Here is a 97,408-nt window from a genome sequence, read left to right on the forward strand (position 1 = left end):
TCATACTCGTCGGGCTTTCAGGCCTGTATTTAATTAATGAAAAAGGGTTGAGCTTCGGCGCGTGGGTAATGATTATCGTCTGGGCCTTTTACGCGTCTCTTTTATTCGGCCTCGAAAAAATTATCTTCAAGAAGATCTTCGCAGCGCCCACGGGGGAAGAAATCGACACAAAGAGGATATTTTTAATACTGCAGGTCTTTCACTGGGTCATACTCGCGCTGAGCTTTACCGCTGTTGCCGCGGGGATATGGACAGCGCACTATTAAGTTTATCAGGAGTTAGTACGGGCGAACAGCCGTTCGCCCGTACACGATCATAATTGCAATTTAATAAAATAACATCGGACAACAACGTGCGTCTCGGGCAGATTCATACCCGGCGCGGCATCATAAACACCCCTGCCTTTATGCCTGTCGGCACCAGTGCGACCGTCAAGGCGATGAATCAGGACGAGATGAAAGATCTCGGCGCGGAGGTCCTTCTTTCCAATACATACCATCTTTATCTGCGTCCCGGCCATGAAATAATCAAACAGCTTGGCGGGCTTCATAAATTCATGAGCTGGAAGGGCCCCATTCTCACTGACAGCGGCGGGTTCCAGGTATTCAGCCTCTCGCCTTTGCGAAAAATAAGAGATGACGGGGTAGAATTCAGGTCGCACCTTGACGGCTCCACGCATTTTTTAACACCCGAACTCGCAATGGAGATCCAGGCAGCGTTAGGCTCGGACATCGCAATGGCCTTTGATGAATGCACCCCGTATCCGGCAACAAGGGAATACGCTCTGAACTCTTTGCAGTTGACCACAAAGTGGGCGAAGAGGTGTAAGGAAGCCGTAGGGGCGTATCGCGATACGCCCCTACAATTGTTCGGAATTGTGCAGGGCGGGGTATACGCCGACTTACGGAAGCAGAGCGCGGAAGAGTTGATCGAAATGGATTTCGACGGGTACGCCATCGGCGGGCTCAGCGTGGGAGAGCCGAAGGGATTAATGTATGAGATGATAAATTTCACGACCCCTCTTCTCCCCCAGGATAAGCCTCGCTACCTCATGGGTATTGGCGACCTGCTCGATGTGCTTGAGGCGGTCGCGGCAGGCATTGATATGTTTGACTGTGTGATGCCCACGAGAAACGCACGGAACGGGACCTTGTTTACCAGTAATGGAAGGATAAGCATTAAGCGTGAGGAATTCAAAAGAGACTCTGGGCCGCTTGATCCAAATTGTGAATGTTATACCTGTAAAAATTATTCGAGGGCTTATCTTCGACATCTCTTCATGAACAGGGAGATCCTCTCGATGAGGTTGAACACCCTGCACAATCTCCATTTCTATCTCGACTTTTTCAGGAAGATGAGGGACGCAATCGGCAATGGTGAATTCGTCAGATTCAGGAAAGAATGGACGCCGATACTGCAAAACAATTTTCATGAGGATTGATTTATGAAGATATTGATCATAGGCGGGACCGGGTTTATCGGGACACCTTTAAGCCGTGAACTGCGTAATGCCGGGCATACGGTTGTCGTCACCACAAGACGCCCGTCAGGTTCAAAAGATAAACTGACATGGAACCCGCCCGCCCTTATTTCTGCCGACACAATCTCAGGATTTGATGCCGTCATCAACCTTGCCGGTGAGCCGATTGCGCCGGGACGCTGGACAAAAGAGCGCAAAGAGCTCATCATGTCAAGCCGCATAAATACGACGCGCGCGCTTGTAGATTCAATGGAACCGGTATCTCCCTGTCTGATGCTGGCAAGAGGTGAGAGGAGAGATTTTCGCCCCGGAAAAACAGGGCCGAAAATTTTAATCAATGCCTCTGCTATCGGCTACTACGGCGCTCACTGGGATGAATACGTTACCGAGGAAACCCCGCCTGCCTCAGACTTCCTCGCAGAGGTCTGCAAGGCATGGGAGGCTGAGGCTTTGAGGGCGCGGGATTTTGACACTCGAGTTGTGCTTGTCAGGATCGGAGGTGTGTTGGAATCTGACGGAGGCGCGCTGCCTGAGATGATGGTCCCGTTTAAATTTTTTTTAGGCGGCCCTATCGGGAGCGGGAAACAATGGTTTTCATGGGTCCACAGGGATGACGTTGTCGGCATCATAAAATACGCGCTTGAAAATGAATCAGTCTCGGGCCCTGTGAATGCTGCCGCGCCTAATCCGGTCACAAACAAGGAATTCAGCTCCGCGCTCGGCAAGGCCCTTGGCAGGCCGTCGTGGCTTGCGGTTCCGGGTTTTGTTGTAAAATTAACTCTCGGAGAGCTCGGCGGCGTGCTCCTTACAGGGCAGCGGGTCCTGCCGGAGAAGGCATTAAAAGCCGGGTATCATTTTAAATATTCAGAAGTGAATGGAGCGCTAAATGCAATATTAAAGAAGGAGAAAATAAAATCATGAAGCTTGTCATGTTTTATGTACACGAGTGGTGGTATAAGACCGCGTCCAAGACTTTGCCTGATGTGCCTGATTTTGATAAAGAGGAATCCATGAAAGATGCAGAGGTAGTTTTTTACCACTCTGAGGCGGAGGATGAAACTAACAGAGACAGCGTCATTCAGAAGTTCGTCAAGAACACGAAATGGATTGCCGGTAAATTCAATACAAAAAATGTCGTGCTCCATTCATTCAATCACCTGTCTGCGAGCAAGTCGTCCCCGGAATTTGCGCAAGCCCTTCTTCAAGAAGTTGTGGAGAGATTAACAAGGACTGGCTATACGGTCATGACCACGCCGTTTGGTTATTTCAATGAATTCAAAATGCACGTGGCCGGGGATTCATTGGCAAAAGTGTATAAGGAGTTCTAATCTTTCCACTCCAAACTCTTCAGAAACTTTTTGTTCTCCAAAAACCAGTTGACCGTGTTTTCTACGCCCTTTTCAAGCGGCATCTTCGGCTTCCAGCCTAACATCTTTTTGGCCTTTTCTATGTGCGCCCAGGTGGCGGTTACGTCGGCAGGATGTCTCCTGAGGACTTTTCTTCTGGCTTTTTTACCGAGATGCTTTTCAAGAAGCCCGATCACATAATTGAGTTTCACGGGGTGGTCGCTGCCGAGGTTGATTATCTCGTAACCCATAGGCTTCAACGCCCTGATCGTGCCGTCGGCTATATCGTCAATATATGTAAAATCCCTTGTCTGGGTACCGTCTCCAAAAACCGGAATGGGCTTTCCCGCATCCATGTTCTTTACGAACTTGAAAATGCTCATGTCGGGTCTTCCGGCGGGACCATACACTGTGAAGTACCTCAACACGGTTATATCGAGGCCATAAAGATAATGATACGCATAACATAAAGCCTCGGCGCCTTTTTTAGTTGCAGAATACGGAGCAAGAGGGGTGTCGGTAATTGAGGTCTCCTTAAACGGCATATCCAGGGACGCGTATAAACTTGAGGTGGATGCCAGGACAAATTTTTTGACTTTATGGTCCTTGCAGCACTCAAGCAGGTTTAATGTGCCTTTTGTGTTCGTATCAAGATATACCCACGGGTCTTCCACGGACGCCCGTACTCCTGCCCTTGCCGCAAGATTAATGACCGCGTCGATTTTATTTTCCATAAAAACTTTTTTGAGCTTTTTATAATCACCGATGTCCACTTTATAAAAACTGAAATTCGGTCGGCTTTTTAATTTCCTGAGCCTCCATATCTTCAGGGCAGGGTCGTAGTAGTTATTGATATTGTCAACGCCTATCACCTTCCTGTTCTTCTCAAGCAGAAGCTGGGAGACCTTCCACCCTATAAATCCTGCGCAGCCTGTAACGAGAATGGTCCTGCCTTTAAAAACTGTTTTTGCCGATGGTTTCTTCATAGAAAATCCTCTTTCCCTTCTAAAAATATATGATTTGTTATAATACAGCAGAAAAACGTACAAAGACAATACATGCGAGATATAAACAAAGTTTAAGGGAGTGTATCTTGCTGGGCGGTTGATGAATTCGTCCCGGCTTTCTTTTTCTATAATTGTACAGGTTGAGCATACTATTGACATGCAATTTTTCAGGAAGATAATCAGGCTTACAAAGCCCTACTGGCGGAAGGTTGTGATTGGAATTGTCCTCAGCCTTCTTGTTTCCGGCATAACCGCGGCAATCGCATGGGCTGTCAAACCGGCGCTTGATGAAATATTAGCTGACAAAAACTATAAGTATCTGAAGCTCTTCCCGCTCGGTATTTTTCTGCTTATTTCATTTAAGGGTGTTTTGAACTATGGACAGAATTATTTAATGAAGGCCGCCGGCCTGCAGCTTGTGAGAGATATGAGGAACAGGCTGTTTAACCACGTACTTAACCTTCCGGTCGGCTATTTCACAAAAGAATCTTCTGGCGTGATCATTTCAAGGATCATGTATGACGCGGAAGCCCTGAGAAGCTTGATGTCGGATATCTTAAAAGCTTTTGTGCTTGAAATACCCACGGTAATATTCCTTCTTGGCCTCGCGTTTTACAGGAGCTGGAGCTTGACTTTGATGACTCTGGCGCTGCTTCCTTTAATGGCGTACAGCACAAGAACATTGGGCAAGAGCGTCAAGAAAAAAAGAAAAGAGGCCCAGAGGAAATTGTCCTTCCTGACACAAAAAGTCGGTGAGAGTATTTTGGGAGTGCGAATAATCAAGGTCTTCAACCGTGAGAGATCAAAGGGCGATAATTTCAGCGACGAAAACCGCAGATACTACAGGGAGTTGTTGAGGGTTGAAAGATATAAAGAGTTCATAAAACTTGCAATTGAGATCATTACCGGCCTGGGCATTGCCGTTATTTTGTGGTACGGCGGCAATATGGTGATGAAAGGGACTATTACCCCCGGTGATTTCGCGTCAATACTTGTCGCAATCTATATGATTTTTGGTCCGACAAGAAAAATAAGCGAGGCATATACCTCACTTCAGGAGACAAGGGCGTCTATTGAAAGGGTTGACACCCTGCTTGATGCCTCGCAAGAGGAAAGCGGGGAAATAAAAATAGACAGTTTCAAGAATTCAATCAGATTTAAAAACGTATCTTTTGCGTACCCGGGGAGAAATTCTTCGGTTTTAAAGGATGTAAATCTCGAAATAATGCATGGAGAAGTGATCGCTGTTGTCGGGCACAGCGGGGTCGGAAAGTCAACACTTGTTGATTTAATACCCGGATTTCTTAAACCTTCAAACGGACAAATAACAATCGACGGACTTGATATTAATGAAGTGGAATTACTTTCCCTCAGAAAGCTGATAGGCATTGTAAGTCAGGACATTATACTTTTTAATGATACAGTGAGGGAGAATATAGGCTTTGGTCGTGAAGGCGCCCCGGAAGCGGAACTTATCGGGGCGGCAAGACTCTCTCACGCCGATGCCTTCATAGAGGAACTGCCTGAAAAATACGATACCGTGATAGGCGAAAGAGGTCTCAAACTCTCCGGCGGGCAAAAGCAGAGGATCGCCATCGCAAGGGCTATACTGAAAAACCCTCCGATACTGATACTTGATGAAGCCACATCTTCGCTCGATTCAGTATCCGAGGCGATTGTGCAGGAGGCGCTGGAGAAATTAATGAAGGGCCGGACGACCATCGTAATAGCGCACAGGCTTTCTACAATCAGAAATGCGGACAGGATAGTGGTCCTTGATAAAGGCAGGATAGCTGACATTGGTTCACATGAGCAGCTTATTTCGAGGAACGACACGTACATGAAGCTCTATAATGCCTTTGCTCACGCCTGAAAACAATACGTCTTATAAGTCGTATACGACTTATTTCTTCTAAGAAGATGCGAATACTTCATACAGAATGGTCTGACGGTCTGGGCGGACAGGAAAAGAGGGTGCTTTCAGAGGCAGCCGGCCTGATTGAAAGGGGGCACTACGTTTCCATCGTGTGCAGGGGACACGCAAAGATAAAAAGTGAGGCCGCCCGGCTCGGAATCAGCGCGCACACACTTCCGCTGCGAAAACCTTATGACATAGTTAGCATCATGGGCCTGGTGAAGTTTTTGAAGGACAATAAATTCGATATTGTCAATACGCACAGCGGCGTTGATTCGTGGATAGGAGGCATTGCGTCAAAGATCGCAAACGTCCCTGTGCTCGTAAGAACGAGGCATCTGAATATTCCACTGAAGCGGAATATTCTCAATTTCATCCATTACCTTCCGGACGTCTATATTTCCTGCGGCGATAATATGCGGAATAACCTCGTGAACCAGTGCGGTTTCCCTGAGGACAAGGTTGTAAGTATTCCAACGGGGGTTGGTATGGAATTCTTTGACGTGAAAAAGAACAGAGAGGCAAAAAAGAAATATGGACTGGATATTAATTCGCCTGTGATAACGAAGGTAGGGATATTAAGGAGTGTCAAAGGACACGAGGTGACCCTGCAATCAGTAAAGGCCGTTACAGATGTCTTCCCTGACGCTAAATTCCTGATAGTGGGCGACGGCCCGAGGCAGGAGGCGCTTGTGAAATTTGCAAATGACCTCGGTATCGCAAAGCACGTAATATTCACCGGCTTTGTTAAAGACATTCCCGGAATTTATTCATTCACTGATGTAGCAATACTGAGTTCCTGGTCTGAGGGATTGCCCCAGGGCCTTCTCCAGGCCATGGCCGCAGGCGTTCCGGTTGTCGCTACAAAAGTCGGCGGCGTGCCTGAAGTTGTTATTAATGAAAAAACAGGACTTCTCATCGCCCCCGGAGATCATGAGGGACTTGCAAAAGGCATAATCCGGATGCTTAATAATCCCGATGAGGCCAAAATTTTTTCTGAGAACGCAAGAGAGCTTGTAATGAGAGGACATTCCGTGGATCATATGATCGATAAGATTGAGTATCTTTACAAAAATTTATTGAAACAAAAAAAATCCGGGGATGATAATTAATTCAATCCGCAGATTTCGCAGATTGCACAGATCAAAATAAGGTCTATAAAAATCTGTGTGAATCTGAGTAATCTGCGGATATTTTTAACAAATGGACAAAACTTATCTAACACTTGAATACAATTCAAAGTCCCGCTGGCTTAGTTACTGGCATCAGATCTCGGAAGCCCTTGAGGTCTCTCCGGGCAGCGTTCTGATAGTCGGGAAAGGAAGCGGCATTACAGAGAACGCGATCAAACAACTCAGCGCGGGTAATACAAAGGTTGTAACCGTGGACATTAACAGCGAGGTCAACCCTGATGTCGTGGGAGATGTGACCCGACTTCCTTTTGAAGACGACGCCTTTGATGTGGCAATATGCTGCCAGGTCCTGGAGCATCTCCCCTTTGATAAATTCCCTGACGCGCTGAGTGAATTACGCAGGGTCGCAAAAAAGAGGGTAATCATCTCTTTGCCGCATAAGAGGAAGCACCTCAAGCTGGTTTTCAAGGTACCATTTTTAGAAGAGAAAACGATTATAATAAAACACCCTTCCACGTTGAAACGTTGCACGAGCGGACAGCACCACTGGGAGATCACAAGGGGAGTGTCAAGGAGGAAGGTCAAAAAAGAGATGGAAAAGTTTTTTGATATCGAGAAAGAGTTTTTAAATGAAATGAATTGCGAACACAGATTTTTTATATTGAGGAGAAAGTGAATTAAATTAACCACAGAGGTCACAGAGACTAATAGAGGATGAGCGGACTGCATTTTTTATCTTCATAACTTCTTATCATCTCAACTTCTTTTCTCTGTGTTCTCTGTGGTGAAGAAAGATCCCAAATGAATATCCTTCACACAGAGACATTGAAGAAATGGGGCGGCCAGCAGAACAGGATCCTGGCCGAAGCAACCGGCTTCATTAAAAGAGGTCATAAGGTTGTTATCGCATGTCACACAGGCAGTGTTCTTGCGCAGAAGGCAAAACAGGCAGGCGTAAAAGTGCATGAGATGAACATGACAAAGAATGGTTATCTTCCGATCTTCCTGAAGGTGAAGAAGATCATCAAGGATGAGCAGATCGATCTGGTCTCGACCCACAGCTCCGTAGACACCTGGGCGGGCGGGACAGCGGCAAAACTTTCCGGGAAGAAACTCGTAAGGTTCCGCCAGAACCTCTACCCTATCGGCAGGGGCCTGCTTGCGAAATTTATTTATTCAATACCTGACAGGCTTATCGCCAGCAGCGGCGCCATTAAACACCTGCTCATGCAGCGGGGTTTTAAAGAAGAAAAAATAGCGGTCATTCCCGAAACCTTTGATATGCAGATATTCAATCCTGACGTTAAAGACCTCCGGGAAGAATTAAAAATATCGCCGGAGACGCTTATCATCGGCAATACATCCACATTCACGGAGGTAAAAGGGCAGGAATATCTTTTACAGGCGTTTAACAGTATCAGCAAAAAAGTCCCATGTATATTATTATTTGCCGGCAGGCTGATGGAGCCGGCCAGGAGCAGGTATCTTTCCCACGTTAGCCCGGAGTTCAGGGACAAAGTCATCTTCCTGGGACACAGGGACGACGTGCAAAGGGTCTTAAAGACAATTAATATTTTTGTGTATCCATCGTGGCTGGAGGGGCTGGGTACCGCGCTTGTTGAAGCAATGGCAATGGAAAGGGCTGTGGCTGTTTCCGATATCCCTACGTTCAGGGAATTCGTAGAAGACAATGTGAACGGCGTGTATTTCAAAGTCAAGGACCCGGATGATATAGCTGAAAAAGTCATCCTCCTTGCTCAGGATAAAGATCTAAGAAAACAGCTTGGCAGCGGGGCAAGGGCCACCGCGCTTGAAAGGTTTACCCTTGACAGGATGATCGATCTGACAGAGGCATGTTATAAGGAGGTCCTTGATGTTGCATGATTCCATCCCTGTTACAATGTACCATCACATAGCTCCTACAGACAGGGAGCTGAACGTATTTCCCAAAAACTTTGAGGACCACTTAAGGGTTTTATCAAAAAAAGGCTGGAAGACTCTTTCCGCCGATGAGTTTCTGTATTTCCTTCAGGACCCTAAAGACAAGCCCAAGAAATGTATCCTGCTGTCCCTTGACGACGGGTTTGCCGACAACTATGTTTACGCGTATCCCCTTTTGAAGAAATTTAATATGAAGGCCACAATTTTTATTGCCACTGATTTTATCAGGGACGCGGACATCGACAGGAGCTCTTTTGTCCCGCTCTCCCACAATCCCGCATGGGCACTGGCCCCTACTGAAAGGAGTCCCGAGGTCATGTGCACATGGAAAGAGCTTCATGAAATGGAAGACAGCGGACTGGTCGATATACAGTCTCACGGGATGACGCACAAGACCTGGCAGTATATGAAGGAGAAAAAATACGCGGAGTTAAAGGAAGACCTTGCAGGCAGCAAGGCATTACTTGAGAAAAGGTTTTCAAAAAAAATAAACCATCTATGCTGGCCCAGGGGGCATTATGATGAAGACGGCATAAGGATAGCTTGTGACGCGGGATATAAAGCTCTCTACACGACAGAGCGCGGCTGCAACACCGTCAATAATTTAAAAGAGGTCAGCAGGCTGCCGGTCAGAAACAATAAGGGCGGATGGCTCTTGAAAAATGCCAGGATATATTCGTCTGTTCTACTGACAAAACTTTATCTTGCGATAAGAACAGGATGAAAAAAATAAGTCTTATAAGACCTATTACGAAACTATGAAGCACATTAACAACGACGCGGCGTCTTTTCATTGCAGCGAAGACATCCTGACCTCTCTTGCCAGATTTTGTGAAATCATAAAACGCTATCCAGTCTCTCTTGAGCCGTACAGGGGCATGAATGAAAAAGCGCGGGCGGCGTTTCAGGAGGGAGGCTTTCAGCTCTATTCAACAGTGAAAAAGACAACGCTTGTTTACGATCCTTCAGGGGACTGTTTTATAAAGGTCCTTCATCCGATGAATATCAAGGACAAGCTCTCTTTTCTTTTTATAGACAAGGCAAGGGCCATTTACAACATCTCGGAACAGTTGCTCACTAAAGGTGTAAAGGCAATGAAGGTGACAGCGTACGGGTCTTTGAAAAAGGGGAAGCAGCCTTTCTTTGCCGTGAAAAAGGCTGAAGGCGAATCGCTTTACGAGATTATGATAAGGGGCAAGATGACGCTTGACACACAAACTCTTAAAAATGTTCTTGACGAAGTGGCAGGACTCCACCGTCTCGGGTACTGGTTCGGTGACGCTCATCTTTCGCATATCTTCATAAAAGGCCCCGGGGTGTCTGCTTTGATAGACATTGACGGCATCAGGAGGAACAGGCCTTACATGCTCAAGCGCCTCGCAAAAGACATTGCCGGTCTGAATCACCCGGAGCTGCCTTTAACAAAAGATGAAAAGGAATCTCTCCTGGACTACTACCTGAACACATTAACCATAAAAGATAAAGTGAAGTTCACACGGCTTTTAAAATACTACACGGAGCGGAGATGGAAGGATTAAGCATAATCATCCCGGTCTTCAACAAGCTTGAGACAACCGTGAAGTGCGTAAATTTCATAAATGAACATAATAAAGATTGTTCATTTGAAATTATTGTCGTTGATAACGGGTCAACAGATGAAACACCACGGACATTCGAGGTAGGGGCGGGTTTTAAACCCGCCCTTGATTCCGGGCAAATAACCTACATCCGCAACGAACAAAACCTCGGCGTGGCAAAGGCGCTGAATATCGGAGCAAAGGCGGCAAAGTACGATGTCCTGTGTTTCATGCATAACGATGTCTTTGTTTTCAGAGAAGGCTGGACAGGCGCGATACATAATTTTATCTCAACCACTGTAAATGCCGGAGTGGCCGGACTTTACGGCGCAAAGACCCTGCGAAAAGACGGCAGTTTCAGGGGCAGGACAATAGTGCACGCAAAAAAGGACAGCCCCGCAATAAAAAGGCCCTTTGAAAAAGTGGCGGTTGTTGACGGCCTGCTCATGGCAATGAGTAAAACCGTGTTTGAAAAGATCGGCGGATTTCATGAGGACTTCAGGATGCATTATTATGACAAAGATATCTCAATGCGGGCTGTCAAGGACCGGCTGGATAATTATGTCCTTAACATTGCATTTGAGCACGCCTGCGGAACAACGAGAGAGCAGATAAAAACTGATGACTCGATACGCGATGAGGCGCAGGAAAAATTTATTGAAATATGGAAACATTCCCTGCCGGTGGATGTCAGCACCTGGCGGGAGAGGATAGGGTATTTGCTTAAAAAAGCTGAAAGCTGACAGCTATCAGCTAATAGCTAAAAACTATGTGCGGAATATTCGGATTTTTTTCAAAGAGCAGGAAGATAACGACAAAGGAACTCCACATGTCTTTGAAGGCCCTCCATCACCGGGGGCCTGACAACGCAGGAGTTGCGATTTTTAAAACCCCTCACCCTAACCCTCTCCCGCAAGGGGAGAGGGAAATTCAGGAGGCATTCAAATATTACTCTGCCGCTTCTGTCCCCGATGGCGAGTGGTCTTCATTGTTGGCCCACAAACGATTGAGCATCATCGACCTCTCTGAAGCAGCCAGCCAGCCGATGTGCAATGAAGACGGGACGGTCTGGATCTCATACAACGGGGAGATATACAACTTTCAGGAGATAAGAAGCGATCTGCAGTCACGGGGGCACACGTTTAAATCCAGGTCGGACACAGAGGTAATAATTCACGGTTACGAGGAATGGGGGATTGATGTTATAGCCAGGCTGCGGGGGATGTTCGCGTTCGCCCTGCTGGACAAGAGGAACAACCTTCTCTTTCTTGTGCGGGACAGGCTCGGCGTTAAACCCCTGAAGTATTTTTACGATGACGATACGTTTATCTTTGCGTCGGAATTGAAAGGACTCATCCACCTGATACCCCGCAAGCTCGACCTTGATTCCGTTAACAGGTTCCTTTCCCTCAAGTACATCCCTTCGCCGGACACCATTCTTGAGGGGGTCAAGAAGATTTCCCCTGGGCAATATTTAAAGCTTGATCTGGGCGCTGGAAGACTGACCACTGAAACATACTGGAAGCCGAAGTTTTACCCCAAATCACGTCTCTCCTTTGATGAGGCAAAAAGTGGTTTCAGGAAACTCCTGTCGGATTCCGTAGTTATGCGGACGATTTCTGATGTGCCCATCGGCGTCTATTTAAGCGGCGGGATGGATTCAAGCGCCATGGTTGCTATATTAAAAGACAACGGCGTAAAAGACATCAACACCTTCACGATAAAGTTCGACAGGCCGGGTTACGACGAATCGGAATACGCAAAAGCTGTTTCATACCGTTTTCAAACCAGGCACCACGAATACAGGACGCCGGCCCTCTCGTATAACGGCGTTCAGGAGATCGTGGATTCGCTGGACGAGCCGTTCGGAGACCCCTCATATATTCCGACTTATTACCTTTCAAAGTTCACTTCAGAGCACGTCAAGGTCATACTTTCAGGAGACGGCGGCGATGAAATCCTCGGCGGGTATAAAAGATATTTTATTCACGCGCGCGGCAGGATACTGAAATTCCTGCCGCGCATTCAGTGGAATCTCATGAAAAAGCTTCCGCCGGAGATCAACAAGAGGAAATTCATCGGCAGGCTTCAGAGGATTGCCGGGGACCTGTCAGCGGGCTATTGGGGATCATACCTTCTGAGATTCAACGGCTTCAGCGACAGCTTTAAAAGATACACGATGGCCCCCGAATTCTACGGCGCTCTCAAGGGTTTTTCATTAGAAGACCTTGTTGATGATCTTGACGACTTCAATAAAATATCGGACACCATTGAACGGCTTATCTGGATAGACATGCAAACATACCTGCCGGATTATATTCTCACAAAGACCGACCTTGCCCTGATGGCGCATTCAGTGGAAGGCAGGAACCCGTTCGTTGATTATCGTCTCATGGAATTTACCAACAGCCTGCCGCCTGAATACAAATTTAAAGAAGGCGGCAAATACATCCTAAAAAAGATCCTTGAAGATTATGTCCCCAGAGAGATAATCTACCGGAAGAAGATGGGCTTCAGCCCTCCGATAAAATACTGGTTCAGGGACAACCCCGGCCTGTTGAATGATATCTTTGCGGGAGGCGATTTCGTATCAAAAGACATCTTTGATCTGAAGCGGACACAGAACGTAATTGAGAAATTCAGGACAACCGAGATCAATATCTCCGAGCAATTGTGGCTGTTGATAGTGCTGGAGTTATGGAGACGAACATACAGGGTCTGAAATGATAAACTGGAAATCCTCAAATTCAGATGAGAAGGGTCGGCTCCTTGAAGCCTTCGATAAAGGGAAGATCAAAAACATATTATTATTCAGGTGTCAAAAATTAGGTGACATGCTGACTTTCCTCCCGGCCATTCTATGCGTCCGTGAATTGTTCCCATTGGCACAGATAACGCTTGCCTGCCGCAAGGAAGGCCTGGAGATCGCCGAACGTGTCCCCGGTATAGATATTGTATTAGCTGATGACCTGCTGAAAGATAAGCGCCACTGCTCGCGTTATGATTTGATGATAACATCCTCCCAGGATGCAGGCTGGATAAGATTAAAGAAAAAACTTAATATCAAATTTGCCCTCGGTGTCCTTTCAGAATCGCTCAGGGGGGTATGTTTAAAACATCGCTGGCAGTACCGTAATTTTACCGCTGTTGAGAGATATACAGACAGTGAGCATGATGTGGACCGCAACCTGAAAGTGCTGAAATTATTTACGCCTGATTGCCGTTTGCAGAAAAGAAGCCTCTGGACCAGACAGTCTGAAAGGCAGGCGGTTTCAAAATATTTCCCGTCCCCGTCTGCCCGTCTGGTGGTGGTCTCACCGAGCGGGAGTAAGTCCTCTAAAAACTGGCCCCCCGGTTCTTTCTCGGTCCTTTGCGACAAACTAATTCAGGAAAGCGGGGCCGGCATTGTGATTGTCGGAAAGGGAAAACTCGCGCGGGAACAATCGGACAGTATACTCAAGATGATGAAAAGGCAAGCGTTGTCCCTCGTTGACAGGACTTCTTTTGGCGAACTCTGCGCCCTTATTGAAAAGGCCGATCTTGTTGTCAGCGTTGATTCCGGGACAGCACATATAGCATCGTATCTTAATCGTCCTTTAGTCGTGATCTTTGGCCCCGGAGATTTTGAACAATGGAGACCGTGGCAGAGTGACAGAGCTCTTGGGCAGGCGCTGAAGGCTGACTGCAAGTGCGGAACAACGCTTTACAGATGCCGGGAGAAAAAACATTGCCTGGACTCTATAACCCCTGAACAGGTTTTTGAAGAAGCGCGCAAGATGCTGGACCGTGCGAAAGACAGCGGGAAGGGTTTACGTGAAAAAATATAAGGTGCTTCTGGTCACCGAATTCGGCAAGCCGTACAACAGCGGCTGGTACTACAAGTCCGGCCTTGAGAAAAACGGGCACACGGTAATTCCCTTTGACCCGGAAACTGTAGAAGACCCCAAAAGCAAGGTTATTGAGATAGTAAAGGCGAGCAGTCCTGACTTTATTCTCCACACAAAAGATGAACTTCCAGCAGAGACGCTCCAGGAATTGAGACAGCTCACGAAAGTAGTCATGTGGTATCCTGACCCGGTGATTCCGGAGTGGCTGGTCCCGTATGTGAAAGCATGCGATATTTTTTTTACCATGTCCGAGGGGCTTATCCAGGATTTCAAAAAGTATAATGAAAATGTCTTGTGGCTGTCGCAGGCGTTTGAGCCTTCATTTTTTGAAGTAAAAGAAATTACGGGGGAAGACAAAAGAATATTTTCCGCGGATGTTGCCTTTGTCGGCAACCTCGGCTCAAAGGGACAGTATCTTTCACGGAGGGCTTCTCTTGAAAAGGTCATTGACGCGGGTTTTAAATTCAGATGGTGGGGGCCGAAGATACCGCGCAAGTTCTCCACGGTCCCGCTGCTCCTCGGCAAGATCGGAAGGGCTTACGGCGGAAGGTTTGTCTGGGGAGAAGGATATGCGAAAGTCGCGAGGCTTTCAAAAATATTCCTCGCCTTTGATTCCATGCCCCATATCAGGAAATCCATGAGCGCAAGGATGTACACCGCTGTGGGGTGCGGGGCCTTCTACATGTGCCGGCACGTGGAGGGGATCGAGGAGGTTTTACTGCCGGGCAAGGAGATTATCACTTTTCGTTCTGAAAATGAAATGACAGACCTGATAAGATATTACCTTGAAAACGATGCATTAAGGATGAAGATCGCGGAGGCAGGCAGGATGCGCGTGTTGAAGGACCACACTTATGAGGTAAGGGCAAGGCAGATGCTGGAACTGCTGAAAGGAACGGGGATTTAACGGAGATGCAATTAAGTGCCGCCACCTTTATGAGGGAGAACGCGCCTTCGTATCACTTAAGGTTTAAAAGTATTTTTGAATTGTTGAGGACCAATGGAAAGCTTAGTTATCACGAAATCATTAAAACATACTTTGGGAAATACAGGACAATTTCGTTTAAAAAAGAAACTGATGCTGTTTTTATTGCAAGAATTACCGGTCCGGATTATTTGAAGAGAATAATTGGGCATGCTTCCGATAACCACATTCCTGTAATATATGAGACGGATGATTTGCTGCTGTTTGACAGAAGGAATGATGGGCCGGTAAAGGAACATGCGGTGCTGTCAGGGTATCTGGCGAAGGTTTCGGGTGTTATAACTTCGACCCAGTATCTTGCAGATGAATTAAGAAATTATAATTGCAGGGTATTCCTGTTCCCGAACCTGCTGGACCCCAAAATATGGAATGCGAACAGGCCGGAAAGGCGCAGCAGTTCCGGCTGCCTTAATATCTGCTGCATTGGCACAGGCATTATGCCTGAAAATTTAAGACTTATTGTCCCTGCTATGGAATATTGTCAGAAGGCATACGGGAGAGATGTTATCTTTCATCTATGGGGGAATGACAGATATATTGATGAGCGGGTCAGAAAGCTGAAAAATGTGAAGATAATTAATAAAAAAACGCCGTATGTAAAATATGCAAGGAAACTGCAGGAGCGGCATTTCGATTTGGCGGTTGTTCCTCTCAATGATTCCCGTTTTAATCGCGCCAAAAGCAATATAAAATTTCTTGAATACTCCATATCCGGGATCCCATCCTTATTTTCCCGGGTCAAGCCTTACGAGTCCCTCAATGACGGGGTCACTTGCATACTTGCTGAGAATGACCCTGATGACTGGCGGGATAAAATAGCGAAGCTGACAGGGAGTGTGGAATTAAGACAACGTTTGGCCGCTCAGGCGCTTGATGACGTTTTAAAGAACTATATGCTTAATGAAGCATGGGCAGAAAATTATCTGTCTATATTGAGAAACTTTCATGAACATTAAAGATAAGCCATACAATCAGAAGACCGTTAATATTATTGAAGCGCTGCTCAGGTATTCAACATTCATATTTATCTTCTATATTCTTACAGATTTGAGGAAAGGGGGGGACCTAAGGGTTCTCATTCCCTATATATCTCTTGCCCTTATCATCCTGCATCTTATAGTAAGGCAAGATTACACGTGCTTAAAATCGCATCTTTTTTACGCCCTGCTTGGATATGTCCTGATAAGCTATCTCCTCGTGCCATTGTCATTTGATCCGGAGGTCTCGCTGAAAGCGCTCAACAGGGAGATACTAACCGGGATACCTCTGTTCCTTGCCGTGCACCTGCAGACAAGCTCAAACCGGAAAATCGAAGCTGTAACGGTATTTTTAATCTTACTCGCCGTTTTTATTGCAGGCGCCGGGTATTTCACATTTCTTTATAAATACTTCTCGGAAGGCGTATTGGACCACATGTTCCCCGACGTAAGATCCATAAAATTCTACCTGTATCATAACAGGTTCGCGATGGTCCTTAATCTGCTGCTGTCATTTGTCATATCATATGCGGTATCCCGTGATAAAAAGAAAACTATATGGCTGCCCGGTTTGATAATTGTACTTTCAGCGGTCGCCGTCATACTCAGCCTGTCCCGCGGCGGATGGGTCAGCCTTGCTGTCTCATCTGTTTTATGGATCACTTATTTCAGAAAAAATATCAGGCAATTTTCAGTCCGGCTGACTGTTGCAACTCTGATAATCTCTACCTGTTTATTGCTTCTCGTGCCGTCCTTTCAGCAGAGGATCGTCAAAACAACAGAGCAAATATCAACGTTCAACGAGCGAACGGAGATATGGAGCAACAAACTCTCGGCAATCAGGAAGTCGCCTCTTATAGGCTGGGGATACGGGGACAATATAGTATGGGACAGTGCGCCATTTCTTCTGAACGAGACCAATAAAGAAGCTCTCCCGAGAGAGGTCAAAATCGGCAGTCATAATACAATGCTGCACGTGTTATTTCATCAGGGATTAATCGGCTGCGCATTTTTCATGTATCTTTTTATCACAGGTATCATTATGACACTGAAAGAGTTAAAGCTTTTAAATGGCAGCCACCCGGCATCGTATGCAGTCTTTTGCGTATTTATCAGTGTGTTTATTGTGCATTCATTTGTTGAGACCGTCCCTTTCCAGTATATTTGTATGGTCCTGGGGTTCTGCAGCGGCATAAAAGAAACACTTAAGGTTGAAGATTTTGAATATTTTAAAGATCACGCATAGCTATTACCCCGAAAATAACGCAGGCGTTGAGATGTATGTCCATGCTTTAGCGTCAGAGTTGTCAAAAAAAAACCATGTCATGCTCTATACCCGGAGCAAATCGCTCAAGGACCCCGTCCTGGGACCAAAGGGGCCTTATAAGATTTTCAAAATTCCGAAAAAGTTTGCAAAAAGAAGAATACTCAAATCTCTTAAGCAATGTATTCAATCTTTCAAACCCGGCATAGTGCATATCCATCACCTGATGGGACTAGGCCTGAGCATACCATTGTTCCTTCAGAAGTATAACATCCCTTATGTGATTTCACTTCACGATTACTGGTTTGTATGCCCGCAGGTAAGATTGATGAAAGAGGACGGCAGCACATGCAACTTCCCGATTGACAACTGCGCAGATTGCATGTACCGGAAAGGGATATTTAAAAAGATACTATTTAAATATAAACTCGGAATACGGCGAAGAAGGGTTTTGGATGTGCTTAATAACGCGGCATATCTGATTACACCATCAAAAACTATCAAAAAAAGATTCCTGGATTACGGCGTCCGGAATGAAAAATTTAATGTCCTCCCTCTTGGTTTAAACATGGAAGTCTTCAGGAAGCGGGAGAATTATGTTTTAAACAGGTCTGATATCAGGATAGGGTTTATAGGCACTGTAAGCATTTTCAAGGGGGTTTTGGTCTTGCTGAAGGCATTTGAGTTATTAAGTTCTAATAATGTGTTATATCTCTACGGCAAAATGTTGAAAGGCGATGAAAAACAAATCGGAGAAATGATGAAAAAGAACAGCAGAGTAATGTACAAAGGCGAATTTGACCACAATGACATAATGCGGATACTTGGGAATATTGACATATTGGTTGTACCGTCAATCTGCGAGGAATCACACGCAATAGTAATAGATGAAGGACGAGCTGCAGGAGTGCCGGTTATAGCCTCTGCCGTCGGCGCTATTCCTGAAAGGATAGAAGACGGTGTAAACGGCTTTCTTGCCGAGCCGGGAAACATCGCTTCATTAAGGGAGAAGCTGCAATGGTTGATTGATAATTATAATAATGTTGCAAGCCGCATGGAGTTTACTTATAAGTTAACGAGCATTCGGGAAGACGCTGACTATCATGATAATGTTTACAAGATGATAGTAACAGGAAATCGTTGTGAAGATAGCCATAATTAGAAAAAAATACACCTTCCACGGAGGGGCGGAGAGCTTTTCAGGCAGTTTCATTGAGAAGCTCGCGGATGACGGACACGAGATGCATATATTCGCGATAAAATGGGAGGCAGGCGGTACGCACAAAAATATCCATTTTCATAAAGTGCCCGCGATCACGTTCAATTCATTTCTCAGGGACCTCTCTTTTGCTGTGTCTTCATACTTCCTTCTGAAGAAACAGAGAAAGTATTTCGACATAATCCAGACCCACGACAAGACAATTTATCAGGACATCTACCGCGCAGGGGACGGATGTCACATTGAGTGGTTGAGGCAGAGGTGGAAGAGGATTGGTATTTTGGGAAAACTTTCCATGGTCCTTAATCCTTATCACTGGCTCATCCTTGATCTGGAGCATAAAATTTTCAGCAGGCGCAGGTATAAAAAGATCATCGCCATTTCTGAGATGGTCAAAAAGAACATCATCGACAATTACAAGGTCCCTCCTTCCGATATCGAGGTGATTTACAACGGCGTGGACACAAATAAATTTCATCCGGCGAACAGAGAAAAGTTCAGACATGAAATCAGACGGAAGCACGGATTGACTGAAAATGATTTTGTCGTGCTCTTCATGGGTTCGGGTTTTGAAAGGAAAGGGGTCGGGGCTTTGATACAGGCTGTTGAGAGGGTAAAGGAGCCGGTTGCGGTTTTGATAGTGGGAAAGGGGAAACACCCCCCTGTGTCCCCCCTTAATAAGGGGGGAATTAAAGGGGGGGCTTTTCAGTACAAGCACAAAATCATTTTCTGCGGGCCGCAGAAGGACAATTATAAATACTACGCCGCTGCTGACATATTCGTCTTCCCGACAATCTATGAGCCTTTCGGCAATGTCCATCTTGAGGCGCTGGCAAGCGGGCTTCCGGTGATAACAACAAGAAACAGCGGCGCCTCTGAGACAATCAAAGACGGTTTGCATGGTTTTGTTATAGAGCGGCCGGAGGACGTCGCAGCTATTTCGGAGAAGATAAAATATTTCATGGATAACAGAGACAAGCTGGAGTCAATGAGCCAAAACGCAAGGCAGCTTGCCGGGGAGTTTACTTTTGAAAAGCATATTGAGAAAATACGAGAGTTGTATCAGAGGGTAATTGAAGCGTCATAGGTAAAGACACATGAATGAGTCGTCATGCCCGAAGTTTCCCCGCTTACTGACTGCGGGAATGACAAATAGTATGGCTTACTTATGAACAACTTAGTGATTGACAAGAGAGGAAAGAGCTTTGTTTCCAGTATCCGTTGCGATAATAACTAAGAATGAAGAGCACAACATCGAAGACGCGCTGGAAAGCGTAGCCGACGCAAAGGAGATTATTGTTGTTGATTCATTCAGCAGCGACAGGACGGTTGAGATCTGCCGGAAGTTCACTGACAAGGTTTTTCAGCACCAGTGGGACGGGTACGCCAGGCAGAAACAAAGGGCGGTTGATCTTGCAGGGGGCCAGTGGGTCTTGATACTCGATGCGGATGAGAGGGTAACGCCTGACCTCAAAGCGGAAATTGTGAAAACCATAGCACAGACAGACTGCAATGGTTTCTACATGTCGAGGGAAAACTACTTTATCGGTAAATGGATAAAGCACGGAGGCTGGTGGCCTGACAATACACTGAGGCTTTTCAAAAAGGACAAAGGTCGGTTTGAGATCAGAGAGGTTCATGAGAAGATAGTTGTAGAGGGCAGGACCGGATATTTAAAAAATCCGCTCAGGCATTACACGTACCGGAGCATCCCGGATTTTACCGCGAGAATGGAGCGCTATTCCACGCTTGCCGCCAGGGAGATATTGAAAAGCTCAGGGAAGGCCGGCGCATTTTCTCTTACCGTAAAGCCGCTATCAACTTTTCTTAAAATGTACGTGCTGCGCCTTGGGGTCCTGGATGGAAAGCGCGGGTTGATTCTCGCCGTTCTTTACAGCTACTACACGTTTTTAAAATACGCAAAGACGTGGGAAAAGCAGATTAGATGAAAATACTTATCATCAAGCCGAGCTCGCTGGGCGATGTCATCCATGCACTGCCTTTTCTGAACGCAGTGAAGGATACCTTCCCAAAGGCCCGAATAGACTGGGTGATAAGCGAGAATTTTAAAGACATACTCGCAGGCAATCCACTTATTAACAGGCTTATTGTCTTTGATAAAGACGCATTAAAAAAGGCAGGCGGGATGTTACACGTTGCAAAAACCTTGCATAAGGAATTGAAGGCGCAGCGCTATGATATTGTTGTTGATCTTCAGGGGCTATTGAGAAGCGGGGTGATGACAGTATTCGCACAGGCCCCGTTGAAAGTAGGTTTTGCCGATGCGCGGGAAGGGAGCACATTTTTTTATGATAAAAAAGTTTCCGTTGATAAAAACATGCATGCTGTAGACAAATGCCTTGAGGTAGCAAAGGCAATCGACGCAAAGGTAAACAAGGCAGCGTTCCCGCTCCATGTTGACAAAGCATCAAAGGGGAAAGTAAAAGAGCTTGTCGGCAATATCGGGGAATATCTTGTGATAGTTCCATCCGCGAGATGGGAAACGAAAAGGTGGCCTGCTGAAAATTTCGCCGAGTTGATATTGAAAGTTGCTGTTCCATGCGTTATTGTTGGAAGTAAGAGTGATAAAAAGATAGCACAGGAGATTATGGACAGAAGACAGAAGACAGAAGACAGAGGACAGATACCCCCCCATCCCCCCCTTGCCAAGGGGGGGCAAAGGGGGGTTATCGACCTTTGTGGTAAAACCGATCTGAAAGAGCTCGTTGCCTTGATTGCCGGGGCGCGGGCAGTGGTGAGCAATGATTCAGGCCCAATGCACATTGCCGCCGCACTCAACAAACCCCTTGTCGCGATCTTCGGCCCCACTGATCCGGCAAAGACCGGCCCGTACGGCTGGCAAAAAAATAAAAATATGAAAGTAATAAGGGCAAACGTCACATGCGGCCCCTGCAGAAAGAGGAAATGCAGGGAGCTTATCTGCATGGAAAAAATAAGTGTTGAGGAAGTAACTAAGGCGGTGAAGGAACTGCTATGACAAAACAAAGAAGACAGAAGTCAGAAGTCAGAAGTCAGAAAAAAATTATCATGGTCCTCATTCTGTGCTCTGTCCTCTGTCTTCTGTCTTCTGTTTTCTGTCTTTCCATCGACGCCGGGCAGCCGGTCAATAATAAATTCGTCTACTACATATACTGGTCAGGCATCAAGGCCGGTACCGCGGAATTTACATTTGAAAACTCTCCTGAAGGCCTTACGCTCACTACATACGCAACCTCCGCGCCGGTGATCTCCATCTTTTATAAAGTAGAAGATTTCGCGCAAAGCACTTTGGACCCTGACGGCTATCCGAAGAGTTTTATCCTGAAGGCAAGCGAAGGAAGGCACAAAAGGGACAAGGAGACGTATTTTGAATCTATGCCGGACGGAAAGCATAAGGTAAATTATTACGACAAAATAAAAGACAAGAGGGCTGAATTCTTCTTCGATCAACCGGCATATGACCCGTTGTCGGCTTTCTTCGCAATGACAAAGATGTCCCTGGAGGAGGGGCAGTCGAAATTTATCGACATATTTGACAGCAAGAAACTCTATCATACGGAAATTCAGGTTTTGAAAAAAGAAAAGGTCCGCGTGCCCGCCGGAGAGTTCAACACTATCCTTGTGAAACCCCTCCTGAAATCAGAGGGGCTTTTCCGCAAGACAGGAGATATCTTCATCTGGGCGACTGATGACGATAGAAAACTCCCTGTCCTCTTAAAAAGCAAGGCCGTAATCGGCTCCTTCACCGTTGAACTGGCCGAAGGGGATTATTAAACTAAAAGCCGTAATGCGTAATGCGTAATCCGTAATGCGTAAAGAGTTACTGAGTTATTCTTTTTACCCATCACGCGTTACGATAATAAACCTATCGTTTTCATGATCCAGGCCTGCGCTGGTGCAGGAGGTTTATGATCAGGTTTTGAAGGTCCTGCGAAGTTTGCAACTTGTTACAATCATGAAGTATCATTAATGACTATGTTTCAGAGCTTCAGCACAACAGGTATCGGCAGCCTGCCTCATACGGATTCTACAGAGGCATGTAATGTCATTTTAAACTCGGTGGATATTCCCTTCTGGCCGCAGTTGCCGCACAGGAGTTTTCTCGAACTCATGGTCCCTCAATACTCCGAGGGGTTCCCCTTTATAAAGATTGAAGGCGAGCATGTAAATATAATACCGGGTGAGGAACAGGCGGTCTCGGCATTTTACGAGACGATTGCCGGTAACACCGGTTTCCCTATCTCCCAGGAAAATGCTGCCGGGTTTTATGCATTCCTTGAGATCCTGAAAAAGCAGGACAGGAAACTCGATGCGGTCAAAGGCCACATCACAGGGCCGCTGACCTTTTCATTGTCAGTAACGGATGATCAAAAGCGTCCCCTTTTTTTCAATGACGAGCTTAGAGAGCTTTCGCTTGAACTTCTCAAGGGCAAGGCAACCTGGCAGATAAATAAGCTAAAGCCCTTTGCCGAAAAAGTTCTGGTCTTTATTGACGAGCCGATCCTTTCAGCTCTGGGCACGTCCACTTACATCGGAGTTAATACCGCCGAGGCCTCACGGATGCTGCAGGAGATCGTCAAACACATCAAGAACGCAGGCGGCATTGCCGGCATTCACTGCTGCGGCAAGGCTGACTGGCCTCTGATCCTTTCTTCGGGCATTGACGTGTTCAATTTCGACGCATATTTTTACTGGGACACCCTCAGCCTGTATCCTGAAGAAATAAAGTCGTTCATCAACAACAACGGCTTCATAGCCTGGGGAGTGGTCCCGACATCTGACATGATACGAGGAGTGACCCTTCAGGGCTTGTGCGATCAGCTTGAAAGGGGCCTGACCTCGCTTGAGAAGATCGGCATCCCCCGTGAAAAGATCAGGCGGCAGGCATTGATAACCCCCTCCTGCGGGACAGGCTCATTGGTCACCGAAGACGCGCTGAAGGTATTCTCCCTGTTAAAGGATTTAAGAAATCAATATGTCAAGGGTTAAGGGGTTCATCTCCTTTGAAGGCATAGAAGGCTCCGGTAAAAGCACCCAGGTAAAACTCATTGCCGCCTATTTACGCTCAAAGGGACACAATGTCATTGAGACTGTCGAGCCGGGCGGGACAAAGATCGGGGGCAAGATCAGGGGCCTGCTCCTTGAACCTGAAAACCACATGGATCCGCTTACCGAACTTCTTCTGTACTACGCGTCACGGGCGCAGCACGTCAGGGAAGTGATTTATCCGGCGATACTCAAAAGCACGGTTGTTATCACAGACCGTTTTACAGATTCAACAATCGCTTATCAGGGCTACGCAAGAGGGCTGGATATATCTCTTATACACGCACTCGATGAAATCGTTGTGCCTGATCTGAGACCTTCTCTCACCTTTCTGCTCGACCTTGATGTTGCGGAAGGCCTCAGGAGAAACAGGCACGCTCAGAAAGAGGACAGGTTTGAATTAGAGACAATAGAGTTTCATACCCGTGTCAGGAGCGGTTTCCTCCAGATCGCCAAAGACGAGCCTGAGAGGGTCAAGATAATCGACGCCTCAAAAAGCCCTGAAGAAGTTAGCGCGGAGATAATAAAAGTGTTAGAGGGATCATGGCATTAAAAGATATCATCGGACAGGAAAAGGCCCTCGGCATTCTCCGGGGCTGCATTGAAAAAAACCGTATCCCTCACGCGCTTTTATTTGCAGGCGATGAAGGCATCGGCAAGAGGCTTACCGCGATCAATTTTGCAAAAGCGCTTAATTGCCAGGGCAAAGAGCATAGAGCAAAGAGCGTGGAGGAAACCGGTCTGGATTTCGGGTTCTTTCCACCGGAGACGCAGGCTGTCAATACTGATCCCCAATCCCCAACCCCTAACCCCCTTCTCGATTCCTGCGATACTTGTCCTTCATGCGTAAAGATAGACAAGGGGATCCATCCGGACTTTTTTCTGATCGAGACTGAGGGCGACGGAGACCAGATAAAGATCGAGGCGGTAAGGCAGCTTGAAGAAGCTTTGTCCTACAAACCCTATGAAGGCAGCTATAAGGTCGCGATTGTCGACAACGCCGACAAGATGAATTCATCGGCAGCCAATGCCTTCCTGTCCACGCTTGAGTCGCCCCCGTCACAAAGCATTATAATCCTTGTTTCATCAAAACCCGACAGGCTCCTGCCGACGATCCGCTCAAGATGCCAGAGGATAAACTTCGCGCCTCTGCCCGTTGAAATGATGAGCGGCCTGGTGAAAGAGAAATATAAAAAGCTGGACGATGAGCAGGCATTACTTTTAAGTGTGCTGTCAGGCGGCCGGCTCGGATACGCGCTGAATGAAAACCTGGTCGCACAAAGAGACAGGTCTTTCAATATTTTCAACCAAATGCTGAGCGGTTCCGAAGATGATGTGCGCGATGATAAATTATCCATGGAGGAATGGTTTGACTGGGCGCAGCTCTGGCTGAGGGACATTGCCGTATTTAAGGCGACGGGGCAAACGGCCTTCCTGATCAATAAAGACAAGGCAGGCGAGATACAGGCCCTTGCCGGAAAGGCGGCCCTAAGAGAGGTACTAAAATTGGCCCGCGAGCTTTATAATATAAGAGGACAATTAAATTTCAATCTCAACGAAAAGCTCACGTTTAACTACACAGGCCTTTTAATGAGAAAAAGGTTAGGAAAGATAAATGCAGGAAGACAATAACATACTGGAAACACACGATGAGGCGGAAGCTCCCGCCAAACACACTGTGGTCGGCATCAGGTTCAGGCGTTGCGGAAAGGTGTACACCTTTGAAGTGAACGGGCTCGACGTGCATCCCGGCGCAAAGGTTGTCGTAGAATCGGAAATGGGATTGAGCATAGGCAATGTCGTAACGCCGAAGTGCTCAATTGAAAAACCGGAAGAGCCTCTGAAAAAGGTCATCAGGATGGTATCTGAGGAAGACATCGAAACAATGAAAAACAACCGCGCCCTTGAGGAAGAGGCAAAAGTTTTCTGCGCCAACAGGGCCAAGGAACTTAATCTTCCCATGAAGATCGTGTCGGCGGAGACAACGCTTGATAAGAAGAGGCTCATCTTCTATTTCACGGCGGACGGCAGGATCGATTTCAGGGAGCTCGTCAGGGACCTTGCGGCAAGATTCAAGACCCGCATTGAAATGAGACAGATAGGCGTCAGGGACGAAGTGAAAATATTGGGCGGCATCGGCTGCTGCGGACGGCAGACGTGCTGCAGCCTTTTTCTTACGTCCTTCGAGCCTGTAACAATAAAAATGGCAAAGCAGCAGGACCTCTCGATAAACCAGAGCAAGCTGTCCGGCATCTGCGGCAGATTGATGTGCTGCCTTGGTTATGAATGCAAAGACGCGCCGGAAGAGGAAACAGCGCCGCCTAAAGGGGAAGATTTTATAACGGTTACAGATGAGCCTTCTGTGACCGCCCTTGAAAAGCTGGATTCGGAAGCGGTTTCCGCGCCTGAGTCAAAACAGCCTGTCGAATCGCCCCGGGGCCGTGATGAAAGGCAAAGGACAGATGTTCCAGGCAGAGAGCAGCAGCAAAGGGAGGGAGCGGCCCCTGACCAGCCCGGAAGGGACAGGCATCGCAGGAGAAGGCGTCACAGGCCGAGACAACATTCGCCGGAAAACGCTGCTCAGGCAGCGCCTCCTCAGCAAAGGCCTGCCCAGCAGGATAAGCCCGTTCAGCAGAACGAACCCCGGCAGGGTGGACAGCAGCCGGCAGATGCGGATGGGAAGGGCAAGCCCTTCAGCAAACGCAGGAGATTCTGGCATAAGAAGAAACAATAGACTAACCATTGAATTGAACCACGGAGAACACAGAGGCACGGAGAGGTGACTCTGTGGTCTTTATAAATTAACACTCATAATGGAAAAGTTTTACGTCACAACTCCTATTTATTACGTCAACGATGTCCCACACATCGGACACGCGTATACGACCATTGCCGCTGACATCCTTTCCCGGTATAACAGATTAAAGGGCAATAACGTTTTCTTCCTTACCGGAACGGATGAGCACGGGCAGAAGGTCGAGAAGGCAGCGCAGTCAAGAGGGCTTTCTCCAAAGGAACACGCCGACATAATGGTCGAGAATTTCAAATCCCTCTGGAAGAAATTAAATATCTCAAACGACGCCTTTATCCGCACCACTGACCCTGAGCATATCAAGACCGTTCAGGGGCTCATTCAGCTCCTCTGGGACAACGGAGAGATAGAGAAGAGGCAGTACGCCGGATGGTATTGCACCCCGGATGAACGTTTCTGGACAGAGAAAGACCTTGTTGAAGGCAACTGCCCCGACTGCGGAAGGCCTGTGGAGCAGATACAGGAGGAAAACTATTTCTTCCTAATGTCAAAGTATCAGGGCAGGCTGATCAAATATATTGAGGACAATCCTTCTTACATACTTCCTGAGACGCGCAGGAACGAGGTCCTTGGATTTTTAAAGAATAATACCCTTGGAGACCTTTGCATATCAAGGCCGAAGGCAAGGCTTGCGTGGGGGATCCCCTTTCCCTTTGATGAAGCCTTTGTGACCTACGTCTGGTTTGACGCACTTGTGAATTATTTCTCAGCGACGCGCTATCTTGTCCCTCATGCTGAGAGGGCAAGGCTCGGAGATTTCTGGTGGCCTGCGGAGCATCACCTTGTGGGAAAGGATATCCTGACCACTCATGCCGTTTACTGGTCAACTATGCTGATGGCGCTTGATCTCCCTCGGCCGAAAAATATCTTTGCCCACGGCTGGTGGACGGTTGACGGGAAAAAGATGTCGAAGTCCATCGGCAATGTCGTTGACCCCAATGAGATGGTTGAAAAGTACGGGGTGGACGCCTTCAGGTATTTTCTCTTCAGGGAAGTGCCCTTCGGACTTGACGGGAATTTTTCTGAGGACGCTTTGATAAGCCGGATCAACACCGACCTTGCCAATGACCTTGGCAATCTCCTGAGCAGGTTCTTAACGATGGCTGAGAAATATTTCGGGGGTGACGTAGGGATCCCTGCGGGAAATACGACTGCGCTCAATCCTTTCGCAAAAGAATGTATTGAGTCAATGCTTTCCGCAATGAATGATATTCCTCATCGCCACTGGTCTACTCTTAGATTCAATGTAATCCTCGATCACATATGGGATATTATCAGTGCCGGGAATAATCATATTGCCCAGAAGGAACCTTGGAAGCTCGCCAAAACAGATACCGAAGAGCTGAAAAGTGTAATGTTCAATATCTGGAATGCGATCAGGCTCTCGGCAGTTGCGCTTTATCCGTTCATGCCTGACACTTCAGAGAAGATGTGGAAGCAATTGGGGCTGAGGTCATTAATTGAAGAAACTAAACAAAGCTTGCCAAAGGCTCCAGATGAAGGTTCAGACAATTATCCGGCAATATTTTCATGGGAGTGGAAGCCGGGATATGAAATAAAGATTTCAAAAGGAGAGCAATTATTCCCAAGGATAGAGGTGAAGAAGGAGACAGAAAAAACAAAGGGAGGCAAAGGAGTGATGACTGAATCAGGACAAACTTCTACAGAACAGAAAACAGAAGATAATTTAATTTCCATAGAAGATTTTGCAAAGGTGCAATTAAAGATCGGCAAGGTGCTTCAGGCCGAGCGGGTCCCCAAATCCAGCAAGCTCATCAAACTTCAGGTTGACACAGGCGAGCCCAGACAGGTTGTCGCCGGGATCGGGCAGGCTTACGCGCCTGAGGACCTGATCGGTAAGAGCATCGCGGTTGTAACAAACCTGAAGCCTGCGAAACTGATGGGCGTTGAATCTCAGGGAATGCTCCTTGCAGCCACAGACAGCGACGGTGTGTTGTCAATATTAATTCCCGAAAAAAACGTGAAGGAAGGGGCGAAAATAAAGTGAGCGCCAAAATTATTTCAATTAACATCAGCGAAAAAAAAGGTATGAGGAAAAAGGCAGTTGAGTACGCTGTCATAAAAGATAATTACGGCATCGAGAGCGACGCCCATGCCTCGGAAAAGTGGCACCGGCAGATCAGCCTGCTCGCTCTTGAGAGCATCAAAAAGATGCAGGACAAGGGACTGAATGTCGGCCCCGGTGATTTTGCCGAGAACATTACGACCGAGGGCATTATTCTCATGACCCTTCCTGTCGGCACAAAAATGATTATCGGGGAAGGCATTGAAGTTGAGGTCACCCAGATCGGCAAACTGTGCCATGCCCGCTGCGCGATCTATGAACAGGCCGGCGACTGCGTGATGCCGCGAGAAGGCATCTTTGTAAAAGTGCTGAAAGGCGGCACGATTAGAAAAGGAGACAGTATAGTAGTTAGGGATTAGGGATTAGTAAAAACCAAGCCCCAACCCCTAACCCCCAATCCCCAAGATGATCAAGGTTGCGATACTGACATTAAGCGATAAAGGCTCAAGAGGCGAGCGGGAAGACACGAGCGGGCCGGCTATCGAAAGGATGATGAAGAAGATCGGCGCAAAAGTTGTCAGCTCTGATATCCTCCCGGATGAAAAGGCATTGATAAAGAAAAAACTTCTTTCCTTATGCAATAAGGTTGACCTTATCCTCACCACCGGCGGCACGGGTGTATCACCGCGTGACGTGACTCCTGAGGTGACCCGTGAAGTCATTCAGCGGGAGATACCGGGCATTGCCGAGGCAATGCGTTACAAGGGATTGAAGAAGACCCCCTTTGCAATGCTTTCTCGGTCCGTTGCAGGTGTCAGGGGGAAGACCCTGATAATAAATCTTCCTGGAAGCCCGTCGGCGGTAAAAGAAAATCTGTCGGTGGTCCTTGACTGCCTCCCTCATGCAATTGAAAAGATCCAGGGATGTCAGAAAGATTGCGCAACCCACAGATTCCGGGGTAAGCCCGGAATGACAAAATAAATAATATCCGGTAAAATCTATTTATGTCAAACGTAGGATACATAGGCGCTTTTCTCGGCGGGCTGCTCTCTTTTCTCTCGCCGTGCGTGCTGCCGCTTATCCCGTCGTACGTTTCCTATATCACCGGGATATCCTTTGAAGATTTCAAGACCGCAGACAAGGCATTCATAAGAAAACTTACGCTCATAAATTCCTCCGCGTTCGTGCTTGGCTTTTCCGTTGTGTTTATCCTGCTTGGAGTATCGTCATCTTTTATCGGTTCTCTTTTCTCGTTCTACTATGACCAGATCAGGATAGTCGGCGGGATAATAATCATCTTCTTCGGACTGTACGTGATGGGAATCCTGAAACTCAACTTTCTTGCGTCGGACAAGAGGATCCACCTCAAGTCAAAACCTCGCGGGTATATGGGATCTTTTGTCGTCGGGCTTACCTTCGGCGCGGGATGGACGCCGTGCATCGGCCCGATACTTGGATCGATCCTGCTTATCGCGAGCACGTCAGGTTCCGCCATGTACGGCTTCAAGCTCCTGCTCGTATATTCCGCGGGACTCGCAATCCCATTTGTTACAACATCCCTTCTCATAAATACCTTCCTCAGCCATTTCAGGGCCATACAGAGCCGCATGAGAATAATAATGATCGTCAGCGGCCTGCTGCTGATCTCCTTCGGAATAATCCTCCTCACCGACTCCGTGCATCTGCTCCTGAGCATAGCGCCGGACCTGGGAGTGGAGAAATTGATCACCCCATCGCATAAGGCCCGGTAAATTCATTGGCCGCTTTTGACTTTTAGGGCGGAATTTCTGTATTTTACAATGTTATGATTGATTTGCACACACACACATTTCTCAGCGACGGGGTCCTTATTCCCTCGGAATTTATGCAGAGGGCTTACGCCGCGGGCTACACTGCGCTGGCGATCACCGACCACGTGGACCCGTCAAATATGGACACTGTTGTGCCGAAGATCGTGGAGACAATCGAGGTCCTCAAAGAATATTTAAAAATAACTGTCATCCCCGGCGCGGAGATAACCCACGTGCCTGTCGGACTCATAGGGAAAATGGTTGAGAGGGCGCGCAAGCTCGGCGCGAAAATTGTGGTTGTGCACGGCGAGACCCTTGCCGAGCCTGTGGCCCCGGGATCGAACAGGGCCGGGATAGAGGCAGGCGCTGACATACTTTCACATCCGGGGCTGATCAGCGTTGAGGATGCGATTAGGGCAAAGGAATTAGGAGTGGCCCTCGAAATAACCGCGAGAAAGGGACACAGCATCTCAAACGGCCATGTCGCAAAGGTCGCTATGGAGACGGGCGCTTCACTTGTGATAAATACGGACGCCCATGCGCCTGAGGACCTTATCACCCTTGAGCGCGCAAAGATAATTCTGCGCGCAGCGGGCATTGCAGAGGAAAAGATAGATCAAGTTCTTGCAAATTCAAAAAAGCTTGTTGATAAAATTAGGAGGAATTAAATGCCAAAGATAATCAAGAAAAGACCTGCCAAGGCCAGGCCTGCCCAGGAGGATGAGGTAAAGCACGCCGCCTTACACGCGCTGGACGCCGTAAAGCAGAAGCAGAAACAGGTAATAACAATTGTGTCCGCAATCTTAGCTGTAGCCATATTATTTGTGGCCTTTAAGTTCTACTCATCATCGCAAAATGAAAAGGCCTATGCGCTTGAGAAAGAAGCGTACAACATTTATTACAACACCAAGTCTGATAAAACCACCCCTGAAATGGAAAGGTGGAAAAAGGCTGTGGACCTTTTCAAAAAATCCGTTGATGTGAAGGTGACCCCGACCGCGTTATATTACCTCGGCAACTGTTACTACAATCTTAATGATAATGAAAACGCGATAAAGCAGTACAGTTTATTTATCAATAAATTCGGAGGCAATTACGAAATAGTGCCCCTTGTTTATCAGAAACTTGCGTCCGCTTATTTTAAAACCGGCAAGAGCGACAAGGCCCTTGAGGCCCTCGGCAATCTTGCAAAAGTTAACGGCGGAATATTCAAGGATACAGCCCTGATGGCGGAAGCCAGATATTATGAAAGCACCGGGAATGCTGAAAAGGCAAAAGAAAGATACAAAACCGTAGCCGCTGAATTCCCGAATTCACCGTGGGGCGCTGAGGCCAATTCAAAGATCGCGGTAAATACGCAGGCCGCTCCGAAAGTTGAAACACAGCAGCAACCGCCCGCTGCCGGACCGGTCAAAAAATAACAGGCTGAAAATTATTTGATTACTTCATGCAGCTTTTCAGCCATTTGGGGATCAAGGGTTTTCAATATCTCATACTCCTTTGCGGCGGCGTCCTTCTGTTGCAAATTAAAATAAGAAACCCCGAGATTGAAATGTACATCCGCCGCGTCAGGATTAATTGCCAAGGCCTTCTTGTAGGCATCAATTGCGTATTTATGCATCGCCAGTTTCCCGTAAGATACGCCCATATTATAATATGCGTCGGCATTACGGGGTTTTATTATCAATGAGCTTTTATAAGACGATATTGCCTCTTTATACATTCCTGATTCGCTGTAGGAAATACCCAGATTATAATACGCGTCTGCGCTTTCCGGGTTAATTTTGATTACATTTTTATAAGCTTCCCGTTCCTCTTCGTTCATTCGTAATTTATTGTAGGTAATAGCGAGATTATTATACGCATTCACATAATCCGGTTTTATTTTTACTGCCTGCTTGAACGCCTCAACCGCCTCTTTATACATGCCCAATTCTACATATGCAGCTCCAATATCATTATGCGCATATGGGAAATCCGGTTTTAGCGCAATAACTTTTTTATAAGCTTCAATCGCCTCCTGATGTTTTCCTGATTTGCTTAATTCGTTGCCGCGATTGTAGAACATCACAGCCTTTTCAGCGTCACCGCCCTCAAGCGGTCCGATCTCCCGGCTGCTTGCGTGAGAGCTCCTTTCAATGCCGGAATATGCAATGCCCGGGGAAAGGACCATCATAACTGCGAGAGTAAAAAAAGCAGGTATCTGTTTGATTGAATTTAAAATCATGTCTGCCTCCTTATGCGGGCGAGTGTTTGCAGTTTGTAAGTTTAATTATTAAAGTATAGCAGAGCCGGGGTTTTAATTCCGTCAGCCAGTTGCTAAACGCTGTTGTACTGCTTCACATCAAGCTTTAATTTATCAAGCGCGTCAGGGTCGTAGTCTGAAAAAAGATGAGTGAAGACAGTGTTGTTTGTAAGAAGCGGATCTATGCCGTCATTAATTATTCCCATGCTCTTCAGTTCTTCCCAGCAGGATGTATGGGGAATCGGTGAGAATTCCGTGAGGTGGGTCCTCACGCCGGTCCCTTTCAGAAAGTCCACTCCCTCGATGACCTCTTTAAGGCGCTGCCCCGGCATTCCGTACATGAGATAAGCGCCGATGTTCTCTTTTGTGAAGCCGTGCTTTTTCAAAATCCTTACTGCGGAGACGAAACTCTCTGACGTGACCTTCCCTCCCGTCGTCGCCTGCCTGCCCTCGTTTATCGTCTCAAGCCCGAGGCGCAGCGTGGTGAAGCCTGACTGCTTCATCAGGTGCGCAAGTTCATCGTCAATAAACCGCGCGTGAATGCCGTTAGGACAATGAAACCTCAGTTTCAATCCGAACTTAATTGTCTCTTTCAGGATGACTTTTATATGCGAACCGGCATTTACCAGAAGAGCGTCATCGTAAAAAGCAAAATCCCTGACGCCTGTCTTGTGAAGTTCATTTATTTCCCTGATAACATCAACTGGTTCTCTTTGAAGAAAGTTGTTGTTCAGCACAGCCGACGCACAGTAAGAGCATTTGAAAGGACAGCCGTAACTTGTAAGGACAGGCGCAAAAGGAAACTGCCGGTACAGTCCAAGCCGGTAGTATGGTTTTGCAGAATTTATTTCATGCAGCTTGCAGCCAAATTGTCCAATTACAGTTTCAATTGCAGGGGCAGGTTTTAAACCTGCCCCTACGGAGGACAGCGAGGATTCATTGTCCTCTATCCGCCCTTTATAAACATAATCCGCGCCTGAATTCTCTACAGTGTGTTCATGAAAAAGGGTTGCGTATATGCCTCCGAGAATTACTGGCGTACCGGGCGATAAGGCCCTGCACATTTTTATTGCCTCCTGTACGCCGGGATACCAGTACGACATTATGGAGGTTATCAGGATGATATCGCAGGGCAAACTGTTTCTCAGCGTCTCCTTGAATTCCTCAAGGCCTATTCCGTATCGAGCATAATGCCTCGGAACTGCTTTCAAACAATCCGGTTTACCGACAATCTGTCTTGGATAGCTGCCCCTTCCGAATTTCTTGATCGTAAATGAGTCCGTGCAGTCTATTAATTTCAGCTCCAGATCAAAGCGGCCCAAATATTCGGCAACCCTGAGCAGGCCCAGCGGCCTGGACCAGAGGTTTGCAGCAGCAAAGTCATAGATCCACGGATTGACGAGGATGATCTTCGGTTTCATGGTTTTTCTCTTACTAAATATAACAGAAAATCTCTAATCCTAAAAACGGCAGTTATATCCACAGATTCCACAGATAAAAACAATGACATAAATAAAAATTTGTAAACAAATGTTCATCCGCCAAAAGGTGAAAGTCAAAAGTTGTAGAGACGACCCGGCGGACCGTCTCTACTCTGTGATAATCTGTGTAATCTGTGGATAAATTCTTTTTCAGGTGTTATCCTCATAATCATGGAGACTGTAGCTACCAACAGGAAGGCGTATCACGATTATTTCATCCAGCAGACTTACGAGGCAGGCATCTCCCTTCTCGGGACAGAGGTAAAATCCCTGCGCGAAGGCAAGGCCAACCTCAAGGACAGCTACGCCATTATTAAGAACGGCGAGGCGTTTCTCTTCAATTGTCACATCAGCCCGTACAGTCACGGGAACCTTCAAAACCATGACCCGCTGCGGACAAGGAAGCTCCTCCTTCATAAAAAAGAAATAGACAAGCTGCACGGCAACATCAGCCAGAAAGGGCTTACCCTCGTCCCTTTAAAAATCTATTTCAAAGGCGGGAAGGCAAAGGTCGAGATAGGGCTTGCAAAGGGCAAGAAGCAATATGAAAAACGTGAAGCGATAAAAGAGAAAGAAGCGAAAAGGGAGATCGAGAGGCATATGAGAAAGAGGAGCTAATGATTTTACCCTGCCCTGATTCCCCTATCTTCAAATCTTCTTAACTTCTCAACCTCTATCTTTTTGAATTACTTCCACTCCCCACTCTTTTAATTTCAGGACAACTTTATTCACAAGGGCGCCCAACTGTTGCTGGATATCATCCGACAATTCGACGCTTGTCTCCATTGACTTCGGCTGTATCCCGATGAGGCACATCTCAGGCGGCGTGATTCCCATCAGCCTCGCTGCAAAGAGTGTATCGGGCAGACCGATCTGGTGCACTGAGAGCTTATTTGAGATCAGAAACGCGGGGATCTTGTCGCCCTCAACAGTATCTATTGTCCCCGGTTCTTTTTTGAAATTCGCCGCGTCAATTATCAGGACCTTGTCCCTGCCTTCAAACAATGGCAGGAGATCAAGCCCCTTTGTCCCCCCGTCTATCAACTCAACGGACTCCGGGAAGACGTAATCGTTCTTTAATTTATTCACCGCATGAACGCCCACGCCGTCGTCAGACAAAAGTATGTTGCCGATACCAAAGATTGCTATGTTCAAAAGGTGCCTCCGCTTATCATGCAGCTATTATACATGAATCAAGATTAGCAAAGAGCAAAAGTGCAATAGTACCAAGTCAAAAGTGCAGAAGCAGAGAACAACTGAACTCAAAAAACAAAAGCCCCGGAAGACTTGGCGTCTTCCGGGGCTGATAATTTAACTCTTGACTGCTTGCTGTTTTTACTTCAAGTCTTTTTCAGATATAAACTTGTATCCGGTGAAGATAGAGCCCATCAGGCCGCTCTTCTCTCTGCTGTCAGAGAACCACGAGATGTAGACATGTATCATCGCGAAGGCGAGTATCACGTACATGAAGATGTGATGATACAGCCGGATGGTCGGCAGAAGCATTATGCCAGTAAGCCATCCTCCAAGGAGCGTCCAGATAGCGCCTGAATGGTTTACCGAATACATCGCGAAACCTGAAACGATCTCGAAGATAAATATTATAAACAGCAGGAGGTATGTCAACCCTCCAAGGGCTGAATGTCCGACATGGCAGCTTTTTTTGCTGATCAGCAGGTAGCACTTCAGGTCATCGATCATCCTGCCGATCTTCTCGCCTGTAAATGGAAGCCATTCGCTGATGCAGGCATACTTGTTCCCGGCAAGTGACCAGTAGAGCCTGATGATCACGCTCATCATGAAGGTGTAGGCTGCTATGAAGTGAATGAGCCTCATCCAGCCCATTATCCACTGTTTTGAAGAATAGGCGTGAATAAAGGGACTCCCGATGTAAAACCCTGTAACGGACAGGGTAAGGATGCAGAGAAAGTTGATCCAGTGGGTAAATCTTACGGGAAATTCCCATGCGTAGGTTTTCAATCTCGTATCGTTCATATTTACCCCCTTTCTATTTTATCCTTATCCTTGTTACCTCTTTACCGTCAGGGTCCACCACGTGAACAGCGCACGCCATGCAGGGATCGAACGAGTGGATCGTCCTTAAAATTTCCACAGGCTGTTCGATGTTGGCTACAGGAGTTCCTATCAGCGCTTCTTCGTAAGGGCCTCTCTGGTTGTTGGCGTCTCTTGGAGAGCCGTTCCATGTGCCGGGGACTACGCACTGGTAGTTTGCGATCTTGCCGTCCTTGATGTTTATCCAGTGGCCGAGCGCGCCTCTCGGCGCTTCGTGCAGGCCGTATCCTCTTGCCTCTTTGGGCCATTCAGAGGGGTCCCACTTTTCACCGGCGTGGATCTTGTAGTCGCCCTTCTTCATGTTCGCTGCAAGCTGATCGAGCCATACGGGAATCTGCTCGGCAGTGACAAGCGTTTCAATCGCGCGTGCCGCAATGCGTCCGAGTGTTGAGAACAAAGCCGCAGGCCCGACTCCCAGTGTCTTCAGGACGAGGTTTACCACTTCCTGCACCCTCTTGTGCCCTGACCCGTACGCAACAAGCATTCTTGAAAGAGGTCCGACCTCCATCGCCTTGTTGTCATAGCGGGGGGCTTTCAGCCATGTGTATTTCGCGTCCGTATCAAGGTATTCATACGGAGGCTTCGGACCTGTGTATTTGTAGTTTGTCTCGCCTTCCCAGGGATGCTTTGACGTGCTGTCGCCGCCGGAATATTCATACCATGAATGAGTTACATATTCAGCAACCTTGGTATGGTCCACGGGATGCACCTTTGATATGTCCTTGTTGAGAATGATGCCGCGCGGCAGCCAGAGGTTGTCGGTATTACTTACCGTGTCATTCGGGAATTCACCATACGCGAGGAAATTGCCGACGCCTGCTCCGTGGCCTGCCCAATCTTTATAGAATGGGGCCACCGCAAGGACGTCAGGGATATACACCTTCTCGACAAAGTCCTTTGCGACCTTTGCAAGCCCTGAGATAAAGGCTATGCTTCCAGCGTTCAGGGCGTTCTGGCTGTTCGGGTCAACAGGGATGGACATGCCGCCGACAATGTATGTCTGCGCGTGAGGGTTCTTTGCGCCGAGCAGGGCCTGTATTTTTATTACATCACGCTGCCAGTCAAGCGCTTCAAGATAGTGGGCGACTGCCATGAGATTCGCTTCAGCAGGAAGTTTGTACGCCGGATGCCCCCAGTAAGCATTCGCAAAGGGGCCGAGCTGCCCGTTCTCTACAAAGGCCTTGAGTTTGTCCTGGATGCCCTTGAAATAATCCGCGCTTGATTTCGGCCAGTCCGAGATTGCCTGCGCAAGCGCTGATGTCTTTGCTGGGTCGGCCTTTAATGCGCTTACAATATCCACCCAGTCAAGCGCGTGGAGATGATAAAAATGGATTACATGGTCCTGAACGTACTGAATGCCGGTTATAAGGTTCCTTATAAGACGCGCGTTGTCAGGGATTGTGATGCCTAATGCGTTTTCGACCGCTCTCACCGAGGCGGTTGCGTGAACCGTTGTTCAGACGCCTCATATGCGCTGGGTAAAGGCCCACGCGTCTCTGGGGTCTCTGCCTCTGAGAATGATCTCAATGCCCCTGAACATGGTGCTTGAGCTCCACGCGTCAACAACCTTGCCGCCTTCAACCTTTGCCTCGATCCTGAGATGTCCTTCAATTCTTGTAATCGGGTCAATAACTAACTTTGCCAATGTAAATCACCTCACTTTCCGCTAATCTATTTATCTTCTTTTTTGGGCGAGATTGCCCGTCCTATTCCGTGTATCACAAGGCCCGCCGCTGTTGCCGCGGCAAGTCCGGCGCCGACTTTATCAGCCGTGCTTTCGATGCTAACTCCGGGAACCTTCGGCAGTCTCCTGTAGAAGGGTGTCATGGTGTCCCAGAAGTTAGGCTCGGCGCAGCCGATGCAGCCGTGTCCTGCCTGAACAGGCCAGCTTGTGCCTTCATTGTATTTGATGGTGGGGCAGTTCTTAAATGTCTCAGGGCCCTTGCATCCCATTTCATATAAACACCAGCCCTGTCTGTGGCCCTCGTCTCCCCATTGCCTTACGAACTGCCCGGCGTCAAAGTGCGCCCTTCTCTCGCAATTGTCGTGGATCCTTTTTCCGTAAGCGAAATAAGGCCTGCCGAGTTTATCAGTATTTGGGAGTGATCCGAACGTCAGGTAATGGACGATGCAGGCGGTAATATTTTCAGCGTTTACCGGACAGCCCGGCAGGTTGATCACTGTCGCGCCCGGCACAGCCTCTTTTACACTTACCGCTCCTGTGGGATTCGGCAGCGCGGCAGGAATTCCTCCGTAAGCGGCGCATGTGCCTACTGCAATCGTTGCAAGCGCGTTGCCGCAAACCTCCCTTGCAATGTCAACAGCTGACCGGCCGCCTATGCAGCAATAAACACCGCCGTCTTTCATGGGGATGGAGCCTTCCACAACAACAAGGTATTTGCCCTTCTGGTTTTTCACCACATCCATCAGCGACTTCTCCGCCTGCTTTCCCGCCGGCGCCATTATCGTCTCATGATAATCTACTGAGAGAATATCAAGGACAATGTCTCCGACTGTCGGCTTTGACGCCCTCAAAAGGGCCTCGGTATTGCCGCAGCAGTCCTGAAACTCAAGCCATACAAGATACGGCTTCTTGCCGCCCAGTGCTTCGGCGATCTTCGGGATGAACGAAGCGGGCAGTGCCAGTAATGCAGCCATCCCGGTGCAGAACTTCATGAAGTCTCTGCGGGACAAATCCTTATCGCCGAGAGCCCCCATTGATTCCGCTGCTTCCTGCAATGGATCATCTGGAAACAACTTCATAGAGCCACCTCCTTTTTGAAAATTAAGAGATTTGTTAAGCGTGTCCGTTATCGAAAAATTATCATAAAACCCAATACTTGTCAATAAAATAATTGCATTTGTAATACTGGACGTCAGCAAGGCCGGAAATGTCCCGTCTCCGGAGGAGTGTTTATTATTTCAGACGGGGGTTTGTGCCAAGGTGTTTCAATGCTGTATTTATCAGGGAGGCGCTTTGGGCCAATTGATTGTAAGCCTCTTCCTTTGTCATGGCCCTGTTTTCTTTTTTGAGCTTATGGCCCAGATGCCTTGCCTTATTGGCAATCACCGCGATCTCTTTTGCAAGGTCATCTTCGAAATGGTCGTGCCTGAGATCAACCTGGTACATGAGTCTTTTAAGCCTGTTAATATTATCCAAAACTTCTCCCCCGATTACGCCGTCATTTTCAGCATGGCGTGTTTTGTTGAAATCATCATAGATGACATTGTGAAGCGGGGCCGACAGGTCAGTAATATAATGAACGCAAAAATCAATGTGATATTCAGCGTCCTTCTGATGTTTGTTGTATTCCCTCAGAGATGCCAGAATAGCTCCGTAGAGATGCCCTTCCATATCTTCGGGATTGTTGTACCTTTCTACCTGCTCAAAAACCATCTTCGGCGTCACTTCAACATTCCTGTCATTGTCGAAAAAATGGTTGTACATCTCAATCTTGCCTGCCTTTACTTTGGTAATATCAGGCCCGACCACAGCATACCACCTGTAATAATCCGCGGCCTTTGCAGCGGCAAGATGAGTGTTATCATCCCATCCGAATGCAGGATGGATATTGAAAACGATAAGCAAGGAGACGTAAAAAAAGAATAATGTTGTCTTGTTTTTTTTCATTGTAATATTAAAAAGAGACACGCAGGCACAGGCTATTTGTATTCCAGTATCTTGCCTGCAACCACATATTTATTATTTTTAAACTCCGAACGGACGATCTCCGCCCCTGCCTTCATCGGCTTGAACCTGCTGCTTTTTGTATCAAATAAAATTTCTATCAGCGTTCCCTTTTCCAAATTACGTTCCGTCAGGAATTTGATCCCCGTGTGGCTCAGATCTTTACAAAATCCGGCATGAGCCTTTCTTTCCCCGGATACGGTATAAGTAAACTCCGTGTTCATTATCATGCGGAAGAAATCGCGCTTCTCATTATATTCAGGGCCTAATTTTAAAATGGCTTACTCCTCCCTTCATTCCCCTAAAAATACGATTCGTTATTTTAGCACATCACGTTGAGCAAGCTCACTCGCCGATTATCTTCACCAGCACACGCTTATTTCTCATCCCGTCAAACTCACCGTAAAAGATCTGCTCCCACGGGCCGAAGTCCAGCTTTCCCTTTGTCACGGCGGCGACAACCTCCCTGCCCATTACCTGGCGTTTCAGGTGCGCATCGCCGTTGTCCTCTCCGGTGTTGTTGTGGCGGTATTGTGAAACAGGTTCATGCGGAGCGAGCTTTTCAAGCCATACATCATAGTCGAAATGCAGGCCTGATTCATCGTCATTAATAAAGACTGACGCCGTGATGTGCATGGCATTAACCAGCGCCAATCCCTCTTTGATTCCGCTTTCCTTCAGGCACTCCTCAACCTGCGGGGTAATGTTGATGAACGCGCGCCTTGACGGCACATTGAACCAGAGTTCTTTACGATAAGATTTCATGAGTCCTCCCTGTTTTATAAAAATGAAGTTGAGAAGATAAGAAGTTATGAAGTTTAGAAAAGGCGGGGATTCTTTTTCTCCCATCTTCTCAACTTCACATCTTCGCATCTTCTATTCCCCCGTCAGCCTGACGATCCTCTCTGCCGCCTCTTCCGCGGACTCCTTTTCAGCATCGATTATCAATTCAGGGTCTTCAGGCTCTTCATAGGGGACATTCACGCCCGGCACAGGCGCGCCTGCCTTTCCTTTTTCATATATCTTCTTTGGGGCGCCATGCGTATCGGCCCTCGTTTTCTCGCGCTCAATGCATAGCTCGACCGGACATTTCAGGTACACTTCAAAAAAATCAGGGATTAATTTCCGGGCAAGCTTACGCCAGAATTTCCTGCTGCCGGTTGCGTCGATTATCACATTATGGCCGAGGTCGTAAATGGTCTTTGCCGTATAGACAAGCGCCTTGTAAACATACTCCCGTTCTTTGCCGGAATATGTGGGCGCAGGCGTTACGATCTTCCTGAGATCGTCAATTCTGAGAATTACCGCGTCTGGAATTTTCTTTTTCAATTCCAGTGCAACCGTGCTCTTCCCGCTCCCCGGCAACCCGGTAATCCAGATGACCTTTGGCATGTCTTAATTATACAGGATATTCATCAGGGGGCACAGATAACGGGGGCCGTTTCCCTTTCACCGCTTTTTTTTGGTGGGGCAATTCGCTATCTATACAAGTTGAAATTTTCGTGATACCATTTTTATGGGCAAGAAAAAAATGGAAGACCGGCACAAGACAAAGGAGCAACTCATTGAAGAGCTGAACGGACTGCGCCGTCGAATTGCAGCGCTTGAAAACGATGGTGTCATGAGAACAGCTGATGCATTGCGAAAGAACGAAAAGGACCTGCGCAATATCACATCGAATCTTGCTGAAGGGATCTATGTCCTCAATGAGGAAGGGCGTATTGTTTTCATGAACCCCGAGGCCGAACGGCTCCTGGGATGGACCATTGATGAATTAAACGAGAAGGGCCCTCATGAGCTTGTCCACTGCTGGAAAGAGGACGGCACGCCCCTGTCCTTTGAAGAATGCAGTATGCATAATGTTCTCTCAACAGGCAAGCGATATTCCTCAACCGATGAGGTTTTCCTGCGGAAGGACGGAACGGTTTTCCCGATATCCGTAATTACCAGCCCGGTTATCGAGGACGGTAAAATTGTCGCTTCGGTAACCGCGTTTCGCGATATCACCGAGCTCAAGAAGATGGAGGAGCAGCTTAAGGCCATCTCCGTGACTGACGAATTGACCGGCCTTTTCAACAGGCGCGGTTTCTTCACACTGGCTGAAAAGGAATTCAAACTGGCAAACAGGAACAGGAGGAGGATGTCGCTCCTCTACCTCGACCTGGACGGCATGAAGAAGATAAACGATGAGCTGGGGCACACGTCCGGGGACCAGGCCTTGACAGACGCCGCAAATATCCTCAGGAAAAGTTTTCGCGATTCCGATATCATCGGCCGTATTGGCGGAGATGAGTTTGCCGTACTTATCACTGAGGCGTCCGAGTCTGATATTGAGAATGTAATAATAAAAAATATCAGGAAAAATCTAATGGCACATAATGAGCATGACAAACGCGGCTACAAACTCCTGCTCAGCATGGGAATGGCGCACTATGACCCGGAAGCCCCGTGCCCGATGTATGAGTTAATGACACGGGCTGACACGCGGATGTATGAAGATAAAAAGCGCAAAGTGCAGCAGAAAGGAGTCTCGGTGACGTCAAAGCCCGCGCGAACGGAAAGGCGGGCGTATACTCGTTACCAAAACGGCGATGATTGCCTGGCGCAGCTTGATGATCTGGGGAAGTTTGGAATAAAAGACATAAGCGCCGGCGGGATATGCCTGAGACCATTCTGCCATTTGCCTGTTAACAGCATCCATGAAATAATAATTTCTTCACCTGCCAATGGCGCAATAACGACAACCGGCGCAGTGGTCTGGGCCTCATTGAGGGAAGCTGCAAATGACCCGCCCCAGTATGAGGTCGGCCTGAAATTCATCGGCATAAATAGCGCTACAGAAAGATCGGTCAACAGTTTCATCAACAAGTTTGCTTCTGAAAAAACCCCGGAAACTAAATAGTCCCGGCCCCGGCCCTGTTCCTATATTTAAGTAAAACCGCCTTTTAACCGATTATATACGCAGGAGGCGAGGCGCTTTTAAACATGAAAAGAAGAAAACTTGGAGAGATCCTTGTAGAAGAAGGGTTGATCTCAGACGAACAGCTTGATACCGCCCTTATTATTCAGAAGGGGAAGAACAAGAAACTCGGCAAGGTCCTTATTGAGCTTGGCTACATAAATGAGCTGCAGGTAGCTGAAACGCTTACGAAACAGCTTTCCCTGCAGATGGTGGACTGCAACGATTACACCCCGACACAAGAGATCTTGTCCCTTGTCCCGAAAGAAATTGCTGAAGCCAAGATAGTGCTGCCGCTTGAATTGAAGAACAAGAACCTCTTGCTCGCAATGGCCAATCCGCTTGACTGGGAGACCATAGAGGACATTTCTTTTGAGACCGGGCTGAAATTGTCTGTTGCTATCTCGTCAGAAAACAATATATTGACTGCGATTGAGCGTTTCTACGGCGCTTCGGCTGACACATGGAATTTTCTCAAGGAGCTGCCATCGTATGACGAGGTTGAATTTCTTAAACAGGAAGATGCGGAGTCCGATGCCAGGCAGGGAATCAGCTATCAGGACAGCGAGGCCCCCCCTATCGTCAGACTCGTGTCCATGATTATAGCCGATGCCGTAAATTCCGGTTCAAGCGATATCCATATCGAGCCGCGTGAAACATACGTGCAGGTGCGCTTCAGGATAGACGGCAATCTGAAAAATATCCATCAATTTGCAAAAAACATCCATGATTCTGTTGTCTCAAGGATAAAGATCATCTCGAACCTCGATATTACAAACAGACGGTTCCCGCAGGACGGCAGAAGCGCAATGCGCCTCAAGGAAAAAGCCGTTGAGCTCAGGATATCGACATTGCCTTCTGTTCACGGTGAGAAAGTCGTTATCCGGCTGCTTGACCCGACTACGGGACTGATCCCGCTCAGCAATCTTGGCATTCCTGCTAATATCATCAGACCCGTTATTGACATTGTCAGCCAGCCGCAGGGCATGCTGCTTGTTACCGGGCCCACCGGCAGCGGGAAGACAACAACACTATATTCCATCCTGCAGCAACTGCGTAACGAGACAAAAAACATAATTACGCTTGAAGACCCGGTTGAATATAAACTTGCTGATATAACACAGGTCGGAATAAACGACGGTATAGGTTTTTCGTTTGCCAACGCTCTCCGTTCAGTGTTAAGACAAGACCCGGATATCGTCATGGTCGGAGAGATCAGAGACCTGGATACTGCCGAGATTGGGTCAAGGGCCGCGCTGACAGGCCACCTGGTATTAAGCACCTTACATACCAATGACACTATTTCCACAATTACACGGTTGATAGATATAGGACTCAAGCCTTTTCTGGTGACAGCCGCTGTTACGGGCGTTATTGCCCAGAGGCTCATCAGAAGGATCTGCAGCAACTGCAAAGTCGAGACCCCGGCGCCGGAAGAGCTGACGAGGTTTGAAGTCAAGCATTTAAAGACATATTACAAGGGGGCCGGTTGTGACAAATGTAATAACACCGGATATAAAGGCCGGGTCGGCGTTTATGAAATGCTGAGAATGGACACAAAACTGAAACGTCTTATCTCAAAGAGTTACACAGTGGATGAACTGTGGGACGCGGCAAGAAGTTCGGGGACCAAATCACTCTTTGAAGACGCCTGGTCGAAAGTGGAAGAAGGGTTAACGACGGTTGAAGAGGTAATAGCCAAGATCCCTTATCCCCTCTTTTTAAGTGAAGCGAAAAAAGAGAAGGTAGGATAAATAAAATTACATCGTCACCTTTGTAATAACTCCGTGAAGTTTTTCTGTCGGGAACTCGTAAAATCTTATGAATGTCGGCATCACCCTCTTGATCAGTGAGAAAAATTTCCAGACGGGGTTTTTGGCTGAAATATCTTCGAGGCCGTAATAGACCGCTCTTTCATCAATACCCGCTTCCCTTAGAATGTCCTCCGCTGAAATAAGCTCCATGTAACCCACCTGGATCTCAAACGACCTTATCCCGTTTGCGATGTCTTCCCTGTAAAAGCCGATAACCCCGTAGGGGTCGCTCCTGCTCATGATGGAGATAAAAATATTGTCTTCGTAAACAATGCCGTGAGAAAACATGGTCTGCGTAATGTAGGGGGGAATGCTTTGGATGTCCCTGATGAGAAAAAGCGCTGTGCCTCTTATCTTCGGGGCCGTCGTATAAGCGTTGTTGAATTTTTTTATGAACTCTTCAAAAGGCATGAAGTTCATCATCCGGTAAAGCTGCTTCTGCCCCTGCGTGTAAATCAATATCATGGTAAGCGGGACAGAGCCGATGATCAGGGACCAGTAGCCGCCGTGCGGGATCTTGTAGAAATTGGAAGACAGGTACAGTATGTCCACCCCTGTGATAAACAAAGCCAGAAGCGAATACATAGGCATTTTCTTGAGATAGAAGATCCACATCATCATGATCCCGGTGATCGTCATTGTTCCGGTGACGGCGAGGCCGTATGCCGCCGCGAGACGGCTTGATTGCCCGAACTCCATCATTATGAACAGGACGGCGGCGAGCAAAAACCAGTTCACGGACGCAATGTATATCTGCGATTTTCTCTCGACGGAAGTATAGCCGACTTTCAAGGGAGGCATGATGCGTATCGTTATTGCCTGATAAATTATCGAGAACATGCCGCTTATCATTGCCTGCGAAGCGATCACAGTGGCGCTGATGCTGAGCAGGAGAAACGGGACATAGAAAGTTTCTGAAAAGTGAAACACCATTTCAAAAAGTATGTTTTTGGCTTCGGGATGTTTCAGTAAAAACGCGCCCTGCCCGAAGTAGTTCAATGCCAGGGCAATAAAAACCCCGCCCCAGGCCTGCCTTATGGGCTTTGCGCCCAGATGTCCCATGTCCGCATAAAGCGCCTCGCCTCCGGTTGCGCAAAGGATGATCTCTCCAAGCGCGATATATCCCTTCCATCCGTTTTCAATAAGAAAATTGATCCCGTAATAAGGGTTAAGGGCCTTCAGTATTTCAGGGGCCTCTGACAATGATATTATTCCGGTGGTAAAAAGGGACAAAAACCACACGACCATAACAGGCCCGAATGCGCCTGAGACCTTCTCAGTCCCTTTGCTCTGTACAACAAAAAGGACTATGGCTATCAGTATTGAAACAAATACTATCGTCCCCTGTGAAGTGTTTTCAAAACCCGGTATCAAAACGGAGCCTTCCACCGCGCTGAGGATACTGATGGCAGGGGTAATGACCCCGTCGCCTATGAGCAGCGATATTCCCACAAAAGACAGGATGGTTATAAAGACCGCCTTCTTCTTGTCCTTAATAAGTGGGGCCAGGATCTCCCTGAGCACTATGGTCCCGCCCTCACCCCTGATGCTTAATCCCATAGCGAGCCAGTCGTACTGAATGAAGACCAGGATTATCATGGTCCAGAAGATCAGCGACATGACGCCCATAATATTTTCAGCGGTGGGCTGAAGGAGGAGGAAGACTACCGTAACAGTATATATAGGGCTTGTGCCGATATCGCCGAATACAAGCCCCATCGCTTTAATAATACCTGTCATCGCGAAAACCCTATTAAGATCCTACTCATATTTTTAAAATTTGAAAACTATATATCATACGTCAGGTTTGTTGATGAAAGCAACGAAATGTTACCGCGGATTTTTCTTGAAAAGCTCCCTCGCCTTTTTAAATATATCATGGTACTCTTCTGTCCTGAAATCGGGGTAAGTATACGGCAGGACCTGGTATGATTTGCCTGAGTAGATCAGGGTGACTTCCCCGTATATTCCATTGCCGAGGTATAACCGGTGGGAATAGTCTTTTGTGGAAACCAGGACGATCTTTGCCGAATCCAAATAGCCCGGGTCAAGGTTTATTCCCCTCCCGCCGCTCTCATTGAGGCACTGCTTTTCAAGCTCAATTGTCTTTAATTTTATCCCGGAGATGGTCTGCGGGTTTATTAATTTCTCAAAGAAGACAAACTTCCTTTTCAGGTCAGCGCCCATCTCTTTTTCATAATAAGCGGAGTGCTGCCACTGCCATACGGAGCTTTCGATATCCGAAGGCCCGAAGAGTTCGCGGAGTTTCTCTAAAAGCTGATCAAAGAGGGAAGCATCCTGTGAAAGCATCCCGACGAATAACTTTACCGGATGCGGGTCCCGAAGTATTTTGCTCATACAGTTGTAATTATAGCAAACATTGCCGATATGATTTTTGGTATGATATGGCAAGGCAATTTGCCTTTCCAATAATTTTATATTTAACAACCACCCCATCCCCTCCTTGCCAGGGAGGGGAAATAAGGTGAGGTGAAAATCTCCGTAACTCCGCGGTAATCTGCGGCTAAAAAAATGGACTTGGGTTCTTTCGGCAGCATAACATTCGATATCAATTTTCTTTCCAGTCTCATGAGTATCGTGATAATAGACCTGATACTGGCGGGAGACAATGCCGTGGTGATCGCCATGGCTGTCAGGTCTCTTCCCCACGACCAGAGGAAGAAAGGGATCCTTTTCGGTTCAGGCGCTGCCGTCCTGCTCAGAGTGATACTGACCTTCTTCGTGGCCCAGCTCCTCCAGGTAAATTACATAAAGCTTATGGGCGGCATACTGATCTTATGGATAGCGGTAAAGCTTTTCATGGAAGGCGTGCCTGAGGACAAATCAGGTAAAGAAGCTGCTACTATAACTCAGGCAATCAGGATAATCGTCGTTGCCGACATTACAATGGCTACAGACAATATGCTGGCAGTGGGCGGGGCCTCGCACGGCAACCTGTTCCTGCTCCTGTTCGGTCTTGGTTTAAGTATCCCGTTTATTGTTTTCACGAGCAACCTCCTCTCAAAGCTGATGGACAGGTACCCGGCTATTATCTACATCGGCGCCGCCATTCTCGGGAAGGTTGGCGGTGAGATGATCATTACGGACCCTGTTATTGTAACCATGCTTAGCCCCGGCAAGGTGATACAATATGCTGTAGAGATCACCTTTGCTGCCGGAGTCATCGTGGCTGGAAAGCTCTGGATGAAGTGGAAGGTTTCAAGGGAAGAGAAAAGGGACCATGTTCATGAAGACGCTTAACAAATTTAATCCGCAGATTTCGCAGATTGCACAGATAATAAAAATAAAAATCTGTGTAATCTGTGTAATCTGTGGATGGTAATCCAGGAGAAATCATGGCGATACTGACTATATCAAGGGAATTTGGAAGCGGCGGCAGGGAAATAGGGCAGGCCGTAGCGAAGCTTTTAAATTATGAATATGTAGAAAAGCAGAATATTTTAGCCGACCTGAAGGCCGCAGGCGGGAAGTGGGAAAAATGGGGGAAAGACCTTGATGAGCACTGTCCGACCCTGTGGGAAAAACATGACTGGTCATTCAGGGGGTTTTCAGCCCTTGTTCAAAGTTTCATCCTTGATCACGCGCTAAAAGGCAGAGTGGTAATTATGGGAAGGGGCGGAAATTTCCTTCTCAGGGGTATTCCTCCGGCGTTCAGTGTCCGTATCGTTGCGCCAGTTGAAAAAAGGCTCGAAAGGACCATGCTTCGTGAGTCAGTTGACAGGGAAACGGCAAAGTGGCTTATAGAGAGAACTGATAGTGAAAGAGAGTGTTTTATCCGCTCCGTCTATAGTAAAAAGTGGGACGATCCAACTGAGTACGACATGGTTGCGGATACCGGCGTTAATTCTGAAGACGAGATTGTAAAAACCCTGCACGCGATACTTTTGGAAAAGCAGCGGTTCGATTCGGAAATTGAAACCCTCCGCATACGCGCTGATGCGGCAAGGGTCAAAGCCGGGCTGCTTACAAACCCCAGGATCTTTGTCCCTACTCTGGATGTTTTTTACGATAAGCACGGGCTTGTCTTGCGGGGGATCGTGCACAACCCCGGAGAACATAAGGCCGTTGAAGAAGAGGCAAAAAAATTGGCCGGAGACCTGCCGCTGAAGTGCGAACTCCACTACAGGGGAAAGCATCAGCCATAAAACTAAACGAGTAACGAGTGACGGGAAAGTTGAAGATTCTAACTCTTTACTTGTTACTCGTTACCCGTTACTTGTTTGTATCCCGGCTTGGGGCAGGGTGATAATGACCTTTGTAAACTTATCCTGCTCGCTCTCGATCCTGAGACTGCCGCTGTGGTCTTTTATAATGCCGTAACTTATGCTCAAACCAAGACCGGTCCCGCTGCCTGAAGGTTTTGTAGTAAAAAAAGGGTTCATTACTTTATTCAGGATGCCGGAAGGAATGCCGGTGCCATAGTCAAGAAGACCGACCTGCACATACTTATTATCTTGCGACAAAACCGTTTCCACCTTTATTTCGATTTTTTTGTATTCGTGCGCGCCGGGATACTTCTGGTTCAGGGCGTATCTTGCGTTATTAAGAACATTCAAAAAAACCTGCTGCAATTGCTGGGGGTTTGCCATGACAGAAGGCAGATGTTCGGGGATGTCTATAGTTACATGAATATTGTCCTTCTGGATCTGCGCCATTGTCAAAGTAAATGACTCGGACAAGACGTCTTTGATACGGACTGGTATCTTTTCGTCCTTTTTCGCCCGCGCAAAAGACAGGAGGCTGCGAACGATCTCCGCTACACGGCTTCCTTCTTTGATGATCCGGCTTGCCATATCTTCTTCCCTTGTCCCGGCCGGCATTTTATCCGCCAATAACTGCGCATAATTGATTACCCCATTGATAGGGTTGTTGATCTCATGGGCAATGCCGGCGGCAAGCTCCCCTAATGACGCAAGATGTCCTGCGCGAAGCATCTCAGCCTGCAGATTGGTCTTTTCGGTTATGTCGGTAGCCAGGACAACGACACTTTTTACCCCGCCGTTTTCATCCTTTACGGGGAAAACTCTTTCATCAAACAATCTGCCGTCAGGAGTTGAGATTTGGGCCCCCTCAGCAGTCCCTTTCTCAAAACTCCTTGTCGAAGGGCATATTTCACAAGGAATTGAACGGCCGTGCCATAACTCATAACAATATTTTCCTGTTACAGCCGGGCTCTCTTTATTAAGAACGGCAGAGGCGCCTTTATTGGCCCATAGTATCATCAGTTCGTTGTTTAACTGGAATAACGGATCACGGATGCAGTCAAGAACGGTCTGAAACTCAAGTGAAAGCTCCCTGAACCTCTCCTCGCTTTCACGAAGTGTCTTTTCAGTGCGATAGATTGTCCTGATTGGCAGCAGCCACACAATCAGAAACACTCCCAAACCAAGAGGCAGCATCAATAATACCGCCACCCCCGTTTGTTTTATGATCGGCCGCATGGAACGGGATATCTCGACCCTGCCTGCAACGACCCCTGAATCATGGATATTTTCCGACCGCGTGATGATCGGAGGCTCTAATATGTCCGCATTCTCGGCAACGAGCTTATTGCTTAAATTCAGGATGCGCCTTATTTCAGCGTCCCCCCTGATCGGACGGCGTGAAAGGTACTCCTGAAGTCTCAGTTGCTGGAACTCCCACATTTCCGGGTTCGCGCTGATCATGGTTGTAATGTTTCTTGCGTTGATCTCCGCTTCAGCCTCAAGCGCGCCTGTCATATTTTGATAAGAAACAAAGAAGTATCCAAGCGGGAAGACGACCATAACTATGAATATAACTATCCCTGTAAGGACAGTTATTATACGGCTTATGTTTTTAGAGACCTTCACTATTTATTTTCCGGTTTATCTGCAACGAACAGGCTCCCGTACTCTTCCAATATTTTTCTGCCTTCCGGGGACTTAATAAAATCAAGAAATTTATTGACCTTGTCAGACCGTTGATGTTTCGTTACAATGAAGAGCGATTTAAAGATAGGATAATGTCCGCTCGCAAAATTATTAACACCCGGCGACATGCCATTGTAAGTGAGTATTTGCAGCCGCCGTTCTTCGGATACAATCTGGGACAAAGTCGAAAATCCCACAGCCCCGGGGGTTTTTTCTATTATGTCGGCGTTCTCCTGGTCTGTCGCTGCTGCCAGCATCCCCTCCCGTGACAACGCGGCTTCAACGGCCCTGCCCATTTCAGGCGTTATTTTCCTGATAACCAATGTATCGCTGTCGTGAGAAGGCCGGAGGATCAGGCGGATTCGCTGCCCGTCCGGCCACGCCAGTTTCTCCCCTTTATAAATTTCTACAATTTCCCGCGTGGTCAGTCCCGACGCTCTCACGCTTTTATTTGCGACGAGGACCAGCGGTGTTTTTGAATATTCCGTTATTGACAATTCAAGGCTGACTTCTGTACCCTGCAATCCTCTCCCGCTCAGCCCTATATCTATTGAACCTTCTGCGGCAGCTTTTATCCCGCCTGTGCTGCCCAGACTCGGGAATATCTTGACCCTGATACCTGGATGTGCTTTTTCAAATGCCAGTCCGAGCACTTTCATGGTGCCCAGCGCGCTTCCGACGCCGCCTATCTTCAATTCATTTTCTGCTGAATATGCATATGGAGCGGAAAAAAGACTCAGAGTTATCGAGAGTGCAGACAGTACTACGATATAAAAGCTGTTAGATTTGTAATTCATTTCCATCGCCCCGTTTTACTATATATAGTTTATCTTATTTTTAACAATTCCGGTAATGAAGGTAACAGAATGAGGCGGAAATCCGCGTCCTGATCTTATTCGGGATAATTCGCGGAACTTCGCGGCCGAAAAGTTTTTTTGGACTAATAAGGTGTTACGGCTTGCAGACTTTGACGCAGAGGCCGCAGATGTATTGCCCTACGTTGTATTCTTTGGCGAAGTATTTCAATTTTTCGAGGCAGGCTGCTTTGTCCCAGTCCCTGTAGGAATCCCTGATCGCGGACACGGGGCATACCTCGATACACTTTCTGCATCCGCCGCAGTCTCTTTCAAGAAGCGTATCTGTTTGCAAAGGCATGTCGGTCAGGACAGTAGCAATCCTTATCCTGGAGCCTGCTTCAGGATGCACCAGCAGGTTGTTCCTTCCTATCCATCCGAGCCCCGCGCGCAGAGCCACCATCTTGTGCGAGAGGTGGGCCGTCTGCTTTACCCAGTCTACGATCTGGCTTGCAGGAACAGGGAGAGCATTATATCCCTTGTCCTGTATGGCAAGAGATATTTTCAGGGCGGTTTGATCGAGCAGGAGGTTGACCATCTTGTAATGGTGAAGATAGTGACGGGTGGGACCGGTCACGCAGCTCTTGAGGACCGAAGCGGAGACCCTCGCCCCTATGGAAATCCCAAATGACAAACCCTCTGTCTGGTCCAGTGGGAGAGCGTCAAAGTGAGATCTCAGGTCCGCAACATCGGCGACCCCGAACGCGGTCAGTCCAGAGGAAAAAGCGATGTCTTTAAGTTTGTTATACATATTTAAAAGTAAGATTCAAAGACCCACAAAATTACCACAGAGACACAGAGGTACGGAGAAGAGCCCAGGAGTAGAGAACAGAAAGTTTTTTATTTAGTTTTCTCTGTGTCTCAGTGACTCAGTGGTTTTATTCTTACAAATACTTCTCAAGCATTTTGATATTCTCAGGATTGGTCCATTCTCTTGGCCCCACTAACTTTTCCCTGACGATGCCGTCCTTATCAATAATAAAGGTTTCGGGAACGCCTGTTATCCCGTATAGTTTCGCCATCTCATTTTCAGGGCTTAAGAGTGTCGGAGGGCTGACAGGCTGCGTCCTGTAATATTCAGAAAGATTGGACGGGTCGTCCCTGAACAGAACTCCTAACATCTGGAAGGACTTGCCCTGCATCTTCTGAAAGAGGGCTTCCTTGTAAGGGGCTTCAGATTTACATGTAGTGCACCAGGTGGCCCAGAAATTCAAAAATACAACTTTGCCCTTGAGATCAGCGAGCTTCCATGTGTTGCCGTTTGCGTCCCTTAATTCAAACGCAGGCGCAGGCTTGCCGACCGACGCGATCTCCGTGTATTTCTTTTCCTTTGGAAGGAGCAGTAATGCAGCAAGACAAACTGCAATGATGATTACAAGAATAAGACCTTTATGTTTCACAACTACCTCCTGAATAATGAATTGAAATTATTATACCCTAAAACTTATGTGCTGTGCATTCCGTGAAAACGGGAATCCAGAAAAGACAAATTAGATTCCGGCTTAAGGACTGCCGGAATGACAAGAAGAGCAGCATCTATTTTACTTTCAACAGGCACACTGCCTGCGCGGCGATCCCTTCGCCTCTGCCAATAAAACCTATGCCTTCGTTGGACTTGGCTTTAATGTTGATCGAATTTAAAGGGATGCCCGCCTTTGAGATGTTCTCTTTCATTTTTTCAATATACGGCTGAAGCTTTGGTTTTTCTGCAATGACAGTTGAATCAATGTTGACGATATCAAAGCCTTTCTGTTTCATCATCTCAACAGTCTTTGCGAGCAGGTCAATGCTTGACGCGCCTTTCCATTTCGCGTCAGTATCGGGGAAGCGCCTGCCGATGTCTCCTTCTCCCAGCGCCCCGATGATCGCATCGATTATCGCATGACAAAGCACATCCGCATCGGAATGTCCGAGCAGACCCTTTTCAAAAGGTATCTCCACCCCGCCGAGGATGAGCTTCCTTTCCTCAACCAATCTGTGCGAGTCATATCCGGTCCCTATTCTCATTATAAATTCACCTTTGCCATCAGCCACTCCGCCATCTCCATGTCCTCCGGCGTTGTGACCTTAATATTATAAGGACTGCCCGTGACAATTTTGACCCTGCCGCCGATCTTTTCTACGAGCGCGGCGTCATCCGTGGCGTATGATCCTTCAGCATATGCCGCGTCATATGCCTTTTTAATTACGCCGAAAGTAAAAGCCTGCGGGGTCTGGATTGCGCGGATGTTCTCCCGGTTCATGGTAGTGACCACAACATTGTCAGAAGAAACCTCTTTCAGCGTGTCTTTTACAGGTATGCCTGGAATGACCCCGTCAAAGTTTTCTAAATCGCTGATGAGATTTTCAATTAAGCCTTTGGGAATGAACGGCCGCACACCGTCGTGGATCAACACAATACTGCCTGGATCAATTCCTGCCCGTTCAAGAAGTTTCAGCGCGTTGTAAATGGAGTCCTGTCTTTCCTTCCCCCCCGGAGCAATTCGTTTTATCTTTGAGAGATTATGCGCCTTGACCATTTCATGCCCGTTCTCAATGTCCTCGGCACTGAGCGCAGGCACCACTTCGGAGATCAATTTTTCACTGTTGAGCCTTTTCAAAGTGTGGACCAGGAGGGGGACGCCGTTAAGGTCCGCAAAGGTTTTCTTTATTGATGCGTTGAACCTTTTACCCAGGCCGGCTGCCGGAACTATAGCGATCACTTTTTTTATCATTGAATGGAACAATCCGCAGATTACGCAGATTTCACAGATGTTATTTTATCTGTGTAATCTGCGTAATCTGTGGATAATACTTTAATGCCGGGCCGCCTTTGCCTCTTCTCTGTCAGCATCTTCCTTTAATCGCGCGAATATCATACGGCCAGCGGTTGTTTGCAGCACGCTTGTAACGACAACATCGAGCTGCTGGTTTATCAGTTTTCTCGCGTTGTCAACCACCACCATCGTGCCGTCATCGAGGTAGCCCACGCCCTGGTTATATTCTTTGCCCTCTTTGACTATAAAGATGTTCATCGTCTCACCAGGCAGGACAACGGGCTTTAAGGCATTTGCAAGCTCATTGAGATTCAGCACTGTGACTCCCTGAAGCTCAGCAACTTTATTCAGGTTGAAGTCATTGGTGATTATCTTTGCGCCAAGCAGTCTGGCTAACGCGACAAGTTTTGAGTCTACCTCTTTTATCTTCGGGAAATCTTCATCGATTATTTTCACCGTGACATTAGACAGTTTCTGCACCCTGTGAAGGATGTCAAGACCTCTCCTGCCGCGCGCCCTCCTGAGGGAATCAGTAGAGTCAGCGATATGCTGAAGCTCCTGCAGGATAAACTGCGGGATGATAAATGTCCCTTCGATGAAACCTGCCTCGCATACATCAACGATCCTGCCGTCTATGATTACGCTGGTGTCAATGATCTTGGCGTGTTCTTCCTCGACCCTGGTTTTAAAGGCCTTCACTATGTTCTGAAGGGTAAAGTCTTTCCCCGCCCTTAGCCCAAGAAGCAGCCCGCTGTAGCCGAACAGCGCGTTAATGACAACTCCGATATAGGTCCCGTCGACGTTGGTGAAAACGGTTTTAATGGGAAGATAAATAAGCTTTGCAAACAAAAGCCCGACCGAGAGGCCTATCAGTCCGCCGACTATCGTGCCGAAACCGATCATGGTGAGCACATACTCTAAGATGAGGGCGATTACGCCGACCCCGGCGCCCCAGAAAACACCCTGATAAGACGCGCCCGTACTCATCCCGATAATAAATCCGCCTGCTGTAAAGATTAAGAAAAAAATGACCCTGTAAAGCATAACCACATCCTTTTTTTTAAGAATAAATTTTTAAGGTGATATAAAATTTATTGCTGCCCCTGTTAATAAAAAGGAGCAGGGTATCTCCCTTCCTGACGTTAGCGACCGTGCTGTTAAAATCACGTATGTTTTTAATGCTCCTTTTATTGATCTCCTGAATGACGTCTCCTTTTTTCAGGCCTGCGTCTTCAGCGGCGCTGTACGGTTCCACCTTGACGATTACAACGCCCTTCTCGTCCTTCGGCAGGTCCAGTTGTTTTGCTATCTCCTGTGTCATGTTCATCACGCTGAAGCCTGCGAGGGTATGCTCCTCAGGAGATTTTCTTTCTTCCTGCTCCTGCGGGGCCGCCTGCGCCATTTCCTGCGGGAATTCCGTTACGTTTGCAATAAGGGTCAGCGTCTTGCCGTCCCTCATTACTTTCAATTTTATCCTGCTCCCCACATTACTTTGAGCGATTATGTTGCGGAGAGACTCCACATTTTTAACTTCCTTATCGTCTACTTCAATAATTATATCACCTCTTCTTAACCCCGCCTTTTCAGCAGGGCTTCCTTTAAGTATCTCCGTGATAAGAGCGCCAGCGGATTTGTTCATTCCGAACTCTTTCGCAAGTTCAGGGGTGAAGTTCTGTATCGTTATCCCCAGCCATCCTCGTGTGACCCTGCCATGCGTTATGAGCTGGGTCATTACCGACTTGGCCATGTTGCACGGAACTGCAAAACCTATCCCCTGATATCCGCCCGTTCTTGAGAAGATGGCGGTGTTGATGCCGATCAGCTCTCCCTTTATGTTTACGAGGGGGCCGCCTGAATTGCCGGGGTTTATGGCCGCGTCGGTCTGGATAAAATCTTCATAATCCGCTATGCCTACATTTGCCCTGCCGATCGCGCTGACAATCCCCATTGTAACGGTATTGCTCAGGCTGTAAGGATTGCCGAAGGCAAGCACAAATTCGCCGACCTGGATTTTGTCCGAATCCCCCCATTTAATTGCGGGGAATTTCTCAACCGGGATTTTTATGACCGCGATGTCCGTCTTCGGATCAGACCCGATGATCTTGCCTTTAAAATTTTGCTGGTCATATACGGTAACTTGTATCTCATCGGCCTTTTCAACTACATGAGCATTTGTGAGAATGTATCCGTCGGGAGATACCAGCACCCCTGACCCTAAACTCTGTTCTTTCCATTTCTTCGGCATCTTATGATAGGGTTCGAATAAATCGGGAAACTGATCGTCGAAGAGGTCCGAGAAAGGTTTGGCGTCTCTTTCCACGATCTTTGAAGTGGAGATATTTACTACAACCGGACTTATGACTTTTACGACCTCTGAAAAGGCGTTGCTTTCCCCGGAGAGCTCTTTCGGTATCTGGAAGTTGTAAACATATGGCGGGCTGGTAGACTTAGCGGGGAATATATTTATGCGATTTCCAATAAAATAACCGGCGATCAAAGCAACGAACACAAAAATCAGTAATGTCGTCTTTTTCATTAAACAAATTATACATCCGATAGTTTGACCTTGTAAACCCTTTCTACTTAATCGAATTTTACATTGCTCCACAATTTGTATGTTATGGTATTCTACATGGCAGCCTGTTTTGCTAATTGCTGCAAAATGCAAAATGAAGAAATCCTGCGGCAAGCAACAGGGAATTGCATGTTAAAGCGAAGTTCGCAATGAACATCCAATCATATATCAAACATATTGAGCAACTGGATAAACAGTACCTCTGGCATCCTTTTACCCAGATGAAGGAATGGACTGAAGGGCCGCCCGTAATTATTGCGGAGGGACGCGGGTCTTTTCTGAAGGACATTTCCGGCAAATGGTATATTGACGGCGTGTCGTCTCTCTGGGTTACAGTCCATGGCCACCGGAAGAAAGAGATAGACGACGCGATAAAAAAACAGGTTGATAAGATCAGCCACTCCACCTTGTTAGGGCTCACACATCCCCCGGCAGTTTTATTGGCAGAGAAACTGGTGAGGATAGTGCAGAATTTCGAAGGTAAGAAGTTGAGAAGATGGGAGGATAAGAAGTTTTCAACCTCTCAACCTCTTAATCTCTCAACTTCTCAGCTTCCTGACTCCAAACTTCGCCGCGTCTTTTACTCCGACAACGGCTCAACCGCGGTGGAGATAGCATTGAAAATGGCCTTCCAGTACTGGAGGCATAAAGGGGTCAAAGGCAAAAAAACATTTCTCACACTTAATAACGCATATCACGGCGATACAGTGGGCGCGGTAAGTGTCGGCGGGATCGACCTGTTTCACTCCATATTTTCTCCGCTCCTGTTTAAAACCTTTAAAGCGCCGTCGCCGTATTGCTACAGGTGCGGGCCTGGTAAAAAATATCCGTCGTGCAGGCTTTTCTGTCTCCACGAGATGGAAAAAATAATGAAGGAGCATCTAAAGGAAATAGCCGCTTTGATCATCGAGCCGCTTGTTCAGGGGGCCGGAGGCATGATCGTGTCGCCGCCAGGATATTTAAAAGGAGTCAGGAAACTGTGCAGCAAATACGGCATCCTTATGATCGCCGATGAGGTTGCAACGGGCTTTGGAAGGACCGGCAGAATGTTCGCCTGTGAACATGAAGACGTAAGCCCCGACATCCTTTGCCTTGCAAAAGGCATAACAGGAGGCTGCCTGCCGCTTGCGGCTACAGTTACAAGCGAAGAAGTTTACAGTGCGTTTCTTGGTGAATACAAAGACTTGAAGACCTTTTTCCACGGGCACACATACACGGGCAATCAGTTAGCTTGTGCCGCCGCCCTCGCCAATCTTGATCTGTTCAAAAAAGAAAAGACCTTAAACAGGATGCAAAAGAAGATCGATTTACTGAAGAAAGAATTGGAGAAGATGAATTCATTTTCTCATGTCGGCGAAATAAGGCAGAGAGGGTTTATGGTTGGTATAGAGCTTGTGAAAAACAAGAAGACAAAGGAGCCTTATCCGCTCGAAGAAAAAACAGGCTGGAAGGTTTGCTGCCGTGCAAAGGAAAAAGGTTTGCTAATACGGCCCCTCGGCAGTGTTGTAGTGCTGATGCCGCCCCTCAGCATATCCCACCAGGAATTAAAAAACCTCGTACGGTTGACCGCCGAGGCCGTAAAAGAAGTCACAGGATAAGCCTGCCTCAGTTCAATCTTCTATCCAGGAACTCTTCGAGATACTGGAGCAGCTTCGGGTTATTGACCGAAACGATATAGTAATCATCTTCCGGGTCGCATTTGTAATAGGCAAGAAAATCCCTGTATAACTTTTTCCGGTCAGTGTTGAAAACCATGTAGTTGTACATGCTCTCTCCTCTCTCTGATATTCCCGTTTTTCCTGATATTCTTATCGGAATATTGAGGGGAGAGCTTTAGTGTTTTTAGCAAAAAAAACCACTGAGACACAGAGGTGATTTTGTTCTCTGTGTCTCAGTGCCTCTGTGGTTGACCTGGTTATTATTAATAACTACTTATGCGTTTCACAGGCTGCTGAACCGCAGCAGGATGAGGTCCCGCAGCTTGTAAATCCAAAGACACTATAAAGCGGGCACCAGCCTATAAAAGATGTAATGAGAGGCACAAGCCCTATCACACCCAGCCAGCTCTTAAAGTAAACACCCAGTCCGATGGCTGCAAGTCCTGCGACAATCCTTATTGTCCTGTCTGCACTTCCTATATTTGCTTTCATGGTTCTTACTCCTTTCAGGTTTAATTATTATCTGCTTTAACTTTAACAGGTGGGAATCAGATTGTCTGTGACAATGTTACAGAAGTCATGATTAATTAATTTACCTGTTCCGCTTTTTTTGATAAGCCGTTGAGGTCGGTGATTGAGATCGTCCCTCTGCCCAGAGAGATGATGTTGTCGGATTCAAAATGCTTCAGGATCCTGCTGACAACTTCCCTTGATGTCCCTAATTCCATCGCAATATCCTGATGGGTGATATTGATCCCGTCTTTATGCGTGTGAGCAAGTTTAAGAAGATACTCCGCGATACGCATGTCCATTCTGCGGAATGTGACTTCTTCAACCGTGGCAAGGATGTCAGAGAGGCGTCTGGAGAGGAGATTGAAAATATAGTCCCTCCAGATTTCATAACGGTTGATCCAGTTGCGGAAAATGGCTGCTGGGACCAGCGCCGCTTCCACATCTTCTTCAATTATCGCGATAGCCGGAAATTGACCATTATTGAAAATGCATGAAGCAGTCAGGATGCAGCTTTCCCCTTTTCCCAGCCTGTAAAGCGTTATCTCCCTGCCGCTCTCAGCGGGCTTATAGACCCTGACAGTGCCGGAGAGGACCAGGGCCAGTTGTTTGCATTCATCTCCTTCCAGAAAGACGAATTTGCCCTTTGGGATCCGCACAACTAAGGCATGTTCCGTGATTTGTTTTTTAATTTCCGCATCCGCGTCCCTTAAAAAAGGGAAGGCCCCGGATATTCTTTCCAGTACCGAAATGCTATCATCCATTAAAGCGCTCCATAAAGAGTAATATACTACAAAGAACTGATGAAAATGCTAAAATAGCTGCGCTGATATTCACCTCGGCTAACAAAAAAAGGAAGCACAATGATGAGCTTAATCCGCTTTTACAGAACACCGGCCCTTTCAGGATCAAAAGAGAAGGCGCTTTTGTCTCTTATTCAGCAAAAGATATCTTCTGATATCATAGAGCTGAAAACCGAAAATTGTTTCTATATAGAAGCTGCGGAGCCTCTGACTTCCGATGAAATGAAAGTCCTTAAATGGCTGCTGTCAGAAACATTTGAGCAGGAGAATTTTTCCGACAGAAGTTTTTTAACCCCCAACCCCCAACCCCCAACCCCTGCCGTTGTTTTCGAGGTTGGCCCCCGCATGAATTTTACAACCGCCTGGTCCACCAACGCCGTGTCTGTCTGCCGCGCCTGCGGTCTAACAAAGATCAGGCGGATTGAGCGATCAAGAAGATACCTGTTAATATTTAATCAGAATACAGAACACAGAACACAGAACACAGACAATTTTCAGTTTGACCCGGACTTTCTCTCGTCACTCGTCACCCGTCACTCGTCACTCTTTTACGACCGGATGACAGAGTGCCCTTATCCGAAACCTTTGGAGACATTTGAGACGGGGGTGAAACCAGAACCTGTCTTTGTCCTGCCTTTAATTGAAAAAGGGCCGGATGTACTGAGGGAAATTAACAGGGAGATGGGGCTTGGTTTTGATGACTGGGACATTGATTATTACTATAACCTGTTCGTCAAAGATATCGGCAGGAACCCAACCAATGTGGAGTGCTTTGACCTGAGCCAGTCCAACAGCGAACATTCCCGGCACTGGTTTTTCAAAGGCAAGATCGTTATAGATGACGTAGAAATGCCGCTTAATCTTATCGAGCTTGTCAAGCATCCTCTCGACCTGAACCGCAGAAACAGCGTGATTGCATTCAGGGACAATTCAAGTTCGATCAGGGGATATGAGATCCAGACGATAACGCCTGAAAATCCTCTTGCCCCTTCGCGCTTTCAAAAGAAACGCGTTGTCTATGACGTTATTTTTACAGCAGAGACCCACAACTTCCCAAGCGGGGTCGCGCCTTTCCCCGGGGCTGAAACAGGAACGGGCGGAAGGCTCCGTGACGTTGAAGCTACCGGCAAAGGCGGACTGGTCATCGCGGGGACTGCGGCATATTGTGTCGGCAATCTTCTGATCCCCGGCTATGAGCTGCCGTGGGAAGACCAATCATTTCCATACCCCGGCAATCTTGCGTTACCGCTTGAGATTGAGATCCAGGCAAGTAACGGGGCCTCTGATTACGGGAACAAATTCGGCGAGCCAGTGATACAGGGATTTACCCGGTCGTTTGGAATGAGACTGCCAAACGGCGAGCGTTATGAATGGCTCAAGCCGATAATGTTTACCGGCGGCATCGGGCAGATGGATGCCCGGCACATTGAAAAAGACAAACCGCAAAAAGGGATGCTGGTGGTAAAGATCGGGGGCCCGGCTTACAGGATCGGCATCGGCGGAGGCGCCGCGTCAAGCATGATACAGGGAGAGAATATCGCGGAGCTTGATTTTAACGCGGTGCAGCGCGGCGATGCTGAGATGGAACAGAAGATGAACAGGGTCATGCGCGCCTGTGTCGAAATGGGGGATGCCAATCCTATTGTCAGCATCCACGATCAGGGCGCGGGAGGAAACTGCAATGTCGTAAAAGAAATTATCTATCCTGCGGGCGCAAAGATCGAGGTGAGAAAAATTCAGTTAGGCGACAACACCCTTTCTGTACTTGAGATATGGGGCGCTGAATATCAGGAACAGAACGCGCTTCTTCTAAAACCTGAGAGTGTCGCGCTGTTCGAGAAAATGTGCGCGAGAGAGAAAGTCCCGTATGCCGTAATCGGTGAAATCACGGGTGACGGATTTATCGTCCTGTATGATGAAAATGACAAAACCACTCCGGTCAATCTCGATCTGGAGAAGATCCTCGGCGACATGCCGCAAAAGACATTTCAGCTTGAACGTTTGCCTATGCAAGCGCAACCTCTTACCTTCCCCTGGGATTCAGCTTCAAAGAATGACTTGGCCCTCGTCACCCGTCAATGCCTTGAGCGCGTGCTTCGTTTGCTTTCAGTCGGTTCAAAGAGGTTCCTAACGAACAAGGTTGACCGCAGCGTTACCGGACTCATTGCGCGTCAGCAGTGCGTCGGGCCTCTTCAGCTTCCATTATCAAATGTCGCTGTAATTGCCCAGAGCCATTTCGGGCTGACCGGGGCCGCGATTTCAATAGGAGAACAGCCGGTAAAAACTCTTCTGGACCCCGCTGCAATGGCGCGCATGAGCGTGGGCGAGGCCTTAACGAATATTGTGTGGGCAAAGATAAGCGCGCTTGAAGATATTAAATGCTCAGGTAACTGGATGTGGGCAGCAAAACTGCCGGGAGAGGGGGCAAAGCTCTATGACGCCGCTGTCGCGCTGAGTGATATTTTAGTGAAGCTCGGGATCGCAATTGACGGCGGAAAAGACAGCCTCTCAATGGCAGCGCAGGTGCAAAAAAAGAGCATAGAGCAAAGAGCAAAGAGCTTAGAAGAAAAAGAACAGACAACTGAGATTGTGAAATCTCCCGGAACGCTCGTCATCTCTGCATACGCAACATGCCCTGATATTACAAAAGTGATCACGCCTGACATTAAACGGCCCGGGCAGAGCAAACTTATATTCATTGATTTGGGAAAAGGCAAAAACCGCCTTGGCGGAAGCGCGCTGGCCCAGGTTTATAATCAGATCGGAAATGAGTCCCCTGACGTAGATGACATAAAATTATTAAGTCTGGCATTTAACGCAATACAAGCTCTTATTGAAAAAGGATTGGTCCTGTCCGGCCACGACAGAAGCGACGGCGGGTTGATCACAACATTGCTTGAAATGGCCTTTGCGGGAAACTGCGGAATTGAAATACAGGGGTTGGGGATTGGGGATCGGGGGTCGGTAAACGGAAGCATAGCGATATTATTTTCGGAAGAACTTGGTCTGGTAATTGAATATCTGCCCGAAAGGGAAAACGAAATAATTTCTATTCTCAAAGACGTTGCCGTTCCACATCAAATCATCGGCAGAACGTTAACTGATAAGAGAATTCAAGTTGGTCTCGTCACCCGTCACCCGTCACCCGTCACTGTTTTAAACGAGGACATGAGAATCCTCCGGGGCATCTGGGAGGAGACGAGTTATCAGCTTGAGCGCCTTCAGGTCAACCCGTCCTGTGCTGATGAAGAAAAGGAAAATATTTATGACCGGAAGGGGCCGCAATATGTATTACAAGAAGGGATTAGGGATTGGGGATTGGGGATTGGTAAAAGCGCAAGTTACCAATCCCCGACCCCTAACCCCCAATCCCCCAGAATTGCAATCGTCCGCGAGGAGGGCAGCAACAGCGACCGGGAGATGACCTCCGCGTTTTATCAGGCGGGATTTGAGCCGTGGGATGTGACGATGACGGATTTTCTTGAGGGAAGAATTTCTCTATCCGGTTTCAGGGGAGTGGCATTTGTCGGCGGCTTCAGTTATGCGGACGTTCTGGATTCCGCAAAAGGCTGGGCAGGGGCGATCCGTTTTAATAAAAAAATATGGGAAGAGTTTCAGAACTTTTATCACAGAAAAGATACGTTCAGCCTCGGCGTGTGCAACGGCTGCCAGCTCATGGCCCTTCTTGGATGGGTCCCGTGGCAGGAGATCGATGGTTCAAAACAGCCGAGATTCATTCACAATGTTTCCGGGCGGTTTGAATCCCGTTTTTCAACTGTTAAAATTCTGCCGAGCCCCGCAATCATGCTGAAAGGAATGGAAGGCTCCTCTCTCGGCATCTGGGTTGCGCATGGCGAAGGAAGGGCTTACTTCCCGGATGAGGCAATTCTTAAGCGAATAGAAAAAGACGATCTCGCGCCTGTGCGGTATGTAGATGATGACAATGAAGTTACCATGAAATATCCGTTTAACCCCAACGGCTCTGCCAATGGAATAGCAAGCCTTTGTTCACCGGATGGAAGACACCTTGCGATCATGCCTCATCCTGAAAGGACTTTTCTGAAAAGGAATTGGCCCTGGATGCCTGAGGACTGGAAGCAGGATTTGAAGGCATCGCCGTGGCTGAGGCTGTTTCAGAATGCCAGAGAATGGTGCGGGTGATTGGATTTTTAGGTAGCTGAAAATGTTATACTAATTTACTTTTCCAGAAAGAGTATTCAGGAATATCAGTGAACAGCATTAAAAGATTAATTCACAACCACCAATTATTCTGCAAACCCTACTTGTCACTTTCCGCTGACAAATTCCACGATGAGTGCGGGGTTTTCGGAGTTTACGGCCACCGCGAAGCCTCAAACCTTACTTACCTTGGTCTTCACGCCCTGCAGCACAGGGGACAGGAGGGTGCGGGCATATGTTCTTCAGACGGAAGACAAGTCTACATTGAAAAATCCATGGGGCTTGTTACGGACATTTTTTCTGAAAAACGCCTGAAGCGCCTCCCGGGCGAAATCGCCATCGGACACAACCGTTATTCAACTGCCGGATCAAGTTCCCTGAAAAACGTACAGCCGCTCATGGTCAACTTTTCTCTTGGCTCTCTTGCAATCGCACATAACGGAAACCTTGTTAATGCCCTTGAGTTAAGGACCGCGCTTGAGTCAAAGGGCGCGATCTTTCAGTCGTCGTCTGACAGCGAGGTGTTTGTGCATCTGATCGCAAGCTCAAAGGCAGGCGGATTGTATGAACGCATTATAGATGCGGCAAGGACAGTATCAGGGGCTTTCAGCCTGCTCATCATGACCGAAAATGAGCTTATTGCGGTAAGGGACACATACGGGTTCAGGCCGTTGAGCATCGGCAGATACGACGGGGCCTATATTGTCGCATCCGAGACATGCGCCCTGGACCTTATAGGGGCGAAATACGTGAGAGACGTTGAGCCCGGTGAAATGGTTATTATCAATGAAAACGGAATAACTTCCATGAAGCCAATGCTCGCCACCAGACAGGCTTCCTGCATTTTTGAGTTTATATATTTTTCAAGACCCGACAGCAATATATTCGGCAATATCAATGTGGACGCTGTGAGAAAAGAATTCGGCCGCCAATTGGCGCGAGAATATCCTGTTGAAGCGGATGTGGTCATCCCGGTGCCTGATTCAGGAGTGCCTGCCGCTCTTGGATACGCGCAGGAAAGCGGGATCCCTTTTGATTTCGGTTTGATAAGAAACCACTATGTCGGCAGGACGTTCATTGAGCCGCAGCAGTCCATACGGCATTTCGGCGTGAAGATAAAACTGAATCCAGTCCGGCAGCTTCTCGAAGGCAAAAGGGTGCTGGTTGTTGATGACTCAATAGTAAGAGGGACCACAAGCAAAAAGATCGTAAAAATGATCAGGGAAGGCGGAGGCGCCAAAGAAGTGCACCTGAGAATAAGTTCGCCGCCGACTATCGGCCCGTGTTTTTACGGCATTGACACGCCTTCAAGAAAAGAGCTTATAGCGTCAACTCACAGTGTTGATGAAATCAGAAAGTATATAACCGCGGACACCCTGCAGTATTTAAGTATTGAGGGATTGTTGAAAGTAGTTCCTGATTCCGATAGATTCTGCACGGCGTGTTTTGATGATAATTATCCGGTGCTGAATCATCAGGAAAAGATAGAGCAGATGGAGCTTTTTACAATTCTCTGATCAGAAGTTCTTGTTGTTATTGCAGTCTATCGCAAAACTGTCTCCGGCAACTCTTGTACCATCTACCCCTGTAGCTATTGCGCAAAAACACGGATTTTGAGCAGCTCCGTTTATGTCCTGATTTGCCACTATTCTGTAACTGTAAGTAGTTCCGTTGCCGGGCTGAAACCCCGTGAGAATTCCCCTAATTGCTGCGATATTTGCATCGCGCACAGCCATTGTAGAACCGACGGCCCCGATAGTCGCGGTATATGCCGCATTTTCCGCAAAGCGCTGTTCCTCAAGAAGCCTCAAGGCCTCAAGATTCTGATACGCCTCACTTCTTGTTGCATTCCTTTGTTGTCCTATATAGCTTGGAATTGCAATCATTGCAAGAATGCCGATGATTGTAACGACTATGATTAGTTCTACCAATGTGAAACCCTTGTTATTCATAATATAAGACCTCCTTTATCTAATCGGCGGTGACTGCTTTTGAATAAATCGGTACACCGCTCCCGCTGTTATCCATAGCTGAAACAAATACAACTTGGACAGTCTGGTCTGGTGCAGGTGTATAACACAAGGTTATTTGACCAAGGTTTACCGCGGCTGCCGCATCACAGGCTATCTGATTAGCCGCTACCCCACCATCAATCCATAAAGGAACTGCAACATCCCATGGTGAGACTTGGTTCAGGGCTGCTTTTGCAGTTATAAACTTAGCTACAACTCCGGCTATTGCAAGTTGATCATTGCTGCAATCTGAAGCAGCGTTGCATCCAGGCCCGGCAACAGAGCCGTCGCCATTTGTGTCAACCTCAACAAGACTTCCTAAACTTGTAAGGCCTTTTCTAACCGCATTTATCCACCCCTGCAATTCCGGCGTGTTTGAACTCGCTGTTCTTATGACAGCGCCTTTCCTGGACCGTTCCTGCATACCGACATAGGAAGGAATTGCAATGGCAGCAAGGATTCCAATAATAGCGACAACTATAAGTAGTTCGATCAGTGTAAATCCGCCTGTCTTTTTCATAATTGATTTCATATTCGGTTCTAAAAAAAAGGGGGAGTATGCATACTCCCCCTTTTAATACCTCACTTTCTTAATCAGCAGTTACAGCTTTTGAATAAATTGGGGTACCACTACCGGAATTGTCCATAGCTGAAACAAATACAACCTGGATAGTTTGATCTTGCGCAGGTGTATAGCATAAGGTTATTTGACCATCAAAAGCCGCTGCTGCCGCGTCACAGGCGGCCTGATTAACCGCTACTCCACCATCTACCCATAAAGGGTTTGCCGCATTCCACGGGGAAACCTGGCTCAGAGCCACTGTTGCTGCCACAAATTTAGTTATCATGCCGGCTGCAAGTTGCTGGTTAGTATCATCTGCTGCTGTTATAGCGCCGTCACCGTTAGTATCAACTTCTCTAAGCTGGGATCCCGGATGGGCAACGTCTCCCTTTTTTACTGCGGTTATCCAGCCCTGTAATTCTGAAGCTGCTGATTCAGCGCCTCTGGTTACTGCGCCTTTTCTTCCTCTCTCCTGCATACCGATATATCCCGGTATTGCGATTGCTGCGAGGATACCGATGATGGCGACAACTATCAAGAGTTCAATAAGGGTAAAACCTTTTTGCTCTTTCAGATTGTTAATTGATTTGTACATTACGTCCTCCTATTAAGTTTATTCCGGTTTAAGTAACCGGGTTATGGTTATTAAGGGAAGTTTTAGAGAACTTTCCCGCGTACTCTTTACTCACCACCTCCTTCAGAAAAGTTTTAACAGCCAATCTGGTTTGGTATAGAGCATTTCCTGTGCCAGTCGCCAGCTTCATCGAAAATGCAGTAGTTACAATAAGTTTTTGTTCTTGAGCAATGTCGGTTTGATGAAATTCAATTCAATAATTTGTCGCACGTGACGTTTTTTGTCAGTTAACTTATTGACAATAACCGCATTTTCAATTAACTTAATTTACCCATATGAAACATTTGCACCTGATGTTTTTATCAATAGCGGTTGTCCTCTTTATAACATCCCTTCAGCCTGTTCTTAGCTCTGAGATATCCGATCAACCTGCTTATGGAGATGCCCTGATAACAGGTTCCATTGGAGAGCCGAGCGTCCTCATTCCTATGCTTGCCGGAGACAGCGCCTCACACGACGTGGCCGGACTGGTTTTCAACGGGCTTGTCAAATACGACACGGACCTCAGCATTATCGGAGACCTTGCCGAATCATGGGACATCTCGCAGGACGGGCTGGTCATTACATTTTATTTAAGAAAGGGTGTGAAATGGACTGACGGTGTTGAATTTACGGCAGAGGACGTGATGTTCGGCTATAAGACAATCATTAATGAAAAGACCCCGACGCCGTACAAGGAAGATTATCTCCAAGTGAAAAAAGCAGAGGTCCTTGACCGCTACACATTCCGAGTGGGCTATGAAAAACCCTTTGCCCCGGCACTTTCTTCATGGGGGAATTTAGTAGTGCTGCCAAAGCATCTGCTTGAAGGCAAAGATATAACGAAAAGCGATCTTGTAAGAAACCCTATCGGCATGGGCCCGTACATTTTAAAAAAATGGACTTCAGGCCAAGACGTGACCCTCGGCTCCAATAAAAATTATTTTGAAGGAAGGCCTTGCATCGATGAATATGTTTATAAAATAATTCCTGACCCTGCCACAATGTTCCTGGAATTGCAGGCAGGCGGTATTGACATGATGGGGCTTACGCCGATTCAATACACGAGGCAGACGAATACAAAATATTTCATGGAGAATTTCCAGAAGTTCCGCTACCCGGTGTTTTCATACACTTACATGGGATTCAATCTGAAGCATCCGTGGTTTAAAGACAAGCGCGTGAGGCAGGCAATAGCGTATGCGATCGATAAAGGTGAGCTTGTAGATGTAGTCCTGTTCGGACTTGGAAGCCCGGCAACAGGCCCGTATGTTCCTAATACATGGGCGTATAATCCGAATGCAAAAAAATACGATTATGACTTGACCAGGGCAAAGCAGCTTCTCAAAGAGGCCGGATGGGAAGACACGGACGGCGACGGTTGGCTTGAGAAGGACGGGAAAAAATTTGAATTCAGCGTGCTTACTAACATGGGCAACCGTTCGAGGGAACAAACAGCAACCATTGTCCAATACAGGCTTAAAAAGATCGGGATAAAGATGAACATTAGGGTGCTGGAATGGAGCACGTTCATAAATGAGTTTATTGACAAGAGACGCTTTGAGACAGTGATTTTAGGCTGGAGCATCGGGATCGACCCTGACCAGTACGCCATCTGGCATTCAAGCAAGACGAGGGAAAAGGAATTTAATTTCGTCAGTTTCAATAACGCGGAAGTGGATGCGCTTCTTGAAACAGGCAGACGGACCTTTGATGTTGAAAAAAGGAAGAAGGCATACTACAGAATTCAGGAGATACTTGCCGATGAAGTGCCGTATATTTTTCTATACGTGCCTGACGCAACACCTATTGTAAGTTCAAGGTTCAAAGGCATAAAACCGGCGACGATCGGAATAAGTTATAATCTCCCCAAATGGTACGTGCCAAAGAATTTGCAGAAACACAGGATGGAATAATAATGTAAAGTGTAAGTGAATAGTGACAGTGCCAGTCAAGAAAAAAACTGACACCATCAACTGACACTGACACGGGATTGAATCCTCGAATCATGTTTAACTTATGATTACGTATCTTGCCAAAAGATTCTTTGAAATGATCCCGACTTTGTTCGGGATTACCCTCGTTTCATTTCTCATCCTACAGCTTGCCCCCGGCAAGCCCACTGACGTCCTCACGGAGATGAACCCGAAGATCACACCTGAGGCAAGGGAGCGGCTTGAAAAACTATACGGGCTGGACAAGCCGATGATGGTCCAATACGGGATGTGGTTGAAACGCGTTGTCAAACTTGATTTCGGCAATTCCTTTTCAACCGACAGGCGGCCTGTACTGGAAAAGATATGGGACACAAAACAGGCACTGATTGACAGGAGGCTGTTCATCACCTTTTTTATTAATCTGCTCTCACTGATCTTGATCTTTATTGTTGCTATCCCCATCGGCATTTCCTCGGCGACACACCAGCATTCACTCTTCGATAAAATAACAACCGTATTCGTATTCTTAGGATTTGCCATGCCTACTTTCTGGTTTGCCCTGCTCTTGATGATGCTTTTCGGGATACATCTTGACTGGCTTCCGATCTCGGGGTTCAAGTCAATGAATTATGAATCGCTGACTCTTTCAGGGCAGATATGGGACAGGACGTGGCATCTCATACTGCCTGTGTTCATTTCTGCTTTTGGAGGACTTGCCGGGATCTCGCGGTACATGAGAGGCAGTATGCTTGAGGTCATCAGACAGGATTACATAACCACCGCAAGGGCGAAGGGCTTGTCCGAGACAACGGTGATATACAAACATGCGTTAAGAAACGCTCTGCTTACGATCATTACGCTGCTTGGACTTTCCGTACCAGGGTTAATTGGCGGAAGCGTAATCTTTGAAAACATCTTCGGCATCCCCGGAATGGGGCAGTTGTTTTATATGGGCGTAATGACAAGAGACTATCCCCTCGTGATGGGGATCCTGACAATAGGCGCGATGCTGACATTGGTCGGCAATCTGCTGGCAGATATCGGGTATATGATTGCAGACCCGAGGATAAGGGCAAAATAGTGCAGAAGTGCAAAAGAGCAAAAGTACAGAAGTACAAAGGACGGAAGAGCAAAAGCTCCGCGCCTTTCTCTTTGCTTTTGCACTAAAGAAAATATGAGTCACTCACGAACGATATTCTGGAAGCGGTTTAAAAGAAACAGGCTTGCGATAACTGGTGGCGTTGTTGTGTTCGTGCTTTTCTTTATCGCAAGCTTTGCCAATCTTGTTTCTCCGTATGATCCAAGCGATATTGACAGAAAGCATATTCTTGAAGCCCCGAGCGTAAGTCATCCCCTCGGGACCGATGACCTCGGCAGGGACGTGCTTTCAAGAATGATCTTCGGCAGCAGGATATCCCTCTCAGTAGGTTTTGTGGCAGTTGGTATCGCAACGATCATCGGAATGATCGTCGGCGCGATATCAGGATACTACGGAGGCTGGACAGACAGGGTGATTATGAGGATTATTGATATCATGCTTTCTATACCGACCTTCTTTCTCATACTCGCCGTGATTGCGTTCATCGGCCCCGGCATCTGGAATATTATGATTGTCATTGGGCTCACATCGTGGATGGGAGTTGCGCGGCTGGTGAGGGCTGAGTTTTTATCGCTGAAAGAAAGGGAATTCGTACTTGCTGCAAGGGCGCTCGGCGCGAGCGACATGCGGATAATCTTCAGACATATCATGGTCAACAGTATGTCGCCGGTCTTCGTCTCCGCCGTCCTCGGAGTCGCAAGCGCGATTCTCGTGGAATCCGCACTGAGCTTTCTTGGCATAGGCATTCAGCCGCCGGTGCCAAGCTGGGGCAACATCCTGACATTAGGTAAAGACAATATTGAAATAGCATGGTGGCTTTCGGTATTCCCCGGCCTCGCAATCCTGATTACAGTATTGAGTTACAACCTCGTAGGAGAAGGACTACAGGACGCGCTTGATCCGAGATTGTGGGGCAGCGGTAAGTAAAATTCAATCAACGGATGAAACGGAGAACTATAAACTTCAATCCACAGATTTCGCAGATTGCACAGATTAATAAAAAAAGCCTACGAAAAAATCTGCGTAAATCTGAGTAATCTGTGGATGACTTTGTTTTTAAGAATTTATTGCAATAATCCCGTTGCTTATGATAGTCTTATAATACTTTAGAGAAGATTTTATCTTCTAAATACACACGTCCAGCCAATCTTCTCTCTGGCAGTGTTCCGGCTAAGCGGAATTCAGAGAGAAAGGACGGAGGAAAAAAACTGAGGAGGTACACACATGGTAGTAACAATGAAAGAGCTTCTGGAGGCCGGTGTTCATTTCGGACATCAGGTAAAGCGCTGGAACCCCAAGATGAAAAAATACATCTTCGGGCAGAGAAACGGCATCTACATCGTAGATCTCCAGAAAACAGTCAAGATGTTCGAGGAGGCTTATAATTTTGTCAAAAATATCTCCGTCCGGGGAGAGTCCGTCCTGTTTGTCGGCACCAAGAAACAGGCGCAGGATGTGATAATCGAGGAGGCGCAGAGGGCTGGATCGTATTTCGTCAACCAGCGCTGGTTAGGCGGAATGCTGACTAATTTCAGCACGGTCAAACAGGGTATTGAGAAATTAAAGAAGATAGAGAAGATGAAAGAAGACGGCACTTACGAACTCCTGACCAAGAAAGAAGTTTCTAAATATGAAATGGAAAGGATACGTCTCGACAAAAATCTGAGCGGCGTAAAAAATCTGACCGGCCTGCCCGGGGCTATTTTTATCGTAGACCCCAAGAAAGAGTCCATTGCTATTGCCGAAGCAAAGAGGCTGTCTATCCCGATAGTCGCACTTGTTGACACCAATTGCGATCCTGACGACATTGATTATGTTATCCCCGGCAATGATGACGCGATAAGGTCCATTAAATTGATCTCGTCAAAAATAGCCGAGGCAGTGCTTGAAGGGAAAAATATTCTGAACAAAGCAGCGCAGGAGTCTTCCGAGAAAGAGGCCATTGCGGAAAAGGTAGCGGAAGAAGAGAAGCAGGCGAAGGAGGAAGTTGCAGGATGATTACAGCAGATGCAGTAAAAAAACTTAGAGAGCAGACCGGCGCGGGTATGATGGAGTGCAAGAAGGCGCTCACCGAGAGCGGCGGCGATTTTGACAAGGCCGTTGACCTGCTGCGTCAGAAGGGGCTCGCGGCTGCCGCAAAGAAGGCCGGACGTATCGCTGCCGAAGGAGTCATTGCCCTGCGTATCTCCGGTACAACAGGTGTACTTGTAGAGGTCAACAGCGAGACTGATTTTGTTGCCAAGAATGAGGAGTTCCAGAAGTTTGCAGGAGACATTGCTGAACTTGTCTCGCACCAGAATCCGGCTGACATTCAAATACTTTCAAACCTGACACTTGGAAACGCCACTGTCGAAGCAAAACGGCAGGAGCTTATACAGAAGATCGGCGAGAACCTGTCTGTCCGCAGGTTTGTCCGTTTTGAAACCAGCGGGAAGATCGCCTCGTATCTGCACGGTACGCGTATTGGAGTCATTGTGGACTATGAGGGAGGAGACGAACAGCTTGGCAAGGACCTCGCAATGCAGGTCGCGGCCTCCACCCCTCTTTATTTGAACCGTGAGACTGTGCCTGCCGAAGACCTTGACAGGGAGCGCGCTATTTTCGAGGCGCAGGCGAAGGAATCCGGCAAGCCAGCCAACGTTGTCGGCAAGATAGTTGAAGGCAAGCTTGAAAAATTTTTCGGAGATACCTGCCTTGTTGACCAACTCTTCATTAAAGATCCGGACGGCAAGCAAAAGGTCAAAGATATTCTTAAAGGCGCCGTCATCCGCAGGTTTGCCAGGTTCCAGGTCGGCGAGGGTATCGAGAAGAAGAAGGAAAATTTTTGCGAGGAGGTTGCCTCTCAGCTCAAGTAAGGCTGTGAATACCTATGGCACGAGCACGGTTCAAACGCGTATTACTTAAGTTAAGCGGCGAGGCCCTGATGGGCAGTAAGAATTTTGGAATTGACCAGAAGGTAGTACAATATATATCAAAAGAGCTTAAAGGCATTTCAAGGATGGGCGTTCAGATTGCAATCGTCATAGGCGGGGGGAACATATTCCGCGGGCTTGAAGCAAGCGCGGAGGGCATGGAGAGGACCTCGGCCGATTACATGGGTATGCTGGCGACAGCGTTAAACGCCCTTGCCCTGCAGAATGCATTAGAGGTGAACGGGATGCCGACAAGGGTATTGTCGGCTATAGAGATGCGCGAGCTTGCGGAGCCTTACATCAGGAGGAGGGCTGTCAGGCATCTTGAAAAAGGAAGGTTCATAATATTCGCATGCGGCACCGGCAATCCCTATTTCACAACAGACACGGCAGCGGCACTGAGGGCCATGGAGATAGGAGCTGATATTATATTGAAGGCAACAAAAGTCGACGGGGTATACACCAGCGATCCGATGAAAGATCCTTCAGCAAAAAGATTTTCGGAGATTACTTATATAGATGTCCTTAAGAAAGGTTTGAAGGTTATGGACTCAACCGCCATATCACTTTGTATGGACAATAACCTGCCGATAATGGTTTTCAGCCTTATGAAACGTGGCAATATCAAGAAAGTTTTAGAAGGCAAGAAGATCGGCACTGTGGTGAAAGGGGGAATTCCTCATGCAAAAAGAGGTTAAGAAACGGCTGTTGGACAAAATGGAAAAAGCCATAGAGGCTTTGAAAAAAGATCTCGGGGCCATAAGGACCGGCAGGGCTTCATTGTCTGTCTTTGACGGCATCACCATGGATTATTTCGGGACGCCGACTCCAATTAATCACGTTGCGACTTTAAGCGTTCCTGAAAGCAGGCTGATCACCATACAGCCGTGGGACCCTAAGATTATAGCCGACATTGAAAGGGCCATTCAGAAATCAGACCTCGGTTTAAACCCAAGCAATGACGGCAAGATCATCAGGATCGCCATTCCTCCGCTTACGGAAGAGCGCAGAAAAGATATTGTAAAGCATGTTCATAAAAGAGGCGAGGAGGCAAAGGTCGCCATCAGGAATATCCGCCGCGACGCCAATGAAGAAATAAAGAAACTCGAAAAAGATAAACACATAAGCGAAGACGATACCAAACGCTCGACAGAGGAAATACAAAAAACCACGGATATTTATATCAAGAAAGTAGACGATGTGATTTATCATAAAGAGACAGAAGTGATGGAAGTCTGAAACAAGCTGATAGCAATTAGCTGTCAGCAGGCAGCTTTAAGATTCGTTTACTGACTGCTGATCGCTAACTGCTAACCGCTATTTATAACTAAAGGAGGACTTATGGCTTTACGTGTAGGCATTAACGGTTTTGGAAGGATCGGCAGAAATTTTTTCAGGATATGCTCTAAAGAGCCCGCGATCGAAATTGTGGGGTTAAACGACCTCACAGACGCAAAAACACTCGCTCACATATTGCGCTATGATTCCGTTCACGGTACCTTTGACGCTGATATAAAGGTCAAGGAAAACAGCCTCGTGGTAAATGGCAGGGAAATAAAGGTCACTGCTTTGACAGACCCTGCTCAACTGCCCTGGAAGGACTTGAAGGTTGACGTAGTGCTTGAATCAACAGGCCGCTTTGTTGACAAGGCCGGGGCCTCAAAGCACCTCGACGCCGGCGCGGGCTGGGCCATTATATCCGCTCCCGCAAAAGAGCCTGACGCCACGATCTGCATGGGCGTAAATGAAGAAACCCTCGACGTATCAAAACACAAAATTATATCTAATGCTTCATGCACAACAAACTGCCTCGCTCCGATCGCAAAGGTCATTGACCAGAAGTTCACGATAAAGCGCGGCCTTATGACTACAATACATTCATATACAAATGACCAGCGCATACTCGACCTCCCTCACAAGGATTTGAGAAGGACGCGCGCGGCAGCCCTTTCGATGATACCGACAACAACAGGCGCCGCAAAGGCAGTCAGTTTGGTCCTGCCCCATTTAAAAGGCAAGCTGGACGGTTTTGCAATGAGAGTGCCCACCCCGAATGTATCCGTAGTGGACCTCGTAGCAGACGTTGAAAAAGAGGTGACCGCGGAATCAGTTAATGCGGCGCTCAAAGAAGCGGCTGAAGGCCAGCTCAAGGGTATATTGCAATACTGTGACGAGCCGCTTGTATCAATAGATTTCAACGGTAATCCGCATTCATCCATTGTTGACGCAGAGCTTACCAAAGTAATGCAGGGCAACATGGTAAAGGTGCTGTCCTGGTATGACAACGAATGGGGATACAGCACACGGTTAAAAGACCTTATGCTTTACATCGAAAAAAAGAGGTAACTAACAGTCATGGAAAACGGTCATTCTGTTCCAATAAAAGGGGTATTAAATAAACTTTCCATCAGGGACCTGGACATTAAGGACAAAAGGGTCTTCATACGCGTGGATTTCAATGTTCCGTTGGATGAAAATCTCAACATCACTGACGACAGAAGGATCCGTTCAGCGCTCCCGACGATAAATTACGCTATTGATGAAGGCGCTAAAATAATATTAGCGTCACACCTTGGAAGGCCCAAGGGCAAGCCTGACAAAAGATACAGCCTTATATCAGTTGCAAGAAGGCTCCAGCGTCTTATAAAGAAGGAGGTAAAATTCCTTCCCGACTGCATCGGGCCCGAAACAGAAGCGGCGGTCGGCAAGATGTCCGGCGGCGATATAATGCTCATTGAAAATCTGCGGTTTCACCCCGAGGAAGAAAAGAACGACGAAGAGTTCAGCAAAAAGCTGGCATCGATTGCCGATTACTATGTCAACGATGCCTTTGGCGCGGCCCACAGGAGCCATGCCTCAATAACCGGGATAACAAAATTTCTTCCGGCAGCGGCAGGCTTTCTCCTTCAAAAAGAGATCGAATACCTGCAGGGCGTCACCACACATCCGGTCAGGCCTTTTGTCGCGATCCTCGGAGGCGCCAAGGTTTCAGGAAAAATTGACGTTATCAAGAACCTCGAGAAGAAGGTCGATAAAGTCATCGTCGGCGGAGGTATGGCGTTCACCTTTTTGAAGGCCATGGGATACAATGTCGGAGACTCCCTTGTGGAAAATGAAATGTTAGGCCTTGCCAATGAAATAATCAAAAGCGTAACTTCCAAGGGGATAAAATTCTATCTCCCCGTAGACTGCGTCATCGCCCAGAGCATCGAGCCCGGCGCGGAAACAAAGCTCGTAACCGCCCAGGAAATACCAAACGGCTGGAAGGCTGTCGACATAGGCCCTGCGTCAGTAAAACTCTTTTCAGAGGCGCTGGAAAGCGCAAAGACCATTTTATGGAACGGCCCGATGGGTGTTTTTGAAGTGGACGCCTTTTCGCGCGGGACCTTTGCAATCGCGCACGCCGTTGCCGACGCATACGCGCTTACAATCGTAGGCGGCGGAGACACTGACCTCGCGGTAAGCAGGGCCGGCGTCGCTGAAAGCATCTCGTTTATCTCAACCGGCGGCGGAGCAGCGCTTGAGCTTCTTGAGGGCAGAGAACTTCCCGGCCTCATGGCATTGACTGAAAAATAATCACAGCCTGCCAATAAGGCAGGTATCCCTACGAATAGACACGTACGAGCACTAATAACTTGAACCATTAAGTTATTAGTGCTCCTTCTGCTTTAAGACGATGAGCTATTTTATTATTCGTGCCAATTCGTGAAATTCGTGGCTGATTCTATCTGTCATTCCCGCTCCAGTTCAATCAACGTCACTTCAGGATGGGAAAGAAAACGGACCGGAGGTCCCCACGTGCCGGTGCCGCGGCTTACGTAAAGATAAGAATTGGCAAGAGGGTTTGAAAGTCCTGAGTCAGACGGATAATAAAATTTCGTAAGCAGGCTGAAGGGGAAGATCTGCCCCTTGTGCGTGTGGCCTGAGAGTTGTAGATCAAAAAGGCCTGCCGAGTCTTTGTCCGCAAAAGGCCTGTGTTTGAGCAGAAGGGTAAACTTTCCATGGTCCAGCCCGGACAGTAATTCTTTCTCTGAAATATTTTTATAAAGTCCAAAAGCTTCTCCGGCAGGATCGTCAACGCCGGCGATATTTATTCCCGCCGCATTGACTGTTTCCCCTCTTAGAATTTTAAATCCTCCCTTCGTTGTGAAATCCAGCGCCTGCTTAAGCCCGGCGTAATACTCGTGATTGCCGGTTATAGCGAATTTCCCGTACCTTGGATTGACCTCATTTAAAAGTTTCTCCAGCCCCTCAAGCCTGTTGATCTGCCCGTCCACGAGGTCGCCTGTGGACACAAGAATGTCGGGATTTGCCGCTTTCACTTTGCCCAAGATCCTCTTCAATCTTTCCTCTCTTATAATCAGCCCGATGTGCACATCCGAGATCTGTGCTATTTTTAAACTGCTGATATTAGCCGGGAGCTTTGCGGTCTTGAACGTAACGTGTTCAACGCGAATATCCTTTGCATCAAAATAGCCGTAAGCGCTTATCGTGATTGAGAGCAGAAGCGGCACAAAAAAAGAAATTTTTGGTGAGGTAAACGCTGTCGATAAATTTCTTTTAACTATAAAACCAATGGACCGGCAAAGCTCAAATACTACAGAGGCGGAAACGAACAGGAACAAGGCCCCCATCCACAGATAACCGATATATGACATCACCCTTGCAATGAATTCAAATCCATGCCTTTCCGATGAATAAATTATGAACGGCGAGAAGATCATGACAGCCATAAAGGCGATAAGCGGGACAGCTTTTTTGATTTTAAACTTGAAAGCCGATCTTGCCTTAAAAAAGGCATACACATGCAGCAGGCCGTATATCAAAAAAAAGAATGCTAAAAATTTACTCAACACCGTCTCCCGATAACAAAAATACTGAGCAGAATGTTTTTTTATTATAGAAGATTTACCATGGGATTATTACAAAAGTAACAGAAAGGCAGGTTTTAAATCATTTGGAGATAGAATTCATACGCGACAACGATGACATATATTTTTATTGCGACAGGCAGGCCTATCCTTGTAATATTTACATTTTTAAACAGGCATAAAACAATCAGTGATAATGCGGTCACAACAAATTTAATGATTGAAAAAGGCAGAAAACCATATTCCAGGAAATGCGCCATGATAGGATTGGCCTCAATAACCTTGCCTTTTTCTATCAATACAAGAGTCAGATATGCGTCTAAACAACTGAGGCAAAGCAGGGACAAAATCACTATCAGGAGCCTTGTGCTGTACAAGTCCACAAAAAGGTAATTTTTTTTATCGGATTCTCTCCTGATGATCTTTCTTTTGCCGCCCCAAAAAGTGTATCTGCTGATAATAGGGGTAGGACATCTTCGTCTATCCGAAGAGTCTCTCATTTCCATCCCTATGCCGTAAGTGTCCATGTTCATATTATAGCTATAGTTCATCCCACAATATAATCATTTTCCACACGCAATATTCTATGGTAAATAACGAAGCAAGCCATATGCCATTGCGTAACATATTGATATTTCAGGAACGGTTTTTTCTTGTTCAAAACTAACTGTAAGATATTTCGACACTTTCAGAAAAATTTTAACATAAAGGCCAACCCTATATTTCTTTATCCCGGTATCCGCCGTTGCCTTCCTACTTTCTTTTATCGTTGGCCTCATTTCCGCCTACTGCTTGGTTCTTTTGATAAGAGACTATCTAAACTTGTTTCGTTTCGATTTCTTATTTGAGGCAACGATTCCCTTCCATCGCGTTTTTGAGTGCGGCAATTCGAGAGATTGTGTTTTTAGACGAATTTTGTTACGATTTTACCTCGCCATGGAAGACAGAGAAGCAAAATCCATAATCGAGGCAATTCTTTTTATAGCCGCTGAACCGTTGACCGTTGATTCGCTCAAAAATATTTTAGAGATGGACAAGGTTGAGGTTGAGAGGCTTGTCAAAGAGCTTGTCTCTGATTACATGATCAACAACACTGGCCTTCTAATCGCTGAAGTAGCGGAAGGAGTGCAGATGGCCACAAACCCCGCGTGCGCCCCTTGGGTGAAGAAGCTCCTGTCAACCGCGGTCCCCACAAAACTTTCCCAGCCGTCTCTTGAAACACTCGCCATAATCGCCTACAAACAGCCGATCATCAAGGCGGAGATTGAAGCTATCAGGGGGGTCAATTCAGACGGCGTTGTGAAAACACTGCTGGAAAGAAAACTCATAAAGTTGCTCGGCAGGAAGGAAGTCCCTGGCAGGCCTCTCATGTACGGCACGACAAAGGAGTTCCTCCAGTATTTCGGGCTGAAGGATTTAACAGAGCTGCCCACACTCAAAGAGTTTCAGGAGTTTGAAGTCCCTGAAGCGCCTGAATATCTTCCAGAGGGAGTTGAGACCCAGGAAACTTTCGCTGAAGAAGAATACGATTCAATGGTGCCGGATGACCCCGCGCTGAGTGAAACTCAACCTGCTGAAGAAACGGAAGGCGGCGCGGAACAGTTCACTGAAGAACAGGCAGCAGATGAGGCCGCGCCGCAAGAGGAAAAGTAAAATTATTTTTTCTCAGCCTTCTTGTTTTCTTTGTCCTCTGTCTTTTCACCCTTTATGGTTAAATCCTTCACATAATCAATACACCGTATGTCCTTGCCGCTTACCGAGAATTTTTTCTGGCAAGTCTCCCTCCAAGCGCAGATGGCGCAGTTGGTCTTTTCATGCATTGGCTCCTCCTCTATCGAGGGAATCTTTCAGACTTTTATTCCAAAAGAAGCTCAGCGCTGTCCCGATGTTCGCCTCGATGCTCTCTTTTGAGTTTATTATAAAGATTTTTCCGCTTATATGAAACAGCTCTCTTTCGATCCTCTCAACCGGCGACGGGCCTTTATACCGCCTTTGCAGTTCCGCCCCGAACATGGGGACTATCTTGTCCTTCATCCTGAGTTCAGTGTCGTCAAGGAAGATCGATATGTCCGGCGACAGATCTTCCGCGCGGTCCAGAAATGCGGTGATCTCCCTGTCGTAGATCTGTTTCGGCGGAGAGGACTTGACCTCCATGTAAAGGACCGAGGATTCGATCTTTGCGACAATGTCATAGTCGCCTCCGACTTTGGGCCTTTTGAATTTCACTCCCCACACGGCCTCAGCCTCAAACTCTCTTTGAATTAATCTTGCGACGAACCACTCAAGGGTTTCCCCGAAGCTCTTTACCGGGCGTTTTTTTACGCGATACCCTCCACGCGTTAGCTCGACAACTCCCGTCTTCAGGAGGAAGTCGATATACTGCGCCGTCACTTCCTTTGTCGCGTATCTTGTTACTTTCTCCGGCGTGAAAAAGTCCTGGTGCTTTATGACATCACGGAGGAACAGCCTGAAGGAGTATCTTTTTAATTTTTCAAAGTAGGGATTCAGATATTTTTTCTGAGGCAGGAGCAGGTCTTCCGCAGGCTCTTTCTTATAGATCCTGAAACCCCGGAGCTTCAGCATGGCTTCAAGCGAAGGCGTAAGCCGGGCCACGGTTTTGCGGAGGCGCCTGATCTCCGCCTTCAGGGATTTGATGTTATCAGTTGTTGCCACTGATTCTATTTTAACGCAGAAACCTGTCTGTCACTGCGGGGAGCGATTAAGCTACAGGAGTTTTTTTATCTTTTCCCAGTCGACGCTGTTTTTGACACAATCAAATAAGTCGAGATAAATGCCCTGTGTCTTTATGTCCCGGCTGTCTATTTTTACACCGTTGTTTGTGATCTTCTCGGAGTGGATGCCGCGTTCTATTTCATAATCACATGCAACGCCAATGACCCCTTTGAGTTTTTTTCTCCGGACCAGTCTTTTCGTGAAACCGACGCTTGGAGAAATGTAGAATTGATATCCTTTCTGCACCGCAAGATCATAAATCTCCCCGCATCCGCACAGTTTGCATTTGCTGCACAGGACGCCGTCAAATTTTGAGAATTTCGCAGGGCATTTATCGTGGATCAGGCAGTGGGGAAGGATGACAGCGATGTCTTTTTTATCCAGCTTCAGGAAGTCTTCCCTGTAGTACGCATTGATCACCGGCATGATGTCGCATCTCTTAAGGCCGAGGAGACCTTGAGCTTTGTAGAGGAGCAGTTTGCTGACGAAGCCCAATTTTTTCAACATCTCAAAAGGATAACATAATTAAGCCGGATAAATTAACCCGGAAAAACCACGGAGGCACTGAGACACAGAGAAAAATAACCATAAAACCGCAGAGATTACATTTTTGTCTTTCTTCGTGCCTCCGCGTCTCCGTGGTTATTTATATGTAATTCAACCATTTTACAAATGAACCATTAATAAATTATGCGGATGCTTTTTTATGCTGTATAATTTGGTTTATATGAAGAGTACGGGAAAATTAGCTGAAGAGCGGGTGAGCAAAAGAAAGGAGGGATGCCTTTGAAAAAGCTTAACACCTTGATAACAATAATGTCTGTTTCAATCCTCATTTTTTCCGCTGAGTCGTTCGCGCAGATGGGAATGAAATGGAAAGGAAGCGGAGGCTGGGGGATGGGTTCCGCTTACGGCAAGATGTACAATCCCCAAACCGTTGAGACCTTAAGCGGCGAGGTGGTCAGCGTTGATAAGATCACCCCGGTTAAAGGGATGTATTACGGAGTGCACCTGACAGTTAAAACCGACAAGGAGACGATCTCTGTCCACCTTGGTCCCGGATGGTTCATGGAGAACCAGGACATGAGGATTGAGCCTAAAGACAGGATCGATGTCAAAGGATCGAGGATTACCTTTCAGGAAAAGCCGGCTATTATTGCCGCTGAAGTGACTAAAGGCGATGAAACACTGAAACTCAGAGATGAAAACGGCTTCCCCGTATGGAGCGGCTGGAGAAGAAGATAAAATGCAAGCCCACCCGTCTTCAGCTAAAATTTTCATCGAGAAAAAGTGTTTATCAGCCGCGAAGTTCCACGAATTGACCCGAATAAAATCAGGACGCCTCCGAATTTATTTCAATTTAATAATTTGATCTACACGTTGTAGGGGCGGGTTTCAAACCCGCCCCTACAGTTCATTCATGATTTCATTCAAAACTTACTCTCCGTGTCTGTAGTATAATTAACCCTGATTATGCAGACCGACAACAGGAAAGCAGTCCTTGCCTGGGCGATGTACGACTGGGCCAATTCGGCATTTGCCACTACGATCATGGCGGGTTTCTTCCCCATTTTCTTTAAACAATTCTGGAGCGCGGGCGTTGATACGACCGTGAGCACGGCAAGGCTGGGGCTGGCCAATTCCATAGCAGGAACGACCGTGGCATTGCTCGCCCCTCTGCTTGGCGCGATCGCGGACAAAGGGACCTCAAAGAAAAAATTCCTCATCTTCTTCGCTTACATGGGCGTTGTCATGACCTCGTCTTTATACATGGTTTCAAAAGGCGACTGGGCCATTGCGATGACGCTGTATATTCTCGCGATCATCGGGTTCTCCGGCGGGAATATTTTTTATGATTCTTTGATCACCGCTGTTGCGTCGGAGAAGAGGCTTGATTTTGTCTCGGCCCTCGGGTTTTCCATCGGGTATCTTGGCGGCGGGCTCCTTTTCGCATTGAATGTGTGGATGACGCTTAGCCCCGCGACCTTCGGAATTGCCGACGCTTCAGAGGCGGTCAAGTTTTCATTCTTCTCCGTTGGCATATGGTGGGGGGTATTTTCAATCCCGCTGATCATCTTTGTAAAAGAGCCGGAGAATGCAAAGACCAAAGACGGCATGAACGTGGTCAGGGCAGGGCTTGTTCAATTAAAAAACACTTTCCATGAGATCCGTCACCTGAAAACCATCTTTCTCTTTCTCCTTGCGTACTGGCTTTATATAGACGGTGTGGACACCATCATTGTGATGGCGCTGGATTACGGCATCTCCATCGGCCTGCAGGTAAATGACCTGATCGTCGCGCTCCTCATCACGCAGTTCGTCGGTTTTCCGTGCGCCATAGGATTTGGTTATCTCGGCGGAAAGATTGGCGCAAAGAAAGCCATCTTCATCGCGATTGCCGTTTATTTATTCGTCTCCATCTGGGGCGCCTTCATGCACAGTAAAAATGAATTCTACATCCTGGCTGTTATCGTTGGCATGGTCCAGGGCGGGGTCCAGTCTCTGAGCCGCTCGTTCTTTGCGCGGATAATCCCTGTTGAAAAGTCCGCGGAGTATTTCGGTTTTTACAACATGATCGGAAAATTCGCAACCGTGCTCGGTCCTGTTTTTATGGGCGGGACAGGGCTGATAGTAAGGGCGATGGGCTATAGCAGCGATATTGCCTCGCGAGCGAGCATCACGTCCATTTCGCTGTTCTTCATAACCGGCGGGATATTATTGTCTCTCGTGAATGAGGAAAAGGGAAAAGAAGAAGCAAAATACCTGTCGCAGAAGACGTGAAGAATTTTCGTCTTTTCTTTTCGTAGGGGCGGGTTTGAAACCCGCCCCTGCAAGATGCTGATATAATGTGGGTATATGAACGTCAATTAGAATAAAGACATGTATTCAGGTCGACGAAATATTATTGGCCTGCTGAGAGTGGACATTATTTGCAGAGATAAGTTGTTCTGTACAAGTTACAACGGCTGATTTTGCAGGGCGGGCAGATGCATAATTTGGAGGGCGGAAAATCAGACTTCGAATAATCATATTGATCTTGGCGCTGTTGTCTTTCCTGTCAACTGCTATTGGAGGATATTTCTACTATTCTTCTTTAAAGGAAAATGCCTTCAGTGACACCTATCAAGACGCAGAAGGCCATACAAAAACAGCTGTAGACCGCGTATCATCGAAACTGACTGAATATCAGAAAGCTGCCAGGGCGGCAGCGGGCCTGAAGATACTGCAGATATATCTCGCAGACAAAAACAACAACAACCTCGCAGAGGCAAACACTGTCCTTGACCACTTCCAGAACTCACTTGACGTGGATGTATGCTATTTAATGGACCGGAGCGGCAATACCATCGCCTCATCCAACCGGGATGCCCCGGACAGTTTTGTCGGCAAAAATTACGCATTCCGTCCCTACTTCCGACAGGCAATGTCAGGCGCTGCCGCAGTTTATATGGCACTCGGGGTAACGTCACAAAAGCGTGGAATCTACTTCAGCCATCCGGTTTACAGGACTGGAGTTGAAGGTCCGTCAGGGGTCTTTGTCATCAAGGCATCTATCGAGCCTATTGAAAAGGTATTCAGTAAAATATCCGACGGGATATTTCTTATGACCGACCCGCACGGTGTAATTTTCGCATCCAACCGCAATGAATGGCTTTACCGCGTCTTATGGAAGATCCCTCCTGAAGAGGCATCAGAGATTGCAAAGACGCAGCAATTCGGCGAAGGGCCATGGGAATGGACAGGTATAACTATGAAGGATGTCAATCATGCCGTTGACAGGTCGGGTGTGACGTACATGGTCCATCAGATGGAAATTACAAAGAGTCCGGGTTGGAAGATTATCTACCTTTGGGACATAAGGGCAGTTTCTGAAAAGCTTATCAATCCGCTGGTAAGGACCGCCGGTTACATCATTATGGCGCTGTGCGTGGTTATCGGCTTGTCGGTTTTTTTTCTTTATAAAAAGGCAAGCGGCGACATTATCGCCCGCAGGCTTGCAGAAGAGAAGCTGTCAACAGCGTATGAGGAGCTTGAAAACCGTGTGACGGAAAGGACCACAGACCTGAATCAGGCAAATACGCAATTAAAGGCGGAGATACTTGAACGCAGCCGGATGGAGGATGCCCTGGCCGAAGGCGAAGCAAAATTCAGAAAACTCTCGCAGGAATTCCAGGCGCTCCTGGACGCTATCCCTGACAATATCATTTTACAGGCGAAGGACTTCAGGGTGACCTGGGCAAACCGTTCAGCCGTTATGAGTTTAAAAATGGACGCGTCCTCTCTTCAGGGCCATTACTGCTATGCATTGTGGCATGAACGAACAGCTCCATGTGAAAACTGTCCGGTAGAAAAAACGTTCCTAACGGGAAATCCGGAAAGTGCGGAGATAAAAACACCGGACGGCAGCGCGTGGGAAATGAGGACAGTGCCGGTAATGAACGACGATGGGGACGTAATTAATGTCATTAAAGTTGTCAGGAACATCACGGAGCACCGCAAGCTTGAGGAACAGCTCAGGCATGCCCAGAAGATGGAAGCTGTCGGAACGCTGACAGGGGGAGTCGCGCATGATTTCAACAACATACTCACTGCGATCATAAACTATGCAAATCTGTTAAAAATGAAAATAAAAATGGATGATCCGCTGCTGCACTACATTGATCAGATACTTTCAATAACACAACGGGGGGCCAATATTACTCAAAGCCTCCTTGCATTCAGCAGAAAACAGGTAATGACCTTAAGAGAGACCGACATTAACAGACTCATCGCGGATACAGCAAAGTTCTTGCAAAAACTCATCGGCGAAACTATCGAATTGCAAATAAAATTTGGGGATGAAAACCTTACAGTGCTGGCAGATGCATATCAGATCGAACAGGTGTTGTTCAATCTTGCTACAAATGCGCGCGATGCCATGCCCCAGGGCGGAATACTTGCTATCGAAACAGGGTCCGTGAAGATAGAAAAAGAATTTATAGAAAGCAATGGCTTTGGTTTGCTTGGGACATATGCACTGATCTCGGTGGCCGACACCGGCGAGGGCATGAACGAAGATATGATTGAAAGGATATTTGAACCTTTTTACACGACCAAGGAAATGGGTAAAGGCACGGGTCTCGGACTTGCGATAAGTTACGGGATCGTCAAGCAGCATAACGGCTATATAAAAGTCTACACTGGGCCCGGTAAGGGAACAGCATTCAAGATATACTTGCCGCTCATTAACAGGAAGGCTGAAGACCTGAAGCATCAGGAGACGGTATCTCTTCCCGTGGGCACTGAGACCGTACTTTTAGCAGAAGACGAGGCGGAAGTAAGGGAAGCCCTGGGAGGAATACTCCGGGAGTACGGTTATACGGTCATAGAGGCGGTGGACGGGCAGGACGCCGTTGAAAAATTCATGGAGAACAGGGACAGGATACATGTCCTTTTATTTGATGTGGTCATGCCGGGGAAAAACGGGAGGGAGGCTTATGATGAAATAAAATTAAATTGTCCCGATGTGAAGGCGGTCTTCATGAGCGGTTATGCATCGGATATCATTACTACCAGGGGCATTGTATTCGATGACAGGCTTAACTTCCTCGCAAAACCGGTTTCTCCCGACGTCCTCCTGAAAACCCTCCGGCAAGTCCTTGAGGGTAATTAATCACTCACGATCTTCACTGTTACTCTTCTGTGACGCGGGCCGTCGAATTCGCAGAAGAACACGGACTGCCACGTGCCGAGGAGGAGCTTGCCCCCGTCGATAATAACGGTCTGTGAAGAACCGGCGAGGGTGGATTTGATGTGAGCGTCGGAATTGCCTTCGGTATGCAGATAATTGGCGCTGTGGGGGACCAATTTACTGAGAGATGCCTGAATGTCTTTCACCACAGAAGGGTCCGCGCCTTCGTTTATTGTCACACCCGCTGTTGTGTGGGGCACATAGACACAGCACACGCCGCTTTTTATCCCGGCCTCATCTATGAGCGCCTGCAACTCAGAGGTAATGTCCACGAACTCGTTCCGGGACCTTGTCTTGATGTTGATGTTTTTTAGCATTTGTCTCCTCCAAATACAGAATTATAAAAATCATCCTCAACGGTAAATTCGATCCTGAGGGCGAATATATTGTCAGGCAGTTGCAGGTCCCTGAGCTTCACTAAATCTTTCTCGGTTATAATGATGTCCAGCCCGGCTGCCACGGATTTTATTTTATCAATATCACGCTGTTTAAAAATATAATGGTCTCTGAAGGACTTGAAATCAGCGATACTTGCGCCGTTTGAAATTAACGTATCTTTAAAATACTGTGGATTGGCAATGCCGGCAAACGCGTAGACGTTTCTGTTCTTCAAGACATCGAGGCCCAGAGTTTTCCCTGACGCGTTAACAACGGCCGTGGGTTTATGCGAAGCTGTGTACACCGGAGCTTGCTGATTATATCGTTTAATTTTCTGAACAAGTTTTAAGAGAGACTCCCTGCTGACCATATCAGCTTTTGTGATGACTATGATACTCGCCCGCTTCAGAGATCCAAGAGGTTCTCTCAGCCGGCCTTCAGGGAAGAGTTTTTCATTCCCGAAGGGATTGACCGCGTCAATAAGGACTATGTCAATATCCCTGTGAAGCGCCCAGTGCTGAAAGCCGTCGTCGAGGATGAAAGTTAAAGGCTGAAGGCTGAAGGCTGAGGGCTGAGAGCTTATTGCAAACATGCCGCCTTTGTATCTGTCCGCGCATTTTACGATCGGGACATCTTTTAATCTCTCAGTCATTAACACCGGCTCATCCCCGGCGTCTTCTCCAAAACAAACGGGGATGTCTGTTTTTTGTGTTCTGTGCTCTGTCTTCTGTCTTCTGTCTTCTGCGCTTTGCACAAAACACGGCCCTTTCACTTTGCCCTTATATCCTCTTGTTAAAATGCACGGCATAAGCCCCCGTCTCTTTGCCTCCTCTGCAATTGCGATCACGGCAGGAGTCTTGCCTGTGCCGCCGAGGGTTATATTGCCGACACTGATGACTTTAGAAGGCAGTCTTTTCGGTTTAACAAATGACTTTTTGCATCTCAGGCCGAAACCATATATTTCGCTAAGTAGTCCCAATGAAACCTCGAACCAGTTCGATGGCCCTTTTGACCGCGCCGGAATTCTTTTCAACGAGCGCTTTTGCGATCTGCCCCATGCGCGCGGCCTTTTCATTATTGTTTAACAGATCGTTGACCGTTATAGAAATATCATTTGCGTCTTTGACCATGACAGCGGCTTCCTTTTCAATAAACTCTCCTGCCATCGGGAAATTATCCATGTAGGGGCCGAAGATAACCGGCTTGGCCCAGTAAGCAGGCTCTAAAATATTGTGTCCGCCCTTTGGCACGAGGCTTCCTCCAATGAATGCTATTGAGGCCTTTGAAAAAACATGCGACAACTCACCGATGGTATCGAGCAGGATGATGTCCGTGCTCTGTGCTCTGTGCTCTATGTTCTGCATGTCCGTCCGCCTGATGAAATTCAGGTTTCTCTTTCTGATGATCTCCGCAACTTCCTCAAACCTCTCAGGGTGCCTCGGTGCGATGATGAGTTTTAAGTCAGGATGCTTTTGTTTTATTAATTCATATGCATCAAAGATTATTTCTTCTTCGCCTTTGTGTGTGCTTGCGGCGAGAAGTATTCTGCTGCCTTCGACTTCATCCATCCAGTCTAAATGTCCCGATTTGCCTAAGTCGATATCAAACTTGAAGTTCCCCATGACGCCGACCTTGTGTTTATGGGCGCCGATCGCGATGATCCTTTCAGCGTCACCTTTGCCCTGCATGTAGAAAAAATCAATGGTTGACAGGAACTTCTCCATTAAAAAACCAAGGCGCTTGTAGCCCTTGAATGATTTGTGCGATATCCTGCCGTTTAAGATAACGGCTCTGGCGCCGGATTTTTTTAATTCATGGAAGAGGGCAGGCCAAAGCTCCGTTTCTATTGTTATGAAGATCTGCGGCGTTAATAAGCTGACAACCCGTTTAACGCAGACCCCCGTGTCCAGCGGCATATACATTATCCTGTCAGCCTCAGGGAATTTATCACGCGCGACCTTTTGTCCCGTATACGTGGTTGTGGAGAGCGTGATCCGCTTGCCGGGGAATTCTTTCTTCAGCATTTTTAAAAAAGGCACGCACGCGATAACTTCTCCAACCGAGACGGCATGGACCCATATGTCCGTTCTTTCATAAGTGGAGAGGCCGAGGCGTTCACTTATAAATGCGCGCCTGTTTTCAGGCCCTCTTTTAAACAGGAGTTTCGGAAGATAAAGAAGGACGGCTATTGCGGAAATGAAATTATACAGCAGCATTATCTACCATCCCGCCATTTCCCCGACAATCGTGGCCACCCTTTGAGTAGGCTTCTTGCCCTGCATCATCTCCCGGATCTTTTTCAGAGAGGCGATCATTTCATTTCTGTACTGCTGGTCTTTCAGTATCTTCTTCAGCTCTAAAAATACCTTGTCAGGATTTGCATTCTTTTGCAGCAATTCTTCAACAACCTGTCTGCCGGACAGGATATTGACCAGCGAGATGAATTTGACCGTCACGATCAATTTAATAAGATGAAAAGTGACCGGGGACACTTTATAAAAAACCACCATCGGCGTGCCTAAAAGCGCGGTCTCAAGCGTTGCAGTTCCTGAAGCCACTGCGGATGCCTCTGAGCAGGCAATGGCCTCAGAGGTGCGTCCCCGAATTATTTTTACATAGTCCGGCAGTCCTTCAGGGAGACCGGATTCGGAAGTGAGAGGAACGGCTATTTGTACTTCGGGAAACGCATGATGTATCTTTCCGGCCACTTCTTTGATGATCGCCTGATGTCGTTTGATCTCACCGGGCCTGCTTCCCGGAAGCAGGGTGACCACATCTCTGCCCGGGTCAAGCCCGAGATTTTTTTTTATCTCTTCCTTTGTCATGGAAATATTGATTGTCTCCGCGACAGGATGCCCGACAAATTCGCAGGGCAGTCCGGTATCTTTGTAATAGTCCACTTCAAACGGAAACAGCACCGCCATCCTGTTTACAAGCGCGGCGATCTTCTTCACCCTTCCGGCACGCCACGCCCACACCTGCGGGCTGACGTAATAAAGTATGGGAATGCCCGCTGCCTTCGCCCTTCTGGCAAGCGCGATATTGAAGTCGGGATAATCTATGAGGACGAGTACATCGGGCCTTCTCTGAAGCAGAGCCTCTGTCGCTGTCTTGAGGGTGTTTTTGATCTCCCCTAAATGCCTGACAGCTTCCACAATGCCGACTACGTGTGAGACAGGGGCGATTAGCGAAACGCCTTCATTTTTCATGCGTGAGCCGCCGATGCCGAAGATGTCAGCATCAGGCCAGCGCCGTTTGATCTCCCTGCTCAGCATTGCTCCGTATAGTTCCCCGGACGTCTCCCCCGCGCTTATCATCAGCTTTCTTGACACCCCATAAAATATCATTAATCAGAGTGTTAGTTCAATGCAGGTTTGAAATTACATGTAGATAACATGATATGCCGGGCGTATAAATTCTAACAATTCAGGGATAAGTGTATTTACCGCTTACGGAATTGGATATATAATTAAATTAAAAATGGGGTATAAGATTAAGGTGTTTCGCTGAACACACCAAATTAAGGGGGTCGTGGTGGTTAAGAAAATATTTAGTCTGTTGCTCATCTCTCTGGTTCTCGCAGTTATTGCCAACTGCAAAAAAGCTGAATCCCAAAAAGTTGACATCGAGAATAAAGAAATCACAACACCAGTTGAAAAACCGTCAAACGGAAAACCTGTAAGGATCGCGGTCGGCGGGATGATCACGCCCAGGGAAGGTTTTGCTTATTACCGCAGGCTCCTCGATTACATCGGTGAGAAATTGGGCCGGCATGTGGAATTTGTGGACAGGGACAATTATGCAGAGATAAATGAGCTATTGAAGAATGGAGAAATAGAAGCTGCTTTTGTATGCGGCGGCCCTTACGTTGACGGGCATAAGGAATTCGGCATGGAACTTTTGGCTGTACCAGTAGCTTACGGCGAACCAGTGTATTATTCCTATATCATCGTAAATAAGGACAGTCCCATTCATATGTTTCAGCAGTTGCGCGGGAAAAAGTTTGCCTTTACCGACCCGATGTCCAACAGCGGGAAACTGGTCCCCACTTACATGCTTGCCAGGATGAATGAAACGCCTGACACATTTTTTAAATCATATATATTCACTCAGTCGCATGATAAGGCGATCAAGGCAGTCGCGCAGGGGATTGTTGACGGCGCGGCCGTGGACAGCCTTATCTGGGAATACGCCAGCCGCACAAATCCCGTATTTACCTCAAAAACAAGAATCATAAAAAAGTCGCCTCCTTATGGAATTCCGCCTGTGGTAGTCCGCCCGGGAATGGAACAGGGCATGAAGGAAAAACTGAGACAGATATTCCTGGATGCGCATAATGACAAAAAAGGCAAGGAGATCCTCAATCATATGATGATAGACAGGTTCATCCCCATAGACGACAGGGCGTATGATTCTATCAGGGAGATGAAGGCCTGGGTTGACAAACAGGGAGCTAAGAAGAAGTAAGAGCAGATAAGCTATGAAGATTATAAGCCTGAGGACCAAGATCCTTACTATCATGATAGGTTTGGTAATGCTGTCGAGCATTGCGATAATGGTTTTCATAAAGACAACGCTCTATCAAAAACTTTTTATCAAACTCCAAAAAAGAGGAATAACCATAGCCAGATATATCTCTGAGAACAGCGTAAATCCCATATTGACGGAAAAATTCTTTCAACTTGAGATGATGGCAAAGGATGTTAAAAGCACTGAGGAAGACGTTGAATATATATTTATTCTTGATGAGCACAGTAATGTTCTGGCGCATACCTTTGACAAAGGCTTTCCTGCTGACCTGAAAATGGTCAATGTTATAGAAGCGGGAAAGGTATTCAGCGTTAAGTCAGTCAGGGCCGGCAAAGAAGATGTCCTTGACATCGCCGTCCCGGTCCTGATGGGCGACATAGGGACCGTTCATCTCGGTATTTCTCATGCCTCCATAAAAAAAGATACTAATGAGATCATCGGGTTCCTGATCTTGATAATAACCGTGATCATGTTTGTGGGGATCACGGCGGCAATTGTCCTTTCCAGGAAAATAACCAAGCCTGTCTCCGAGCTTACGAAGGCGGTCAAAGTAGTGGGCGGCGGCGATTTAAATTATACGGTCAATATAGGCTCAAATGATGAGATAGGGCAGCTCTCAGAATCATTTAATAGAATGACAAAGGACCTGAAAGAAAGGACATACGAGCTTGAGAGAATAAATTCGGAATTGTCAATGCTTCAGTCTATCTCAATGGCCGCAGCCAGCACCATGCAACTGCAGGACCTCTTTACCGCAGTGCTGTACACCTTCGCGAGTTTCAAGTTATTCAAGCTCGATCATAAGGGCGTGATATTCACTATTGACGGCGACAGGCTGAAGCTTGCTTACCAGGCGGGGTTTCCTGATGCATTTATAAAGGCCCACAAAGATATAAAGATCGGGGAATGCCTGTGCGGACTCGCAGCGGAGACCGGGAAGATCATTGTGTCCCCGGATTGCGCGGCAGACAACAGACACACAATTAAATATTCTGGAGAGACCCCTCACGGGCATATAGTTATACCCCTTGAGGCGAGAAACAGGATGTTAGGGATATTGTGCCTTTATCCGCCGGTCGGGGTTGAATTAAGCGAGCGCGAATTGGCGCTGTTCTACACCATAGGCAGCAGGATAGGGGCGACAATCGACAACATACTGCTCTATGAAGAGACAAAAGAGCTTTCGCTGCACGACCCTCTCACGAAACTTGCCAACAGGCGGTTGATGGACTATGTGCTCGGGACAGCGTTTGCCCGGGCACGGAGGGGCGAAAGCCAGTTTTCAGCGATCATGATCGACATTGATTATTTCAAGAAATACAATGACACCTACGGACATACCTTTGGAGATAGTTTGCTCGTGGAGGTCGCAAAGATACTTTCAAAGGAGATAAGGCAGATAGACCTCGGCGTCAGATACGGCGGTGAGGAATTCCTTGTCCTGCTTCCCGAAACAGGATTGCCGGAAGCCTGTGAGGTGGCTGAGAGGATAAGAAAGGAAGTGGAGACAAAAACAGGGGTTACCGTCAGCCTCGGGGTCTCCTGCTATAACTTCAAGATGCAGGAAAAGGAAGAGATAATCATGAGGGCCGATGAGGCCCTGCTGCAGGCAAAGCGGAACGGAAGAAACCGGACAGAGGTCAGCGCGTAGAGATATTGTCTTTATAAACCTGAAAACGGTAGTTCATTTACCACGGAGGCACAGAGACACGGAGAAGACAAGGGGATTCCGGAAAGTTTTGTTTCACCACATGGGTGAAGAAGGAGTTCTGGTCTTTACTATTATTTTTCAACTCTGTGTCTCCGTGGTTAACCGTGCAGTTGGAATTATTGAAAACTCAAGACATCAGCTCTTTTTTTCCCTTGTACGTCTTCCAGCGGTTATGGATCCAGAGGTATTGTTCAGGATACTTTCTGATAATGGATTCCATCCTGCGCGTCATCTCTCCGGTTATCCGGATGATCTCCTCTTTCTCGCTTGTATATTCTCCGGGATAAACCGGGTCGCTGACAAAACCTTCATACCGGTTGTTTTCCGGCCTCCGGCAAACCGCAACAACAACAACCGGCCTCTTAAAATTTATGGCAAGTATCGCGGGGACAGGCGTGGTGGTAGCCTTGCGCCCGAAGAAATCAACCAGGACGCCTTTCATCGTGCTTTGGTCCGGCAGCATTCCTATGGACTTGCCGGATTGCAGGGTTTTCTGAAGGACGAATAACGCGTTCTTTTTAGGTATGATGACCTGGCCTTTTGAAGCCCGGCTCTCAAAAATGAGTTTTTCAAGATATTCGTTGTCCAGTGGCCTCGCTACAATGGCGAGGGGAATGCCTACAAAAGCGCTGACGCGCGGGAGGATCTCCCAATTACCCATATGCGGTGTAACGAAGATGCAGCCATTGGATTTGTCGTGTATATTTTTTGCCTTGCTGAAGAGCTCGTCAAGGTTTCCAGCGTAATCGTTAAGCCTTTCCATTGCATCGGGAGAGGAAAAGAGATAGCGGAGCTTTACAATTTCCATGAAGGTCAGAAAAAATGAGGCGCAGCTCTGACGCGCGATGCGTTTGATCTCGTCCTCTGTTTTTTCACCTTTGAACGCGTGGCGCAAATTCTCAATTGCTATGTTCCGGCGCTTTTCGCTGAGGTGGTAAAGCAGTCCGCCGAGAAGGCCGCTGAACGCCCTTATTATCCCTAAAGGAACCGCGCGGCAGATCTGAATAATTAAATATACAGCAGTGTATTCGAGGACCTTTGTGAATTTATTTTTTTTGCGTTTCTTTTGGGCCAATGATTTAATAACTCCCCTAACCCCTCTTTGTCAAAGAGGGGGATTAGCTCACTTCCACAATTACGGATGAGGATTGCCCCCCTACGCCGTAGCTGATCGAGAGGAAGCTGTTCTTGCTGCAGGGCTGTGGTGAACTCGAAATCCGCAATTCGGAGAATTCCTTTTCTGTTTCATGAAAGTTCAAAGTCGCTGGGACGGTATTGCTTTTCACAGCGTGAATTCCAAAGATTACTTCGGCTATATCGCTTGCCGCTCCGATATGGCCTGTGTACGGCTTGAGCCCGCAGATGGGTACGTCCGATCTTTTATCTCCCAAAGCGTCCATGATGGAGCGCAGCTCCGATTTGTCGCCTTTAGAGGTGCCGCTTCCGTGAGGGATGATGCATGCGAGATCGTCTATGCCGCAACCGGTTTCATTCATTATTAGCTCGATATTGCGTTTGATGACCTTCTCAGGCACGCCGAGGCGCTGGTTTGCGGGGAATTCAATACAGTTTTCAACTCCTGTTATCTTTCCGAAAATTTTCGCTCCCCACTGTTTTGCAACATCGGCGGACGCCAGGAGTATTGCAGCTCCGCCCTCGCCGGGAATAAACCCGTCCCTGTTCTTGTCAAAGGGTTTGTATGAATTAACGCCTGATCTGCATTTTGAAAGTATCCCCAGCCCCTCAAGTTCATATAGCGGGACCTCTGTGATCCAGTTGCCGTAGCCTACTGCCAGTGCGATGTCCGCCTTGTTTTGTTTAATGCTCCTGTATGCCAGTTCCAGTGCATTCCCTCCGTAAGGCGAGAGGCTCGCAAGGCTGGTGTTAGGCCCCATGAATTCCACATACGCCGAGAGGAAGCTGAACAGGTTATTTGAAAGCGATTCCAGCAAGAAAAACGGATTGACCTTGTTCAATGCCGCGTTGTTAAGCTTTGCCTGGTCAACTGATTGCCACGTTGAGTCAGCGCTGTCTTTAAGCGCGGGGTACATGAAGTCGTAACCGACCTTTGTGAAATTTCCCGATGCGACATATATAGCCCTTCTGCCAGGGGGAACTTCTGAGATTTTTTCACGCAGCGAAGATACAGCTTCACAGGACGAACAGAACCCGAGGATGGCGCCCCGGTTGAGAAATTTCATCTGGCCTTCCTGTTTTGGCGGCAGGTCCTGCGGAAGCTCGTATTCTTTTACCTGGGCATAGTACTGCAAATAATCCGGCAGGCCGTCAAGCGGATAATGCCCGATGCCCGTCTTCATTGCCATGACGTTGTTCTGGTTCTCGTCAACGTTTTTTCCGAGCGGCGTTGTTAGTCCTATGCCGGTTATGACGACTTCTCTTGCAGACATTATAATTTCATCTCTCTCGTGAGGACGCTGAAAAATTTCTTCATCTCATCAACATCTTCAATTTCTTCAACCGGCACCACCTTGCCTTCAAACTCCGCGACGATCTTTTTCTTCCCCTTCACCAATCCTATGCCCCTGTATACTCTTACTTCCCCTCTATCAAGAGGGGGCGGGGGTGTGTTTCCCTCTGGTGTCTCCATTACCTGCACCTCAAGCTCCACCTGGTCCCCCGGCAATGCAAAACTGTAGAAATTTGATTTCAGCACCTTGCTGATCAAAAACCAGTTCCTGAAATCCGAAGACGCGGCCTCAAGCCATCCCGTCAACTGCGTCAGCGCCTCAAGCAGCATGACACCGGGCATGATTGGGTTTTTAGGAAAATGGAACTCAAGGAAGTCCTCGCTCATGGCAACGTTCTTGACGCCCTTTATGAGCTCTCCCTGTTTCCATTCAGTGATGTGGTCAATTAATAAGTAACGCATAAAGTTAGTGTATCTCCGATACTCAAGTAATCTTAAGGTGTGATTATTCTAATCAAACAGAAGGGGAAATGTGAAGGGACTGTTGAAATCAAGATACTTAAATTATCTGTACACCTCTCTTCGGTGTGCAATCCTGTAAACCCTTATAATCTTTTGTGAGTCATCAATTTCATAGAGTAGTCTATAATCACCTGCCCTTATACGCCACTTTGAACTGCTGCCCTTAAGCTTCTTTGAATTATGAGGTCTTGGTTCTTCAAATAGTCCAAGAATAATTTCTTCAAATTTCAATAGCAGCTTGCCGGAAAAAGAATCCAGGTCTTTTTGTGCCTGCGGCATCAACTTGACGTCATAAAGACTCAAGCGGCGCTCCCAATTTTACGACGTCTTGCAAAATAGTCTTTAGCTGAAACAGGCTTACCTTTAATCTTTTTTGCTTTTTCAATCAACGCTATATCAACAAGATCCTCTCTTAATTCAGGGTCACTCACGATCTTTTCAAGGAAAGCCTCTTTCTCCTTGCTCTTGAGTGCCTTAAATGCGGTAAAAAAAACTTCTGCCGTTGCCTGATTTGTTTTCACTTGATTCACCTCCCACTTGCTTTATATTTTACTTTATCGCTTCCTTAAAATCATTTTACAAGAAAACAGATTCCTTGTATTGAAATGAGCTTGCTTCCTGGAGAGCAAAGGCATATTTATTGATAAACTGCAAGCAGAATTGTGCTTGTTCTTCATTGTAAGAACGTATCTTCGATATTATTTCAAAATCACCCCGCTCATTTCTTATGATGGAAGGAATTAAATCCTTAAATATATGAAATTCCCATAAATTGATATGCAATATAGCAGGGATTAAAGTAAATTTCATCGTGCTAATTATGTTCTGAATTTCTATGAATGCTTCACGAGCATTTTTTACAAAGGTATACTGTTTTTCGTTACTCCTAAAAGCATCTTCAAAGAACTCTCCATATACTTTCCCAATTACTTTTGTTGATGGAAATATATGGGCATCAATGATTTCCTTTATAAATACTTCAGTCTCACCACATTTGTTAATACAATTAGTGTAGTCTCCTTTGTTATAATATCTCTCTGCCTCCATAATCGTATCTTTAATTTCTTTACGATAAAAAAATTCAGTAAAAGTTATCAAATTATAATCGATATCAAGAATATTTTTCATGCTGTTACTAAGAAAATCCTCTGTATATTTTCTATATTTAATTGCTTCAGAATCGTGGGTTCTTATTCCTTTATGCTTGAAATTTACCCTCGCTTTATTCAATTCAAGCATTTTTGCTTTGTTTGATAATTTTTTACTCTTATCAAGTTTTTCATTTATTTTTTCCCAGTAACTTTGAAATGGTTCTATATCAGTAGTGTCCGGTTAATATTATGAGAATCATTCATAACAATATGAATACAAAAAACTTTTCCCATGATTTTCATGGTGTCGACTTGAATATAAGTCAGCATATTGGCAATCTTTTCGGAACTGTAATTTCCGGAGGT

Annotated in this window: 94 protein-coding genes and 3 pseudogenes (1 of these 97 running past the window's edge); 54 read left to right on the plus strand and 43 right to left on the minus strand. The window is 47.2% G+C overall.

From position 1 onward, the window contains the following. The 4 genes in view from HZB61_04195 to HZB61_04210 are tightly spaced (at most 53 nt apart) and all read left to right on the plus strand, a layout consistent with a single transcriptional unit that may run on beyond the window. A protein-coding gene (locus tag HZB61_04195) for a hypothetical protein (protein MBI5055799.1) crosses the window boundary here: on the plus strand, positions 1-266 show its 3' portion. 178 nt of this gene lie to the left of the window's left edge; 266 of the gene's 444 nt are visible here — the last part of the coding sequence; its start codon lies off the left edge, out of view; its stop codon occupies positions 264-266. 53 nt (positions 267-319) lie between these two features. Continuing rightward, positions 320-1,441, plus strand: a complete 1,122-nt coding sequence (gene tgt, locus HZB61_04200) for a tRNA guanosine(34) transglycosylase Tgt (protein MBI5055800.1) — start codon at positions 320-322, stop codon at positions 1,439-1,441. Positions 1,442-1,444: 3 nt separating this feature from the next. Next, the gene (locus HZB61_04205) at positions 1,445-2,401 is read left to right on the plus strand and encodes a TIGR01777 family protein (GenBank protein ID MBI5055801.1); all 957 of its coding nucleotides are present in this window, start codon (positions 1,445-1,447) and stop codon (positions 2,399-2,401) included. Then, positions 2,398-2,808 carry a hypothetical protein gene (locus HZB61_04210; GenBank protein ID MBI5055802.1) on the plus strand — a complete coding sequence of 137 codons (411 nt, stop codon included), beginning with the start codon at positions 2,398-2,400 and terminating at the stop codon, positions 2,806-2,808. Before HZB61_04205 ends, HZB61_04210 begins: the two co-directional genes overlap by 4 nt. On the opposite strand, the gene HZB61_04215 is transcribed toward HZB61_04210, so the two are convergent. Next, positions 2,805-3,812, minus strand: a complete 1,008-nt coding sequence (locus HZB61_04215; protein ID MBI5055803.1) for a GDP-mannose 4,6-dehydratase — start codon at positions 3,810-3,812, stop codon at positions 2,805-2,807. The two genes, HZB61_04210 and HZB61_04215, sit on opposite strands and share 4 nt — an antisense overlap. 178 nt (positions 3,813-3,990) lie before the next feature. On the opposite strand from HZB61_04215, the gene HZB61_04220 reads away from it, so the two are divergent. The 27 genes from HZB61_04220 to HZB61_04350 all read left to right on the plus strand — a co-directional run bounded on the left by HZB61_04220 (position 3,991) and on the right by HZB61_04350 (position 31,826). Continuing rightward, positions 3,991-5,706 carry an ABC transporter ATP-binding protein gene (locus HZB61_04220; GenBank protein MBI5055804.1) on the plus strand — a complete coding sequence of 572 codons (1,716 nt, stop codon included), beginning with the start codon at positions 3,991-3,993 and terminating at the stop codon, positions 5,704-5,706. A 47-nt stretch (positions 5,707-5,753) separates the two neighbouring features. Next, positions 5,754-6,860 carry a glycosyltransferase family 4 protein gene (locus HZB61_04225; protein MBI5055805.1) on the plus strand — a complete coding sequence of 369 codons (1,107 nt, stop codon included), beginning with the start codon at positions 5,754-5,756 and terminating at the stop codon, positions 6,858-6,860. A gap of 91 nt (positions 6,861-6,951) precedes the next feature. After that, positions 6,952-7,557: a methyltransferase domain-containing protein gene (locus tag HZB61_04230; protein MBI5055806.1), complete on the plus strand. Its 606-nt coding sequence runs from the start codon at positions 6,952-6,954 to the stop codon at positions 7,555-7,557. A 125-nt stretch (positions 7,558-7,682) separates the two neighbouring features. Further along, the gene (locus HZB61_04235; GenBank protein ID MBI5055807.1) at positions 7,683-8,765 is read left to right on the plus strand and encodes a glycosyltransferase family 4 protein; all 1,083 of its coding nucleotides are present in this window, start codon (positions 7,683-7,685) and stop codon (positions 8,763-8,765) included. After that, positions 8,755-9,546 (plus strand): polysaccharide deacetylase family protein, encoded by a 792-nt coding sequence (locus HZB61_04240; protein ID MBI5055808.1) that lies wholly within the window; start codon positions 8,755-8,757, stop codon positions 9,544-9,546. The genes HZB61_04235 and HZB61_04240 overlap by 11 nt, the downstream gene beginning before the upstream one ends. Before the next feature lie 34 nt (positions 9,547-9,580). Then, entirely contained in the window at positions 9,581-10,360 is a 780-nt protein-coding gene (locus tag HZB61_04245; GenBank protein ID MBI5055809.1) for a hypothetical protein, read from the plus strand. After that, positions 10,348-11,142, plus strand: coding sequence for a glycosyltransferase (locus HZB61_04250; protein ID MBI5055810.1), 795 nt, complete (start codon positions 10,348-10,350; stop codon positions 11,140-11,142). The genes HZB61_04245 and HZB61_04250 overlap by 13 nt, the downstream gene beginning before the upstream one ends. Positions 11,143-11,168: 26 nt before the next feature. After that, the gene (gene asnB / locus HZB61_04255; GenBank protein MBI5055811.1) at positions 11,169-13,121 is read left to right on the plus strand and encodes an asparagine synthase (glutamine-hydrolyzing); all 1,953 of its coding nucleotides are present in this window, start codon (positions 11,169-11,171) and stop codon (positions 13,119-13,121) included. Position 13,122: 1 nt separating this feature from the next. Continuing rightward, complete coding sequence (locus HZB61_04260) at positions 13,123-14,226, plus strand: glycosyltransferase family 9 protein (protein ID MBI5055812.1); 1,104 nt, start codon at positions 13,123-13,125, stop codon at positions 14,224-14,226. Continuing rightward, positions 14,213-15,193, plus strand: a complete 981-nt coding sequence (locus HZB61_04265) for a glycosyltransferase (GenBank protein MBI5055813.1) — start codon at positions 14,213-14,215, stop codon at positions 15,191-15,193. Before HZB61_04260 ends, HZB61_04265 begins: the two co-directional genes overlap by 14 nt. Before the next feature lie 5 nt (positions 15,194-15,198). After that, positions 15,199-16,227 (plus strand): glycosyltransferase, encoded by a 1,029-nt coding sequence (locus tag HZB61_04270; GenBank protein MBI5055814.1) that lies wholly within the window; start codon positions 15,199-15,201, stop codon positions 16,225-16,227. Next, complete coding sequence (locus HZB61_04275) at positions 16,217-17,494, plus strand: O-antigen ligase family protein (GenBank protein MBI5055815.1); 1,278 nt, start codon at positions 16,217-16,219, stop codon at positions 17,492-17,494. Before HZB61_04270 ends, HZB61_04275 begins: the two co-directional genes overlap by 11 nt. Continuing rightward, positions 17,469-18,674 carry a glycosyltransferase gene (locus HZB61_04280; GenBank protein ID MBI5055816.1) on the plus strand — a complete coding sequence of 402 codons (1,206 nt, stop codon included), beginning with the start codon at positions 17,469-17,471 and terminating at the stop codon, positions 18,672-18,674. Before HZB61_04275 ends, HZB61_04280 begins: the two co-directional genes overlap by 26 nt. Then, a complete protein-coding gene (locus HZB61_04285; protein MBI5055817.1) occupies positions 18,655-19,818 on the plus strand; it encodes a glycosyltransferase family 4 protein in 1,164 nt (387 codons plus the stop codon). Before HZB61_04280 ends, HZB61_04285 begins: the two co-directional genes overlap by 20 nt. A gap of 118 nt (positions 19,819-19,936) precedes the next feature. Continuing rightward, the gene (locus HZB61_04290) at positions 19,937-20,680 is read left to right on the plus strand and encodes a glycosyltransferase family 2 protein (protein MBI5055818.1); all 744 of its coding nucleotides are present in this window, start codon (positions 19,937-19,939) and stop codon (positions 20,678-20,680) included. Continuing rightward, positions 20,677-21,729: a lipopolysaccharide heptosyltransferase I gene (waaC, locus tag HZB61_04295; protein MBI5055819.1), complete on the plus strand. Its 1,053-nt coding sequence runs from the start codon at positions 20,677-20,679 to the stop codon at positions 21,727-21,729. Before HZB61_04290 ends, waaC begins: the two co-directional genes overlap by 4 nt. Beyond that, complete coding sequence (locus tag HZB61_04300) at positions 21,726-22,505, plus strand: DUF3108 domain-containing protein (GenBank protein ID MBI5055820.1); 780 nt, start codon at positions 21,726-21,728, stop codon at positions 22,503-22,505. Before waaC ends, HZB61_04300 begins: the two co-directional genes overlap by 4 nt. Positions 22,506-22,700: 195 nt before the next feature. Beyond that, complete coding sequence (locus tag HZB61_04305) at positions 22,701-23,720, plus strand: hypothetical protein (GenBank protein ID MBI5055821.1); 1,020 nt, start codon at positions 22,701-22,703, stop codon at positions 23,718-23,720. Beyond that, positions 23,707-24,330: a dTMP kinase gene (locus HZB61_04310; protein MBI5055822.1), complete on the plus strand. Its 624-nt coding sequence runs from the start codon at positions 23,707-23,709 to the stop codon at positions 24,328-24,330. The genes HZB61_04305 and HZB61_04310 overlap by 14 nt, the downstream gene beginning before the upstream one ends. Further along, entirely contained in the window at positions 24,321-25,409 is a 1,089-nt protein-coding gene (locus HZB61_04315; protein ID MBI5055823.1) for a DNA polymerase III subunit delta', read from the plus strand. Before HZB61_04310 ends, HZB61_04315 begins: the two co-directional genes overlap by 10 nt. After that, positions 25,393-26,511, plus strand: a complete 1,119-nt coding sequence (locus tag HZB61_04320) for a stage 0 sporulation family protein (protein MBI5055824.1) — start codon at positions 25,393-25,395, stop codon at positions 26,509-26,511. Before HZB61_04315 ends, HZB61_04320 begins: the two co-directional genes overlap by 17 nt. 79 nt (positions 26,512-26,590) lie before the next feature. Continuing rightward, entirely contained in the window at positions 26,591-28,597 is a 2,007-nt protein-coding gene (metG, locus tag HZB61_04325; protein MBI5055825.1) for a methionine--tRNA ligase, read from the plus strand. A 41-nt stretch (positions 28,598-28,638) separates the two neighbouring features. Continuing rightward, positions 28,639-29,034 (plus strand): MOSC domain-containing protein, encoded by a 396-nt coding sequence (locus HZB61_04330; protein MBI5055826.1) that lies wholly within the window; start codon positions 28,639-28,641, stop codon positions 29,032-29,034. Positions 29,035-29,080: 46 nt separating this feature from the next. After that, positions 29,081-29,596, plus strand: a complete 516-nt coding sequence (locus HZB61_04335) for a MogA/MoaB family molybdenum cofactor biosynthesis protein (GenBank protein ID MBI5055827.1) — start codon at positions 29,081-29,083, stop codon at positions 29,594-29,596. 23 nt (positions 29,597-29,619) lie between these two features. Beyond that, complete coding sequence (locus tag HZB61_04340) at positions 29,620-30,366, plus strand: sulfite exporter TauE/SafE family protein (GenBank protein MBI5055828.1); 747 nt, start codon at positions 29,620-29,622, stop codon at positions 30,364-30,366. Positions 30,367-30,419: 53 nt separating this feature from the next. Further along, complete coding sequence (locus HZB61_04345) at positions 30,420-31,073, plus strand: histidinol phosphate phosphatase domain-containing protein (GenBank protein ID MBI5055829.1); 654 nt, start codon at positions 30,420-30,422, stop codon at positions 31,071-31,073. Further along, positions 31,074-31,826, plus strand: coding sequence for a tetratricopeptide repeat protein (locus HZB61_04350; protein ID MBI5055830.1), 753 nt, complete (start codon positions 31,074-31,076; stop codon positions 31,824-31,826). Positions 31,827-31,837: 11 nt separating this feature from the next. Here HZB61_04350 and HZB61_04355 read toward each other — a convergent pair whose 3' ends face one another. Beyond that, entirely contained in the window at positions 31,838-32,632 is a 795-nt protein-coding gene (locus HZB61_04355) for a tetratricopeptide repeat protein (GenBank protein ID MBI5055831.1), read from the minus strand. A gap of 92 nt (positions 32,633-32,724) precedes the next feature. Then, positions 32,725-34,071, minus strand: coding sequence for a radical SAM protein (locus HZB61_04360; protein MBI5055832.1), 1,347 nt, complete (start codon positions 34,069-34,071; stop codon positions 32,725-32,727). Between the two features lie 231 nt (positions 34,072-34,302). On the opposite strand from HZB61_04360, the gene smpB reads away from it, so the two are divergent. Next, positions 34,303-34,749: an SsrA-binding protein SmpB gene (smpB, locus tag HZB61_04365; GenBank protein MBI5055833.1), complete on the plus strand. Its 447-nt coding sequence runs from the start codon at positions 34,303-34,305 to the stop codon at positions 34,747-34,749. Positions 34,750-34,797: 48 nt separating this feature from the next. Here smpB and HZB61_04370 read toward each other — a convergent pair whose 3' ends face one another. From HZB61_04370 to HZB61_04405, 8 genes and pseudogenes are all read right to left on the minus strand, one after another. Further along, complete coding sequence (locus tag HZB61_04370; protein MBI5055834.1) at positions 34,798-35,286, minus strand: HyaD/HybD family hydrogenase maturation endopeptidase; 489 nt, start codon at positions 35,284-35,286, stop codon at positions 34,798-34,800. A gap of 180 nt (positions 35,287-35,466) precedes the next feature. Continuing rightward, complete coding sequence (cybH, locus tag HZB61_04375; GenBank protein ID MBI5055835.1) at positions 35,467-36,126, minus strand: Ni/Fe-hydrogenase, b-type cytochrome subunit; 660 nt, start codon at positions 36,124-36,126, stop codon at positions 35,467-35,469. A 13-nt stretch (positions 36,127-36,139) separates the two neighbouring features. Beyond that, positions 36,140-37,849, minus strand: a pseudogene (locus tag HZB61_04380) (nickel-dependent hydrogenase large subunit). Between the two features lie 26 nt (positions 37,850-37,875). Beyond that, positions 37,876-38,967 carry a hydrogenase small subunit gene (locus HZB61_04385; protein ID MBI5055836.1) on the minus strand — a complete coding sequence of 364 codons (1,092 nt, stop codon included), beginning with the start codon at positions 38,965-38,967 and terminating at the stop codon, positions 37,876-37,878. 154 nt (positions 38,968-39,121) lie between these two features. Continuing rightward, a complete protein-coding gene (locus tag HZB61_04390) occupies positions 39,122-39,835 on the minus strand; it encodes a hypothetical protein (GenBank protein MBI5055837.1) in 714 nt (237 codons plus the stop codon). Positions 39,836-39,867: 32 nt separating this feature from the next. Then, on the minus strand, positions 39,868-40,122 hold the full coding sequence (locus HZB61_04395; protein MBI5055838.1) for a PilZ domain-containing protein: 255 nt from the start codon (positions 40,120-40,122) through the stop codon (positions 39,868-39,870). Positions 40,123-40,237: 115 nt separating this feature from the next. Beyond that, positions 40,238-40,657, minus strand: a complete 420-nt coding sequence (locus HZB61_04400) for a YjbQ family protein (GenBank protein MBI5055839.1) — start codon at positions 40,655-40,657, stop codon at positions 40,238-40,240. A gap of 111 nt (positions 40,658-40,768) precedes the next feature. After that, a complete protein-coding gene (locus HZB61_04405; GenBank protein MBI5055840.1) occupies positions 40,769-41,284 on the minus strand; it encodes an adenylyl-sulfate kinase in 516 nt (171 codons plus the stop codon). Between the two features lie 124 nt (positions 41,285-41,408). Here HZB61_04405 and HZB61_04410 point away from each other — a divergent pair, with 124 nt between their 5' ends. Both HZB61_04410 and tadA read left to right on the plus strand, forming a co-directional pair. Then, entirely contained in the window at positions 41,409-42,794 is a 1,386-nt protein-coding gene (locus tag HZB61_04410) for a diguanylate cyclase (GenBank protein ID MBI5055841.1), read from the plus strand. Between the two features lie 83 nt (positions 42,795-42,877). Continuing rightward, positions 42,878-44,605: a Flp pilus assembly complex ATPase component TadA gene (tadA, locus tag HZB61_04415; GenBank protein ID MBI5055842.1), complete on the plus strand. Its 1,728-nt coding sequence runs from the start codon at positions 42,878-42,880 to the stop codon at positions 44,603-44,605. Between the two features lie 6 nt (positions 44,606-44,611). Here tadA and HZB61_04420 read toward each other — a convergent pair whose 3' ends face one another. Together HZB61_04420 and HZB61_04425 are read right to left on the minus strand one after the other, a co-directional pair. Continuing rightward, positions 44,612-46,405, minus strand: a complete 1,794-nt coding sequence (locus HZB61_04420; protein MBI5055843.1) for a KUP/HAK/KT family potassium transporter — start codon at positions 46,403-46,405, stop codon at positions 44,612-44,614. Positions 46,406-46,495: 90 nt separating this feature from the next. Next, positions 46,496-47,023 carry a DUF4416 family protein gene (locus tag HZB61_04425; GenBank protein ID MBI5055844.1) on the minus strand — a complete coding sequence of 176 codons (528 nt, stop codon included), beginning with the start codon at positions 47,021-47,023 and terminating at the stop codon, positions 46,496-46,498. Between the two features lie 174 nt (positions 47,024-47,197). Here HZB61_04425 and HZB61_04430 point away from each other — a divergent pair, with 174 nt between their 5' ends. Both HZB61_04430 and HZB61_04435 read left to right on the plus strand, forming a co-directional pair. Further along, complete coding sequence (locus HZB61_04430; GenBank protein ID MBI5055845.1) at positions 47,198-47,926, plus strand: TerC family protein; 729 nt, start codon at positions 47,198-47,200, stop codon at positions 47,924-47,926. 95 nt (positions 47,927-48,021) lie between these two features. After that, a complete protein-coding gene (locus HZB61_04435) occupies positions 48,022-48,831 on the plus strand; it encodes a cytidylate kinase-like family protein (GenBank protein MBI5055846.1) in 810 nt (269 codons plus the stop codon). Positions 48,832-48,891: 60 nt separating this feature from the next. Here HZB61_04435 and HZB61_04440 read toward each other — a convergent pair whose 3' ends face one another. The 8 genes from HZB61_04440 to HZB61_04475 all read right to left on the minus strand — a co-directional run bounded on the left by HZB61_04440 (position 48,892) and on the right by HZB61_04475 (position 56,723). Further along, the gene (locus HZB61_04440) at positions 48,892-50,517 is read right to left on the minus strand and encodes a PAS domain-containing protein (protein ID MBI5055847.1); all 1,626 of its coding nucleotides are present in this window, start codon (positions 50,515-50,517) and stop codon (positions 48,892-48,894) included. Then, on the minus strand, positions 50,517-51,374 hold the full coding sequence (locus HZB61_04445; GenBank protein MBI5055848.1) for a substrate-binding domain-containing protein: 858 nt from the start codon (positions 51,372-51,374) through the stop codon (positions 50,517-50,519). The genes HZB61_04440 and HZB61_04445 overlap by 1 nt, the downstream gene beginning before the upstream one ends. A 154-nt stretch (positions 51,375-51,528) precedes the next feature. Continuing rightward, positions 51,529-52,182: an epoxyqueuosine reductase gene (locus HZB61_04450; protein ID MBI5055849.1), complete on the minus strand. Its 654-nt coding sequence runs from the start codon at positions 52,180-52,182 to the stop codon at positions 51,529-51,531. A 133-nt stretch (positions 52,183-52,315) separates the two neighbouring features. Next, positions 52,316-52,831 (minus strand): TlpA family protein disulfide reductase, encoded by a 516-nt coding sequence (locus HZB61_04455; GenBank protein MBI5055850.1) that lies wholly within the window; start codon positions 52,829-52,831, stop codon positions 52,316-52,318. Positions 52,832-52,967: 136 nt separating this feature from the next. Beyond that, positions 52,968-53,438, minus strand: a complete 471-nt coding sequence (locus tag HZB61_04460) for a 2-C-methyl-D-erythritol 2,4-cyclodiphosphate synthase (protein ID MBI5055851.1) — start codon at positions 53,436-53,438, stop codon at positions 52,968-52,970. Continuing rightward, positions 53,438-54,145, minus strand: coding sequence for a 2-C-methyl-D-erythritol 4-phosphate cytidylyltransferase (gene ispD / locus HZB61_04465; GenBank protein ID MBI5055852.1), 708 nt, complete (start codon positions 54,143-54,145; stop codon positions 53,438-53,440). Before ispD ends, HZB61_04460 begins: the two co-directional genes overlap by 1 nt. An 81-nt stretch (positions 54,146-54,226) precedes the next feature. After that, positions 54,227-55,231, minus strand: coding sequence for a PIN domain-containing protein (locus tag HZB61_04470; GenBank protein ID MBI5055853.1), 1,005 nt, complete (start codon positions 55,229-55,231; stop codon positions 54,227-54,229). 16 nt (positions 55,232-55,247) lie between these two features. Next, positions 55,248-56,723, minus strand: coding sequence for a DegQ family serine endoprotease (locus tag HZB61_04475; GenBank protein MBI5055854.1), 1,476 nt, complete (start codon positions 56,721-56,723; stop codon positions 55,248-55,250). A gap of 188 nt (positions 56,724-56,911) precedes the next feature. Here HZB61_04475 and bioA point away from each other — a divergent pair, with 188 nt between their 5' ends. After that, the gene (bioA, locus tag HZB61_04480) at positions 56,912-58,360 is read left to right on the plus strand and encodes an adenosylmethionine--8-amino-7-oxononanoate transaminase (protein MBI5055855.1); all 1,449 of its coding nucleotides are present in this window, start codon (positions 56,912-56,914) and stop codon (positions 58,358-58,360) included. Positions 58,361-58,367: 7 nt separating this feature from the next. On the opposite strand, the gene HZB61_04485 is transcribed toward bioA, so the two are convergent. The 3 genes from HZB61_04485 to HZB61_04495 all read right to left on the minus strand — a co-directional run bounded on the left by HZB61_04485 (position 58,368) and on the right by HZB61_04495 (position 59,694). Further along, a complete protein-coding gene (locus tag HZB61_04485) occupies positions 58,368-58,529 on the minus strand; it encodes a hypothetical protein (GenBank protein ID MBI5055856.1) in 162 nt (53 codons plus the stop codon). A 161-nt stretch (positions 58,530-58,690) separates the two neighbouring features. Beyond that, entirely contained in the window at positions 58,691-58,912 is a 222-nt protein-coding gene (locus HZB61_04490) for a DUF2892 domain-containing protein (GenBank protein ID MBI5055857.1), read from the minus strand. A 95-nt stretch (positions 58,913-59,007) separates the two neighbouring features. After that, positions 59,008-59,694, minus strand: a complete 687-nt coding sequence (locus HZB61_04495) for a Crp/Fnr family transcriptional regulator (GenBank protein ID MBI5055858.1) — start codon at positions 59,692-59,694, stop codon at positions 59,008-59,010. A gap of 102 nt (positions 59,695-59,796) precedes the next feature. Here HZB61_04495 and purL point away from each other — a divergent pair, with 102 nt between their 5' ends. Together purL and HZB61_04505 are read left to right on the plus strand one after the other, a co-directional pair. Beyond that, a complete protein-coding gene (gene purL, locus HZB61_04500) occupies positions 59,797-63,894 on the plus strand; it encodes a phosphoribosylformylglycinamidine synthase (GenBank protein ID MBI5055859.1) in 4,098 nt (1,365 codons plus the stop codon). Positions 63,895-64,016: 122 nt separating this feature from the next. Beyond that, a complete protein-coding gene (locus HZB61_04505; protein MBI5055860.1) occupies positions 64,017-65,429 on the plus strand; it encodes an amidophosphoribosyltransferase in 1,413 nt (470 codons plus the stop codon). Here HZB61_04505 and HZB61_04510 read toward each other — a convergent pair whose 3' ends face one another. From HZB61_04510 to HZB61_04520, 3 genes and pseudogenes are all read right to left on the minus strand, one after another. After that, the gene (locus tag HZB61_04510; protein MBI5055861.1) at positions 65,430-65,864 is read right to left on the minus strand and encodes a prepilin-type N-terminal cleavage/methylation domain-containing protein; all 435 of its coding nucleotides are present in this window, start codon (positions 65,862-65,864) and stop codon (positions 65,430-65,432) included. Positions 65,865-66,354: 490 nt separating this feature from the next. Further along, positions 66,355-66,444 (minus strand): annotated as a pseudogene (locus tag HZB61_04515) (prepilin-type N-terminal cleavage/methylation domain-containing protein). A 526-nt stretch (positions 66,445-66,970) separates the two neighbouring features. Next, positions 66,971-67,060: pseudogene (locus tag HZB61_04520) on the minus strand (prepilin-type N-terminal cleavage/methylation domain-containing protein). A 335-nt stretch (positions 67,061-67,395) separates the two neighbouring features. On the opposite strand from HZB61_04520, the gene HZB61_04525 reads away from it, so the two are divergent. From HZB61_04525 to HZB61_04565, 9 genes are all read left to right on the plus strand, one after another. Then, complete coding sequence (locus HZB61_04525; GenBank protein ID MBI5055862.1) at positions 67,396-69,015, plus strand: peptide-binding protein; 1,620 nt, start codon at positions 67,396-67,398, stop codon at positions 69,013-69,015. A gap of 103 nt (positions 69,016-69,118) precedes the next feature. Next, on the plus strand, positions 69,119-70,117 hold the full coding sequence (locus tag HZB61_04530; protein MBI5055863.1) for an ABC transporter permease: 999 nt from the start codon (positions 69,119-69,121) through the stop codon (positions 70,115-70,117). 93 nt (positions 70,118-70,210) lie between these two features. Continuing rightward, on the plus strand, positions 70,211-71,062 hold the full coding sequence (locus HZB61_04535; protein ID MBI5055864.1) for an ABC transporter permease: 852 nt from the start codon (positions 70,211-70,213) through the stop codon (positions 71,060-71,062). 297 nt (positions 71,063-71,359) lie between these two features. Further along, the gene (gene rpsB / locus HZB61_04540; GenBank protein MBI5055865.1) at positions 71,360-72,133 is read left to right on the plus strand and encodes a 30S ribosomal protein S2; all 774 of its coding nucleotides are present in this window, start codon (positions 71,360-71,362) and stop codon (positions 72,131-72,133) included. Further along, positions 72,130-72,990, plus strand: coding sequence for an elongation factor Ts (locus tag HZB61_04545; protein MBI5055866.1), 861 nt, complete (start codon positions 72,130-72,132; stop codon positions 72,988-72,990). The genes rpsB and HZB61_04545 overlap by 4 nt, the downstream gene beginning before the upstream one ends. A 14-nt stretch (positions 72,991-73,004) precedes the next feature. Continuing rightward, positions 73,005-73,745 (plus strand): UMP kinase, encoded by a 741-nt coding sequence (locus HZB61_04550; protein ID MBI5055867.1) that lies wholly within the window; start codon positions 73,005-73,007, stop codon positions 73,743-73,745. Next, complete coding sequence (gene frr, locus HZB61_04555; protein ID MBI5055868.1) at positions 73,729-74,286, plus strand: ribosome recycling factor; 558 nt, start codon at positions 73,729-73,731, stop codon at positions 74,284-74,286. The genes HZB61_04550 and frr overlap by 17 nt, the downstream gene beginning before the upstream one ends. Positions 74,287-74,388: 102 nt before the next feature. Beyond that, positions 74,389-75,393: a type I glyceraldehyde-3-phosphate dehydrogenase gene (gene gap, locus HZB61_04560; GenBank protein ID MBI5055869.1), complete on the plus strand. Its 1,005-nt coding sequence runs from the start codon at positions 74,389-74,391 to the stop codon at positions 75,391-75,393. Positions 75,394-75,402: 9 nt separating this feature from the next. Next, positions 75,403-76,623: a phosphoglycerate kinase gene (locus HZB61_04565; protein MBI5055870.1), complete on the plus strand. Its 1,221-nt coding sequence runs from the start codon at positions 75,403-75,405 to the stop codon at positions 76,621-76,623. Positions 76,624-76,778: 155 nt separating this feature from the next. Here HZB61_04565 and HZB61_04570 read toward each other — a convergent pair whose 3' ends face one another. The 3 genes from HZB61_04570 to HZB61_04580 form a co-directional block, all read right to left on the minus strand. Beyond that, positions 76,779-77,900 (minus strand): metallophosphoesterase, encoded by a 1,122-nt coding sequence (locus HZB61_04570; protein ID MBI5055871.1) that lies wholly within the window; start codon positions 77,898-77,900, stop codon positions 76,779-76,781. 95 nt (positions 77,901-77,995) lie between these two features. Continuing rightward, positions 77,996-78,451: a hypothetical protein gene (locus HZB61_04575; protein ID MBI5055872.1), complete on the minus strand. Its 456-nt coding sequence runs from the start codon at positions 78,449-78,451 to the stop codon at positions 77,996-77,998. Between the two features lie 51 nt (positions 78,452-78,502). Continuing rightward, entirely contained in the window at positions 78,503-78,697 is a 195-nt protein-coding gene (locus HZB61_04580) for a hypothetical protein (protein MBI5055873.1), read from the minus strand. A 157-nt stretch (positions 78,698-78,854) separates the two neighbouring features. Between HZB61_04580 and scpB the strand changes: the two genes are divergently transcribed. Then, complete coding sequence (gene scpB / locus HZB61_04585) at positions 78,855-79,571, plus strand: SMC-Scp complex subunit ScpB (protein MBI5055874.1); 717 nt, start codon at positions 78,855-78,857, stop codon at positions 79,569-79,571. Positions 79,572-79,573: 2 nt separating this feature from the next. On the opposite strand, the gene HZB61_04590 is transcribed toward scpB, so the two are convergent. The 3 genes from HZB61_04590 to HZB61_04600 are packed head-to-tail and all read right to left on the minus strand — an operon-like array spanning position 79,574 to position 81,158. Further along, on the minus strand, positions 79,574-79,738 hold the full coding sequence (locus tag HZB61_04590; GenBank protein MBI5055875.1) for a hypothetical protein: 165 nt from the start codon (positions 79,736-79,738) through the stop codon (positions 79,574-79,576). Beyond that, positions 79,731-80,591: a hypothetical protein gene (locus tag HZB61_04595; GenBank protein ID MBI5055876.1), complete on the minus strand. Its 861-nt coding sequence runs from the start codon at positions 80,589-80,591 to the stop codon at positions 79,731-79,733. The genes HZB61_04590 and HZB61_04595 overlap by 8 nt, the downstream gene beginning before the upstream one ends. Positions 80,592-80,642: 51 nt before the next feature. Then, positions 80,643-81,158: a DUF116 domain-containing protein gene (locus tag HZB61_04600; protein ID MBI5055877.1), complete on the minus strand. Its 516-nt coding sequence runs from the start codon at positions 81,156-81,158 to the stop codon at positions 80,643-80,645. A 279-nt stretch (positions 81,159-81,437) separates the two neighbouring features. Between HZB61_04600 and HZB61_04605 the strand changes: the two genes are divergently transcribed. From HZB61_04605 to HZB61_04615, 3 genes are all read left to right on the plus strand, one after another. Next, positions 81,438-81,896, plus strand: coding sequence for a DNA-binding protein (locus HZB61_04605; GenBank protein MBI5055878.1), 459 nt, complete (start codon positions 81,438-81,440; stop codon positions 81,894-81,896). Between the two features lie 228 nt (positions 81,897-82,124). Beyond that, positions 82,125-83,432, plus strand: a complete 1,308-nt coding sequence (locus tag HZB61_04610; protein ID MBI5055879.1) for an MFS transporter — start codon at positions 82,125-82,127, stop codon at positions 83,430-83,432. A 256-nt stretch (positions 83,433-83,688) separates the two neighbouring features. Continuing rightward, on the plus strand, positions 83,689-86,304 hold the full coding sequence (locus HZB61_04615) for a response regulator (GenBank protein MBI5055880.1): 2,616 nt from the start codon (positions 83,689-83,691) through the stop codon (positions 86,302-86,304). On the opposite strand, the gene HZB61_04620 is transcribed toward HZB61_04615, so the two are convergent. Genes HZB61_04620 through lpxB form a run of 4 tightly spaced genes read right to left on the minus strand, consistent with a single transcriptional unit; the run spans position 86,301 to position 90,092 of the window. Beyond that, on the minus strand, positions 86,301-86,699 hold the full coding sequence (locus HZB61_04620; protein MBI5055881.1) for a YjbQ family protein: 399 nt from the start codon (positions 86,697-86,699) through the stop codon (positions 86,301-86,303). The two genes, HZB61_04615 and HZB61_04620, sit on opposite strands and share 4 nt — an antisense overlap. Beyond that, on the minus strand, positions 86,693-87,739 hold the full coding sequence (gene lpxK / locus HZB61_04625; protein MBI5055882.1) for a tetraacyldisaccharide 4'-kinase: 1,047 nt from the start codon (positions 87,737-87,739) through the stop codon (positions 86,693-86,695). Before lpxK ends, HZB61_04620 begins: the two co-directional genes overlap by 7 nt. Next, on the minus strand, positions 87,726-88,976 hold the full coding sequence (locus HZB61_04630) for a 3-deoxy-D-manno-octulosonic acid transferase (protein ID MBI5055883.1): 1,251 nt from the start codon (positions 88,974-88,976) through the stop codon (positions 87,726-87,728). Before HZB61_04630 ends, lpxK begins: the two co-directional genes overlap by 14 nt. 3 nt (positions 88,977-88,979) lie before the next feature. After that, entirely contained in the window at positions 88,980-90,092 is a 1,113-nt protein-coding gene (gene lpxB, locus HZB61_04635; GenBank protein MBI5055884.1) for a lipid-A-disaccharide synthase, read from the minus strand. A gap of 202 nt (positions 90,093-90,294) precedes the next feature. On the opposite strand from lpxB, the gene phnD reads away from it, so the two are divergent. After that, positions 90,295-91,227 (plus strand): phosphate/phosphite/phosphonate ABC transporter substrate-binding protein, encoded by a 933-nt coding sequence (phnD, locus tag HZB61_04640; GenBank protein ID MBI5055885.1) that lies wholly within the window; start codon positions 90,295-90,297, stop codon positions 91,225-91,227. 13 nt (positions 91,228-91,240) lie between these two features. Then, positions 91,241-92,941: a diguanylate cyclase gene (locus HZB61_04645; GenBank protein ID MBI5055886.1), complete on the plus strand. Its 1,701-nt coding sequence runs from the start codon at positions 91,241-91,243 to the stop codon at positions 92,939-92,941. 187 nt (positions 92,942-93,128) lie between these two features. Here the strand turns inward: HZB61_04645 and HZB61_04650 are convergent, their stop codons facing one another. The 6 genes from HZB61_04650 to HZB61_04675 all read right to left on the minus strand — a co-directional run bounded on the left by HZB61_04650 (position 93,129) and on the right by HZB61_04675 (position 97,190). Then, a complete protein-coding gene (locus HZB61_04650) occupies positions 93,129-94,076 on the minus strand; it encodes a lysophospholipid acyltransferase family protein (GenBank protein MBI5055887.1) in 948 nt (315 codons plus the stop codon). A 43-nt stretch (positions 94,077-94,119) separates the two neighbouring features. Then, positions 94,120-95,409, minus strand: a complete 1,290-nt coding sequence (locus HZB61_04655) for a hypothetical protein (protein MBI5055888.1) — start codon at positions 95,407-95,409, stop codon at positions 94,120-94,122. Then, entirely contained in the window at positions 95,409-95,891 is a 483-nt protein-coding gene (locus HZB61_04660) for a hypothetical protein (protein ID MBI5055889.1), read from the minus strand. Before HZB61_04660 ends, HZB61_04655 begins: the two co-directional genes overlap by 1 nt. Positions 95,892-95,993: 102 nt before the next feature. Continuing rightward, entirely contained in the window at positions 95,994-96,254 is a 261-nt protein-coding gene (locus HZB61_04665; GenBank protein MBI5055890.1) for a type II toxin-antitoxin system RelE/ParE family toxin, read from the minus strand. Further along, a complete protein-coding gene (locus tag HZB61_04670; GenBank protein ID MBI5055891.1) occupies positions 96,251-96,472 on the minus strand; it encodes a hypothetical protein in 222 nt (73 codons plus the stop codon). The genes HZB61_04665 and HZB61_04670 overlap by 4 nt, the downstream gene beginning before the upstream one ends. Positions 96,473-96,527: 55 nt before the next feature. Then, positions 96,528-97,190: a hypothetical protein gene (locus HZB61_04675; GenBank protein ID MBI5055892.1), complete on the minus strand. Its 663-nt coding sequence runs from the start codon at positions 97,188-97,190 to the stop codon at positions 96,528-96,530. Positions 97,191-97,408 lie beyond the last annotated feature (218 nt).

The sequence above is a fragment of the Nitrospirota bacterium genome (assembly GCA_016214845.1).
Taxonomy (GTDB): Bacteria; Nitrospirota; Thermodesulfovibrionia; order UBA6902; family UBA6902; genus SURF-23.

Excerpts from the sequence above, each read along its gene's own strand:
- HZB61_04205 (MBI5055801.1), top strand. The coding sequence starts at position 1,445 with ATGAAGATATTGATCATAGGCGGGACCGGGTTTATCGGGACACCTTTA.
- HZB61_04210 (MBI5055802.1), top strand. The coding sequence starts at position 2,398 with ATGAAGCTTGTCATGTTTTATGTACACGAGTGGTGGTATAAGACCGCG.
- HZB61_04215 (MBI5055803.1), bottom strand. The coding sequence starts at position 3,812 with ATGAAGAAACCATCGGCAAAAACAGTTTTTAAAGGCAGGACCATTCTC.
- HZB61_04220 (MBI5055804.1), top strand. The coding sequence starts at position 3,991 with ATGCAATTTTTCAGGAAGATAATCAGGCTTACAAAGCCCTACTGGCGG.
- HZB61_04225 (MBI5055805.1), top strand. The coding sequence starts at position 5,754 with ATGCGAATACTTCATACAGAATGGTCTGACGGTCTGGGCGGACAGGAA.
- HZB61_04230 (MBI5055806.1), top strand. The coding sequence starts at position 6,952 with ATGGACAAAACTTATCTAACACTTGAATACAATTCAAAGTCCCGCTGG.
- HZB61_04235 (MBI5055807.1), top strand. The coding sequence starts at position 7,683 with ATGAATATCCTTCACACAGAGACATTGAAGAAATGGGGCGGCCAGCAG.
- HZB61_04240 (MBI5055808.1), top strand. The coding sequence starts at position 8,755 with ATGTTGCATGATTCCATCCCTGTTACAATGTACCATCACATAGCTCCT.
- HZB61_04245 (MBI5055809.1), top strand. The coding sequence starts at position 9,581 with ATGAAGCACATTAACAACGACGCGGCGTCTTTTCATTGCAGCGAAGAC.
- HZB61_04250 (MBI5055810.1), top strand. The coding sequence starts at position 10,348 with ATGGAAGGATTAAGCATAATCATCCCGGTCTTCAACAAGCTTGAGACA.
- asnB (MBI5055811.1), top strand. The coding sequence starts at position 11,169 with ATGTGCGGAATATTCGGATTTTTTTCAAAGAGCAGGAAGATAACGACA.
- HZB61_04260 (MBI5055812.1), top strand. The coding sequence starts at position 13,123 with ATGATAAACTGGAAATCCTCAAATTCAGATGAGAAGGGTCGGCTCCTT.
- HZB61_04270 (MBI5055814.1), top strand. The coding sequence starts at position 15,199 with ATGCAATTAAGTGCCGCCACCTTTATGAGGGAGAACGCGCCTTCGTAT.
- HZB61_04275 (MBI5055815.1), top strand. The coding sequence starts at position 16,217 with ATGAACATTAAAGATAAGCCATACAATCAGAAGACCGTTAATATTATT.
- waaC (MBI5055819.1), top strand. The coding sequence starts at position 20,677 with ATGAAAATACTTATCATCAAGCCGAGCTCGCTGGGCGATGTCATCCAT.
- HZB61_04300 (MBI5055820.1), top strand. The coding sequence starts at position 21,726 with ATGACAAAACAAAGAAGACAGAAGTCAGAAGTCAGAAGTCAGAAAAAA.
- HZB61_04305 (MBI5055821.1), top strand. The coding sequence starts at position 22,701 with ATGACTATGTTTCAGAGCTTCAGCACAACAGGTATCGGCAGCCTGCCT.
- HZB61_04310 (MBI5055822.1), top strand. The coding sequence starts at position 23,707 with ATGTCAAGGGTTAAGGGGTTCATCTCCTTTGAAGGCATAGAAGGCTCC.
- HZB61_04315 (MBI5055823.1), top strand. The coding sequence starts at position 24,321 with ATGGCATTAAAAGATATCATCGGACAGGAAAAGGCCCTCGGCATTCTC.
- HZB61_04320 (MBI5055824.1), top strand. The coding sequence starts at position 25,393 with ATGCAGGAAGACAATAACATACTGGAAACACACGATGAGGCGGAAGCT.
- metG (MBI5055825.1), top strand. The coding sequence starts at position 26,591 with ATGGAAAAGTTTTACGTCACAACTCCTATTTATTACGTCAACGATGTC.
- HZB61_04330 (MBI5055826.1), top strand. The coding sequence starts at position 28,639 with ATGAGGAAAAAGGCAGTTGAGTACGCTGTCATAAAAGATAATTACGGC.
- HZB61_04335 (MBI5055827.1), top strand. The coding sequence starts at position 29,081 with ATGATCAAGGTTGCGATACTGACATTAAGCGATAAAGGCTCAAGAGGC.
- HZB61_04340 (MBI5055828.1), top strand. The coding sequence starts at position 29,620 with ATGTCAAACGTAGGATACATAGGCGCTTTTCTCGGCGGGCTGCTCTCT.
- HZB61_04345 (MBI5055829.1), top strand. The coding sequence starts at position 30,420 with ATGATTGATTTGCACACACACACATTTCTCAGCGACGGGGTCCTTATT.
- HZB61_04350 (MBI5055830.1), top strand. The coding sequence starts at position 31,074 with ATGCCAAAGATAATCAAGAAAAGACCTGCCAAGGCCAGGCCTGCCCAG.
- HZB61_04355 (MBI5055831.1), bottom strand. The coding sequence starts at position 32,632 with ATGATTTTAAATTCAATCAAACAGATACCTGCTTTTTTTACTCTCGCA.
- HZB61_04360 (MBI5055832.1), bottom strand. The coding sequence starts at position 34,071 with ATGAAACCGAAGATCATCCTCGTCAATCCGTGGATCTATGACTTTGCT.
- smpB (MBI5055833.1), top strand. The coding sequence starts at position 34,303 with ATGGAGACTGTAGCTACCAACAGGAAGGCGTATCACGATTATTTCATC.
- cybH (MBI5055835.1), bottom strand. The coding sequence starts at position 36,126 with ATGAACGATACGAGATTGAAAACCTACGCATGGGAATTTCCCGTAAGA.
- HZB61_04385 (MBI5055836.1), bottom strand. The coding sequence starts at position 38,967 with ATGAAGTTGTTTCCAGATGATCCATTGCAGGAAGCAGCGGAATCAATG.
- HZB61_04390 (MBI5055837.1), bottom strand. The coding sequence starts at position 39,835 with ATGAAAAAAAACAAGACAACATTATTCTTTTTTTACGTCTCCTTGCTT.
- HZB61_04395 (MBI5055838.1), bottom strand. The coding sequence starts at position 40,122 with ATGATAATGAACACGGAGTTTACTTATACCGTATCCGGGGAAAGAAAG.
- HZB61_04400 (MBI5055839.1), bottom strand. The coding sequence starts at position 40,657 with ATGAAATCTTATCGTAAAGAACTCTGGTTCAATGTGCCGTCAAGGCGC.
- HZB61_04405 (MBI5055840.1), bottom strand. The coding sequence starts at position 41,284 with ATGCCAAAGGTCATCTGGATTACCGGGTTGCCGGGGAGCGGGAAGAGC.
- HZB61_04410 (MBI5055841.1), top strand. The coding sequence starts at position 41,409 with ATGGGCAAGAAAAAAATGGAAGACCGGCACAAGACAAAGGAGCAACTC.
- tadA (MBI5055842.1), top strand. The coding sequence starts at position 42,878 with ATGAAAAGAAGAAAACTTGGAGAGATCCTTGTAGAAGAAGGGTTGATC.
- HZB61_04420 (MBI5055843.1), bottom strand. The coding sequence starts at position 46,405 with ATGACAGGTATTATTAAAGCGATGGGGCTTGTATTCGGCGATATCGGC.
- HZB61_04425 (MBI5055844.1), bottom strand. The coding sequence starts at position 47,023 with ATGAGCAAAATACTTCGGGACCCGCATCCGGTAAAGTTATTCGTCGGG.
- HZB61_04430 (MBI5055845.1), top strand. The coding sequence starts at position 47,198 with ATGGACTTGGGTTCTTTCGGCAGCATAACATTCGATATCAATTTTCTT.
- HZB61_04435 (MBI5055846.1), top strand. The coding sequence starts at position 48,022 with ATGGCGATACTGACTATATCAAGGGAATTTGGAAGCGGCGGCAGGGAA.
- HZB61_04445 (MBI5055848.1), bottom strand. The coding sequence starts at position 51,374 with ATGAATTACAAATCTAACAGCTTTTATATCGTAGTACTGTCTGCACTC.
- HZB61_04450 (MBI5055849.1), bottom strand. The coding sequence starts at position 52,182 with ATGTATAACAAACTTAAAGACATCGCTTTTTCCTCTGGACTGACCGCG.
- HZB61_04460 (MBI5055851.1), bottom strand. The coding sequence starts at position 53,438 with ATGAGAATAGGGACCGGATATGACTCGCACAGATTGGTTGAGGAAAGG.
- ispD (MBI5055852.1), bottom strand. The coding sequence starts at position 54,145 with ATGATAAAAAAAGTGATCGCTATAGTTCCGGCAGCCGGCCTGGGTAAA.
- HZB61_04470 (MBI5055853.1), bottom strand. The coding sequence starts at position 55,231 with ATGCTTTACAGGGTCATTTTTTTCTTAATCTTTACAGCAGGCGGATTT.
- HZB61_04475 (MBI5055854.1), bottom strand. The coding sequence starts at position 56,723 with ATGAAAAAGACGACATTACTGATTTTTGTGTTCGTTGCTTTGATCGCC.
- bioA (MBI5055855.1), top strand. The coding sequence starts at position 56,912 with ATGAACATCCAATCATATATCAAACATATTGAGCAACTGGATAAACAG.
- HZB61_04485 (MBI5055856.1), bottom strand. The coding sequence starts at position 58,529 with ATGTACAACTACATGGTTTTCAACACTGACCGGAAAAAGTTATACAGG.
- HZB61_04490 (MBI5055857.1), bottom strand. The coding sequence starts at position 58,912 with ATGAAAGCAAATATAGGAAGTGCAGACAGGACAATAAGGATTGTCGCA.
- HZB61_04495 (MBI5055858.1), bottom strand. The coding sequence starts at position 59,694 with ATGGATGATAGCATTTCGGTACTGGAAAGAATATCCGGGGCCTTCCCT.
- purL (MBI5055859.1), top strand. The coding sequence starts at position 59,797 with ATGAGCTTAATCCGCTTTTACAGAACACCGGCCCTTTCAGGATCAAAA.
- HZB61_04510 (MBI5055861.1), bottom strand. The coding sequence starts at position 65,864 with ATGAATAACAAGGGTTTCACATTGGTAGAACTAATCATAGTCGTTACA.
- HZB61_04525 (MBI5055862.1), top strand. The coding sequence starts at position 67,396 with ATGAAACATTTGCACCTGATGTTTTTATCAATAGCGGTTGTCCTCTTT.
- HZB61_04530 (MBI5055863.1), top strand. The coding sequence starts at position 69,119 with ATGATTACGTATCTTGCCAAAAGATTCTTTGAAATGATCCCGACTTTG.
- HZB61_04535 (MBI5055864.1), top strand. The coding sequence starts at position 70,211 with ATGAGTCACTCACGAACGATATTCTGGAAGCGGTTTAAAAGAAACAGG.
- rpsB (MBI5055865.1), top strand. The coding sequence starts at position 71,360 with ATGGTAGTAACAATGAAAGAGCTTCTGGAGGCCGGTGTTCATTTCGGA.
- HZB61_04545 (MBI5055866.1), top strand. The coding sequence starts at position 72,130 with ATGATTACAGCAGATGCAGTAAAAAAACTTAGAGAGCAGACCGGCGCG.
- HZB61_04550 (MBI5055867.1), top strand. The coding sequence starts at position 73,005 with ATGGCACGAGCACGGTTCAAACGCGTATTACTTAAGTTAAGCGGCGAG.
- frr (MBI5055868.1), top strand. The coding sequence starts at position 73,729 with ATGCAAAAAGAGGTTAAGAAACGGCTGTTGGACAAAATGGAAAAAGCC.
- gap (MBI5055869.1), top strand. The coding sequence starts at position 74,389 with ATGGCTTTACGTGTAGGCATTAACGGTTTTGGAAGGATCGGCAGAAAT.
- HZB61_04565 (MBI5055870.1), top strand. The coding sequence starts at position 75,403 with ATGGAAAACGGTCATTCTGTTCCAATAAAAGGGGTATTAAATAAACTT.
- HZB61_04575 (MBI5055872.1), bottom strand. The coding sequence starts at position 78,451 with ATGAACATGGACACTTACGGCATAGGGATGGAAATGAGAGACTCTTCG.
- HZB61_04580 (MBI5055873.1), bottom strand. The coding sequence starts at position 78,697 with ATGAGGCCAACGATAAAAGAAAGTAGGAAGGCAACGGCGGATACCGGG.
- scpB (MBI5055874.1), top strand. The coding sequence starts at position 78,855 with ATGGAAGACAGAGAAGCAAAATCCATAATCGAGGCAATTCTTTTTATA.
- HZB61_04590 (MBI5055875.1), bottom strand. The coding sequence starts at position 79,738 with ATGCATGAAAAGACCAACTGCGCCATCTGCGCTTGGAGGGAGACTTGC.
- HZB61_04600 (MBI5055877.1), bottom strand. The coding sequence starts at position 81,158 with ATGTTGAAAAAATTGGGCTTCGTCAGCAAACTGCTCCTCTACAAAGCT.
- HZB61_04610 (MBI5055879.1), top strand. The coding sequence starts at position 82,125 with ATGCAGACCGACAACAGGAAAGCAGTCCTTGCCTGGGCGATGTACGAC.
- HZB61_04620 (MBI5055881.1), bottom strand. The coding sequence starts at position 86,699 with ATGCTAAAAAACATCAACATCAAGACAAGGTCCCGGAACGAGTTCGTG.
- HZB61_04630 (MBI5055883.1), bottom strand. The coding sequence starts at position 88,976 with ATGCTGCTGTATAATTTCATTTCCGCAATAGCCGTCCTTCTTTATCTT.
- HZB61_04645 (MBI5055886.1), top strand. The coding sequence starts at position 91,241 with ATGAAGATTATAAGCCTGAGGACCAAGATCCTTACTATCATGATAGGT.
- HZB61_04655 (MBI5055888.1), bottom strand. The coding sequence starts at position 95,409 with ATGTCTGCAAGAGAAGTCGTCATAACCGGCATAGGACTAACAACGCCG.
- HZB61_04660 (MBI5055889.1), bottom strand. The coding sequence starts at position 95,891 with ATGCGTTACTTATTAATTGACCACATCACTGAATGGAAACAGGGAGAG.
- HZB61_04675 (MBI5055892.1), bottom strand. The coding sequence starts at position 97,190 with ATGCTTGAATTGAATAAAGCGAGGGTAAATTTCAAGCATAAAGGAATA.